107 protein-coding genes, 2 tRNA genes, 1 pseudogene and 1 riboswitch (2 of these 111 running past the window's edge) are annotated in these 112,116 nt (G+C 72.0%); of the genes and pseudogenes, 62 read left to right on the top strand and 48 right to left on the bottom strand.

The annotated features are described in order from the left end of the window. The 9 genes from AB0K10_RS14920 to AB0K10_RS14880 all read left to right on the top strand — a co-directional run. Window positions 1-348 carry the 3' portion of an EboA domain-containing protein gene (locus tag AB0K10_RS14920; RefSeq protein WP_363683561.1) on the top strand. It extends 261 nt beyond the left edge of the window, so the window shows 348 of its 609 coding nt (coding positions 262-609); its start codon lies beyond the left edge, outside the window; it ends in the stop codon at window positions 346-348. Continuing rightward, complete coding sequence (locus AB0K10_RS14915) at window positions 349-1,206, top strand: TatD family hydrolase (RefSeq protein ID WP_363683559.1); 858 nt, start codon at window positions 349-351, stop codon at window positions 1,204-1,206. Beyond that, window positions 1,206-2,405 (top strand): metabolite traffic protein EboE, encoded by a 1,200-nt coding sequence (eboE, locus tag AB0K10_RS14910; RefSeq protein WP_363683557.1) that lies wholly within the window; start codon window positions 1,206-1,208, stop codon window positions 2,403-2,405. Before AB0K10_RS14915 ends, eboE begins: the two co-directional genes overlap by 1 nt. Continuing rightward, window positions 2,402-3,823 (top strand): nucleotide pyrophosphatase/phosphodiesterase family protein, encoded by a 1,422-nt coding sequence (locus tag AB0K10_RS14905; RefSeq protein WP_363683555.1) that lies wholly within the window; start codon window positions 2,402-2,404, stop codon window positions 3,821-3,823. The genes eboE and AB0K10_RS14905 overlap by 4 nt, the downstream gene beginning before the upstream one ends. After that, a complete protein-coding gene (locus AB0K10_RS14900; protein ID WP_363683553.1) occupies window positions 3,820-4,887 on the top strand; it encodes a polyprenyl synthetase family protein in 1,068 nt (355 codons plus the stop codon). The genes AB0K10_RS14905 and AB0K10_RS14900 overlap by 4 nt, the downstream gene beginning before the upstream one ends. A 216-nt stretch (window positions 4,888-5,103) precedes the next feature. Next, window positions 5,104-7,959: a PQQ-dependent sugar dehydrogenase gene (locus AB0K10_RS14895; protein WP_363683551.1), complete on the top strand. Its 2,856-nt coding sequence runs from the start codon at window positions 5,104-5,106 to the stop codon at window positions 7,957-7,959. Between the two features lie 75 nt (window positions 7,960-8,034). Then, complete coding sequence (locus AB0K10_RS14890; protein WP_363683549.1) at window positions 8,035-10,140, top strand: ThuA domain-containing protein; 2,106 nt, start codon at window positions 8,035-8,037, stop codon at window positions 10,138-10,140. Between the two features lie 282 nt (window positions 10,141-10,422). Further along, window positions 10,423-10,926, top strand: a complete 504-nt coding sequence (locus tag AB0K10_RS14885) for an ATP-binding protein (protein ID WP_363683548.1) — start codon at window positions 10,423-10,425, stop codon at window positions 10,924-10,926. Between the two features lie 213 nt (window positions 10,927-11,139). Continuing rightward, window positions 11,140-12,147 carry a sugar phosphate isomerase/epimerase family protein gene (locus AB0K10_RS14880; protein ID WP_363683546.1) on the top strand — a complete coding sequence of 336 codons (1,008 nt, stop codon included), beginning with the start codon at window positions 11,140-11,142 and terminating at the stop codon, window positions 12,145-12,147. Window positions 12,148-12,211: 64 nt separating this feature from the next. Here AB0K10_RS14880 and AB0K10_RS14875 read toward each other — a convergent pair whose 3' ends face one another. Further along, a complete protein-coding gene (locus tag AB0K10_RS14875) occupies window positions 12,212-12,625 on the bottom strand; it encodes a hypothetical protein (protein ID WP_007463781.1) in 414 nt (137 codons plus the stop codon). Window positions 12,626-12,917: 292 nt separating this feature from the next. Here AB0K10_RS14875 and AB0K10_RS14870 point away from each other — a divergent pair. The 8 genes from AB0K10_RS14870 to AB0K10_RS14835 all read left to right on the top strand — a co-directional run bounded on the left by AB0K10_RS14870 (window position 12,918) and on the right by AB0K10_RS14835 (window position 21,491). Continuing rightward, a tRNA-Asn gene (locus AB0K10_RS14870) sits at window positions 12,918-12,990 on the top strand. A 158-nt stretch (window positions 12,991-13,148) separates the two neighbouring features. After that, window positions 13,149-15,272 carry an MMPL family transporter gene (locus AB0K10_RS14865; protein WP_363683544.1) on the top strand — a complete coding sequence of 708 codons (2,124 nt, stop codon included), beginning with the start codon at window positions 13,149-13,151 and terminating at the stop codon, window positions 15,270-15,272. After that, a complete protein-coding gene (locus tag AB0K10_RS14860; protein ID WP_363683542.1) occupies window positions 15,262-16,500 on the top strand; it encodes an FAD-dependent oxidoreductase in 1,239 nt (412 codons plus the stop codon). Before AB0K10_RS14865 ends, AB0K10_RS14860 begins: the two co-directional genes overlap by 11 nt. Window positions 16,501-16,554: 54 nt before the next feature. After that, on the top strand, window positions 16,555-17,502 hold the full coding sequence (locus AB0K10_RS14855) for a hypothetical protein (protein ID WP_363683540.1): 948 nt from the start codon (window positions 16,555-16,557) through the stop codon (window positions 17,500-17,502). Further along, entirely contained in the window at window positions 17,499-19,187 is a 1,689-nt protein-coding gene (locus AB0K10_RS14850) for an insulinase family protein (protein ID WP_363683538.1), read from the top strand. Before AB0K10_RS14855 ends, AB0K10_RS14850 begins: the two co-directional genes overlap by 4 nt. A gap of 61 nt (window positions 19,188-19,248) precedes the next feature. After that, a tRNA-Ile gene (locus tag AB0K10_RS14845) sits at window positions 19,249-19,325 on the top strand. 354 nt (window positions 19,326-19,679) lie between these two features. Then, window positions 19,680-21,005, top strand: coding sequence for an IS110 family transposase (locus tag AB0K10_RS14840; protein ID WP_363683536.1), 1,326 nt, complete (start codon window positions 19,680-19,682; stop codon window positions 21,003-21,005). A 9-nt stretch (window positions 21,006-21,014) separates the two neighbouring features. Next, on the top strand, window positions 21,015-21,491 hold the full coding sequence (locus AB0K10_RS14835) for an SMI1/KNR4 family protein (RefSeq protein WP_363683534.1): 477 nt from the start codon (window positions 21,015-21,017) through the stop codon (window positions 21,489-21,491). Window positions 21,492-21,864: 373 nt separating this feature from the next. Here the strand turns inward: AB0K10_RS14835 and AB0K10_RS14830 are convergent, their stop codons facing one another. Together AB0K10_RS14830 and AB0K10_RS14825 are read right to left on the bottom strand one after the other, a co-directional pair. Then, complete coding sequence (locus AB0K10_RS14830) at window positions 21,865-22,284, bottom strand: hypothetical protein (RefSeq protein WP_363683532.1); 420 nt, start codon at window positions 22,282-22,284, stop codon at window positions 21,865-21,867. 306 nt (window positions 22,285-22,590) lie between these two features. Then, the gene (locus AB0K10_RS14825) at window positions 22,591-23,187 is read right to left on the bottom strand and encodes a hypothetical protein (protein ID WP_363683530.1); all 597 of its coding nucleotides are present in this window, start codon (window positions 23,185-23,187) and stop codon (window positions 22,591-22,593) included. Between the two features lie 397 nt (window positions 23,188-23,584). On the opposite strand from AB0K10_RS14825, the gene AB0K10_RS14820 reads away from it, so the two are divergent. Further along, entirely contained in the window at window positions 23,585-24,097 is a 513-nt protein-coding gene (locus tag AB0K10_RS14820) for a hypothetical protein (RefSeq protein WP_363683528.1), read from the top strand. 790 nt (window positions 24,098-24,887) lie between these two features. Then, window positions 24,888-25,331, top strand: coding sequence for a DUF6228 family protein (locus AB0K10_RS14815; RefSeq protein ID WP_363683526.1), 444 nt, complete (start codon window positions 24,888-24,890; stop codon window positions 25,329-25,331). 83 nt (window positions 25,332-25,414) lie between these two features. On the opposite strand, the gene pip is transcribed toward AB0K10_RS14815, so the two are convergent. The 4 genes from pip to AB0K10_RS14795 form a co-directional block, all read right to left on the bottom strand. Next, entirely contained in the window at window positions 25,415-26,392 is a 978-nt protein-coding gene (pip, locus tag AB0K10_RS14810; protein ID WP_363683524.1) for a prolyl aminopeptidase, read from the bottom strand. Between the two features lie 87 nt (window positions 26,393-26,479). Next, window positions 26,480-26,797: a hypothetical protein gene (locus tag AB0K10_RS14805; RefSeq protein ID WP_363683522.1), complete on the bottom strand. Its 318-nt coding sequence runs from the start codon at window positions 26,795-26,797 to the stop codon at window positions 26,480-26,482. A 126-nt stretch (window positions 26,798-26,923) separates the two neighbouring features. Beyond that, the gene (locus AB0K10_RS14800; protein WP_363683520.1) at window positions 26,924-27,334 is read right to left on the bottom strand and encodes a squamosa promoter-binding protein 15; all 411 of its coding nucleotides are present in this window, start codon (window positions 27,332-27,334) and stop codon (window positions 26,924-26,926) included. A gap of 100 nt (window positions 27,335-27,434) precedes the next feature. Beyond that, window positions 27,435-27,890 carry an SUKH-3 domain-containing protein gene (locus AB0K10_RS14795; protein ID WP_363683518.1) on the bottom strand — a complete coding sequence of 152 codons (456 nt, stop codon included), beginning with the start codon at window positions 27,888-27,890 and terminating at the stop codon, window positions 27,435-27,437. A 612-nt stretch (window positions 27,891-28,502) separates the two neighbouring features. Between AB0K10_RS14795 and AB0K10_RS14790 the strand changes: the two genes are divergently transcribed. Continuing rightward, on the top strand, window positions 28,503-28,913 hold the full coding sequence (locus AB0K10_RS14790) for a hypothetical protein (RefSeq protein WP_363683516.1): 411 nt from the start codon (window positions 28,503-28,505) through the stop codon (window positions 28,911-28,913). 49 nt (window positions 28,914-28,962) lie between these two features. On the opposite strand, the gene AB0K10_RS14785 is transcribed toward AB0K10_RS14790, so the two are convergent. Both AB0K10_RS14785 and AB0K10_RS14780 read right to left on the bottom strand, forming a co-directional pair. Beyond that, window positions 28,963-29,418: a hypothetical protein gene (locus AB0K10_RS14785; RefSeq protein WP_363683514.1), complete on the bottom strand. Its 456-nt coding sequence runs from the start codon at window positions 29,416-29,418 to the stop codon at window positions 28,963-28,965. A gap of 57 nt (window positions 29,419-29,475) precedes the next feature. After that, window positions 29,476-30,354, bottom strand: a complete 879-nt coding sequence (locus AB0K10_RS14780; protein ID WP_363683512.1) for a PhzF family phenazine biosynthesis protein — start codon at window positions 30,352-30,354, stop codon at window positions 29,476-29,478. A gap of 214 nt (window positions 30,355-30,568) precedes the next feature. Between AB0K10_RS14780 and AB0K10_RS14775 the strand changes: the two genes are divergently transcribed. Continuing rightward, on the top strand, window positions 30,569-30,943 hold the full coding sequence (locus tag AB0K10_RS14775; RefSeq protein ID WP_363683510.1) for a YciI family protein: 375 nt from the start codon (window positions 30,569-30,571) through the stop codon (window positions 30,941-30,943). A 232-nt stretch (window positions 30,944-31,175) separates the two neighbouring features. After that, the gene (locus tag AB0K10_RS14770) at window positions 31,176-31,604 is read left to right on the top strand and encodes a lasso peptide biosynthesis protein (RefSeq protein ID WP_363683508.1); all 429 of its coding nucleotides are present in this window, start codon (window positions 31,176-31,178) and stop codon (window positions 31,602-31,604) included. 35 nt (window positions 31,605-31,639) lie between these two features. Here the strand turns inward: AB0K10_RS14770 and AB0K10_RS14765 are convergent, their stop codons facing one another. Beyond that, window positions 31,640-31,921, bottom strand: a complete 282-nt coding sequence (locus AB0K10_RS14765) for a PqqD family protein (protein ID WP_363683506.1) — start codon at window positions 31,919-31,921, stop codon at window positions 31,640-31,642. Window positions 31,922-32,690: 769 nt separating this feature from the next. On the opposite strand from AB0K10_RS14765, the gene AB0K10_RS14760 reads away from it, so the two are divergent. The 4 genes from AB0K10_RS14760 (at window position 32,691) to AB0K10_RS14745 (ending at window position 38,208) form a co-directional block, all read left to right on the top strand. Then, complete coding sequence (locus AB0K10_RS14760) at window positions 32,691-33,524, top strand: helix-turn-helix transcriptional regulator (RefSeq protein WP_363683504.1); 834 nt, start codon at window positions 32,691-32,693, stop codon at window positions 33,522-33,524. Window positions 33,525-33,713: 189 nt separating this feature from the next. After that, window positions 33,714-36,494, top strand: a complete 2,781-nt coding sequence (locus tag AB0K10_RS14755; RefSeq protein ID WP_363683646.1) for a BTAD domain-containing putative transcriptional regulator — start codon at window positions 33,714-33,716, stop codon at window positions 36,492-36,494. 92 nt (window positions 36,495-36,586) lie between these two features. After that, on the top strand, window positions 36,587-37,309 hold the full coding sequence (locus AB0K10_RS14750) for a hypothetical protein (protein WP_363683502.1): 723 nt from the start codon (window positions 36,587-36,589) through the stop codon (window positions 37,307-37,309). Further along, window positions 37,297-38,208 carry a hypothetical protein gene (locus AB0K10_RS14745; RefSeq protein ID WP_363683500.1) on the top strand — a complete coding sequence of 304 codons (912 nt, stop codon included), beginning with the start codon at window positions 37,297-37,299 and terminating at the stop codon, window positions 38,206-38,208. Before AB0K10_RS14750 ends, AB0K10_RS14745 begins: the two co-directional genes overlap by 13 nt. Before the next feature lie 75 nt (window positions 38,209-38,283). Here AB0K10_RS14745 and AB0K10_RS14740 read toward each other — a convergent pair whose 3' ends face one another. Continuing rightward, window positions 38,284-39,165: an AraC family transcriptional regulator gene (locus AB0K10_RS14740; protein ID WP_363683498.1), complete on the bottom strand. Its 882-nt coding sequence runs from the start codon at window positions 39,163-39,165 to the stop codon at window positions 38,284-38,286. Between the two features lie 91 nt (window positions 39,166-39,256). Between AB0K10_RS14740 and AB0K10_RS14735 the strand changes: the two genes are divergently transcribed. The 4 genes from AB0K10_RS14735 (at window position 39,257) to AB0K10_RS14720 (ending at window position 42,956) form a co-directional block, all read left to right on the top strand. Continuing rightward, the gene (locus AB0K10_RS14735; protein ID WP_363683496.1) at window positions 39,257-40,333 is read left to right on the top strand and encodes an aldo/keto reductase; all 1,077 of its coding nucleotides are present in this window, start codon (window positions 39,257-39,259) and stop codon (window positions 40,331-40,333) included. A gap of 30 nt (window positions 40,334-40,363) precedes the next feature. Beyond that, the gene (pyrE, locus tag AB0K10_RS14730; RefSeq protein WP_363683494.1) at window positions 40,364-40,885 is read left to right on the top strand and encodes an orotate phosphoribosyltransferase; all 522 of its coding nucleotides are present in this window, start codon (window positions 40,364-40,366) and stop codon (window positions 40,883-40,885) included. Between the two features lie 68 nt (window positions 40,886-40,953). Next, window positions 40,954-41,676, top strand: a complete 723-nt coding sequence (locus AB0K10_RS14725) for a PH domain-containing protein (protein ID WP_363683492.1) — start codon at window positions 40,954-40,956, stop codon at window positions 41,674-41,676. Window positions 41,677-41,828: 152 nt separating this feature from the next. Next, window positions 41,829-42,956 carry a serine hydrolase domain-containing protein gene (locus tag AB0K10_RS14720; RefSeq protein WP_363683644.1) on the top strand — a complete coding sequence of 376 codons (1,128 nt, stop codon included), beginning with the start codon at window positions 41,829-41,831 and terminating at the stop codon, window positions 42,954-42,956. Window positions 42,957-43,034: 78 nt separating this feature from the next. Here AB0K10_RS14720 and AB0K10_RS14715 read toward each other — a convergent pair whose 3' ends face one another. Then, the gene (locus tag AB0K10_RS14715; protein ID WP_363683490.1) at window positions 43,035-43,574 is read right to left on the bottom strand and encodes a helix-turn-helix domain-containing protein; all 540 of its coding nucleotides are present in this window, start codon (window positions 43,572-43,574) and stop codon (window positions 43,035-43,037) included. 86 nt (window positions 43,575-43,660) lie between these two features. Between AB0K10_RS14715 and AB0K10_RS14710 the strand changes: the two genes are divergently transcribed. Then, complete coding sequence (locus AB0K10_RS14710; RefSeq protein ID WP_363683488.1) at window positions 43,661-44,551, top strand: NmrA/HSCARG family protein; 891 nt, start codon at window positions 43,661-43,663, stop codon at window positions 44,549-44,551. 11 nt (window positions 44,552-44,562) lie between these two features. On the opposite strand, the gene AB0K10_RS14705 is transcribed toward AB0K10_RS14710, so the two are convergent. Together AB0K10_RS14705 and AB0K10_RS14700 are read right to left on the bottom strand one after the other, a co-directional pair. After that, window positions 44,563-45,750 carry an FAD-dependent oxidoreductase gene (locus tag AB0K10_RS14705; protein WP_363683486.1) on the bottom strand — a complete coding sequence of 396 codons (1,188 nt, stop codon included), beginning with the start codon at window positions 45,748-45,750 and terminating at the stop codon, window positions 44,563-44,565. Between the two features lie 83 nt (window positions 45,751-45,833). After that, window positions 45,834-46,778: an RNA polymerase sigma-70 factor gene (locus AB0K10_RS14700; protein WP_363683484.1), complete on the bottom strand. Its 945-nt coding sequence runs from the start codon at window positions 46,776-46,778 to the stop codon at window positions 45,834-45,836. A gap of 64 nt (window positions 46,779-46,842) precedes the next feature. Between AB0K10_RS14700 and AB0K10_RS14695 the strand changes: the two genes are divergently transcribed. After that, on the top strand, window positions 46,843-47,133 hold the full coding sequence (locus AB0K10_RS14695) for a Uma2 family endonuclease (RefSeq protein ID WP_363683482.1): 291 nt from the start codon (window positions 46,843-46,845) through the stop codon (window positions 47,131-47,133). Between the two features lie 45 nt (window positions 47,134-47,178). Beyond that, the gene (locus AB0K10_RS14690) at window positions 47,179-47,970 is read left to right on the top strand and encodes a methyltransferase domain-containing protein (protein WP_363683480.1); all 792 of its coding nucleotides are present in this window, start codon (window positions 47,179-47,181) and stop codon (window positions 47,968-47,970) included. Window positions 47,971-48,027: 57 nt separating this feature from the next. Here AB0K10_RS14690 and AB0K10_RS14685 read toward each other — a convergent pair whose 3' ends face one another. Then, window positions 48,028-49,230 (bottom strand): hypothetical protein, encoded by a 1,203-nt coding sequence (locus tag AB0K10_RS14685; RefSeq protein WP_363683478.1) that lies wholly within the window; start codon window positions 49,228-49,230, stop codon window positions 48,028-48,030. 602 nt (window positions 49,231-49,832) lie between these two features. Here AB0K10_RS14685 and AB0K10_RS14680 point away from each other — a divergent pair. Both AB0K10_RS14680 and AB0K10_RS14675 read left to right on the top strand, forming a co-directional pair. After that, a complete protein-coding gene (locus AB0K10_RS14680) occupies window positions 49,833-50,102 on the top strand; it encodes a hypothetical protein (RefSeq protein WP_363683476.1) in 270 nt (89 codons plus the stop codon). Continuing rightward, a complete protein-coding gene (locus tag AB0K10_RS14675; RefSeq protein WP_363683474.1) occupies window positions 50,102-51,139 on the top strand; it encodes a hypothetical protein in 1,038 nt (345 codons plus the stop codon). Before AB0K10_RS14680 ends, AB0K10_RS14675 begins: the two co-directional genes overlap by 1 nt. A 62-nt stretch (window positions 51,140-51,201) precedes the next feature. Here AB0K10_RS14675 and AB0K10_RS14670 read toward each other — a convergent pair whose 3' ends face one another. Continuing rightward, entirely contained in the window at window positions 51,202-51,732 is a 531-nt protein-coding gene (locus tag AB0K10_RS14670; protein ID WP_363683472.1) for an SRPBCC family protein, read from the bottom strand. Window positions 51,733-51,874: 142 nt separating this feature from the next. Between AB0K10_RS14670 and AB0K10_RS14665 the strand changes: the two genes are divergently transcribed. Beyond that, window positions 51,875-52,804, top strand: coding sequence for an LLM class F420-dependent oxidoreductase (locus AB0K10_RS14665; protein ID WP_363683470.1), 930 nt, complete (start codon window positions 51,875-51,877; stop codon window positions 52,802-52,804). Between the two features lie 20 nt (window positions 52,805-52,824). Here AB0K10_RS14665 and AB0K10_RS14660 read toward each other — a convergent pair whose 3' ends face one another. After that, window positions 52,825-53,247 (bottom strand): hypothetical protein, encoded by a 423-nt coding sequence (locus AB0K10_RS14660; protein WP_363683468.1) that lies wholly within the window; start codon window positions 53,245-53,247, stop codon window positions 52,825-52,827. Window positions 53,248-53,267: 20 nt separating this feature from the next. On the opposite strand from AB0K10_RS14660, the gene AB0K10_RS14655 reads away from it, so the two are divergent. Beyond that, window positions 53,268-54,119, top strand: coding sequence for a hypothetical protein (locus AB0K10_RS14655; RefSeq protein WP_363683466.1), 852 nt, complete (start codon window positions 53,268-53,270; stop codon window positions 54,117-54,119). Further along, entirely contained in the window at window positions 54,116-55,393 is a 1,278-nt protein-coding gene (locus AB0K10_RS14650; protein WP_363683464.1) for an FAD-binding protein, read from the top strand. The genes AB0K10_RS14655 and AB0K10_RS14650 overlap by 4 nt, the downstream gene beginning before the upstream one ends. Before the next feature lie 87 nt (window positions 55,394-55,480). Here AB0K10_RS14650 and AB0K10_RS14645 read toward each other — a convergent pair whose 3' ends face one another. Together AB0K10_RS14645 and AB0K10_RS14640 are read right to left on the bottom strand one after the other, a co-directional pair. After that, on the bottom strand, window positions 55,481-56,626 hold the full coding sequence (locus AB0K10_RS14645; RefSeq protein WP_363683462.1) for a site-2 protease family protein: 1,146 nt from the start codon (window positions 56,624-56,626) through the stop codon (window positions 55,481-55,483). A 150-nt stretch (window positions 56,627-56,776) separates the two neighbouring features. Beyond that, window positions 56,777-57,631, bottom strand: coding sequence for an alpha/beta fold hydrolase (locus AB0K10_RS14640; RefSeq protein ID WP_363683460.1), 855 nt, complete (start codon window positions 57,629-57,631; stop codon window positions 56,777-56,779). Between the two features lie 191 nt (window positions 57,632-57,822). On the opposite strand from AB0K10_RS14640, the gene AB0K10_RS14635 reads away from it, so the two are divergent. From AB0K10_RS14635 to AB0K10_RS14620, 4 genes are read left to right on the top strand one after another with little or no spacing between them, the layout of a single operon-like run. Beyond that, window positions 57,823-58,722 carry an ABC transporter ATP-binding protein gene (locus AB0K10_RS14635; protein WP_363683458.1) on the top strand — a complete coding sequence of 300 codons (900 nt, stop codon included), beginning with the start codon at window positions 57,823-57,825 and terminating at the stop codon, window positions 58,720-58,722. A gap of 1 nt (window position 58,723) precedes the next feature. Beyond that, on the top strand, window positions 58,724-59,539 hold the full coding sequence (locus AB0K10_RS14630) for an ABC transporter permease (protein WP_363683456.1): 816 nt from the start codon (window positions 58,724-58,726) through the stop codon (window positions 59,537-59,539). 26 nt (window positions 59,540-59,565) lie between these two features. Then, window positions 59,566-60,708, top strand: coding sequence for a histidine kinase (locus AB0K10_RS14625; RefSeq protein WP_363683454.1), 1,143 nt, complete (start codon window positions 59,566-59,568; stop codon window positions 60,706-60,708). After that, the gene (locus tag AB0K10_RS14620; protein ID WP_363683452.1) at window positions 60,705-61,337 is read left to right on the top strand and encodes a response regulator transcription factor; all 633 of its coding nucleotides are present in this window, start codon (window positions 60,705-60,707) and stop codon (window positions 61,335-61,337) included. The genes AB0K10_RS14625 and AB0K10_RS14620 overlap by 4 nt, the downstream gene beginning before the upstream one ends. 10 nt (window positions 61,338-61,347) lie before the next feature. Here the strand turns inward: AB0K10_RS14620 and AB0K10_RS14615 are convergent, their stop codons facing one another. Continuing rightward, a complete protein-coding gene (locus tag AB0K10_RS14615; RefSeq protein ID WP_363683450.1) occupies window positions 61,348-62,253 on the bottom strand; it encodes a L,D-transpeptidase in 906 nt (301 codons plus the stop codon). A 66-nt stretch (window positions 62,254-62,319) separates the two neighbouring features. Next, a complete protein-coding gene (locus AB0K10_RS14610) occupies window positions 62,320-63,765 on the bottom strand; it encodes an alpha-amylase family protein (protein WP_363683448.1) in 1,446 nt (481 codons plus the stop codon). A gap of 273 nt (window positions 63,766-64,038) precedes the next feature. On the opposite strand from AB0K10_RS14610, the gene AB0K10_RS14605 reads away from it, so the two are divergent. The 4 genes from AB0K10_RS14605 to AB0K10_RS14590 are packed head-to-tail and all read left to right on the top strand — an operon-like array spanning window position 64,039 to window position 68,712. Continuing rightward, window positions 64,039-65,700: a hypothetical protein gene (locus tag AB0K10_RS14605; protein WP_363683446.1), complete on the top strand. Its 1,662-nt coding sequence runs from the start codon at window positions 64,039-64,041 to the stop codon at window positions 65,698-65,700. Beyond that, window positions 65,697-67,163: an NADH-ubiquinone oxidoreductase-F iron-sulfur binding region domain-containing protein gene (locus tag AB0K10_RS14600; protein WP_363683444.1), complete on the top strand. Its 1,467-nt coding sequence runs from the start codon at window positions 65,697-65,699 to the stop codon at window positions 67,161-67,163. Before AB0K10_RS14605 ends, AB0K10_RS14600 begins: the two co-directional genes overlap by 4 nt. Before the next feature lie 41 nt (window positions 67,164-67,204). After that, a complete protein-coding gene (locus tag AB0K10_RS14595; protein WP_363683442.1) occupies window positions 67,205-67,822 on the top strand; it encodes a thioredoxin-like domain-containing protein in 618 nt (205 codons plus the stop codon). Then, on the top strand, window positions 67,819-68,712 hold the full coding sequence (locus AB0K10_RS14590; protein ID WP_363683440.1) for a cytochrome c biogenesis protein CcdA: 894 nt from the start codon (window positions 67,819-67,821) through the stop codon (window positions 68,710-68,712). Before AB0K10_RS14595 ends, AB0K10_RS14590 begins: the two co-directional genes overlap by 4 nt. Window positions 68,713-68,732: 20 nt before the next feature. On the opposite strand, the gene serS is transcribed toward AB0K10_RS14590, so the two are convergent. The 5 genes from serS to AB0K10_RS14565 form a co-directional block, all read right to left on the bottom strand. Beyond that, window positions 68,733-70,016, bottom strand: coding sequence for a serine--tRNA ligase (gene serS / locus AB0K10_RS14585; RefSeq protein ID WP_363683438.1), 1,284 nt, complete (start codon window positions 70,014-70,016; stop codon window positions 68,733-68,735). A gap of 93 nt (window positions 70,017-70,109) precedes the next feature. Continuing rightward, window positions 70,110-71,354 carry a MerR family transcriptional regulator gene (locus AB0K10_RS14580; RefSeq protein ID WP_363683436.1) on the bottom strand — a complete coding sequence of 415 codons (1,245 nt, stop codon included), beginning with the start codon at window positions 71,352-71,354 and terminating at the stop codon, window positions 70,110-70,112. A 25-nt stretch (window positions 71,355-71,379) separates the two neighbouring features. Then, complete coding sequence (locus AB0K10_RS14575) at window positions 71,380-72,627, bottom strand: saccharopine dehydrogenase NADP-binding domain-containing protein (RefSeq protein ID WP_363683434.1); 1,248 nt, start codon at window positions 72,625-72,627, stop codon at window positions 71,380-71,382. Between the two features lie 49 nt (window positions 72,628-72,676). Then, on the bottom strand, window positions 72,677-73,825 hold the full coding sequence (locus tag AB0K10_RS14570) for an alcohol dehydrogenase catalytic domain-containing protein (protein WP_363683432.1): 1,149 nt from the start codon (window positions 73,823-73,825) through the stop codon (window positions 72,677-72,679). After that, window positions 73,822-74,265 (bottom strand): hypothetical protein, encoded by a 444-nt coding sequence (locus tag AB0K10_RS14565; protein ID WP_363683430.1) that lies wholly within the window; start codon window positions 74,263-74,265, stop codon window positions 73,822-73,824. Before AB0K10_RS14565 ends, AB0K10_RS14570 begins: the two co-directional genes overlap by 4 nt. Window positions 74,266-74,401: 136 nt before the next feature. Here AB0K10_RS14565 and AB0K10_RS14560 point away from each other — a divergent pair, with 136 nt between their 5' ends. Continuing rightward, window positions 74,402-77,473, top strand: a complete 3,072-nt coding sequence (locus AB0K10_RS14560) for a LuxR C-terminal-related transcriptional regulator (RefSeq protein WP_363683428.1) — start codon at window positions 74,402-74,404, stop codon at window positions 77,471-77,473. Window positions 77,474-77,507: 34 nt separating this feature from the next. On the opposite strand, the gene AB0K10_RS14555 is transcribed toward AB0K10_RS14560, so the two are convergent. The 3 genes from AB0K10_RS14555 to AB0K10_RS14545 all read right to left on the bottom strand — a co-directional run bounded on the left by AB0K10_RS14555 (window position 77,508) and on the right by AB0K10_RS14545 (window position 79,362). After that, window positions 77,508-78,056 carry a thioredoxin domain-containing protein gene (locus AB0K10_RS14555; RefSeq protein ID WP_363683426.1) on the bottom strand — a complete coding sequence of 183 codons (549 nt, stop codon included), beginning with the start codon at window positions 78,054-78,056 and terminating at the stop codon, window positions 77,508-77,510. Further along, window positions 78,053-78,550, bottom strand: coding sequence for a redoxin domain-containing protein (locus AB0K10_RS14550; RefSeq protein ID WP_363683424.1), 498 nt, complete (start codon window positions 78,548-78,550; stop codon window positions 78,053-78,055). The genes AB0K10_RS14555 and AB0K10_RS14550 overlap by 4 nt, the downstream gene beginning before the upstream one ends. Window positions 78,551-78,675: 125 nt before the next feature. Further along, window positions 78,676-79,362, bottom strand: coding sequence for a BON domain-containing protein (locus AB0K10_RS14545; RefSeq protein WP_363683422.1), 687 nt, complete (start codon window positions 79,360-79,362; stop codon window positions 78,676-78,678). Between the two features lie 421 nt (window positions 79,363-79,783). Here AB0K10_RS14545 and AB0K10_RS14540 point away from each other — a divergent pair, with 421 nt between their 5' ends. After that, window positions 79,784-82,504 carry a cellulose binding domain-containing protein gene (locus tag AB0K10_RS14540; RefSeq protein WP_363683420.1) on the top strand — a complete coding sequence of 907 codons (2,721 nt, stop codon included), beginning with the start codon at window positions 79,784-79,786 and terminating at the stop codon, window positions 82,502-82,504. Between the two features lie 180 nt (window positions 82,505-82,684). Here AB0K10_RS14540 and AB0K10_RS14535 read toward each other — a convergent pair whose 3' ends face one another. Together AB0K10_RS14535 and AB0K10_RS14530 are read right to left on the bottom strand one after the other, a co-directional pair. Further along, window positions 82,685-83,092, bottom strand: a complete 408-nt coding sequence (locus AB0K10_RS14535; RefSeq protein WP_363683418.1) for a hypothetical protein — start codon at window positions 83,090-83,092, stop codon at window positions 82,685-82,687. A 139-nt stretch (window positions 83,093-83,231) separates the two neighbouring features. Next, complete coding sequence (locus tag AB0K10_RS14530) at window positions 83,232-83,372, bottom strand: hypothetical protein (RefSeq protein WP_234589220.1); 141 nt, start codon at window positions 83,370-83,372, stop codon at window positions 83,232-83,234. Between the two features lie 399 nt (window positions 83,373-83,771). On the opposite strand from AB0K10_RS14530, the gene AB0K10_RS14525 reads away from it, so the two are divergent. Beyond that, entirely contained in the window at window positions 83,772-84,134 is a 363-nt protein-coding gene (locus AB0K10_RS14525; RefSeq protein ID WP_007463546.1) for an STAS domain-containing protein, read from the top strand. A 19-nt stretch (window positions 84,135-84,153) separates the two neighbouring features. On the opposite strand, the gene AB0K10_RS14520 is transcribed toward AB0K10_RS14525, so the two are convergent. Continuing rightward, complete coding sequence (locus tag AB0K10_RS14520; protein WP_363683416.1) at window positions 84,154-84,981, bottom strand: 5'/3'-nucleotidase SurE; 828 nt, start codon at window positions 84,979-84,981, stop codon at window positions 84,154-84,156. Then, window positions 84,978-85,955: a PfkB family carbohydrate kinase gene (locus AB0K10_RS14515; protein ID WP_363683414.1), complete on the bottom strand. Its 978-nt coding sequence runs from the start codon at window positions 85,953-85,955 to the stop codon at window positions 84,978-84,980. The genes AB0K10_RS14520 and AB0K10_RS14515 overlap by 4 nt, the downstream gene beginning before the upstream one ends. 171 nt (window positions 85,956-86,126) lie before the next feature. Here AB0K10_RS14515 and AB0K10_RS14510 point away from each other — a divergent pair, with 171 nt between their 5' ends. Beyond that, window positions 86,127-86,594 (top strand): SRPBCC family protein, encoded by a 468-nt coding sequence (locus tag AB0K10_RS14510; protein ID WP_363683412.1) that lies wholly within the window; start codon window positions 86,127-86,129, stop codon window positions 86,592-86,594. A gap of 91 nt (window positions 86,595-86,685) precedes the next feature. Here AB0K10_RS14510 and AB0K10_RS14505 read toward each other — a convergent pair whose 3' ends face one another. Next, on the bottom strand, window positions 86,686-87,201 hold the full coding sequence (locus tag AB0K10_RS14505; RefSeq protein WP_363683410.1) for a hypothetical protein: 516 nt from the start codon (window positions 87,199-87,201) through the stop codon (window positions 86,686-86,688). Between the two features lie 251 nt (window positions 87,202-87,452). On the opposite strand from AB0K10_RS14505, the gene AB0K10_RS14500 reads away from it, so the two are divergent. The 4 genes from AB0K10_RS14500 (at window position 87,453) to AB0K10_RS14485 (ending at window position 90,982) form a co-directional block, all read left to right on the top strand. Continuing rightward, complete coding sequence (locus tag AB0K10_RS14500) at window positions 87,453-88,289, top strand: alpha/beta hydrolase (RefSeq protein WP_363683642.1); 837 nt, start codon at window positions 87,453-87,455, stop codon at window positions 88,287-88,289. Next, window positions 88,282-88,872, top strand: coding sequence for a TetR/AcrR family transcriptional regulator (locus AB0K10_RS14495; RefSeq protein ID WP_363683409.1), 591 nt, complete (start codon window positions 88,282-88,284; stop codon window positions 88,870-88,872). The genes AB0K10_RS14500 and AB0K10_RS14495 overlap by 8 nt, the downstream gene beginning before the upstream one ends. A gap of 100 nt (window positions 88,873-88,972) precedes the next feature. Then, the gene (locus AB0K10_RS14490) at window positions 88,973-90,193 is read left to right on the top strand and encodes a low temperature requirement protein A (protein ID WP_363683408.1); all 1,221 of its coding nucleotides are present in this window, start codon (window positions 88,973-88,975) and stop codon (window positions 90,191-90,193) included. Between the two features lie 81 nt (window positions 90,194-90,274). Then, entirely contained in the window at window positions 90,275-90,982 is a 708-nt protein-coding gene (locus AB0K10_RS14485) for a DUF998 domain-containing protein (RefSeq protein ID WP_363683407.1), read from the top strand. A gap of 249 nt (window positions 90,983-91,231) precedes the next feature. On the opposite strand, the gene AB0K10_RS14480 is transcribed toward AB0K10_RS14485, so the two are convergent. Beyond that, window positions 91,232-92,152, bottom strand: coding sequence for an alpha/beta hydrolase (locus tag AB0K10_RS14480; RefSeq protein ID WP_363683406.1), 921 nt, complete (start codon window positions 92,150-92,152; stop codon window positions 91,232-91,234). 78 nt (window positions 92,153-92,230) lie between these two features. Here AB0K10_RS14480 and AB0K10_RS14475 point away from each other — a divergent pair, with 78 nt between their 5' ends. Further along, a complete protein-coding gene (locus AB0K10_RS14475) occupies window positions 92,231-92,818 on the top strand; it encodes a TetR/AcrR family transcriptional regulator (RefSeq protein WP_363683405.1) in 588 nt (195 codons plus the stop codon). Window positions 92,819-92,858: 40 nt separating this feature from the next. On the opposite strand, the gene AB0K10_RS14470 is transcribed toward AB0K10_RS14475, so the two are convergent. From AB0K10_RS14470 to AB0K10_RS14455, 4 genes are all read right to left on the bottom strand, one after another. Then, on the bottom strand, window positions 92,859-93,878 hold the full coding sequence (locus AB0K10_RS14470; RefSeq protein WP_363683640.1) for a hypothetical protein: 1,020 nt from the start codon (window positions 93,876-93,878) through the stop codon (window positions 92,859-92,861). 53 nt (window positions 93,879-93,931) lie between these two features. Continuing rightward, window positions 93,932-94,063: riboswitch (cyclic di-AMP (ydaO/yuaA leader) on the bottom strand. A 141-nt stretch (window positions 94,064-94,204) separates the two neighbouring features. Next, window positions 94,205-95,122, bottom strand: coding sequence for a cation diffusion facilitator family transporter (locus tag AB0K10_RS14465; RefSeq protein WP_363683404.1), 918 nt, complete (start codon window positions 95,120-95,122; stop codon window positions 94,205-94,207). 107 nt (window positions 95,123-95,229) lie between these two features. After that, window positions 95,230-97,347: an AAA family ATPase gene (locus tag AB0K10_RS14460; RefSeq protein ID WP_363683402.1), complete on the bottom strand. Its 2,118-nt coding sequence runs from the start codon at window positions 97,345-97,347 to the stop codon at window positions 95,230-95,232. Between the two features lie 107 nt (window positions 97,348-97,454). Next, on the bottom strand, window positions 97,455-98,399 hold the full coding sequence (locus AB0K10_RS14455) for an alpha/beta hydrolase (RefSeq protein WP_363683400.1): 945 nt from the start codon (window positions 98,397-98,399) through the stop codon (window positions 97,455-97,457). Window positions 98,400-98,549: 150 nt separating this feature from the next. On the opposite strand from AB0K10_RS14455, the gene AB0K10_RS14450 reads away from it, so the two are divergent. Next, window positions 98,550-99,173 (top strand): carbonic anhydrase, encoded by a 624-nt coding sequence (locus tag AB0K10_RS14450; protein ID WP_363683398.1) that lies wholly within the window; start codon window positions 98,550-98,552, stop codon window positions 99,171-99,173. Window positions 99,174-99,244: 71 nt separating this feature from the next. Here AB0K10_RS14450 and AB0K10_RS14445 read toward each other — a convergent pair whose 3' ends face one another. After that, window positions 99,245-99,574, bottom strand: a complete 330-nt coding sequence (locus AB0K10_RS14445; RefSeq protein WP_007463527.1) for a hypothetical protein — start codon at window positions 99,572-99,574, stop codon at window positions 99,245-99,247. A gap of 307 nt (window positions 99,575-99,881) precedes the next feature. On the opposite strand from AB0K10_RS14445, the gene AB0K10_RS14440 reads away from it, so the two are divergent. The 3 genes from AB0K10_RS14440 (at window position 99,882) to AB0K10_RS14430 (ending at window position 102,506) form a co-directional block, all read left to right on the top strand. Then, a complete protein-coding gene (locus AB0K10_RS14440) occupies window positions 99,882-100,373 on the top strand; it encodes a DUF3145 domain-containing protein (RefSeq protein ID WP_363683396.1) in 492 nt (163 codons plus the stop codon). 86 nt (window positions 100,374-100,459) lie between these two features. Continuing rightward, a complete protein-coding gene (locus tag AB0K10_RS14435; protein WP_363683394.1) occupies window positions 100,460-102,193 on the top strand; it encodes a glycoside hydrolase family 3 N-terminal domain-containing protein in 1,734 nt (577 codons plus the stop codon). Between the two features lie 94 nt (window positions 102,194-102,287). Continuing rightward, window positions 102,288-102,506: a hypothetical protein gene (locus AB0K10_RS14430; RefSeq protein ID WP_363683392.1), complete on the top strand. Its 219-nt coding sequence runs from the start codon at window positions 102,288-102,290 to the stop codon at window positions 102,504-102,506. A gap of 90 nt (window positions 102,507-102,596) precedes the next feature. Here the strand turns inward: AB0K10_RS14430 and fabF are convergent, their stop codons facing one another. The 7 genes and pseudogenes from fabF to AB0K10_RS14395 form a co-directional block, all read right to left on the bottom strand. Beyond that, the gene (gene fabF / locus AB0K10_RS14425) at window positions 102,597-103,823 is read right to left on the bottom strand and encodes a beta-ketoacyl-ACP synthase II (RefSeq protein ID WP_363683390.1); all 1,227 of its coding nucleotides are present in this window, start codon (window positions 103,821-103,823) and stop codon (window positions 102,597-102,599) included. Between the two features lie 2 nt (window positions 103,824-103,825). Then, window positions 103,826-104,065 carry an acyl carrier protein gene (locus tag AB0K10_RS14420; protein WP_007463517.1) on the bottom strand — a complete coding sequence of 80 codons (240 nt, stop codon included), beginning with the start codon at window positions 104,063-104,065 and terminating at the stop codon, window positions 103,826-103,828. An 84-nt stretch (window positions 104,066-104,149) separates the two neighbouring features. Next, window positions 104,150-105,094: a beta-ketoacyl-ACP synthase III gene (locus AB0K10_RS14415; protein WP_363683388.1), complete on the bottom strand. Its 945-nt coding sequence runs from the start codon at window positions 105,092-105,094 to the stop codon at window positions 104,150-104,152. A 14-nt stretch (window positions 105,095-105,108) separates the two neighbouring features. Further along, window positions 105,109-106,017, bottom strand: a pseudogene (locus AB0K10_RS14410) (ACP S-malonyltransferase); the annotation flags it as partial. A gap of 78 nt (window positions 106,018-106,095) precedes the next feature. Further along, window positions 106,096-107,397, bottom strand: a complete 1,302-nt coding sequence (locus AB0K10_RS14405; RefSeq protein ID WP_363683386.1) for a helix-turn-helix domain-containing protein — start codon at window positions 107,395-107,397, stop codon at window positions 106,096-106,098. Between the two features lie 46 nt (window positions 107,398-107,443). Continuing rightward, entirely contained in the window at window positions 107,444-108,145 is a 702-nt protein-coding gene (locus AB0K10_RS14400; RefSeq protein ID WP_363683384.1) for a response regulator transcription factor, read from the bottom strand. Beyond that, complete coding sequence (locus tag AB0K10_RS14395) at window positions 108,142-109,344, bottom strand: histidine kinase (RefSeq protein ID WP_363683382.1); 1,203 nt, start codon at window positions 109,342-109,344, stop codon at window positions 108,142-108,144. Before AB0K10_RS14395 ends, AB0K10_RS14400 begins: the two co-directional genes overlap by 4 nt. Before the next feature lie 200 nt (window positions 109,345-109,544). Here AB0K10_RS14395 and AB0K10_RS14390 point away from each other — a divergent pair, with 200 nt between their 5' ends. After that, a complete protein-coding gene (locus AB0K10_RS14390; RefSeq protein WP_363683380.1) occupies window positions 109,545-110,084 on the top strand; it encodes a hypothetical protein in 540 nt (179 codons plus the stop codon). Between the two features lie 105 nt (window positions 110,085-110,189). After that, window positions 110,190-110,525 (top strand): hypothetical protein, encoded by a 336-nt coding sequence (locus tag AB0K10_RS14385; protein ID WP_363683378.1) that lies wholly within the window; start codon window positions 110,190-110,192, stop codon window positions 110,523-110,525. A 110-nt stretch (window positions 110,526-110,635) separates the two neighbouring features. On the opposite strand, the gene AB0K10_RS14380 is transcribed toward AB0K10_RS14385, so the two are convergent. Further along, window positions 110,636-111,298, bottom strand: coding sequence for a hypothetical protein (locus AB0K10_RS14380; RefSeq protein ID WP_363683376.1), 663 nt, complete (start codon window positions 111,296-111,298; stop codon window positions 110,636-110,638). Between the two features lie 221 nt (window positions 111,299-111,519). Between AB0K10_RS14380 and AB0K10_RS14375 the strand changes: the two genes are divergently transcribed. Beyond that, a protein-coding gene (locus tag AB0K10_RS14375) for a copper resistance CopC family protein (protein WP_363683374.1) crosses the window boundary here: on the top strand, window positions 111,520-112,116 show its 5' portion. 84 nt of this gene lie beyond the right edge of the window; only the first 597 of its 681 coding nucleotides appear in the window; it begins with the start codon at window positions 111,520-111,522; the stop codon falls past the right edge of the window.

Below are 112,116 nucleotides of genomic sequence, written 5' to 3'. Positions count from 1 at the left end.
GAGCGGCGGGCGGTGCTGCGGGCCCTGCCGCTGCTGCCGATCGGCGCCGAAGGGGTGCCGCTGCTGCACGACGCGATCCGGACCAACGACACCCGGCTGGTCGCCGCCGCCCTCGGCCCGTACGCCCGGCACCTGGACCCGGCCGCCTGGCGGCAGGCGGTGCTCAAGTGCGTGTTCAGCGGCGTGCCCCTCGCCGTCGTCGCCGACCTGGAGACCCGCGCCGACGGGGAGCTGGCCGCGATGCTTGCCGCGCTGGCCGCCGAGCGGCACGCCGCCGGCCGGGACCTACCCGCCGACGCCACCGACCTGCTCGACCGGCTCACCGCCGCACTGCCCCGGGAGGCGTGAATGCGCATCTTCGACCCCCACATCCACATGACCTCACGCACCACCGACGACTACGAGCGGATGGCCGCCGCCGGGGTCCGCGCGGTGGTGGAGCCGGCGTTCTGGCTGGGCCAGCCACGCACAAGCGCCGCGTCGTTCGTCGACTACTTCGACTCGCTCATCGGCTGGGAGCCGTTCCGGGCCGGGCAGTTCGGGGTGCGGCACTTCGCGACCATCGCGCTGAACCCCAAAGAGGCCAACGACCCGCGCTGCCGGCCGGTCCTCGACCTGCTGCCCCGCTACCTGGACAAGGACGCGGTCGTGGCGGTCGGCGAGATCGGGTACGACTCGATGACCCCGGAGGAGGACGAGGCGTTCGCCGCGCAGCTCGCCCTCGCCGTGGCGTACGACCTGCCGGCGCTCGTGCACACCCCGCACCGGGACAAGGCGCGTGGCTGCGAGCGCACCCTCGCCGTGGTCGCCGAGTCCGGCATCGACCCGGGCCGGGTGGTGGTCGACCACCTCAACGAGGTGACGGTCAAACTCGTCCGGGACAGCGGCTGCTGGCTGGGCTTCTCCATCTACCCGGACACGAAGATGACGCAGCAGCGGATGGTCGAGCTGCTGCGCGAGTACGGCACGGAACGGATGCTCGTCAACTCGGCCGCCGACTGGGGGCGCTCCGACCCGCTGCTGACCCGGGCCACCGGGGAGGCGATGCTGCTGGCCGGATTCGGCGACGACGACGTCGACCGGGTGCTGTGGCGCAACCCGGTGGAGTTCTACGGGCAGTCCGGTCGGCTCGACCTGAGCGACCTGGACGTGGCCGCCAAGGTGGACCCGCAGACCGGCAACTCGATCCTGCGCGGCGGCAGCTGATGCGGCTACGACATGCCGGCGGCGACACCGTCCATCTCGGCTACTGCACAAACGTGCACCCCGCCGAGGACCTCGCCGGCATCCTCGGACAACTGGACACCTACGCCGTGCCGGTCCGCGCGGCGCTCGGCAGCGACGTGCTCGGCCTCGGCCTGTGGCTGGCCGCCCCGGTCGCCGCCGAGCTGGCCGCCGACCCGGCGCTGCGGCTGCGGCTGCGTGCCGAGCTGGACGCGCGTGGGCTGGAGGTGGTCACCCTCAACGGCTTCCCGTACGCGGCCTTTCAGGCGCCGGTGGTCAAGCAGGACGTGTACCACCCGGACTGGACCACCGAGCAGCGGCTGACGTACACCCTGAATCTGGCCCGGGTGCTCGCCGACCTGCTGCCTGACGACGCGGCCCGGGGGTCGATCTCCACCCTGCCGCTGGCCTGGCGCCAACCCTGGGACACCGAGCGGGCCGACGCGGCCCGCCATCGGTTGGACCAGCTCGCCGCCGGCCTGGCTGCCGTGCAGCGCGACACCGACCGCGAGGTGCGGGTCGCCTTCGAGCCGGAGCCCGGCTGCGTGGTGGAGAGCACCGGGCAGGCGGCCGCGCTGCTGTCCGGGATGGACACCGACCGGTTGGGCGTCTGCGTCGACCTGGCCCACCTGGCGTGCGCCTGGGAGGATCCGGCCGAGGCGCTGGAGCGACTGCGGGCGGCCGGGCTGCCCGTGGTGAAGGTGCAGGTCTCCGCCGCCGTCGAGGCGACCGACCCGGAGGGCGGCGCCGACGCGTTGCGTCGCTGGGTGGAGCCGCGCTTCCTGCACCAGACCCGGGGCGTCGGCTGCGCCGGCCGGGCCGATCCGGCCGATCCGGCGTACGCGGCCGACGACCTCGACGAGGCGCTGGACCGGGCGCTGCCCGGCCCGTGGCGGGTGCACTACCACGTGCCGCTGCACGCCCCGCCGGAGGAACCGCTCAGCTCTACCCTGCCCGTCCTGCGCGCCGCGTTGAGAGCGCTCTACAGCGGGCCGACCGCCGGGTGCGACCACCTCGACGTCGAGACGTACACCTGGGGGGTTCTACCGGCCGCGCGGCGGCCGGGCACCGACGCGGAGCTGGCCGCCGGCATCGCCGCCGAGCTGGCCTTCGCCCGGAACGAATTGGTCGGCCTCGGGCTGACCCCGGAACGCACCGTGAGCGCGGGAGTGACGCGATGAGCCGACGACTTGTGGTACTCGACGTGGTGGGGTTGACCCCCCGACTGCTGGCGCACATGCCCCGGCTACGCGGCGTCGCCGACGGCGGCTTCCGGGCCGAGCTGGGCACCGTGCTGCCCGCGGTGACCTGCTCGGTGCAGTCCACCTTCCTCACCGGCGAGCAGCCCAGCGGGCACGGGATCGTCGGCAACGGGTGGTACTTCCGGGAGCTGGGCGAGGTGTTCCTGTGGCGGCAGCACAACGCGCTTGTCGGCGGGGACAAGCTCTGGCAGGCGGCCCGTCGGGCCGAGCCGGGCTACACCGTGGCAAACGTCTGCTGGTGGTACGCCATGGGCGCCGACGTCGACTGGACCGTCACGCCCCGGCCGGTCTACTACGCCGACGGGCGCAAGGAGCCGGACTGCTACACCGACCCGCCGGAGCTGCACGACGCGCTCACCGGCCGGCTGGGCACGTTCCCGCTGTTCACCTACTGGGGGCCGACCGCCGGGCTGCCGTCGTCGCGGTGGATCTGCCAGGCGGCCGAGCAGATCCTGGCCGACGTGTCACCCGACCTGACCCTGGTCTACGTCCCCCACCTCGACTACGACCTGCAACGCTTCGGCCCGTCGTCGGCCCAGGCCGCGGCCGCGGCGGCGGAGCTGGACGCGGTGCTCGGCCCACTGCTGGACGCCGCACGGGCCCGCGACGCCACAGTCGTGGTGCTCTCCGAGTACGGCATCACCGACGTGTCCCGGCCGGTGGACGTCAACCGGCTGCTGCGCGCCGAAGGGCTGCTGCGGGTGCACACCCAGGCCGGCATGGAGTACCTCGACCCGTGGACGTCGAAGGCGTTCGCGGTCGCCGACCACCAGGTCGCGCACGTCTACGTCAAGGACCCGGCCGACGTGCCGGCGGTGGCGAAACTGTGCGCAGGGCTGCCCGGGGTGGCCGAGGTGCTCGACGCCGAGGGCAAGGCCGCGCACGGGCTGGACCACCCGCGCGCCGGGGAGCTGGTGCTGGTGGCCGAGCCGGACTCCTGGTTCACCTACTACTACTGGCTCGACGACGCCCGCGCGCCGGACTTCGCACGCCTGGTCGAGATCCACCGCAAGCCGGGGTACGACCCCGCCGAGCTGTTCTTCGACCCGGCCAACCCCGGTGCCGCGAAGGCCCGCGCCGGGGTGGCGCTGGCCCGCAAGAAGCTCGGCATGCGCTACCTGATGAGCGCCGTCGGTCTGGACGCCGGCGCCCAGGCGGTACGCGGCTCGCACGGGCGGCTGCCCAGCGACCCGGCGGACGCCCCGGTGCTGCTCTGCTCCGACGCGTCCGCCGCCCGGGACAAGGTCGCGGCCACCGAGGTCAAGGCGCTGCTGTTGGAACTCGCCGGGCTGAGCTCCGGTGACGGGAAAGCGGAGCGGCCGGGGGAGGGGGCGTGACGGTCACGGTGACCCCGACCGACACGAGCGGACTGCGGGCGCGCTTCGACGCCGAGTTGGCCGCCTTCCTCGACCGGCAGGGCCCGGACTGGCCCGACGGCGCGCCGCGCGGCGTGTTCACCGCGCTGCAACGATTCGTGCTGGCCGGCGGCAAGCGGCTGCGCCCGCTGTTCTGCTACTGGGGCTGGCGTGGCGCCGGGGCGGCCGACGGCAGCCCGATCGTGGTGGCCGCGGCGGCGCTGGAGCTGTTCCACGCGTTCGCGCTGATCCACGACGACATCCTGGACGGCAGCGACCGCCGGCGGGGTGAACCGTCGGTGCACCGCCTCTTCGCCGACCTGCACGCCCGATCGTCGTGGCGCGGCGACCCCGAGGCGTACGGGCGCAACACAGCCCTGCTCTGCGGGGACCTCTGCGCGGCCTGGTCGGATCAGATGTTCCACGAGTGCGGGCTGGAGACCGAGCAGGTGCATCGCGGCTACGCGGTGTTCGCGCTGATGCGGACCGAGGTGATCGCGGGGGAGTACCTCGACCTGGTCTCCGGGGTGGGGGACGGCTCGGTGGCCAGCGCGCTCACCGTGATCCGGATGAAGGCCGCCCGGTACACGGTCACCCGACCGTTGCAGATCGGCGCGGCCCTGGCCGGCGCGGGTTCGGAGCTGCTCGCCGCTCTCGGCGAGTTCGGTGACCCGTTGGGTGACGCGTTCCAGCTCCGCGACGACGTGCTGGGCGTCTTCGGTGATCCGGCGGTCACCGGAAAGTCGGTCCTGGACGACCTGCGCGAGGGCAAGCCCACGGTGATGATGGCGCTGGCCCGCAGCGCCGCCGACCGGTCGCAGACCGCGCGGCTGAAGGAGCTGTTCGGCAATCCCAGGCTGGACGCCGAGGGCGCGGCCGACCTGCGCGAGATCATCGAGGCCACCGGCGCCCGGGACCGGATCGAGCAGATGATCCGGGTCCGGACCGAGGCGGCGCTCACCGCTCTGCGCAGCGCCGTGGTGGCCGAGGAGGCGCGATCCGCCCTCGTCGCGCTGGCGGGCCAGGCCATCGATCGGCGCGCCTGACCCATCAACTTTCGATCAAATCAACGAAAGTTGATGCTGGATCGCCGGAAGGTGTGGACACATCGACGGGCGCGACTTAGTGTCGGGGCCAACACGACATTGTTTCGTCGAGGTGAACCGGCGGCGCGGTAACCCATCGACCCCACCACCGCTACGGCATCCGGCGCGACGGCGCGCGCCCGGCCTGGCCTCACTCGTCAGGAAGGGACAGCACAGATGTCCAACAAGGACGCACCCCCTCGTCGGCACAGACGATTGTTCTCCGCCGGTTCGGCCCTGCTCCTCGTGGCCGCGGCCGGCACCGTCACACTGGCGGCCAGCCCGACACCGGCCCAGGCGCACACGATCACCGCCAGCGACTTCCAGCAGGTCGAACTCGCCCGTGGCGTGTCCGACATGGGTGAGCCGATGTCGCTGGCCGTGCTGCCGGACCGCTCGGTCCTGCACACCGCCCGCAACGGCACCCTCCGGCGCACCGACGCCAACGGCACCACGTCGGTGATCGGCACCCTGTCGGTCTACAACCACGACGAGGAGGGGCTGCAGGGCGTCGGCGTCGACCCGAACTTCGCCAGCAACCGGCAGATCTTCCTCTACTACGCACCGCCGCTGTCCACCCCCGGCGGCGACGCGCCCGCGACCGGCACCGACTTCTCGGCCTGGCAGGGAGTGAACCGCCTCTCCCGGTTCACCCTCAACAGCGACTTCACCGTCAACCAGGCCAGCAAGGTAGACGTCCTCGACGTGCCGGCCGACAGGGGTCTCTGCTGCCACGTCGGCGGGGACATCGACTTCGACGCCGCCGGCAACCTGTACCTGTCCACGGGCGACGACACCAACCCCTTCGAGTCCGCCGGCTACTCGCCGCTGGACGAGCGGACCAACCGCAACCCGGCGTACGACGCGCAGCGCAGCGCCGGCAACACCAACGACCTGCGGGGCAAGATCCTGCGGATCAAGGTGAACTCCAACGGGACGTACTCCATCCCGTCGGGCAACCTGTTCGCGCCCGGCACCGCCAAGACGCGGCCGGAGATCTACGCGATGGGGTTCCGCAACCCCTTCCGGATCAGCGTGGACAAGGGCACCGGAGTCGTCTACGTCGGTGACTACGGGCCGGACGCCGGCAGCACCAGCTCCACCCGTGGGCCCTCCGGCCAGGTCGAGTTCAACCGGGTCGCCGCCCCAGGCAACTTCGGCTGGCCGTACTGCACCGGCACCAACACCACCACCGAGACGTACAACGAGTGGGACTTCGCCGCCAACACCGGCGGCGCGAAGTACAACTGCGCAGGCGGGCCTACCAACAACTCGTTCCGCAACACCGGCCTGACCACCCTGCCCCCCGCCCAGTCAGCCTGGATCCGGTACGCGGGCGACGCCGGCACCCCGACCGAGTTCGGCGGCGGCTCCGAGTCGCCGATGGGCGGCCCGGTCTACCGCTACAACGCCTCGTCGACCTCCACCACGAAGTTCCCGCAGTCGTTCGACGGCCAGTTCTTCGCCACCGAGTTCGGCCGGGGCTGGATCAAGCCCATCCACGTCAACTCCGACGGCTCCCGGGGCACCATCGACACCTTCCCGTGGGTCGGCAAGCAGGTGATGGACTCGGCATTCGGCCCGGACGGCTCGTACTACGTGCTCGACTACGGCACCGGCTACTTCAACGGTGACGCCAACTCGGCGCTCTACCGCTTCGACTACGTCGCCGGCGGCAACCGGGCGCCCAGCGCCGCGGCGAGCGCCAACAAGACCTCCGGCGCGGCGCCGCTGACCGTGGTGTTCTCGTCGGCCGGCTCGTCCGACCCCGAGGGCGGTGCGCTCACCTACTCGTGGAACTTCGGCGACGGCACCACCTCCACGACGGCGAACCCGACGAAGACGTACAGCGCCAACGGCACCTACACCGCGACACTTACCGTGCGGGACCCGCAGGGTGCCACCGGCAGCGCCAGCGTGCAGATCAACGTCGGCAACACCGCGCCCACGGTGACCATCAACAACCCCGGCAACGGGCAGTTGTTCAGCTTCGGCGACACAGTCGCCTACAGCATCACGGTGACCGACCCCGAGGACGGCACGATCGACTGCACGAAGGTCAAGATGACCTACGTGCTCGGGCACGACCAGCACGGGCACCAGATCACCTCGAAGACCGGCTGCTCGGGTTCGATCACCATTCCGGTCGACGGTGAGCACGACGACGCGGCGAACATCTTCGCCATCTTCGACGCCGAGTACACCGACGCCGGTGGGCTGACCACGCACACCCAGCACACCCTGCCGCCGCGCCACCGCCAGGCCGAGTTCTTCGGCAGTTCGTCCGGGATCAACGTGTTCAGCAAGACCCCGGCCGAGGGCGGCAAGACCGTCGGCGACATCAACAACGGCGACTGGATCGCGTTCCAGCCGTACCGGCTGGGCAATGTCACCTCGTTCACCGCCCGGGTCTCCTCGGCGGGCGCCGGCGGCACCCTCCAGGTCCGGGCCGGCTCGGCCACCGGCACGGTGCTCGGCTCGGCGACCGTTCCGGTCACCGGCGGCTGGGAAACCTTCACCACCGTGACCGGTGCGATCAGCAACCCGCCGACCGGCACCACCACGCTCTACCTGACGTTCGCGGGTACGGGCACCGGCGCGCTCTACGACCTGGACGCGTTCACCTTCACCACCGGCTCGGCCCCCACCGGCGGGACCGGCCCGATCAAGGGTCTGGGTGGCAAGTGCCTGGACGTCCGTAACGCCGCCACCGCCGACGGCACGCAGATCCAGATCTACACCTGCAACGGCAGCGCGGCGCAGACCTGGGCGGTCACGCCGAACTCCACGATCAAGTCGTTGGGTAAGTGCCTGGACGTCTCCGGTGCCGGCACCGCCGACGGCACCAAGATCCAGCTCTACACCTGCAACGGGACCGCGGCGCAGAACTGGGCCGCGCAGGCCGACGGCACGATACGCAACGCCGGGTCCAGCAAGTGCCTCGACGTCACCGGCAGCAGCTCCGCCGACAGCACGGTGGTCCAACTGTGGACCTGCACCGCCGCCGCCAACCAAAAGTGGATCCTGCCCTGAGCTGAGTGGTGGGGCCCCCTGTCACCGCCTACGGTTGGGCAGGGGGCCCTTCCTAACCACAGTTAGGAGAGCGATATGCGCAGACGCCTGCGACCCGTCCTCGGCGCGGCCATGGCGGCCCTCGCCGTCATCGCCTGCACCACCCCCGCAAGCCCGGCCAGCGCCGCCGACGCCCCGTACGACGTGCTGGTCTTCTCCAAGACCGCCGGTTTCCGGCACGACGCGATCCCGGTCGGCATCCAGACCATCCGTGACCTGGGCGCCGCTAACAACTTCACCGTCACCGCCACCGAGGACGCCGCCGCGTTCACCACCTCCAACCTCGCCCAGTACGAGGCTGTCGTCTTCCTCAACACCACGGGTGACGTGCTCGACGCCAGCCAGCAGACCGCCTTCGAGTCGTACATCGGCTCCGGTCGTGGTTACGTGGGCGTGCACGCGGCCTCCGACACCGAGTACGACTGGCCGTTCTACGGCAACCTGGTCGGCGCGTGGTTCGCCTCGCACCCGGCGATCCAGCAGGCAAACGTCAAGGTGGAGGACCGGGGGCACGCCGCGACCGGGCACCTGCCGCAGACCTGGACCCGCACCGACGAGTGGTACAACTACCGCACCAACGCCCGGTCGACCGCCCACGTGCTGGCCACGCTCGACGAGTCGTCGTACTCCGGTGGCGGCATGGGCGCCGACCACCCGCTGAGCTGGTGCAAGAGCTACAGCGGCGGCCGATCCTTCTACACCGGGGCCGGGCACACCCAGGCGTCGTACGCCGAGCCGGCCTTCCGAACCCACCTGCTGGGCGGCATCCGGTACGCGGCCGGTCGGAGCAAGGCCGACTGCCGGCCCGAGACCGGCTACACCCCGCTCTACAACGGCTCCACGAGCGGCTGGTCGCAGGCCGGTCCGGGCAACTTCACCAACTCCGACGCCACCCTGACCTCGGTGGGCGGCATGGGGTTGTTCTGGTACAACGCTAAGCAGTTCACCAACTACTCGTTGAAGCTGGACTGGAAGCTGGCCGGGGACGACAACTCCGGCATCTTCATCGGCTTCCCGCCGTCGAGTGACCCGCAGTCGGCGATCAACAACGGCTACGAGGTCCAGATCGACGCCACCGACGCGGTCGACCGCACCACCGGCTCGGTCTACACGTACAAGGCCGCCGACACCGCGGCCCGGGACGCGGCGCTGAACGCGCCGGGGGAGTGGAACACCTACGAGTTGCTGGTCGAGGGCGAGCGGCTACAGGTCTTCCTCAACGGTGTGAAGATCAACGACTTCACCAACACCGATCCGGTCCGCTCGCTCGCCGGCCACATCGGCATCCAGAACCACGGCACCGGTGACGACGTCGCGTTCCGCAACATCCGGATCAAGGAGCTGGGCACCACGCCGCCGCCCACCGGCACGATCCAGGCCGAGGCGTTCACCTCGGCCAACGGCGTCTCCGCGTTCACCAAGGACGGCGCCAACGGTGGCCAGACCCTCGGCTACATCGAGCCGGGCGACTGGGCCGCGTACAACGGCGTGGACCTGACCGGCGTCACCTCGTTCACGGCCCGGGTCGTCTCCGGTGGCGCGGGCGGCACCATCCAGGTGCGCACCGGTTCGGCCACCGGCCCGGTGCTCGGCTCGGTCGCGGTGCCCAATACCGGCAGCTGGACCACGTACGCCAACGTCACCACCGCGCTCTCCAACGTCCCGTCCGGCACCCAGAACCTCTATCTCACCTTCACCGGCAGCGGCACTGGGCTCTTCGACCTGGACGACTTCACCCTGGTCAAGGGCGGCAGCGGCACTCCCGGGGTAGGCCCGATCAAGGGTCTGGCGGGTAAGTGCCTGGACGTGCGCGGCGGCGCCACGGCCGACGGCACCCAGATCCAGCTCTACACCTGCAACGGCGGTACGGCGCAGACCTGGACCGTGTCCGGTTCGACGATCAAGGCGCTGGGCAAGTGTCTGGACATCTCCGGTGGTGGCACCGCCAACGGCACCAAGATCCAGCTCTGGACCTGCAACGGCACGGGCGCGCAGAACTGGGCGGCCCAGTCCGACGGCAGCCTGCGCGGCACGGCGTCGGGCAAGTGCCTGGACGTCTCCGGCAACAACTCGGCGGACAGCACAGTCGTCCACCTCTGGACCTGCAACGGCGCGGCCAACCAGAAGTGGACCCTGCCCTGACCCGCCGAACGCACCGAGCCCGCCGGGCTCACTGAGCTCGCAGGGGCCGCCGGTCACGGCCGACGGCCCCTGCGGGCCACCCGCTCCTGGCGTCAACCGCAGCGACGCGCTCCGCCTCACCGGGCGCGTCCCTGCCGAAGCCGATGTCACCTCAGAGGCATATACCGGTGAGTCATAGTTATGACTCACCGGTATATGCCTCTCGACCATCCATGACCGGAGCGGCCCGAGCCGGAGCGGCCGGGCGGCCCACTCTCAGGCGGCTGCCGTACCTTGACCGGCATGGGGCGTTTCGCGCGATGGCGCCGGACGGTGCGGACGCAGGGGCACTGGCTGCGCGCGGCGCTGCACCGGGTCGATGAGCCCGATCCGTTGACCGGGCCGGCGCCCAGCCTGAACCGCCTCGACGCGCTGATGGAGGGTTTCGCCGCAGGCCAGCCCGTGCGCTGGAGCCTCGGCGGGGCACCCCGGCCGTTGCCCGGCGCGGTCGACGTGGCGGCGTACCGGATCATCGAGGAGGCGCTGGCCGACGCGCGCCGGCACGCCCCGGGCGCGGCGGTCGCGGTCCGCCTGCGCTACGACGCCCAGGGCGTCACCATCGAGGTACGCGACGAGGGCGCCGACGCCGCGACGCCGACCGGGGAGCCCCGGGCCGCCGGGCGCGGGCTGGCCGCGGTGCGGGGGCGCGCCGAGCGGGTTGGCGGCACCTTCACCGCCGGCCCGAATTCCGGCGGCGGATTCACCGTCCGGGCGGTCCTTCCCGCGCCCGAAGAAGCGGCCGAGTGACGATCCGGGGCTTTCGCGAGAGGGCCTGGCGGAAATAGGGTGGGGGCGGCGACCGTGACGGTGGCCGGTGACCCGGTGGGAGGCGCAACCCGCCGGGCCCAGGTGCGCTCGGCACCCACCGGTGTTCCGCCTCGGTGCCGCGTACCGGTCTGACCGGTCACCCTCGCCCCGGTCCGCACAACGGAATCCCCATCACATCAGGGGAGAAGGACAATGGCGCGACCCATCACGCTCTTCACCGGCCAGTGGGCCGACCTTCCGTTCGAGGAGGTCTGCCGGCTCGCCTCCGAGTGGGGCTACGACGGTCTGGAGATCGCCTGCTGGGGCGACCACTTCGAGGTCGACAAGGCGCTCGCCGACGACTCGTACGTCGACCGCAAGCGGGAGACGCTCGCGAAGCACAACCTCGAGGTCTTCACGATCTCCAACCACCTCGTCGGTCAGGCGGTCTGCGACCATCCGATCGACGAGCGGCACCAGGACATCCTGCCCGGCCGCATCTGGGGCGACGGGGAGCCCGAGGGGGTCCGCCAGCGGGCCGCCGAGGAGATCAAGGACACCGCGCGGGCGGCGGCGAAGCTCGGGGTCAAGACCGTCGTCGGGTTCACCGGGTCGTCGATCTGGCACACCCTGGCAATGTTCCCGCCGGTGCCGCCGTCGATGATCGAGCGCGGCTACCAGGACTTCGCCGACCGGTGGAACCCGATCCTCGACGTGTTCGACGAGGTCGGGGTGCGATTCGCGCACGAGGTGCACCCCAGTGAGATCGCGTACGACTACTGGACGACGAAGCGGACGCTGGAGGCGATCGGCAACCGGCCCGCGTTCGGGCTGAACTGGGACCCGTCGCACTTCGTCTGGCAGGAGCTGGACCCGGTGAACTTCATCTTCGACTTCGCCGACCGGATCTACCACGTGGACTGCAAGGACGCGAAGGTGCGTACCGGCGACGGCCGACGCGGCCGGCTCGCCTCGCACCTGCCCTGGGCCGACCTGCGCCGCGGCTGGGACTTCGTCTCGACCGGGCACGGCGACGTGCCCTGGGAGGACTGCTTCCGGGCGTTGAACGCGATCGGCTACACCGGCCCGATCTCCGTGGAGTGGGAGGACGCCGGGATGGATCGACTGCTCGGTGCCCCGGAGGCGCTTCAGTTCGTCCGCCGGCTCGCCTTCGACGCTCCGACCGCCGCCTTCGACGCGGCGTTCAGCAGCAAGGACTGACCACCACCCGGACAGACCACGGGCCGGTCGCCTCTCGGCGACCGGCCCGTCGACGTGCGTTGGGTCAGAGCGTGCTGCCGTTGGTGCCCGAGCCGGACGGCTTGGTGCGGGGGGTGGTAGCCGACGGCGACCCGGAGGTCGTGCCGACCGTGCTGCTGCCCGTCGAGCCGGAGCCCGCCTTGGCGCCCACCGTGGCGGGCGTGCCGGCGAACGCGTCGTCGGCGGCGGTCAGCTCCTGCTTGCCGGTGCTGCCGTTGCCCAGCTTCTCGCCCAGCTTGGTCTGGCCGAGCTTGTCCTTGCCCTCGCTGTAGAGCTTGTTGGCCTGGGCCTGCGCGACCCCGGCCGCCTCCTGGACGGTCGGGTGGTCGAGCACCTTGCGGCCCCGAACCACGAGCTCTTCGTACTTCTCCCGGCCGGCACGGGCGCCCAGGACGAATCCCGCAGCCAGCCCGCCAAGAAACATGATCTTTCCGCGCATGGCGGCTCCTTCCGTACCTGACGCGCCGTCGCGCCGGCGGGTTGCCCCGTCGGGCGCGACCAATTCGCGCCTGCGTCCTCTGTCCGCAGCTAACTACCCATCCTGCTCCCCGCTCAAGCCTGCTTGTGCCGGGATCGCGATTTGCCCTGATTGCGATCGGGTCGCGGCGGTGACCTGCGCATCTGGATCAAGGCGGATACGAGTGGAACCCACTGGACCGCCACCGGGGGATGTCCTGTACTCTTGTCCCGTCGCAGGGCACCGGCGAGATCCGGTTCCAGGCGGTGCACGATCCCCTGTAGCTCAATTGGCAGAGCAGCCGGCTGTTAACCGGCAGGTTATTGGTTCGAGTCCAATCGGGGGAGCTTCTCCACCCAGCGCCCGTCGGCAGTACGCCGACGGGCGTTTTCGTCTGTGCCCACCCGGTTTCGCCCTCGCTCGACGTGCTCGCCCGGCAGGATGGTCGATGTCGACTTAGACTCCCGCTGCGTCGATTGATGCGTCGATTCTTGAGGTGAGCGCCATGTCCGGACGAGGCGGCTTCGGCCGGGCCACACTGATCGCGGTGGCGGTCGTGCTGGCCTGGCTGGTGATCGGCGGTGTGGCCGGCCCCTACGCAGGGCGTCTCAGCGAGGTCGCCACCAACGACAACGCCGCCTTCCTGCCCACCGACGCCGAGGCGACCCGCGCCCAGGACCTCGCGGGCGGCTTCGTCGACAGGCAGACCGTGCCGGCTCTGGTCGTCTACGAGCGGTCGTCGGGGATCACCGACGCCGACCGGCAGCGGGTCGCCGCCGACGCCGCCCGGTTCGCCCAGATACCCGGCGTGGTCACCCCACTGTCCCCGCCGATCCCCAGCGCGGACGGTCAGGCGCTGCAGGTCCTCGTGCCTGTGGACGACGCCGAGGGCGAGGAGATCGGCGCGGTCGTCAAACAGGTGCGCGACCTCGCCGGCGGCGACCGGGACGGGCTCAGCGTGGACGTCGCCGGCCCGGCCGGCCTGCTCGCCGACCTCATCGAGGTCTTCTCCGCAATCGACGGGCCACTGCTGCTCGTCACCCTGGTGGTGGTGCTCGTCATCCTGCTGATCGTCTACCGCAGCCCGGTCCTGTGGATCTTTCCGCTGCTGGCCGCCGGAATGTCGTACGCGCTGGCCTCGGTCTTCGTCTACCTGCTCGCCGATGCCGACATCATCAAGCTCAACGGCCAGGCCCAGGGCATCCTCACCGTGCTGGTCTTCGGCGCCGGCACCGACTACGCGCTGCTGATGATCGCCCGCTACCGGGAGGAGCTGCACCGGCACGACCGCCCGTGGGACGCCATGCGCGCCGCCTGGAGGGGCGCCGCGCCGGCCATCATCGCGTCCGGCGGCACTGTCATCGTCAGCCTGCTCTGCCTGCTGCTGTCCAGCCTCAACTCCAACCGGGCGCTCGGCCCGGTCGCCGCCCTCGGCATCGCCGCCACGCTGCTGGTGATGCTCACCTTCCTGCCCGCGCTGCTGGTCCTCGGCGGCAGGTGGGCGTTCTGGCCCCGGCGGCCGCGGGTCGACCAGGCCGACCCACGGGTCGAGCACGGCATCTGGAACCGCGTCGCCGGGTTCGTGGCCCGGCACGCCCGACCGATCTGGCTGAGCACCGCAGTCGTCCTGGCTCTCCTCACGCTCGGCCTGACGCAGCTCGGCGCCACCACCCTCGGCCAGTCCGACCTGTTCACCCAGCGGACCGACTCGGTGGACGGTCAGGACGTGATCGCCCGGCACTACCCGGCCGGCACCGGCAGCCCGGCCACCATCTTCACCACCGAGCAGACCGCGCGGCAGGTGGCGCAGGCGGCCCAGGGCGTACGTGGCGTCGCCGACGTCCGTCCGCTCTCCACCGGCCCGCAGACCGGCCCGCCCGAGGAGAACGCCCCGCCCAAGGTCGTCGGCGGACGGGTGCAGTTGGAGGCGACGCTCGCCGACCCGCCCGACAGCGACGGCGCCGAGCGGACGATCCGCGACCTGCGGGAGGCCGTACACCGGGTGCCCGGCGCGGACGCAGTCGTCGGCGGCTTCACCGCGATCAACGTGGACACCTCCGACGCCGCGAAGCGCGACCAGAACGTCATCATCCCGGTGGTGCTGGTGGTCATCGCGGTCATCCTGGCCCTGCTGCTGCGCGCCCTCCTCGCACCAGTGCTGCTCATCGGCACGGTGCTGCTCAGCTTCGCGGCCACCCTCGGTCTCTGCGCGCTGCTGTTCCGCCACGTCTTCGACTTCCCCGGCGTGGACTCGTCGTTCCCGCTGTTCGCGTTCGTCTTCCTGGTCGCCCTCGGCATCGACTACAACATCTTCCTGATGAGCCGGGTCCGGGAGGAGTCGGCCAAACGGGGCACCCGCGCCGGTGTGCTCGCCGGCCTCGCCGTCACCGGCGGCGTGATCACCTCCGCCGGCATCGTGCTCGCCGCGACCTTCTCCGCACTTGCCGTCCTGCCGCTGGTGATACTCGTCGAGTTGGGTACGGCCGTCGCGATCGGGGTACTGATCGACACGATCATCGTCCGGTCGCTGCTGGTGCCCGCGCTCGCGTACGACATCGGGCCGAAGATCTGGTGGCCGGGCCGGTTGTCCCGGGCGAACGGTGAGCGGGAGGCGCGCGATGCTGGCTGAGACCGACGTGGTCGTCGTCGGCGGCGGCCTGGCCGGGCTCGCCGCCGCGCGCCGGCTGCACCGCGCCGGCGTGCCCTGGCGACTGCTGGAGGGCAGCGGCCGGCTCGGCGGTCGCGTCGCCACCGACGTCGTGGACGGCTATCTGATCGATCGCGGGTTCCAGGTGCTCAACACGGCGTACCCGCGGCTCGGCACGCTGCTCGACACCGACCGGCTCGACCTCGGTTACTTCACGTCCGGGGTGCTGGTGCGCCGGGGCGACGACCTGCTGCGGCTGGTCAACCCGTTGCGCGAGCCGGCCGGCGGGCCGCGGACCGCGCTGGCCGGCGTGGGCTCGCTGCTCGACCGGTTGCGCTTCGCCGCGCTCGCCACCGGCTGCGCCACGCTGCCGGTGTCCCGGCTGCTCTCCGCGCCGGAGACCACCGCCGAGACGGCTCTGCGCCGCGCCGGTCTCTCCGACGCCATCATCGAGGAGTTGCTGCGGCCGTTCCTGTCCGGCGTGTTGATCGACCGGGAGCTGGCCACCTCCAGTCACGTGCTCGCCGTGGTGCTGCGCTCGTTCGCCCGTGGGCGGATCGGGCTGCCCGCCGAGGGGATGGCCGCGCTGCCCCGGGTCATCGCCGACCCGCTGCCAACCGACCTGCTCGACCTGGACACCCCTGTCGCGCAGGTCGCACCCGGCCTGGTCCGCACGCAGGCCGGCGACATCCGCTGCCGGGCCGTCGTGGTCGCCGTCGACCCGCCCGCCGCGGCCGCGCTGCTGCCGGCCCTGGCGACGGTACGCATGCACAGCTACACCACCTACTACCACAGCGCCCCGGAGCCGCCGCTCGCCGAGCCGATCCTGGTCGTCGACGGCGACCGCCGGGAGATCGTGGCGAACACGGTGGTGCTCAGCAACGCCGTCCCGACGTACGCGCCGGCCGGACGGCACCTCGTGGCCACGTCGGTGGTGGGTCCGACGGCCCCGCCCGAGTCGACCATCCGGGCCGAGTTGACCCGGCTGTACGGTCGATCCACCGCCGACTGGACCCACCTCACCACGGTGGCCGTCCCGGCCGCGCTGCCCGCCACGCCGCCGCCGCAGGGCCGGCTGCGCAAGCCCGTCTCGTTGGGGGAGGGGCTGTTCGTGGCCGGTGACCACCGGGACAGTCCATCGATCCAGGGCGCTCTCGCCAGCGGCTGGCGTGCCGCCGGGGCGGTGCTGGAGGAGCTGCGCGCCGGCTGAGCCCGCCTCGAACGAGGCCCCCGCAGCCGTAGTTGATCACCTATGATCGCCGCCATGCCCGCCCCCCTCCCGGCACCCACCTTCGATGCCGCTGCCGCGTACCCCGAGGTCAACGACCTGCGCAAGGCGCTCGACGCCGCCGACTGGCCCGCCGTCCAGGCCGTGTTCGCCGACCGGGACGCGGACGGGCGCACCCTGCTCGTCGGCGCGGCAGGCGACCAGGTCGGGACCGAGCCGTTCCTGCGCCGGGTGTACGACGCCCACCCCACCGACCAGCTCGCCGGGACGCTGCTCGGCAACCAGCTCATCCGCGCCGGCTGGCGGATCCGCAGCGCCTACCGGGCCCAACACGTCAGCCGGGCGCAGTTCGAACAGTTCCACGAGCACCTGCGTCGTGCCGAGCGGGTGCTCATCGACGTCACCGCCCGGTACCCCGACGACGCGGCCGCCTGGACCCAACGGATCACCCTCGCCCGGGGGCTGCAACTGGGCCAGAACGAGGCGCGCCGCCGCTACGACCGGCTCGCCCGCGAGCACCCCCACCACGCTCCCGCGCAGGCGGCCCTGCTCCAGCAGCTCTGCCCGAAGTGGAGCGGCGACTGGGACCGGGCCTTCGCGTTCGCCCGCGAGTGCGCGCAGGCCGCGCCCGCCGGGGCGCCCAACGCGGTGCTGGTCGCCGAGGCGCACCTGGAACGCTGGCTGGACTTCGACACCCAACGGGAGCGCACCGCGTACCTGCGCAGCACACCCGTCGTGGACGAGGTCATGCAGGCCGGGCAGCGATCCGTGCTGCACCCGGACTTCGTCGACCGGTCGGGGTGGGTGTGGGTCCGTTCGACGTTCGCGCTGATGTTCAGCCTCACCGAACAGTGGCCCGCCGCCGCCAGCCAGTTCACCGCCCTCGGCAACCTGGGCACCGAATACCCCTGGGCCTACGTGGACGACGCCGAGGGCTACACGAAGTACCGCGCCAAGGCGTACGCGAAGGGTGGCCAGTCGTGATCCAGCACCTGGACGTGGACGGGGTGCCCACGCTGCTCGCCCCCACCGCCGGGCCGATGCGCGCCGGACTGACCTTCCGGGTCGGGACCGCCGACGAGACGCTCAGCCGCGCCGGCATCACCCACCTCATCGAGCACCTCGCACTCGCGCCGCTGGGCCTGGCCGACTACCACGTCAACGGCGTGACAGCCCCGGCGTTCACCATGTTCCACACCCAGGGCTCCGAGGCGGACATCGCGGCGTTCCTGACCGCCGTTTGCGAGCACCTGTCGGACCTGCCGGTGGCGCGGCTGGACGTCGAGAAGGACATCCTGCGTACCGAGTGGAGCAGCCGGGGCGCCGCCGCGGTCGACGACATCCCGCTGTGGCGACACGGCGCGCGGGACTTCGGCCTGAGCAGCTACCCCGAGTGGGGCCTCGGCGCGCTCACCGCGGACCACCTGCGCGAGTGGGTGGCCCGCTCCTTCACCAGGGAGAACGCGGTGCTCTGGATCGCCGGCGACCGGGTGCCCGCCGGTCTGCGCCTCCCGCTGCCCAGCGGGGTCCGGCAGCCGGTGCCGGCCGTCTCGTCGGCACTGCCGCAGACCCCGGCGTACTTCGTCAGCGGCGCCCGCGCCGTGGTGCTCGACTCGGTGGTGCGGCGTAGCGCCGCCGCGGCCGTCTTCTCCGGCGTGCTGGAGCGGGAGCTGTACCGGTCACTGCGCCAGGAGTCGGGCCTCTCCTACACCACCACCACGGCCTACGAGCCGCGCGGCGACGGGTACGCCACGCTGCGGGCGCTCGCCGACGCGCTTGCCGAGAAGCAGGACGCGGTACTCGGCGGCTTCGTCGACGTGCTGGCGAAGCTGCGGGTCGGGCGGATCGAGCAGGCCGACCTGGACGCCACCATCGCGAAGCGGGAGGACGTGCTCGGCACCGCCGAGGTCGACGCCGCGCGACTGCCCGGGTACGCCCTCAACGTGCTGACGGGCGAGCCGAACCTCAGCATCGACGAACACCGGGCCGAACTGAAGGCGGTCAGCCTCGCCGACCTGCACGACGTGGCCGGTGAGATGATGTCGTCCGCGCTGCTCCTGGTGCCGCGCGGGCTCACCGCCGACTGGGCCGGTTTCGTCGCGGCACCCACCCACTCCAGCGACACCGTCGAGGGCACCACGTACCCGGCGAAGCAGGGCGCCGGCGCCCTGCGCATCGGCGTGGACGGGGTGACCTACCTCGGCACCGACGGCCCGCTGACCGTCCGGTACGCCGACTGCTCCGCGATGCTCACCTGGCCCGACGGCGCGCGGCAACTGATCGGCTCGGACGCCATCGTGCTGCACGTCGAGCCGACCATGTTCAACCTGCACCCGGCGGCGCTTCCGGTCATCGACGCCCAGGTGCCGGCCGACAGGCACATCGCCATGCCGGCCCGCACACCGGACACCATCCCGCAGCCGTCGACCGCCGACCAGCCGGCCCGTACGCCCGCCAATCGCCCGTGGTGGGAGATCGCGGCAATCGTGATCAGCGGCGTGGCCGTCCTGTTGGTGGGCGCGGTGAGCCTGCTGGTGACGTACGTGGTGGCCGCCGCCGGCACCGAGCCGGGAGAGGAATGGCTCTGGGGCGTCGTCGTGGCGGGCTGGCTGCTCACTGTTATTCTCGCGTTGCCCATCGTGCTGCTGTGGCGACGGCGGCGGGGATGAGGCGGGGCCACACCGGCGCTGGCCCGTGATCCGCCGGGCGGGATAAGATCCGCGCGGTGTCGGGGCGGTAGCTCAGCCGGTTAGAGCAGGGGACTCATAATCCCTCGGTCGCGGGTTCGAGTCCCGCCCGCCCCACCAGCAGTTTTACCTGGTCAGCCATGCTGCCGACGACCCGGGCGAACCGCATCAAGGCGGCCCGCAAGCGGGCCGCGCCGGTCGCGCTCGGCCTGCTGGCGGCGCAAGCGCCGGCATCGGCCGGCGCGCCGGCCGATAGGAGCCTTGCCTCCGGCGGGGGCCAGACGACTCCGAGATGGAGTTGCCGACCGATTCCGGTTCGTGGGTGGTGGGATGCCATCCCGCCAGCCACCGACCCAGGCAGAGCCGAGCAGACCAGGGCCAGGGCGACAAGGTCGTTCCTTAGGGTTTTTGCGTCTGGATGGTGTTCCGGGCCGCCGGGCTGGTTGGGTGTGGCTCAAGGTCGTTTGCCGTTAGGTGGCCATGGACGAGCGGCCGCCCAGCCAGCCCAGGGCGCCTTGGCCGCTGATTGAGATCTGCGAGTCGTCGCTTGCTAAGGAACTGCCGGCGGGGTTGTCCGAGGTGACCTGGAACTGGGTGCTTCGGGAGGACGGCTTGGTGCAGGTATGGGTAGGCGTGGACGCGGGCAAGCAGGCTCACCACGCCGCGGCGGTAGACGTGGCCGGGCGGGTGCTGTGGTCGACGCGGGTGGCCAACGATCAGCAGGCGATCGCGGACCTGATCGGCCGTGTCGGCGCCGACGATGAGGTGGTGTGGGCAGTCGACCTGGTCGGCTGCGAGACAGCCCTGCTGCGGGCGATGTTGGCGCTGGCCGGGCAGCAGGCGGTGTATATCCCAGGCCGCACGGTCAAGACGATGTCCGCTGGGTTCGCCGGCGAGGCCAAAACCGACGCGCGTGACGCCGTGGTCATCGCCAACACCGCTCGGATGCGGCACGACTTCCTGCCGGTCGAGACACCGACGGAGCTGATCGCCAAACTCGCGCTGCTGGTGGCGCACCGTGCCGACCTGGTCGAGGACTGGGTCCGCACCGTGAATCGGCTGCGCCGATTGATGCTCGGAATCTCCCCGGTGCTGGAGCGTGGGTTGACTTTCACCAACGTCGCGACGCTGGTTCTGATCAGCGCTTATCAGACGCCCGGACAGATCCGTGCCGCCGGTCGCGAGCAGCTCGTGGCGCATCTGCGCCGGCATCGGGCCGTGAACGCCGCCAAGGTGGCCGATCAGGCGTTGGCCGCCGCGGCTGAGCAGGATCGCACCCTGCCGGGACAGGACACCACTGCTGCGCTCGCAGGTGAGCTGGCCACTCATCTCCTGCAACTGCATCGACGGATGCGGGACACCGACAAGGCGATCGAGGCCGCCTTTAGTGACCACCCGCAGGCCGGCATCATTCGTAGCCTGCCCGGCATGGGGGCACTGGCGGCCGCGGAGTTCATCGCCGCAGTCGGGGACCTGTCGACCTTCGCCAGCCCTGATCACCTGGCCGCCTACGCGGGTCTGGCGCCGGTGGCCCGTGACTCTGGCAAGCGCGTCGCCAACCTGCGCCGGCCGCAGCGTTACAACCGGCGGCTGCGCCACGTGTTCTACATGTCCTCGCTCAGCACGCTACGGATGAACGGCCCTAACCGTGACTACTACCAGCGCAAACGCGCTGAGGGACGCAAGCACCAGCAGGCGTTGATCGCCCTCGCCCGCCGCCGCGTCGACGTGCTGTGGGCCCTGCTCCGCGACAACCGGTGCTTCCAACTCCAACCACCAGCACCATCAACACCGGGCTAGGAGTCGGAGATGATCGACGGCATGGACTTCGAGGAGTTCGACCAGCACGTCCAATCACTACGAGCCCGGGCGGCTCAATCCGGCTTCGAGGCAATCGAAGACTTCAAGGTGATCGAAGGGCTGACCGCATCGGCGGAGGAGATTGCCGAGGCGGAGCGAGCGCTAGGCGCGACCCTGCCCGCGCAGTACAAGGCGTTCATGATGCGCTACGGCGGCGGGCAGTTCGGATTCCTCGACCTGCTGCCCATACCCACAGCAGGATCCGCGCAGCACGTCGACGACGTCATCTCCGTCAGCCAGGCCGAGTTCCCGGATCGGTCCTTCGTCGCGGTCGCCCCTGTCGGCACAGGCGACTACTGGTGCTTCCCCGTCCTCGGCGGCCGGTGCAGCGACGAGGTCTGGTTTCACTACCACGACGCCGACGACCCAACGCTGGAGGCACCGGACTTCCTGGATTTCGTAGCACGGCGCGGTACTCAACCCTGACCCAGACAGGCACGACGGTCGACGCCACCAACCCTGCCCTTCCGGAAGAAGCGGGGCCCTGCCCCGCACCCCGGCCCTCCCTCAGAGACCGCAACGGGTCTCCTCGCCCGGGCACCGCAGGGGCTGCCCGAGAACCCCGGCCAGGTCAAGGCCAAGCCGCTACGCGGTCGCCTTCGGCGAGCCTCGACCCGACCGAGAACCCCGGGCAGGAACACGCCTGCCCGACCGAGGAGACCCTGCCCACCGCACGGCCCGCTTGACAACCGCCATTGAGACTCGTCCGGTAGGGCGCTCCACCTTGTCACCCTGGCCCTGGCCCACTCCACGGTGTGTGGGTCCGCGGCAGACGGGATGGCAGCAAGGTCGCGGACGCTCAAGTGAGTGGTGCGGATTCGCCGCGCTCGTCTGGGGCCTCAAGAGCACTAGGTAGCTGCTGGGGAGGCTGTCGCCTCAGCTGCCGCATGGAGGCGACGATGATCAATCCAACGGCGAGAGCACCGCTGGAGGCGATTGGAAGCCAAAATTTTTCCCAGCCAGTAAGGCCGGAGTCCTTGATGAAACGAGCCAGCACTCCCGAAGCGCCCATGACAATCAGGGCCGCTCCCAACGTATAGATCTTTGCGTCGCCTCTGAGAGCGAGGCCGACAGCACCAAGCCCAAAGCCGGCGACCAATGCCACCGTAATCAGCGCAGTGAAAATGAGATAGGGCGATCGAGGCAGGAGCCCGGACACTGCCGCCAGGAGGTAGATGACCGCGGCAGCGGCAAGGTTTGCGATCACGTTCACTGCCACGTCTCGCGCAAACTTTAGGGAGCGACTAGGTCTTTGGGTCGCTGGACTGACCGTGGCGCCTTCCTCGCCGTCGGCGGCGCGCCTCGGGACGCTGACTGCGTAGGCCGCGATCCCTACGGCGACGAGCGGCGCAGTGCTGGCCACCAAGGTGGCAGCCAGAGTCCAGCCATCCATGAGGGCAGAGTACTGAGGGCGGTACAGCCCCGTCGTACAACCAAGACCTCCAGCTGACGCCGACGCTACCCGACAACGACGGACGGGCTGACCAGGTGCGCAGCCACCCGACCAGCCTTCCGCGATCTTCTTCTAATCACCAGGCTGCTCAAGGACCGAAAGGCGAGACACGCCAGGCAGCTCCGGCGGCTGCCTCTGCTCAAGATCCGCAGCCGAGTAGATCCTCTCAAGGAGCCAGCTCGCGGCGTTAGGTGCTCTCGTGACATCGACCGCATGCGGCCCGATAGAGATCAGCGGGTGCCTTCCCGTGCCCCTCAGTTGGGGCGCGTAAAGCTCTGCAAGCTCGGCCTCAGACAGATCGTCTCCGTTCGAGGCGGCCTCTCTCTTCAGGCGCCGTTGCATGTTGCCATCGCCCAGGACGTACTCATCGAAATGCTCCACGACGTCACGAGCCTGAACCAGGCCCGGCAGCGCCGCATCAAACTGCGCCACCGCGTCGGTCAGATGCGCCTTGGCATCAGGGTCGCGCATGTGCCGGAGCGCCATGGTGGCAGCACGATGCACGTTGCGCAGAGCGACCAACAGCAGCAGCGCGTCGGGGAGGCCCGAGCTTGGCCCATGAAGTAGGCGCTCTGCCGGGACCATGACAGCCTTCGTCCAGAGCCACGCCTGACTTAGTGCCAGGTTTTCAGGCGGCGGCAGCTCGTTGAGGATCTTCTCCGGCTCCATGCACTCAGGATGGACCATCAGCGCGATGGGTTTAAGGCGATGGCCGGCGGTCCGCATCCAGTCCGCAAAAGGTCGACCGACGGTGGGGGAGTGGTGAGAGATGTCGAGAGGTGTTTCCGCATTCAGTCCGCAAGAGGTCGACCGGCGGTGAGGGAGTGGTGAGAGATGTCGAGAGGTGTTTCCGCTGGTGGGAGGCCACTTGTGCAGGTCGCAGGCTCGCCCATCTTGATCTCATAATCCCTCGGTCGCGGGTTCGAGTCCCGCCCGCCCCACCAGCAGTTTTACCTGGTCAGCCAGGCTGCCGGCGACCCAGGCGAACCGCATCGACGTTCGGATCAACGCTCTTAGTCCGCAGCCGCACGGGAACCTAGGGGGACCCGGCCGCGTCAGTGATGACATGAAGCTGCGCGCCGCAATTGTCTTCGCTCTGGCCATTCTCAGCTTCGGCCTCATTGTGGCCGTTTCGCCGGCCGAGCCCGCTTGGGCCTGCTCTTGCGCCTTGCGTTCCGACCAACAGGACGAACGAGCCGAGCGCATCGTCGTCGGCACCGTCACGCAGGTGACGGACGAGGCGGTCCAACTCGCGGTCGAGTCCGTCGAGAAGGGCAGCTTCGGAAAAGGTGACACGCTCGGGCTGCGTGTGAGCCGCAGCGAGGTCAGCTGCGGATATGACTTCCGCGTTGGCACCCGGTACAGGGTGAATTCGATCAACGGCGCCACTGGACTGTGCGACGGAATCCGCCAGTTGGCGGCCACACCGTCCGCAGCCGCAGCGGTCCCGACGCATGTCGCGGCCCTACCCGCTCCTGCACACACGCCGAGCCGTTGGTGGCTCGCGGTCGGTGCGATGCTGGCGGCCCTCGCCGCCGGACTGGTGGCAGCGGCCCTGCGGCGGCGTCGGACCAGTTAGATAGGGCGGCGGCCCGACCGCCTAGGTTGCAAGGCCACCACTGTGCCATCCACGTGCCAGTAGCCCGGCACCCCGCACGGTCACCAGGGGAACGAACGGTCGCGGACTTCCTGCCCCTGACCTGGCCCACCAGGTCCGGGTCGGCCGTGATCCTCGCCCTTCCAGCTGACGGTGCCGAACAGCCAAGCCGAGTGACTCCAACAGCCAGAGGTCGACGCGGGGCGACGAGACGAGCAGGTCAACTGCACTGGCAGACGGCGGGCGGAAGTCTCTCGGCGCCCTCGTTCATCCACAATGGTGCACGGGTCGGGGCCTTCATGCCGCTCCGGCTGCCTGGTCCCGTGATGAGTGCGAAAATCTCCCACATGAAGCCAACCAGGAGTGCGTGGTGGCAGACAACAGTGACACCGAAGCAGGGTTTCATCAGGGGAGGCGTCTGGCTTCTCCTGGCGGTCGGGTGGGTGGTTGTGGCCGTCGTAGACCCCACACCGTGGCATTGGGCATTTGCCGCACTGTGGGCCGTCGTCAGTGCGGGCTATCTGGTGTCAGCCTTGTTGCTGCGGCGACGGCAGCGCGCAACACAGGAGTAGCCGGGGCAAGAAGCCGCAGTACGGGCCGATTGAGCCCGATCGCCGGCAAGGGCCACGAGAATCGTTCGGCATGAATGTGCAGCGGGGCAGGCGATCCGCATCTAGTCCGCCGCTCGCCCCACCAGCCGTTCTACCTGGTCGATCATGCTGCCGACATCCCGTCGTTATTGCCGTCGACACTCCCGAGCCTGCCGACCATCATGGTGACCGTGGAGCCCTTCGTGCTGCAGCCGATCGGAACGAGCTGCCGTTGGGCATTACACCCTCCAACCGACCCGTACGGCGATGGCTACGTCTGGGCTGTGCGATCAGAGATCTCGGACGTCGGCATGACGGCGGAGACGAGCGCCACGCTGGCGGGCCGGTGGGCACCTGAGAACGAATCTCTCGGATGGTTCTTTCAGTCTCTGGCGGATGACTGGCGCGGCTGGGAAGGCAGGCGGGAATGGCGCTCGCTCGAAGGTGAGATGGCGGTCGACGCGCACCACGACGGGCGAGGTCACGTAGCCATCGGCGTGACGTTGCGGCGTACCCGGCAGGCGTATGCCGACGATGCCTGGTCGGCCCGGACGGTCTTCCTGGTCGAGGCCGGCGAGGAGATGACCAGGCTGGCGGCCGACGTTCGTGATTTCCTCAGCCGGTAAGCTTCATCCGGCCGCAGGCACCTGACCAGCTGCGGGTCCCTTCTGCTGACCCCGTGCCGCCGCTTGGGCGCCAGGAAAACCGCTTATTGATCCTGGCGGTCGAGGTAGGAGGCTCCGAAGCGGTCCAAGGCGTCGATGACGACGTCGCCGACGCCCCGCCCGGAGCCGTGGCCAGCCTCGTCGATCAGCTCCAGCCGTGCCTCGGGCCACACCTTGGACAGCTGCCAGGGGATGTCGACCGGGCTGCCGAGGTCGAGTCGGCCGTGTACGAGAACACCGGGAATGCCGGCGAGCCGATGTGCGCCGGCCATCAACTCGCCGTCGGCGAACCAGCCGTCGTGCGCCCAGTAGTGGGTGACGAGACGCGCGAAGGTCATCCGGAATGCCGGGTCCTCGTATCGAGGGTCGGGTCGACTGCCGGGCAGGTTGGAGACGAGTGCGTCCTCCCAGGCACACCAGTTGCGTGCGGCCCGGTCCCGTACGCCCTCGTCAGGATCGGCCAGCAACCGGGCGTACGCGGCGGGCAGATTGCCGTCGCGTTCGGCCACCGGCACCGCGTCCCGGAACCTCTCCCATTGTTCGGGGAAGATCCGTCCGAGGTCGCGGGTGAGCCACCGGTGCTCAGCCGGTGTGCTGGTGACGACGCTGAACAGCACGATCTCGGTGACTCGGTCGGGGTGCCGCTCGGCGTAGCCGAGGCCGAGGGCGCTGCCCCACGATCCGCCGAGCAGCAACCACCGGTCGATGTTCAGGTGCGTGCGCAGCTTCTCGATATCGGCCAGAAGATGCGGCATGGTGTTTGTCGACAGGTCCGCTCGCACGTCGCCCGCGTCCGGTGTGCTGCGTCCGCATCCCCGCTGATCGAACAGGACCAACCGATAGACGGCCGGGTCGAAGAAGCGCCGCCAGGAGGCGCCGGCTCCGGAGCCGGGGCCACCGTGCAGCACCAGGGCTGGTTTTCCGAGCGGGTTGCCGCTGCTCTCCCAATAGACGAGGTGGCCGTCACCGACGTCGAGCATGCCGTGTGCGAAGGGTTCGATCTCGGGATAGAGACGGGTCACGCCAGCGATCCAACCATCGAGCGCGTTGCCGCGCACCCGTGTTCTGACGGTGGAGGCGGTCCGTCCGGCCGGCGTGGTTGTTGGTGGTTAGGCGCGGTCGCCATCTCCACCGTCGCGGGGCCGGTATCTGACGAGACCGAGTGCGAGGAACCCGAGCGCCAGGACCACAAGCGTCAACGCTGCCACGGGTCCGAACGCGCCGATGAGCCGTCCGAGGTACCCCACTGCAAGTAACAAGAAGAAGAGCCCACCGCAGAGGAACCACATCCCCGCATCGACTGGCCGCGTCCACCTTCTCCGGGCAAAGGGCGACATGCGGCCAGTCAGCAGGAGACGAACACCGTAGCTGGCAAAGACCACGCCGACGATGCCCAACAGGATCTGGAACACGTCTCGGGGGTCCATACATCTGCCTCTACCCGGGGGATCTGGTCGGCAACCAGGTGGACGACCTGCGTCGGCGGGACCGCTTGATCTCGACCGGATCACGCCACTCGCCAGCCTGCTGACGGCGGTACTACCGATCGGCGGCTATGACCCGGAGGCGGGCCAAAAATCGTCGTCCTCCTCGTCCGGCGACGACGGGGCGTACTGCCGCAGAACGCCGTTGCGGATCATCCAGACGCGGAAGAAGGACTCCTCCTGATCCATCACGAAGAGCTGCACCGCATTGGGGTTGTGCCAGGCCAGGGAACCGAAATGCTCCACGACGGCGGCGAGGTCAGCGTGGTTGAGCGCCCCGGTGAACACCTCACACTCGGGGTTCTTATATCCGCCCCACTGGTTGTCCGCGGCGGTGATCAGGCGCAGGTTGCCGCAGCCGCCTGACCCCATGGCCAGCTCGCGACGGGGGCACTCGTTGTCGAGCCACACGCTGAACGCCTCCGCGTTGTGGCGGTCCTGCAGACCCACCGACAGCATCACGTTGGCAACCCAGCTCACTGCATCCCCCAATCGACGACACGGCATCGAGCCGGCTCTACTGCCGAATCGAACCTGCCAAGAATGATGGCAGCCCGCCTCGCTGTGGACGGCCGTCAGGTCACTGCCCAGCCGGGGCTTCTTCGCCTTCGAGCAGTCGGGCCAGGCCGGTCGGGCCGGGGCCGATCCTCTTGATTTGATCGTTGAAGAGCAGATGGATCGTGCCGTCGGCGTCCATGGCCAGGCTGGCGTGCCCGTCGTGCTCCTCGCCGAGCGGGTAGAGCTGACCGGCAGTAGGTCCGGAGAGGCTGTCGAACCACACCTTCTGGCCGAGGCACAGCAGTGGGTCGAGTCGTACACCGATCCGGGCGGAGTCGCGGCCGGGACCGCTCACCGGCACGACCAGGCCACCGAACTCGGTCAGGAAGTCACGGGCGGAGGCGTGCATGGCAAAGCCCTCGGGGGCGAGCGCCGACTCCCACTCGTCGACGTCCACCCTGCGGCGTGGCGTCCAACCTGCCATCTTGAGTGCCCGTGCCGCATGGTCCGACAGTGCGCGGTTGTCTGCCCGCGGCACAGCACCTCCCTCAGGTCGAACTCGTTGCGCAACGCCTTACAACTGTTGCAACACGGGCTGTACGCGCCATCGCCGGGCCGCACCGGTGGCCGGGGCGTAGGCGCCGCCCCGGTTTCCGGTGCGCTAGCTTCGGGTACTCGCGAATCTACGCCTTCCGCCACACCGCAAGCCCTCTCGCGCATCCGGTCGGCAGGCTCCTGGCCGTGATGAATGCGAAGATCTCCTATATGAAGCCAACCAAGAACCCATGGTGGCGGACAACAATGACGCCGAAGCAGGGTTTCATCAGGGGAGGCGTCTGGCTTCTCCTGGCCGTCGGCTGGGTGGTTGTGGCCGTCGGAGACCCCACGCCGTGGCATTGGGTATTTGCCGCACTGTGGGCGGTCATCAGCGTGGGCTACCTGGTGTCAGCCGTGTTGCTGCGGCGACGGCAGCGCGCGGCTCAGGATAGGACAGGGCCAGCGATCCCGAGATCAGCGCAAACACGGAAGCCCTCATCCACTTAAAGCGGCGCGGCGTTCACAGTGATCAGAAGCTGTGGCTCCGACCCGACGAAGTGTGGACGGTCCTTCTGGGCCAGTCCGGTGAGCGTCGATCGCGTACCTTGCAGGCGTGCCACACCGTCGCCTCGCAATGATTGCCGTTTCGCTGGCGCTTGTCGCCGTAGGTCTGGTGGGCGGCTTCGGGGCGGCCGAGCTTGCCGACGATCCGCACACCGCCAGGCCGGAGCTGCTCGTCGGGGTGGTCACCTGGTCGAACGAGCAGACCAGGTCCGTCGTGTTCGAGGAAGACGGGACCGCACGCCGCCCTCTCGACGCCGACACGACCTACTCGGTGATCGCCGAAGGCTGGCAGGACGTCGGCGGGACACAGCACCGCGACGGTACGTACCCAAGCTGCCTGGCCGGCGAGAAGGACGATCCCGTCTCGACGGACCGGCACCGGGTGGGGCTTGAGGTCCTGCATCGCGACATGGGCGGTCATCCCCAGCACATCGTCGTTCACGTCCGCTGCCTCGACTGATGGCATGAACCCAGCGGGGATGGTGACACCCTGCCGGGTCGAGTCGGCCTCAGCCGAGGTGCAGCAGCAGAACTTGGTCATCGTTGAGGTCAGAGATGCAGTCGCGCAACAGTGTTAGCCCATCCAGACCGGCGGTGCCGCTCTCCTCGAAGTCCATCCCCATTTCCTCGAAGTGGGCGACCAGGTCCTTCTTGCGGTGCCCAGCGGGGTCGAGCTGATCCAGGAACCGCTTGTGGGCTGCGGTGATGAGCACGGTCAGGCCGTACGCGCTGTTGATCGCCTCCGACTCGGCCTCGAACTCCGACCGTTGCAGGTCGATGTCGCGTTCCTCCAGGTAGGTCAGGACGTACAGCAGGCAGTACCCGGACCAGTCGTACTCCTGCCGCGCCTTGCCCCCGTGTTCCGTCAGGTACGGGTGGAGCGACGACGGCGCTGTGCGGGCCAGGCGGGCCAGCTCGGTGATGCTCTCCCGGGGGACCACGGTCAGTGCCGCCATTGCGGACATCACACCCTCCGTCGTACGACTCCAGCGCTGCGGCTCTCAGTCGGCTCGCCGGGCAGGCTACTGGGTGGGGGTGACACCAGTGCGGGCCGCCGGGTGGTGAACCAGGCCGCCGATCCTGGCCACGATGCCGTCCGGGGTGTGTGTCGCGGTGGCGAAGACCGAGGACGGGCGGCCGAGCGCGTCGCCCTGGTACACCTCGATCTGGCTGGTGCGGGACGTGTCGAGGAGGTGGGCGGCGAGGCAGCCGACGCTGTTGGCGTTGACGGTGTCCTCGTCGACGCCGATCGCGGGGGCGAACATGCGGGCGGTGGCTGGTCCTGCGGACGGTGAGAGCGCATAGGCGAAGCAGCCGAGATAGCCGAGCCGGCGGCACTCGGCTGCCAGCCGGGCGAAGTCCGGCCGCATTGCCGACAGCGTCCGGCGATCCTGGACACGTAGGAGAAGCCGGGGCGTGCCGGGCGAGGCGACCCGCAGGTCGCCGACGACGATGTCGCCCGGCGTCAGACCGAGGGCCGCGATGATGGCGCCGCGGGCCGGCTCGGCGTGGTCCCGCAGCGCGATGACGCCCTGCTCGAACCAGACTTCGATGCCGTCGTGGCGGCGGGTGGCGGTCACGGCGAGGGTTCGGTTGCCGGTGCGCTGGTGGCCGTGGTGCTGGGTGCCGCCGGCGCGGTGCAGCAGGACGGCCTGCGCGGCGATGGTGCCGTGTCCGCAGTTGCGGAGTTCGCCCTCGGTGGTGAAGAACCGTACGCGGGGTGGCGCCGCGCTGCTGTCGACGAATGCGGTGTGGGAGGTGCCGGCCGTCGCGGCGACAGCGCGCCGCTCGTCGTCGGTGCGGATGGAATCGTCGATCACGACGGCGGTGGGGCTGCCACCTCGCCCATCGCGGGTGCAGGCATCCACCACGATCAGGTGCCGAGCGACGACCTGTGCCACGTCGAGCACCTTGCCACACCGTCGCCACGACCTGCGCGCCCATTTCGCGCCACCGTCTCCGGCTCACCGGCTCTGCGGCAGCGCCGGGGCGGTGACCGCTGGCTTGCCACCGTCCTTGAGATCTCCTCCGGCGTAGCGTCGAATCCGGGGTGAGCCGTTCGTAGTACAGGCAGGAGGCGGTCGGCGGAGGCCGCCGAAACGAAGGAGTCTGGGAATGCCGCGGTACCTGATCTCGTTCGACGACGGCGCCATGGACCACATCCCCGATGAGGACTGGCCCGACGTGGGCAAGGCCGCGCACGCGGTGACCGGGGAGGCCGTGCACGCCGGCGTGTGGGTGTTCGGCGCCGGACTGGAGAGGCAGCGGGCGACAATCGTGGCCACGGACGGGACGGTCACCGACGGCCCGTACCCGGAGACCAGGGAGGTCATCGGGGGGTTCGCGGTCGTCGACGTGGCCACCCGCGAGGAGGCGCAGGTGTGGGCCGCCAAGATTGCCGCTGCCTGCCGCTGCTCCCAGGAGGTGCGGGAGCTCATGCCCGACCCCGAGACGGACGCGCTGCTCCGCGAGGCCGCCAGTCGCGGATGACGCCCTGACGACGTCCGATCGAGGTCGAGCCGCCACCGTCGCGCGAGATCTGCGCAGCGTCCGACGGCGACGGACGTGGTCTGTCCACAAGCCGCAGGCGGCGGGCCAGATTGCGCCGGCCGGGGTCAGTGCAGAGCCCTCGCGCAGAAGATGCGTGGTAGTTCGAAGAGGCGCGTCCACACGCGCCCACCATCTCGCCCGCCCTGCCCCCCGTCCCGCAAAGGTAGGTCCGATGCCACGCTCGTCCCGGCAAGGGAGCGTGCTGACCGTCGGTCCGGGCGCCATGGCCCGGCTGATCCGTGGGCACGGGCCGCGGGGCGTGGCCCTGGTCGCGTGGACGATGCTGGCCTGTCGGCGAGTGCGTCGCCAACTCGCCAGGGGTGGACTGGGCGCGGTGCGCCTCGCCGCGCCCCCGGCCGGCGGAACCGACACGCTGGTCCGCGGGGCGCTGCGCCGCAGCGGCGGCAACTGTCTGGAGAGCGCGCTGGTACGACAGCGCTGGTTCGCCGAGCGAGGGGTGGCGCGGACCGTGGTCATCGGGGTCAGCGACCCGGCTGCCGGCTTCCACGCACACGCCTGGCTCGACGGCGACCCGGACCCGCACCGGCACGGGTTGGCGGAGATCCTGCGGCACCCGGCCCCGCAGGGCTGGCTGCGCTGATCAGGCCGGCGGGACCGGCACGCCCCCGCTGCGCGTCACAGGTGTTCGATGAGGTCGATGGCGTCCAGCTCGGCGAGGAACGCGTGCACGTCGGCGACGGCCCGCTCGAGCTCGACCGACCCCTGTTCGGCAAGCACCTTGGCCAGCTCGGTTGCGGTGGCTCCGGCCATCAGGTGCGGCCACAGCATCGCGGCCGAACGGTCCAGGGCCAGGTAGACGGACTGCCGGATGTCGAGCAGCACGGTCTCGTCGCCGGCCGCACGCCAGGCGACCCGGTTGCCCCGGACCCGGTACACGGTCGCCGTGTCGGCGTTCACCTCGGCACCTCCACATTGGGTCGTTGCTGCGGCGTCCCGGCGGTGGCCGTGGCCACCGCCGCCTCGAAGCGCCCCATGGGTTTCCTCCCCGAACATGGTCGACGGGTTGCTCGCGCCCGTCGTTCCGCCGGGCGCAAGACCGGCCGACCGGGGTCGCATCGTCGCGTAACCCCGATCGGCCGGCCGACTGGGCCGGGCCAGGATGAGTGGCTCGGTCAGGCAGAGGCTAGGTGCGGTGGACGGACTCCACCGTGTCTGCCGAGGAGTCGTGAACCAGACAGTTTCGGGAACGGAAACACGTAACCACAATGTCAAGAACAGTCCACTCACCTCTATGGACTGCCCCGGCGCTCTCAAAAGAGGCAACTGATCGACTTGATTGTTACCTGACAGGAAACCGTTCCGCGACCCGTCATTCGCGAATCGGCCAGCCCGGTACGGGAACCGGCTCGGGTCGACGGCTCGGCGTGTCGTACCAGCGGTGGATGCCGCCGCCGATGTCCCGGAAGTCTTCGACAGGCCGTTGCGAACCACTGTGTGACACGTTCAATCAGATCGGGCCGGATTGACGGCCCGACGGAGGTGACTGCCCATGCCGTGGACGGGGAACCCTGACGGGCAGGAGCCTGTTACCCGAGACATTGTCGAGACCGATGACCCAGAACGTGCACATCACCTGATCGCGCTCCGTTTCGGAGAACACCGCGTCCGGATCTCCGGTCCACCCGCTCGGTTCCGTTACCGACGGGCCACACTGCGCGCCGACGACTTGGAGATTGGTGAGACCCGGTACACCATGCGCAACCGCACCGAGTCGTTGCCCTATCCCGACTTCGCCGCCGTGAGCGTGACGCACGGCCGGTACGCCGTCCGCACCGACGGCGAGGAACTGCGCCTCGGGCCCGGTACGACCGGTCGATACCCGGAGGTGGACGCCGTCCATCTCGTCGACGACCTGGCGTCGGTCGTCGTCCGGCTGCCGATGCAACGGGTCGCGGCGGCCGCCTCCCTCCGAACCGGCCTGCCCGCCGCGAACTTCCAGTTCACCACGATGGCGCCGCTCTCCCCGGCGATGGCCCTGCTCTGGCAGTCGGTGACGGCGTTCGCCCGGCGACAACTCGCCATCAGCGCGGTGGTGGCCAGTCCGCTGGCCCGGGCCGGCCTCGTGGAGATGGTGGCGACAACCGCCGTCGCGGTGTTCCCGAACACCACCATGACCATCAACTATCTGCCCGGCCAGGCGGGTGTCGGCCGGGCGATCGTGCGTCGGGCGGCCGAGTTCATCGAGGCACACGCGGCGGCACCGTTGACCGTGGGCCGGATCGCCGAAGCCTGTGAGGTCAGCCAACGCGCGTTACAGGCCGCGTTCCAGCGCTACCACGGGCAGACGCCGATGGCGTTCCTGCGTGCCGTCCGATTACGCCAGGCGCACTGGGATCTGCAACACGCCAAACCGGGCCAGACGGTGGCGGAGACGGCCCGCCGCTGGGGCTGGACCCATCCCGGGCGGTTCGCGCAGGCGTATCGCGAGGCGTACGGCTGCCATCCCTACGACACCCTGCGCGGGACGGGAGTGTCGGTGCCGAGCGAACAGGGTCGATGACGAACGACGTCACAAACGGCGGTACGCCTGCGTGGCCTTGCCTGCCGGCCCGCGGCCGCGAGGGGGTACGTCCGGCGACACCCGCAACGGCAGGTACACCGCCTGACGACAACGGACAGATCCGGCGTCGTGTCCATTGCGCGACGAACAGGTCGAGCCCGCGGGCTGCGGAACTAGCCTGATTCGGTGATGTCGATGGCTGGCGCGGGGGTACGCGTCCGGCTGCTCGGCCCGGTGGAGGTGGTCGCCGCCGACGGCCCGCAGGCGGTGAACGGGCTGCGTCGCAAGGCGGTACTGGCGACGTTGGCGCTGCACGTGGGTCGGGTCGTGAGCGTCGACCGGCTCATCGACGTGGTCTGGGGCGAGCGCCTGCCGGCCACCGCGGAGAACACGCTCCAGCGCCACGTCTCCTACCTGCGCGGGGTGCTCGGCGAGCCCGGATCGATCGTGGCGCGTCGGCCCGGCTATCTGCTCAACACCGGGCCGGAGTCCACGGACGTCCAGGTCGCCGAACACCTCCTGGAACTGGCCCGCCGCGCCACGGATCGGACCGAGCAGGTGACCCACCTGACCGAGGCGGTGGCACTGTGGCGCGGACCGCCGCTGGCCGACGTGGCCGGGTCGGCCTGGCTCGAGGAGCAGGCCGAGCACCTGGCACGGCTGCGGTTGGAGGCCGAACGGGCGCTCGCCGAGGCCCGGCTGTCGGCAGGCGAGCACGCGCGGCTGGTCCCCGGGTTGGAGCGTCTCGTCCGGCAGCATCCCTTCGACGAGCACCTGCACGCGCAGTTGATGCTCGCCCTGTACCGGGACGGCCGACAGGGCGAGGCGGTCACCACGTACCGGCGGTTGCGCGATGCCCTGCGGGACAACCTCGGCATCGACCCCAGCCCGCGGCTGCGGGATCTGGAGCGCGCCATTCTGCGCCAGGACACCGCCATCGCCGCGCCCGCCCCGGTGGCGACGGCACGGGTGGTGGCGGTGGCGGCGCAGTTGCCTTCCCCCGTACCCACGTTCACCGGGCGTGACGCGGAACTCGCCGCTCTGGACGCGCTCGTCGAGCGGGGCGGCGCCGTCGTGGTGTCCGGCACCGCGGGCGTCGGCAAGACCGCCCTCGCGGTGCACTGGGCGCACCGCGCGGCCGAACGCTTCCGCGACGGCCAGCTCTACGTCAACCTGCGCGGCTTCGACCCGGCGGCCGCACCTACCGAACCGACGCGAGCGCTGCGCGGATTCCTGGAGGCGCTCGGCGTCTCGGCGGCGCGGATGCCCAGCGAACCGGACCTGATGGTCAGCCTGTACCGCACGGCGGTGGCCGGCAAGCGTCTGCTTGTGGTGTTGGACAACGCCCGCGACGCCGAGCAGGTCCGACCGCTGCTGCCCGGCTCACCCGACTGCCTCGCGATCATCACCAGCCGGGACCAGCTCACTCCGCTTGTCGTCACCGAGAGCGCCCAGCCGGTGATCCTCGACCTGCTGAGCCCCGACGAAGCCCGCGACATGCTGGTCCGCCGGCTCGGGGCGCACCAGGTCGCCGCCGAACCCGCCGCGGCCGACGACATCGCCGACCGCTGCGCGCGGCTGCCCCTCGCGCTTGCCATCGTCGCGGCCCGAGCCGCCACCAACAGGCGCTTCTCGCTGGCCGCGGTCGCCGGTGAGTTGGGTGACCTGAACGCCTTCCACGGAGGCGACGAGGCCACCGACGTCCGGGCGGTGTTCTCCTGGTCGTGCCGCACACTCAGCCCGCCCGCGGCCCGGCTGTTCCGGCTGCTGAGCCTGCATCCCGGCCCGGACGCCGCCGCCCCGGCCGTGGCCAGCCTCGCCGGCGTCACCCCGGCGGCGATCGGCCCCCTGCTCACCGAGCTGACCCGGGCGAACCTCCTCACCGAGCACACCCACCGGCGGTACGCGTTCCACGACCTGCTGCGCGCGTACGCCGCAAGCCTCGCCGACGAGGCGGAGTTCCCGGCCGACCGACAGGACGCCGTACACCGGCTTCTCGACCACTGCCTGTGCGCCGCACACGCCGCGGACCTCGCACTGCACCCGCACTTCAGCGAGATCAGCCTTCCGCCGCCCCGGGCCGACGTGACGCCGGAGCATCCGAGGAACAAGTCGGCCGCCACGGCGTGGTTCACCGCCGAGATCCCCGTTCTGCTCGCCGCCGTACCACTCGCGGCGCGGTCCGGGTTCGAGGGACACGCCTGGCGACTCGCCTGGGCCATCGCCGGTTTCCTGCACCGGCAGGGGCACTGGCAGGACTGGCTCGGCACACAGCGGATCGCTCTCGCCGCCGCGTCGCGCATCGGCGACCGGGCCGGGCAGGGCCACGCCCACCGCAGCCTCGGTCTCGCCTGCTCTCGACTCCGGCGGTACGACGAGGCGGACGACCACCTGCGACGCGCGCTCGACCTGTTCACCGATGTCGACGACGACGCCGGGCGAGCACACACCTGCCTCAACCTCGGTCAGCTCGCGGAGCGGCAGGGGCAGCACCACCAGGCGCTCGGCCACTCCAAGCGGGCGCTGACGCTGTTCCGGAGGGCCGGAAACCGGGCCGGGCAGGGGTACACCCTCAACGCGGTCGGCTGGCAGGAAGGGCTGCTCGGCAACCACCACCGTGCCCTCAAGGCGTGCGGCGAGGCGCTGCGGATGTTGCAGGAGGTGGACGACGTGCAGGGGCAGGCCGACACGTGGGACAGCCTCGGCCACGCCCATCACCAGCTCGGCGACGACCGGCGGGCGATCACCTGCTACGAGCACGCCCTCGAACTCTTCGCGCAGGTCCACGACCGGTACGCGGTGGCGAGCACGTACGTCAATCTGGGCGGCAGCCACCGGGCCCTCGCCGACCTGGGCGCCGCCCGTGCCGCGTGGCGCCGCGCCCTGAGCATCCTTGACGACCTCGGCGACGCCGACGCCGACTCGCTCCGCGCCGACCTCGAACAGCTCGACGTCACCCGGCTGTCCTGACGCACCGCGCTTTCCGCACGCTTTCCGGGCCGTTTCAGCGCGTGCCGGCACTCTTCGGGCACCAGTTTCGCTCGCTAGGAACGGAGTGTTCGATGAGTCGCTTGGTACGCAACCTCGCGGTGGTCGGGGTGGTCGGCGGGTTGGTGCTGGCCACCTCCACCGCCGCCCTGGCCCGGACCGACAAGCCGCCAACCAGGGGCACCGACTGTGTGGTGCAGTACGTCGACGAGCGCGGCGGGATCGTCCGCACCGAGACCGAACCCGAGGGTCGGGAGCACGGTCGGTTCCGCTGCGTCGCCGGGCAGTGGACGTACGCCTGGGACCCGTTCGGGGCGGACGACAGGATCGTGGCCGACGAGATCTGGGTCGACCCGTCCGGCACCGTCTCGGTCCGGCGGTTCACCGGTCCCGCGCTCGGCAACGAGCTCACGATGGGCGAGGTCGCCGCGATCGCCCAGGCCGTCACCGGCAGCGGCGACGTGCTGGTCGACCGCGCGATCGTGGCGGTCGACGACGGCAAGGAGCGGACCCCGGAGCAGGTCGAGGCGCTGCTGGCCGGCAAGGACACCACAGGCGTACGCGTGCTGAAGACCATCGACAAGCCGGATGCCGCCCTGTCGGCGAAGGACATCATCGACGAGGCCGGCGGCACACCCGAGACGACTGTCGTCTACTTCAGCTTCTGGGGCGCGATCAAGGCGGCGCTCTCGTGGGTCGGGGACACGATCGGCGAGATCGGTGAGTGGATCGACAGGCACTGCGGCTGGGGACCCTCTCCCAACGGCCTGGGCGTGGTGGTCACATGCCGCTGGTAGCCCGTACGATCCCGGCAGCTCTGCGGGACATCACCAGGCGCGTCATCATCGTCACCGCGGCAGTGGTCGTCGCGCTGGTGGGCTCGTACGCTCCCTCGCAGGCTGCCGACGACACGGCCCGCACGACTGTCACCGACCAGCCCGGTGCTCCCGGGATCATGCTGCGACAGTTGGAGGACCTGACCGGTCGGCCCGTCGGCGATCTGGACACGGTGCTGGCCGTCGACACCGGGGGTCGGGATCTCAGCGCCGACCAGCTCGCCGCGCTCGTCGCCGGCAAAGAGGTCGACGGCGTCAAGGTCCTGGGCGCGATGTCCGGCGGCCGGGACATCCTCGACACGACCATGGCCGACCTCGCCGACGGCGTGTACGACGGCAGGGGTGACAGTGGGACCGCGACGTCGTCCCTGCTCTTCGCCTCGTCCACGCCGGAAGGCCGGGAGTGGTGCCTGACCATGTGCATGGGCTCGGGCAAGTCCTTCTGGGAATGCGTCCTGTCGCGTCGCGGCGACCAGACTCTCACCCTGGACCTCGACGGCGACACCACGCTCGGCGGAATGAAGGCGGCCTTCGAGAAGGCCAACGGCGGGATCGCCGCCGAAGGGCCGTACGCGGTGGAGACGTTGACCGGCGACGCCGAACCCACGGCGGAGGAGATCGAGATGCTCCTCGACGGTAAGGACGTCGAGTCGCTGCGTCGGGTGGCGACAGTGGAGGGACCCGACCCCGGGTGGGCGCTGAGCGACGTCGCCGAGAAGTCGGGCGTTCCCTACGTGAAGAAGACGACCCACATCGTCACCTTCGGGGTTCCCTTCCTCGGGAAGGTCATCGTGTTCTGCGTCTCGTACAACGGCGGGAAGACCTGGAGATGCAGGGCCTACCAGTGGGGCGGGTTCTAGCGGGTAGGCCGACGACCCCGTTCCGCGTCGACCTACCGGGTCGACGCGGAGCGGGTCTTCCTGTTTTCGACATCGTCACACGTCGGCGAGCTGTGCTGAATCGAGTCGGGAGAGGCGGGCGGCGTCCTTGCCCGGCGGCAGCCCGAACAGTCGACGGTACTCACGGCTGAACTGTGAGGCGCTCTCGTAGCCGACCGCGAATCCGACGGCCGCCACGTCACCGGGCTCGGCCAGCAGCCGCGCTCGCGCCTCCTGGAGTCGGATCACCTTCTGGAACTGGATCGGCGTCATCGTCGTGGCCGCCCGGAAGTGGCGGTGCAGCGAGGTCACGCTCATCCCGGCGACGCGCGCCACGTCCTCGACGCGGAACAGGTCCGCGTGGTGCTCACGGATCCAGCGAATCGCCCGCTCGATCTGCACGACGTTGCCGTCGGCCACCCCGATCTGCCGGACCGTGCCGCCCTGCTCGCTGGTCAGCAGCCGCCAGACGAGTTCGCGTTCCACGCCGGCCCAGAGCACGCGCTGGTCGTCGGGGCGGTCGAGCAGGCGCAGCAGCCGTACCACCGCGTCGAGCAGGTCGTCGCTCGCGGCGCTGACCGCGATGCCCGCCGCCGGCTCGCCGCGTCCCGGCGGCGCATCCAACAGCAGGTCCGCGATCAGCGGCGGACGCAGTGCGAGGCCCAGCACCAGGTACGGCTCGGCGGGGTTGGCCTCGCTGACGTGGGCGATCACCGGCAGCTCCAGGGACGCGACGACGAACTGCCCGGCGCCGTACGAGAAGACGCGGTCGCCCAGCACGGCGTGTTTCGCACCCTGTGCGACAAGCGCGAAGATCGGTTCGGACTGGCCGGGCATGGGCTCGGTGGGGGCGTCGCTGCGATGCAGGACGAGGCCGGTCGGTGTGGGGCGGCCGACGTGGCGCCGCACCAGGTCACGGATCTCGGGCAGCGCGCTCATGGAACCCATCCTGCCGAGTTTGGCAGGATCAGGCAACGCAGTGGCAGCATCGATCTACTCGATGCGGGGTCGGCGGGTGTGCACTGGACGCATGCCACTCAACAGTTTCGTCACACTGGGCCGCTCCGGCCTGCGCATCAGCCCGTACACCCTGGGTGCGATGACTTTCGGCGAGGACCACGGCTGGGGCGCCCCGGTCGCCGAGTCCGAAGCGATGATCACCGAGTACCTGGAACGTGGCGGCAACTCCATCGACACCGCCAACCTCTACACCAACGGCCACTCCGAGAAGATCATCGGCGACTACCTGGCCGCCCGGCCCGGCCTGCGGGACCGGATCGTCCTCGGCTCGAAGTTCTTCGGCAACCTGTTCCCCGGAGATCCGAACGGCGGTGGCGCAGGCCGCAAGGCAATTGTCGCCCAGGCCGAGGAGTCGCTGCGCCGGCTGCGCACCGACTACCTGGACATCTACTGGCTGCACAACTGGGACCGGGGCGTACCCGTCGAAGAGACGTTGCGTGCGCTCGACGACCTCGTCACGGCCGGCAAGATCCGCTACGTCGGTCTGTCGGACCTGCCCGCCTGGAAGGCCGCCGAGGCGCAGGTCGTCGCGCACTTCCGCGGTTGGACGCCGGCCATCGCCATGCAGCTCGAGTACTCGTTGCTCGAACGCACGGTCGAGGGGGAGCTGATCCCGATGGCGGCCGAGCACGGCCTCGGCGTACTCCCCTGGAGTCCGCTGAAGAGCGGTTGGCTCTCCGGCAAGTTCGCCCGTGGCAACAGCAACGTGGACACGGCGCGTGCGGCCCTGGTCGGCGGCCCGGCGGAGCGCGACTGGCAGGTGATCGACGTCCTGCACGAGGTAGCTGCCGACGCCGGGGTGACACCGGCAGCGGCGGCGCTGGCCTGGGTCGGCGCCCGACCGGGCGTGTCCTCGGTGCTGATCGGGGCCCGGCGCCTCGACCAGCTCAAGGCCAATCTGGCCGCCGTCGACGTGCGGTTGTCGCCGGAGCAGACGGCGCGACTCGACGAGGTGTCGGCGCCGGCGCTCAACTTCCCGGCCGACAACAACCGGTTCCTCGCGCCGAGCCTCGCCTTCGCGGGCGCGACAGTGGACGGCCGCCCGAGCCCAGCGTCGCCCTTCCTCGCCGACGGGGTCAGGTACTGACCGCGTCGGTAGGGATGCGAGGCTGAGGGCGTGCCGTCCTCGCTTGCGCGTCGTGTGTACGAAGCCTGCCACCTGACCGGGTCGTTCCGACTGCGGTCCGGGCAGGTGAGCCCCGAGTACTTCGACAAGTATCTGTTCGAGGGGCAGCCCGGTCTGTTGCGTGACGTGGCCGAGGCGATGGTCGCCCTGCTGCCGGAGTGCGACGTGCTGGCGGGCATGGAGATGGGCGGGATCCCGATCGCCACAGTCATGTCGCAGCTGACCGGGCTGCCCACGGTCTTCGTGCGCAAGCAGGCCAAGGAGTACGGCACCGGCAAGGCGGCCGAGGGCGGCCCGGTGGACGGCCGGCGCGTCGTGGTGATCGAGGACGTGGTCACGACCGGGGGTGCGCTGCTGGCGTCGTGCCGGCTCCTGCGCGCCGGCGGCGCGGTGCTCGAAACGGTGGTGTGTGCGATCGACCGTGAGCAGGGCGGGCGGGAGAACCTGGCCGCCGAGGGGCTGCTGTTGCGGGCCGCCCTCACTCGTCGCGAGCTGGAATCCTCCCGGCCCTGACGGCTTGCCGCGACGGGCTCCGCGCCGACCGGTGACGGCGGTTGGACGCAGCCGGTCACCATGGCGGCATGAGGAGATGGCAGCGTCCGTACTCTCTCGACTCCGCGACCGCCTTCGCGATGCTGGGGCTGGTCGTGGCGGCAGTGGTAGCGCCGGTCCTGGCGATCGTGGTCGTGCGCGAGCCGTGGGTGCCGACGCCGCTGGCGGTCCTCTTCGAGGTGTGGCTGGCCGTCTGCCTCGCCGTCGCCGTGCGGCAGGCGATGCTCGGCGTCTACGTCAGCGAGGACGGCATCCGGTCCCGGACCCTGCTGCGCACCGCCACTGTGCCGTGGGAATCGGTGGCCGACATCCACAGTGGCATCGCCACCATCGCGGGTCTGGACATGGGCCGCTCCGCGATCACCATCGAGCGGACGGACGGTATCTCGGTCCAGACCGCGCTGCAACGTGGTGACCTGCTGCGGCCCTTCACGTTCCGGCCGGAACTGGGACGGCTGGCCACCTGGCCGGAGCACTACGACGAGATCCTGACGACGCTGCGGGCGTACCACCGCGACGCGCGACCCCGGCACGCCGCGCAGGCCGGTGGGCCTGCGCGGACCGTGACCCCCGATGCCGGTACGACGAGCCCGGCCGTCCGTCTCGGCGGGCTCCGGAGCGGCAGTGGTGGCCCCACCGCCGACCAGCGGCGGGACGTCCACGCGCTGACCCGGCAACACGAGCGCGGCGCGCTCACCGACGCCGAGCTCGCCGCAGCGCTGGCGAAGATCCGGGGCGCGAGCGGCGGCTGAGTCGGGGTAGCGCAGGCTGTACCCGAGGAGGGCAGCAGGAGGGATCGTCCCGGTTTCGGAATTCTTGAACCATTGGTGGCATCAAGCGTTCCGCTAGCGAGGAGTTCATCATGCCCCTGCAAGCCCCTCCCTCCACCCGCCGTCGTCGGACCATGCGGGTCGCCGCCGGGGCGTTGGCCGCCGCCGCCGTCCTGACCGGCCCTCCGGCGTTCGCCGCCGCCGAGACCGGTCGGCCCGCCGGCCCACGAGACACCGTGCAGCGGCACCTGGACCGGCTGGTCAGCGAGGACGGCTTCCCCGGCGTGCTCGCCTCCGTCCGGGGGGCCGACGGGCGGGTCCGCGACTACACCGCCGGCCCCGTTCCCCGCGACGGCCAGGTCCGCATCGGCAGCAACACCAAGACCTTCACCGCGGTGGTCGTCCTGCAATTGGTGGGGGAGGGGCGCATCGACCTGGACGCCACGGTCGAGCACTACCTGCCCGGCGTCGTGCGGGGCAACGGCAACGACGGCCGCACAATCACCGTACGCCAGCTGTTGCAGCAGACGAGCGGCCTGCCCGACTACGACGACGTGCTGTTCACCAAGCCGCAGGACCTCGTCGACAAGAGTCACTCGTACTACCAGCCGCGCCGGCTGGTCGACGCCGCGCTCACGAACGCCCCGCACTTCACGCCCGGCGCGAAGTGGGAGTACAGCAACACCAACTACGTCCTCGCCGGGCTCATCGTCGAGCAGGTCACCGAACGACCCATCGGCGAGGAGATCACCAACCGCGTCATCCGGCCGCTCGGTCTGCGCGACACGTACTGGCCGGGCGTCGGCGAGCAGCGCCTCCGGGGCACGCACCCGCGCGGCTATGTCGCGGTGGCCCCGGGCGCGGAGTGGGTGGACGTCACCGAGATGGACCCGTCCCTGGGCTGGGCCGCCGGCCAACTGGTGTCGACCCCGGACGAGCTGCGGACCTTCTTCGAGGCGCTCGTCGGTGGCAGGCTGCTCAAGCCGGCGCAGCAGGCGGCAATGATGACGACGGTCCCCGCGCCCGGCTTCGAGCCGACCGGCGAGTACGCGTACGGGCTGGGCATCGCCCGGCACGAGCTGCCCTGCGGCGGCGACGCCTGGGGCCACGGCGGCGACATCCAGGGCTTCGAGACTCGCAACCTCGTCACCAGGGACGGCCGCAGCGCCGTCGTCGCGGTGACCGCCCTGCCGACCGGTGAGCAGATGCTCGCCGACGTGAACGAAAGCGTCGAAACGGCGCTGTGCGCCACCGAGCACTGAGGCATCGCCAGCGAGGGTGCGACGGCCCCGCGGATCGCTGACGGCGTCAACCCGCCGTCAGCGGTCCCGTCCGTGGGATCACCGTTCGGGTGGCTGGATTCCCGCCAGGGCGAGGGTCAGGAGTCGTTCCGCCTTCGCGGCGTCTGCCGGCTGGGCGGCGAGTGAGATCGCGTTGGCGAGGGTCATCAGGTCAGCCATGACGACGTCCGCGCGTACGGACCCCTGGTCGGCGGCTCGGCGCAACAGCTTCTCGCCCGCCGCGGTGAGCGTCGCGCCGCAGGTGTCGTTCTCCTCGGGCGGCGCGTTCAGCAGCGTCACCGCCAGGCCGCGGGTCGTCGTGGCGTACACGGTGACCTCTCGCAGCCAGGTGGTGAGGGCGACGTGAGCGTCCGGCTCGGCCAGCAGGTCCTCGGCGCGGCCGGCGAGGTTGCGGACGCAGGTCTGGAAGACGGCCTGGAGCAGGGACCAGCGGGAGGGGAAGTGCCGGTGCAGGGTCGCCGAACCCACCCCGGCGGATCGGGCGATCTCCTCCAGCGACGCGTACGCGCCGTCACGGGCGGTCGCCTCGGTGGCCGCCTTCACGATGAGGTCGTAGTTGCGTTGTGCGTCCGCTCGCATGGGCCCGCCGTTGCCAAAGTGGGGTGGTCCCCCATATCGTAGCCGACGAGAAGTGGGGGGATGCCCCACTTCCTTGGGAGGCAATCATGGCTGTTCTTGTCATCGGCGCGACCGGCAAGCAGGGCGGGGCCACCGCCCGAGCGCTGCTCGACCGTGGCGTCGCGGTTCGTGCCCTGGTCCGCGACCCCGGCGCCGAGAACGCCCAGGCCCTGCTGAAGCGGGGCGCGGAACTGGTCAGGGGTGACCTGGACGATGCGGCGTCGCTCGTCGCCGCGGCCGAGGGGATGGACGGCCTCTTCTCGATCCCGTACCCCGACGTGGCGAACCTGCAAGGCGACGCCGAGCTGACCCGCGGCCGCAACGTCGTCGAGGCGGCGCGCAGGGCCGGTGTGTCGCACGTCGTGCACAGCAGCGTCTCCGGTGCCGGTGACTTTCACCGCAGCCAGCCCGGCTGGGCTGAGGGGCGTTGGGAGAGGCACTACTGGGAGAGCAAGGCGGCCATCGACGAGATGGTGCGTACCGGCGGCTTCGCGCACTGGACCGTGCTCCTGCCCTCGACCTTCATGGAGAACCTCGTCGGCTGGTCCTACCTCTTCGGCGACTGGTCCAGCGGCACGATCATCACCGGGTTCGCCGCGGACGCGCGGCTTCCCTGGATCGCCGTCGACGACATCGGCGAGGCCGCGGCGACCGCGTTCACGAACCCGGAGAAGTTCGACGGCTTGGACGTCGAACTCGCCGGCGACCTGCTCACCATGACCGAGGTCGCGGCGATCCTCAGCGAGGTCACCGGCCGGACGATCGCCGCGCCCGTGCTCACCCCCCAGGAGGCGGTCGAGCGCGGCCTGCTCCCGGCCATGGTCAACGCGGTCGAGCGGATCAACGAGAACGGCAGCCCCGCCCGCCCGGAGATCGCCCGGGCGCTCGGCCTGCCCCTCACCGACTTCCGTACCTGGGCAGGGCGCACGTTCTCCTGAGATTCACCCGGTCACGAAACGGCAGCGGCGGTCTTCGATCGCGTCGTGGCGACGCGGCGGCGGCGCACCGGGTAGAAGATCGGGTGGGCAATGCTCCACGCCGCGCCCTTGCAGACGACCTCCTTGTAGCGGGCCGCCAATTTCCCCGTGAGCAGGGCCGGCTTGGCGCGGTCGTCGGCGGTCACATACTGGATGATGCCGTCGCGGCGGCCGAGGCTGATGCACTGGTTGAAGTAGCGCAGCGGGGCCTTCGGGATCCTCGTCCGACCGGTCAGGCGCGCGGCGATGGCGTCGGCCGCCTGCCAGGCCATCGGGGTTCCCGAGGCGCAGGACATCCGCAGCGGCCTGCCGCCCGGCCCGGCGGCGAGTCCGGCGTCGCCGACGGCGTACACGTCGGGATGCGACACGGAGCGCATCGTGTCGTCGACGAGGATCTGACCGGTGGCCGCGACCGTCAGGGTCGTGGCCGCGGCGATGGGATGGACGGCGAAGCCGGCCGTCCACACTGTCACCTGGGCCGGGATGGTCCGACCGTCGCCGGTGACCGCCCCGTTCGCCTCCACCCGGGCGATGTCGGTGTGCTCGTGGACGGTGATGCCGAGCCGGTCGCAGACGCCCCGCAGGTGCTGTCGCGCCTTCACGTTGAGCCAGTCGCCGAGGCCGCCGCGGGCGGCGATCGCGACGTCGAGGTCGGGGCGGGCCTCGGCGATCTCGGTGGCCGCTTCGAGGCCGGTGAGGCCCCCGCCGACGACGAGCACGGTCCCGCCGGCCGCGAGGTGGGCGAGGCGGTCGCGCAACCGCAGCGCCGACGGCCGGCCGGAGACGTCGTACGCGTGCTCGGCGACGCCGGGCACGCCGTGGTCGGCGGCGGCGCTGCCGAGGGCGTAGACGAGAGTGTCGTACGCGATCTCGTCGGCGCCACGCTCGTCGGTAACCGCGACGGTCCGGAGCTCGACATCGACGGCGGTGACCCGGGCGAGGCGGACCCGCACGCCGGTGCCCGCGTACACCTCGCTCAGCTCGCGGCGCTTGAGGTCCTGCCCGGTGGCGAGCTGGTGCATGCGGACCCGCTCGACGAAGTCGGAGTCGGCGTTGACGACGGTGATCTCGGTGTCGTCCGGGTGCAGGCGCTTGGCGAGACGACCGGCGGCGATGGCTCCGGCGTATCCGGCCCCGAGGACGACGATGCGGTGCTTCATGGTGGCGCTCCTGTCTCGGTGGGTGGTCACCTCCTGAACCGGACAGCGACGTGATTGCTGACAGGAGTCGGCTATGACCTGGGTCACCAGACGTGCAGGAGCGGTTCCCCGTGCTCGGCGGCGGACCACTGGCGGGTGGCGCGTTCGAGCTTGTCCGGGTTGACCTGGGTGTGGATGGCCGCGACACCCTCGGGTGTCACTTCCAGGGACATGACGCCGACGACCCGGCCGTCGGTCACCACCACCACCGCCGGGCCGCCGTTGACGACCTCGGCGTAGAGCGCGGGACTGCCGCCCACCAGGTTCCGTTTGACGTCGCTCGGCCGGAACAGGCCACGCAGGAACTTCGCCACCGCCAGCGCGCCGGCGACCGGCGTGGTCCGGGCCGGGACCTTGCCGCCGCCGTCACCGACGCTCGTCGCGTCGTCGGTCAACAACTGCACCAGCCGCTGGACCTCGCCGCTGTTGGCAGCCGTGAGGAACTCCGTCACGATCTTCCGCGCGGCGGCGCCGTCGACCTCGGCGCGAACCCGGTCGGCGCCTACGTGCTGCCTGGCGCGCCGGTAGAGCTGCTGGCAGTTCGCCTCGGTGACGCCGAGGATCTCGGCGATCTCGCCGTGCGCGTAGCCGAACGCCTCGCGCAGCACGTACACCGCGCGCTCGTTCGGCGACAGCCTCTCCATGAGGGTGAGCACCGCCATCGAGACCGATTCGCGCTGCTCGACGGAGTCGACCGGGCCGAGCATCCGGTCCCCGGCGAGGACCGGCTCGGGCAGCCAGGTGCCCACATAGGTCTCCCGCCGGGCGCGCGCCGAGGTGAGCTGATTGAGGCACAGGTTGGTGAGCACCCTCGTCAGCCACGCCTGCGGCGTCTCGACGTGCTCCCGGTCGGCGGCCTGCCAGCGCAGGAACGTGTCCTGGACCGCGTCCTCGGCGTCGCTGGTCGAGCCCAGCAGCCGGTAGGCGATCGCCTCCAGGCGGGCTCGGGAGCGCTCGAACACCTCGACGTCGTCCGGACTCAGCGACATGGCTCGACACTAGCCACCTCCGTCGCGCGGCGATGTCCAGGTTTCCCTCCCCGAGCGTCAGGAGGTGGCCTACCTCAGCGTGTGGCGCAAGCCACCGAGCCGCAGCGTCTGGGCCGCGGTGACGGAGATCGTGCTCGTGGTGGAGATCGTCTCGCCCGGCTCGGAGGCGATGGACTCGGTCACCAAGGTCCGCGAGTACGCGTCGGCGGGCATTCCGCAGTACTGGGTGGTGGACCGCGACGGCGCGCAGACGGTCACGCTGCACCGGCTGGGTGGTGACGGGTCGTACGAGGAGTGCGCGCGGATGCCGCTGGCGTGGCTGCTCCAGACGGCACCCGGGGACCATCTCGACTGAGCGTCTGGGCCGTGGGGGCCGTCCCGCCTGTCGTATGGTGCCGGAATGGCGCACCCGGTGTGGGCGGACGGTGACGCGTACGAGGCGTACGTGGGTCGGTGGAGTCGGCTGGTCGCGGCCGACTTCGTGCGCGGACTCGGCGTGCCACCCGGGCGGCACTGGCTGGATGTGGGCTGCGGCACCGGCGCGTTGACCTCGACGGTCCTCGTCGAGGCGAATCCCGCCCGGGTCACCGGCATCGACCCCTCGGCGGGCTTCATCGCCCAGGCGCGCGCCCGCGTCGAGGACGCCCGAGCGGGCTTCCACGTCGGCGACGCCCGTGCGCTGCCGATACCCGACCGCACCGTCGACGTGGTGGTCAGCGGGCTGACGCTCAACTTCGTGCCCGAGCCGGCGCGGGCGGTGGCCGAGTTCGCCCGGGTCGTCCGGCCGGCGGGGGAGGTGGCCGCGTACGTGTGGGACTACGCGGAGGGCATGGCCATGATGCGGCACTTCTGGGCCGCCGCCACGCAGCTCGACCCGGCCTCGGCTGCGCGGGACGAGGCGAATCGCGGCACGGTGGCCGGGCCGGACGCCCTGCGGGAGCTGTGGGTGGACGCCGGTCTGGCGGAGGTGTCGGTCCGGCCGGTGGACGTACCCACGGTCTTCGCCGACTTCGCCGACTACTGGCGGCCGTTCCTCGGGGGCCAGGGCAGCGCACCGTCGTACGTCACCTCGCTGGGCGAGCCGGAGCGGGAGGCGTTGCGGGACCTGCTGGCCGCCCGACTGCCGATCGAGCCGGACGGCTCGATCCGGCTCACCGCGCGCGCCTGGGGCGTGCGGGGCACGGCCCGCTGACGAAGGCGTCGGGTGTACGCCACCCCGGGTCACCCCTTTCGGGGGACCGGTCACCCGTCACTGGTCGACGACGGCCGTCAGGGCGGCACGCTGCGGCCACGTCTCGTCGGTCATGCAGTCCGTGAGGCAGGACAGGCTGAACGCCAGCGGCCACGAGGCGCTGTGCCTGTTCTCGGCCGGCAGCAGCGCCAGTGGGGCGTCCGGGTCCCACTCGGTGGTGGGTGGGACGTGCACCGCCAGCACCTCACCCACGTACGGCCGCTCGTTCCAGCGGACGGCCCGGCGCAGCACCTGCTCGGCGGTGACCTTGAGCAGGGTGACGGTGCAGAACTCGGGCATGCCACCGCGGCTCATCCAGCGCCCGAAGCCGAGGACCGCGCTCTCGGCGATCTCGTGTGGTTCGAGGTGGCACTCCTCGCGCAGCTCCCGCAGCGCGCCGGCGACGATGACCTCCTGGAGGCTGGGCGCGGCGACCGTGGCCGCCGCGTCCTGCGGCTCCAGTGAACCGGACCCGGAGGGGGCGATGAGCCCGGGGCTGCCCACGTTGTCCCTGGTCTGCGCGACGAGCAGGAGCCGCCCGTCGATGGTGAAGGCCACCGTGGAGATTCCCACGACGTTCGCCAGCCGGCTGTCCGCGAAACTGCGCAGCCGCTTGCGATGGTCGAGGAGCAGGTCCCGCCCGCGCATGGCGAGGGTGTCCCGGCCCGCCTCGTAGACGTCGTAGGGGGCGAGGAGGTTGCTGCAGAAGAAGTCGAAGTACTGCGCCGGTCGCAGCGTGACCACCGGATCGTCGGCGCCGGTGGGCAGGTCGTCGGCGAGGCCCAGCGCCGCCCCGTTGTACATGGTGGCCGTGCGGGCGTGCCGGGCCAGGAAGTCGAACGACCAGCGCCGCAGGTCCCGTCCGAGGACGTAGCTCGTCGGCGACACGACGCAGCGGATTCGCTGGCCGCGTAGGCGAGCACTCTCGGCGGTGGGGACGACGCCTGTGCTGTGGGCGCTCGTCAGGACCCGCTTCGGGCCGGAGACCTGCTCGGCGACGTCCCGGTAGTCGTCGCCGTCGCGGGGGTGGAAGCGGAACTGTCGGGTCCGCCGACGGTTGGCGAGGATCTCCAGCGTCGACACCAGGACACCGGCTGTGGCCGCCGCGACGCTGAGCGCCAGCGGTGGGCTCTGTGCCGCGGTCGCCGCGCTCAGGACCGCCAGGCCGACGCCGGCGGTGGTCAGGCGATACCGCCAGAGGCCCTGCCGCCAGATGCTCATCGTCGTGCTGACTCTTCTCGCCGTCCTGAGCACTCGGCACCTTTTCGGGTCGCGCCTGACGGAGACGACCGCATGGTATCCGCAGCGGAAACCGTCACAATCCAGCCGAGTTGCGGCCCAAGTTTACGAATGTGTCCGCGCCTTCGCCGTACGCCGCGCCGCAGTGTCCAACGGTCGCGCAGGTCACCGGCCGGGTCCGCCGCCGGGGCGGCGGCGTGCAGTGTCGCCAACCTGACAAGACGGCAAAGCCCCTGGTAGAGCACTGTTAGGGCAGGTGGGAAGGGTACAGATAGCGAGCCACGCATCCGAATCCCACGGCCCGGTGCGGACAGCATCGTCCGCACGACGAGGCCACCACCCAGCCCGGCCCCGCCGACGCGGCCGACACGGCGTAGCCCGCCAGCCGACGTCTACGGCCCGGCCACGGCTGCCGCCGACACCGCTACGGGCGCCCGCAGCAGTGCCACCGCCTATCGGGACCTTCAGGCGTCGCCTCGGGCCACGCATCGTCCCGCCTTCCTCTTGCACATCCGTGCACCATCGCCGGGCCCGGCGTCGCTCAACCGCGCCCCGCTCCGGCGACCAATCAGAGAGGGTCCGACATGGCCACTCCCACCGTGACCGCAGCGCTGAACGGATCGGTCTTCACACCGGGACAACAGATGCTGCTGACCGTCACCTACTCCGATGCCGACACCCAACCGCTGACCGTCACCATCGTGATCACCGACGCGAAGGGCAACAGCAGCGCGCCGGTCAAGACCACCGTGGTCATCGACCCGCTCACCCTGACCGTCACCGATGACTCCGGGCGCGCCTGGGCCCGGGTCTCCGACAACGGCGCCGTCGCCGTGTACCGGTCGGTGGCGTGATGGCCCGCGTCACCGTTTCGGTGCGGGACGCTGGCGGCCACACCGCCACCGCAACCGCGGACTACACGATCCGCCGCCAACCGGTGCTCGGCGGCTACTACCTGTCCGGCGGCGCCGACCCGACCGCCGACATGGCAGGCGGCAACTTCCGCTCGCTGACCCAGTACCGCAGCTTCGCCGACGGGTACATCTTCCCCGGCTACAACCGGCCCTGGCTGATCACCCTCGGCAAGGCCGGGGTGATGATGAACATGGTCCTGGAGCTGAAGCACTACGGCGCCCCGGACGGGCCGCAGACCTTTACCGTGGACGGCACCACCTACACCGTGCCGGCGCCGTCGATGACCATCCAGCAGCGATCCGGCACCACCTGGCCGAAGGCGTACGGGTACGGACAGGTCGTCAACGGCCAGTGCGACGGGTTGTTCGCGCGTGCCCTGTCCCAGTACCGCACGCTCGGCTTCGGGGTGAACATCCAGCTCGCCTCGGAGTTCGACACCGACCACGAGTTCGGCACCACCGAGGCTGGTGTGGCGTACACCTGGGCGCAGTCCGATGCCCGCGCCGTGCAGGCCGTCAACTACATCCTCACCTGGTTCAAGGCGCGCACACTGCCAGGGGGGACGACCTTCTCGGTGGGAATCGCCGGCTTCAACCGGGACTGCTTCCGGCGCATCCACCCGGAGGAGCTGATGGCGCGGCTGGACTTCCTGCAGTGGAATGCCTACGCCACCAATGCCAGCCACACCGCGCTGGCCCGTTTCCGCAGGACGAAGGACTGGGCGGTGGCCGACCTCGGCCCGGTGGCCCTGTCCCGTCCGGTGCTGATCGCCGAATGGGGGGTACGGGTGGCCGAGATCCCCAACCAGGCCGCCTGGATCGCGACCGTGCCGGCAGCCATCGTCCAGCTCAACGCCGAGGGCGCGCCGTGGATCGCCCGGACCAACTACTTCAACTCGGGCTGGGGCACCCTGACCCCGAAGGCGACCGGGCTGGCCGCACTGCGAGCGGCGTATGCCACTCCGCCGTACGTCTGATCGGTCCGGCGGCGTACGACCGCCACCGCGGGCCCTCGCCGGCGCAGGCCGGCGGGGCCCGCTCAGCTCTCGCCGAACCGCTCGGCGTACGTGTCGCGCAACTCGGCCCAGCCGAAGTTCTTTGCCTCGGCGCCCCGGATCGGGCCGACCGGGTCGCCGTCGAGCAGCCGCTCGGCCACGTCGAGGCAGAGGTGCCAGCCGGCGGCGACCATCGGCAGCATGGCCGGGTCGGCGACGCCGTGGCGCAGGGTGAGCCGGGTGCCGGTGCCCAGTGGGGCCAGCTCCCAGCGCAGCAGGCCGTCGCCCCAGGTGTACTCGAGCAGGTGCGGCGGCTCGGCCCGTCGTACCGTCGCCGGCTGCTCCGCTGTGGTCTCGCCGTCGATCAGGGTGAGCACGGCGGCGCCGGTGCTGGCGAGGTCGCGGTCGGCGAGGAACGGTGCCCACTGCGCGAGCTGCGCCGGCTCGGTCAGCGCCGTCCAGACAGCGGCGGGTGGGTGCCGCAGGTCGCGGACGAAGACCAGTGTCGCGCCGCCGTCGGTGTGCTCGGCACGCACGTCCGCGGCCGGGGTGGGGTGGAAGCTCTCGCGGTCCATCTACTGCTCCTGACTGTCGAGGTGTGGTCGCAGGTCGTCCAGGTGCCGGGTCCAGAGCCGGCGGTTCGTATGTCGGTAAACGTATGTGACCAGGCCGGGCGGTCCCGGAGCGACGCCGGGAGTGGCTACCTATGCTCGGACCATGGAACTGCGGATCTTCACCGAGCCCCAGCAGGGTGCCACCTACGACCAGTTGCTCGCGGTGGCCCGCCGCGCCGAGGACGCCGGCTTCGGCGCGTTCTTCCGGTCCGACCACTACCTCAGGATGGGCGCGGGAAGCGGCGACCCCGGCCCCACCGACGCGTGGACCACGCTCGCCGGCCTGGCCCGCGACACCACCCGCATCCGGCTCGGCACGCTGATGACCGCCGCCACGTTCCGGCTGCCCGGTCCGCTGGCGATCACCGTGGCGCAGGTCGACCAGATGAGCGGCGGCCGGGTGGAGCTGGGCATCGGCACCGGCTGGTACGCCGACGAACACACCGCGTACGGCATTCCGTTCCCGGCGCTGGGTGAGCGGTTCGACCGGCTGGAGGAGCAACTCGCCGTCATCACCGGGCTGTGGTCCACGCCGGCGGGGGAGCGGTTCGACCACGCCGGCCGGTACTACCCGGTGAGCGACTCCCCGGCCCTGCCCAAGCCGGTGCAGCAGCCCCGCCCGCCGATCCTGCTCGGCGGAATGGGCCCGAAGCGTACGCCCCGGCTGGCCGCCCGCTACGCCGACGAGTTCAACCTGCCGTTCGCCTCGGTGTCGGACTCGGCCGCGCAGTTCGAACGGGTCCGCGCGGCGTGCGCCGAGATCGGTCGGGACCCGGGCGACCTGGTGTGGTCCAACGCCCTGGTCCTCTGCTGCGGGCGCGACGACGCCGAGGTGGCCCGCCGGGCCGCCGCCATCGGCCGCGAACCGGACGAGCTGCGGGCGAACGGCCTCGCCGGTACGCCCGACGAGGTCCTGGAGACCATCGGCCGGTACGCGAAGATCGGCAGCCAGCGGCTCTATCTCCAGGTGCTGGACCTGACCGACCTGGACCATCTCGACCTGGTGGCCAGCGAGGTCATGGCCAACCTCTGAGCCTGGTCCCGGCCGTGGCGTCAGGCGCGGTGGTGGGCGTGGCGGCCCGTGTCGCGCAGCACGGTGTCCAGCCGCCCGTCACGGTCGCTGTCCACATAGGTGATGTCCGGTACGCCGTCGCCGTCCACGTCGATCTGGACGACGTCGGCGAGGCCGTCCCCGTCGAGGTCGGTGACCACCTCGACCGAGCCGTCCAGGTGTCGCGTCACGATCGACAGTGGCCCGGCGGCGGGTTCGCGCGGCGGTGGACCGGGCGCCGGTACGGGCGTCGGCGCGGGCGCGGGGGCCGGCGTCGGACGGGGGCCCGGTGTGGGTGACGGGTGGCTCGACAACCGGGTGCCGGGCGGGGCGCTGGTCGGCTCGACCGCGCTGCCGGTCGGGTCCAGCTCCTCCTCCGAGGGGAAGACGTCGCCCCGCGGGGCCGGATCACGGTAGCTGCTCATGCGCGTAGGGTTCCCCGACGATGACGAGAACAACCGTGCCCGATCGTCCGGTGTCCGTAGCGCCCGGTCTGCCGGAGGATGCGGGGACCGACGCCACGGTCATGAACGGGGGTCCGAGCGTGGAGCTGCGCCGGAGCCGGGGGGCCCGGATGCTCGCCCTGGCGTGCGTACTCGGTGGGGTGCTCTTGTTGGCCTTTCCCAGCGACGGCGCCCTGTTACGGACGATCATCGCCGTGGGCGCGATCGCGCTCGGCGCGGTGGCGCTGGTCAGCGCGCTGCGGCCGTTCCGCTTCGGGATCACCCCGGACGGGCTCAGCATCCGGCGGCCCGGTCTGCGCCGGGAGATCGTGTGGGCCGAGGTCGACGCGCTGGTCCTCGACGAGCCGCCCCGCCGCGACGGCTACTCGACGCCGCCGCGCCTGCTGCTGGTGCCCGCCGCGGGGGTGACGTTCGAGCCGGTCACCGCCCGCCACCCGATCGACGGCCGGCCGGCCATCGAGCTGCTCGTCTTCGACCAGGTCCGGGAGCAGCCCGAGCAGGTGGCCGCCGCGCTCACCCGCTGCGCCGGGGACCGTTTCGTCGACCTGCTCGCTCTGCGCCGCGCCGCGTTCGCCGCCCCGGACCTGCCCGTCGGCCTGCGCGGCTATCGGATGGACCGGGTCGACCGGTTGATCCGACGGGGACAGGACGCCCTGCTGTCCGGGGACGCGGCGACCCGGCAGGCGGCCCGGGGTGAGATCGAACGCGCCGTGGCCGCCGGTCTGCCGATCGCCCAACGTGGTTACGGCACGCTCCAGACGGATACGGTTCTGGGCGCCCTCGTCGCCGCGTTGGCCGACCATCAGTCCACCGATCGGGAGAGCCCCGCATGACCGCGCAGGACCAGCACCTGACGTCGAGCACCGACGTGCCCCGCCGTAACTGGGCCGGCAACGTGCGCTACGCCGCCCGGCAGTTCCACCGCCCCACCACCGTCGACGAGGTGCGCCGGCTGGTCGCCGGCAGCTCCCGGATCCGCGCGGTGGGCACCGGACACTCCTTCAACCGGCTCGGTGACACCACCGGAGACCTGGTCTCGCTCGCCGGCCTGCCCCCGACCATCGAGGTCGACGCCGAGCGCGGGCGGGTCACCGTCGCCGGGGCGCTGCGCTACGGCGACGTCGCCCAACACCTGCACACGCAGGGGTACGCGCTGGCCAACCTCGCCTCGCTCCCGCACATCTCGGTCGCCGGCGCGGTGGCCACCGCCACCCACGGCTCCGGCCCCGCCCACGGCAACCTGGCCACCTCGGTCGCCGCCCTGGAGCTGGTCACCGCCGACGGGGAGCTGACGCGCGTGGACCGCGACACCGACGGCGACGCGTTCGCCGGCATGGTGGTCGGGCTCGGCGCGCTCGGCCTGGTCACCCGGGTCACCCTGGACCTGGTGCCGGCGTTCGAGCTGCGCCAGTACGTGCGCCTCGACCTTGCTGCCGAGGCGCTGGACGAGGCGTTCGACTCGGCGTACAGCGTGAGCGTGTTCACCGACTGGCGTACGCCGCGCCTGCGCGAGGTGTGGCGCAAGCAGCTCGCGGACCAGCCTCCGCCGGAGGCGGACTGGCTCGGCACCACGGCCGCCGACCAGCCGCGACACCCGGTGCTCGGCATGCCGGCGGAGAACTGCACCCCGCAGCTCGGTGTCCCGGGTCCGTGGCACGAGCGGTTGCCGCACTTCAAGCTCGGCTTCACCCCGAGCAGCGGTGACGAGCTGCAATCCGAATACCACCTGCCGCGTACGGCGGCGGCCGAGGCGCTCGCCGCGCTGGCCGAGGTGGCGCACCTGATCGCTCCGGTGTTGCAGGTCTGCGAGCTGCGGACGGTGGCTGCCGACGAGCTGTGGCTCAGCCCCAACCACGGGCGGGACAGCTTCGTGGTCCACTTCACCTGGGTCGACGATGCCGCCGCGGTGCTGCCGGTGCTCGCCGAGGTGGAGGAGCGCCTGGCGCCGTTCGCGCCCCGGCCGCACTGGGGCAAGGTCTTCGTCACCGACCCGACCGAGCTGGCCGCCCGTTACCCCCGGCACGCCGACTTCACGGCGCTGCTGACCCGCCTCGACCCGACCGGGAAGTTCCGCACCGACCTGCTGGACCGCTACTTCCCGCGCTGACCCGCCTCCGCCCCGGCCCGCCTCCGCCCCGGTTGATCATGAAGTTATTGCCACCCTGCCCGGGGTGTCGGGGCAATAACTTCATGATCAACGGGATGGGGTTGGGGTGGCGGTGCGCAGGCTGCCGCGTTGGACGGCACGGCTGATGTCGCTGGGGGAGACGATCCCGGTGAGACGACCGTCGTCGCTCACCACCAGGGCGCGGCCGTCGGCGCACTCGCTGAGCCGGGGCAGCAGGTCGTTGAGCTGTTCCCCGGGCTGCGCGAGGACCAGTTGGTCGGCCCGGCAGGCCACCTCGGCCAGCGTGGTCGACGCCCGCCTGTCGGCCGGTACGCCCCGCACCCGGTCCAGGGTCACGAGACCGGTCGGCCGGCCCTCCTCGGTCAGCGGCAGCGCCGAGTGCCGGTACGCGAACAGGTAGTGGTCGACGAAGTCGGCGACAGTCATGTCCGCCGAGGCGGTCTGCGGCTGCGGCGTCATCACGTCGCTGACCCGGATTCCGCGCAGCGCGCTCCCGGCGCGTGCCTGCCGCTCCTCCGTCCCGGCGGCGCCGATCAGGAACCAGCCGATCAGCGCCAGCCAGAGCCCACCGAAGCCGACCCCGGACAGGAACTGCCACAGCCCGAGGCCGATGAGCAGCGCGCCGAGCACCCAGCCGGCGCGCGCCGCGACCACGGAGGCCCGCGCCCGGTCGCCGGTGGCCTTCCACACCGCGGCCCGCAGCAGCCGACCCCCGTCCAGCGGCGCGGCCGGGAGCACGTTGAAGACCGCCAGCAGCACGTTGATGCCGGCCAGCCACGCGATCGCGCCGAAGAGCAGCCCACCCTGCCCGGCAAGCGCGAGCAGCAACGCGATGGCACCGAAGAACGCCCCGAGCAGCAGGCTGACCAGCGGACCGACGCCCGCGATCCGCAGCTCCGCGCCGGGGTCGCGCGGTTCGCCCCGCAGCTCGGCCACCCCGCCGAACAGCCAGAGCGTGATGCCGTCGACGGTCAGCCCGTTGCGCTGGGCCACCACGGCGTGCGACACCTCGTGGGCGAGCAGGCCGACGAAGAAGACCACCGCCGCGGCCAGACCGGCGACTGTGTATGCCACCGGCGAGCGGTCGGGGTACGAGCGGGGGAACTGGTTCGCGGCCAGCCCCCACGCGATAAGCGCGAAGATGACCAGAACGCTCCAGTTGACGCCGACCGGCACCCCCGCGATCCGGCCAAGCCGGAAACTGGCCCTCATCCCATCGAGATACCCCGCTCAGCCCCGCACATGCCGGGGAATGAGCACGTCGCTGTGATCAACTCCGGTTGCATGAAGTCGGCGTGTCCTGGCGTCAGGAATACCCCGACTTCATGGAAGGCGAGATCATGCTGGCGTGCGATGGGCGGGTCAGCGGCGAGGGGCCTCGCTGGCGACTGTCGCCTCCCGGGGCAGCGCCGCCGCGCGCAGCGCCCAGTCCAGCGCGTAGTCGGCGATCTGTTCCCAGCCGTCCTGCCCGACGGTGAAGTGCGACCGTCCGGGGAACTCCTCGTACGCGGTGAGCGCCCGGGACTTCTGGTAGAGGCCCGCATTGGCGCGGACCACCGACGCCGGCACCACGTGGTCGGCTCCGCCGGCCATCAGCAGCAGCGGCGCGCGGTCGTCGCGCCCGACGTCGACGCGGGCGGGTGAGCGCGGGTCGAGGTTGGCGAACGCGCCCTCGAAGAACACCCGGCCGGCGCCCGGGACGGCGTAGCGCTGCCAGGCCCGGTCGGAGTCCGCGCGGCTCATCGTGTTGCCGAAGGCGTAGGCGAAGTCGTCCGCGGTGAACGGGACGGCCCTGCTCCGGTTGGCGGGGCTGCGCAGGATCGGGAAGCCGGAGCGCAACTGGCTCAACGGCACCTTGAGCACCCCCTTCGTCGCCGCGGGATGCACCCCGACCACCGCCGCGCCCAGGCCGCGGTCGGCGAGGACCTGCGCGAACAGGCCCCCGAACGAGTGGCCCATGATGATCGGCGGTTGGGGCAGCGCCCGGATGATCCGGTCGTAGTGGGCGACGATCGTGGCCATGCTCTGCTGGGCGATCGGGGTGGGATCGTCGCGCAACTGCTCCACGGACCGGTCCATCCCGGGCCAGGCGGGGGCGATGACGTGCATGCCGCGCGCGGTGAACCGCTCGATCCACCCCTGCCAACTGCGCGGGGTCATCCAGAGTCCGTGGATCAGCACGACCGTGTCGACCCGACCCTGCGGCGTGGCACCCATCGCGTCCTCCCGGTGTCGCGGTGTCCGGCCGCGCGCTTACCCGCTGCCGCGCCCGGAATTCCTCCCCTCGCGGCCCGGCCGCAGGGCGCGGGCACCGCGCGGCGACGGCGCATCGCCCCTGACAAATGTCACGGCCGGAACGTGACGGCCGCTCCGGGAGCCCCGGCCCCCGACGCCGGAGCATCTATGCCATGACCAGTACGCATCCGGCCGTCGAGCTGAACGGCCTCACCAAGACCTTCGGTACGGTCACCGCGGTCGACGGGCTGAGCCTGCGGGTGCAGCCCGGCGAGGTGGTGGCGTTCCTCGGCCCCAACGGGGCGGGCAAGACCACCACCATCGACATGCTGCTCGGCCTGGCCCGCCCGGACGCGGGCACGGTCCGCGTCCTCGGTGGCACCGCTGACGAGGCGGTGGCCCGGGGTCGGGTCGCCGCCGTCCTCCAGACCGGCGGGCTGCTCAAGGACCTCACGGTGGGCGAGACCGTGCGGATGACCGCCCACTTCTACCGGCACACCCGCCCGGCTGCCGAGGTGCTGGAGCGCGCCGGCATCGCCGACATCGCCGACCGGATCGTGGGGCGGTGCTCCGGCGGCCAGCAGCAGCGGCTGCGGTTCGCGCTGGCCCTGCTGCCGGATCCGGACCTGATGGTGCTCGACGAGCCGACCACGGGCATGGACGTCGAGGGCCGCCGGGACTTCTGGCAGGCCCTGCGTCGCGACGCCCGCGACGGGCGGACGGTCATCTTCGCCACCCACTACCTGGACGAGGCGGACGCGTACGCCGACCGGATCGTGCTGGTCCGGCAGGGACGGATCGTCGCCGACGGCACCACCGCGGAGATCAAGAACCTGGCCGCCGGCCGTACGGTGCGGGCCACCCTGCCCGGCGCCGACCAGGCCGCGCTGGCCGCGCTGCCCGGCGTGGACGCCGTGGAGGTACGCGGCGACAGCGTGCTGGTGCGGACCGGCGACTCGGATGCTATCGCCCGCCACCTGCTCACCCGGACCGCCGCCCGGGACGTGGAGATCACCTCCCGCAACCTCGAGGACGCCTTCCTCGCCCTGACCACCGAGCGCATCGGAGCCTGACATGTCCACCCTGCCGGCCACCCCCGCAGCCACCCGTACCGACCGACTCGACCAGCCCGACCGTCGGCTGCCCGCGATGGGTGGCTTCGCCCCGGCCGTCCTCGGCATCGAGCTGCGCCGGGTGCTGCGTAACCGCCGTACCCTCGCCTTCACGCTGATCATGCCGGCGGTCTTCTTCCTCATCTTCGGCCTGCCGCAGCGGGGGCAGATGCTTGACAACGGGCGGCCCGTGACGGCGTACGTCATGATCAGCCTCGCCGTCTACGCGGCGATGGTGGCGACCACCAGCGCGGGCGGCGCGGTGGCCACCGAGCGGGCGTTGGGCTGGAGCCGGCAGCTGCGGCTCACCCCGCTGCGTCCGCCCGCCTACGTGGCCACGAAGGTGGCCACCGCGATGACCCTCGGCCTGCTCGCGGTCGTCATCGAGTTCGTGGTGGGCGCCGCGGCCGGTGTCCGCCTCCCGCTGTACGTCTGGCTGCTGTCCGGGCTCGCCGCGTGGATCGGCTCGCTGGTCTTCGCCGCGTTCGGTCTGTTCATCGGCTATCTGGTGCCGGCCGAGAACGTCATGCAGTTCATCGGGCCGATCCTGGCGGTGCTGGCCATGTTCGGCGGCCTGTTCGTGCCGGTCGAGGTGCTGCCGCACGTGCTCCAGCAGGCCGCGAAGTTCACCCCGGTGTACGGCATGGGTGAGCTGGCTCGCGCCCCGCTGACCGGCGACGGGGTCAGCATGGCCGGGTTGGCCAACATGGTCTTCTGGACCCTGGCCTTCGGCATCGGCGCGGCCCGGCTGTTCCGCCGGGACACCGCTCGGGTCTGACCGCCGCTACCGCTAGCGTTAAGCCGATGGACTCCCTGACGGGTCAGCCCCGACCGGTGAGCCGCCGATGGCGGTTCACCGGTTGGCTGCTGGCCGCGGTGTGGCTGTTCTTCCTCAACGTGCCGATCTCCACCGCGCTGGACCAGGCGCAGCCGTGGCGGCGAATCGTCGGCGTGGCCACCCTCTTCGTCTTCGGCCTGGGCTACGTGCTGCTGTTCCAGTGGGCCCGTCACCTGCGTGAGCACCTTCAACCGATTCCGCCACGACGGGCCGGGCTCGCGCTGTTGGGCTTGGTGGCGGTTGGTTTGGCCAGCATCCCGGGCACCGCCGGGGACTGGACGGCCACGCTGGTGTTCGTGGCCGCGTCCGCGGTGTTCCTGCTGTCGGCGACGCAGGCGCTTGTCATCGTGGCGCTCTGCGCACTGATTCCCCTGCTGGGCGCCTGGCTGGTGCCGACCTGGACGGGGGAGAGCACTGTCACCGTCGCGGTGGTGCTCGCCTCGTTCGCCATGTTCGGCGTGTCCCGTCTCGCGCAGCGCAACAGCGAACTCCGGGCCGCCCAGCAGGAGATCGGCCGGCTCGCGGTTGCCGAGGAGCGGGCCCGCGCCGCCCGCGACCTGCACGACATCCTCGGGCACTCGCTGACCGTGGTCGCTATCAAGGCCGAGCTGGCCGGGCGGCTGATCGAGGTCGACACCGCCCGGGCGGCCGCCGAGATCGCCGAGGTGGAGAGGTTGGCGCGGGCGGCGCTGGCCGACGTGCGGCAGACCGTCGGGGCGTACCGGGAGGTCACCCTCGCCGGGGAGCTGGCCGGCGCGCGGTCCGCCCTCGCCGCGGCGGGCATCGCGGCGGAGTTGCCGGCCGAGGTGCCGGAGCTGCCCAGGGAGTGGGACCGGCTGTTCGGCTGGACGGTACGGGAAGGGGTGACGAACGTGGTCCGGCACAGCGGCGCGCGGTGTTGCACGATCCGGGTGCGCCCGGACGGGGTCGAGGTGAGCGACGACGGCCGGGGGCCGTCCACGCCGGACGCCGATGCCGCCGGGTACGGGCTGGTCGGCCTGCGCGAGCGGGCCCGCCGGCTGGACGCCGTGGTGACCGTGGGTCGTCGGTCCGACGATGGCGGCAGCGGCTTCCTGCTGCGGGTGCACGCTCCGGCGGAGGCCCGGTGAGCGCGGCGTCCCCGCCGATCCGGCTGCTGCTCGCCGACGACCAGGCGCTGGTGCGGGGCGCGCTGGCCGCGCTGCTCTCCCTGGAGCAGGACCTGACCGTCGTGGCCGAGGTGGGCCGCGGCGACGAGGTGGTGTCCGAGGCGCTCCGCACTGCCCCCGACGTGGCCCTGCTGGACGTGGAGATGCCCGGCCTGGACGGGATTGCCGCCACCGCCGCGCTGCGGGCCGCGCTGCCGGCCTGCCGGGTGCTGGTGGTGACCACGTTCGGTCGGCCGGGCTATCTGCGCCGCGCCATGGAGGCCGGTGCGAACGGTTTCGTGGTCAAGGACACCCCGGCCCGGCAGCTCGCCGACGCGGTCCGCCGGGTGCACGCCGGCCTGCGGGTGGTCGACCCGACGCTGGCCGCGGAGACCCTGGCCACCGGGGCCAGCCCGTTGACCGAGCGGGAGACCGAGGTGTTGCGGGCGGCCCGGGCCGGCGGCGCGGTCGCCGAGCTGGCGAAGGCGCTGCACCTGTCCGAGGGGACGGTGCGCAACCACCTCTCGGCGGCGATCGGCAAGACCGGCGCGCGCAACCGGGCGGCGGCAGTCCGCATCGCCGAGCAGAACGGCTGGCTGCTCGGCGACTGAGCGGCGCCGCTCAGGCGGTCGGCGGCGGGGTGGGAAGCTGGTCGACCACCACCAGGCTGCTGCCGGGCCGGACCTCGGCGAGCAGTTCTCGCTGGCCGCTGCGGGTGACCCGGATGCAGCCGTTTGTGGTGTTCTCGCCCAGGTCGTCGTCGTTGTACCAGGTGTGCAGGCCGATGTGCGCGCCGCGCAGCCCGGTGGGCACCGCCTCCGGGTCGTCGGGCACCGAGCCGAGGGCGTAGATGTCCACCCCGCCGTAGACCTCCTCCGGCGGTGGGGTGCGGCCCAGGACGAACGTCCGCCCGAGCGGCGTCTCCTGCCCGGACTGGCCGAGGCTCGTCTCCCAGGAGCGCACCGCCTTGCCGGCCCGGTACCAGGTGAGCCGGTGCGCCTTGCGCTCCACCACGATCTGGTCGCGCAGCGCCACGGTGTCGAACCCTCCGGGCGCCAGCCAGGCCAGACGCCTGTTGGCCGAGGGCAGCAGGACTGCCGTCCAGCCGACCCGCCGCTGCGCTATCGGCACGGTCAGCTCGACACCGGCGAGCGTCGGTTCGAGGAAGGCCAGCGGCCGTCCGCCTGGCGCGTCGTACGCGGCGATCTTCCGGGTCGGATGCACGCCCTCGGTCAGCGCGGTGGTGTCCATGGTGGCCGGGTCGGCGGGGAAACCCTTGGGCGCGGGGTCGTAGTCGAGCACCGGCAGACCGGCCGGGGCGGGCGCGGCCGGCGGGACGGACTCCTCCGGGCTCTGCTCGATGCTGCTCGGCGTCGGGTCGGCTGCCACGGTTCGGTCGGGGTTCGTCGAGCGCGGGGTGAGGGCCTGGCCGACCAGCAGCGCGGTGATCAGCAGGGCGGCCACGGCGACGGCGGTGACCACCCAGGCACCCCGGCGACGGTACGGGGTCATTCGGTCAAACGGCACCAAACCACTTTATGTCGATGGGTGGTTCGGGGCCCCCGGTTCGCCGATACCCGGGGACCCCGACGCTCAGACCCGCGCGCCGATGTGGATGGCCACCGCGTCGTGCGCCGGCACGCTCGCGGCGAACCAGCCGTTGCCGTCCACGGTGATCACCGGCCCGCTGCACGTGCCGCCCGCGTACGTGCCGTGGATGACGTCGCAGTACCGGCCGGCGGGCAGCCCGGTGTAGTACGAGCGGCCGTTCACGGCGGAGTCCTCGTCGTTGAGCGTGACGAAGCCCTTGCCGCCGCGGCTGAACGCGATGTGGTTGTTGCCGTTGTCGTACCAGTTGGCCATGGCGGCACCCTCGGTGGCGTTGCGGAAGCCGACCATGTTGGCGATCACCGGCCAGCGGTGCTCGCACTCCCAGCCGGAGTAGCAGGTGGTGTTGAGCGTCTTGTTCGCGCCGTCCGAGGGTGGGCCGGCGTCGCGGTCGCTGAAGGTGTAGCTGGACATGACCGTCGGCGAGCCGTACGGCCAGGCCAGCATGAAGGCGTTCGCCAGGGCGTAGATGCCCCGGTCGCGGTAGGTCAGCACGCCGCTGCTGTCGCGCTGAGTGTCGTGGTTGTCCACGAACACGGCGGCCGAGCCGGTGGGCAGGTGCCCCCAGCCCTCGCCGAAGTTGCGCAGGTACGCCAGCTTCTCTGAGCGGAACACCCGGGCCAGGTCCTTGCCGTAGCGGAACTCGTGCACGTCACCGTTGCCTGTGTACTCGGTCGGCTGGACCGGCTCGCCGGGGCCGTAGATGACCTCCTGCACGACGTACGCCGAGCGGGACAGCTTGCCCTTGATCGCGGCGATGTCGGCGGCCGGCATGTGCTTGCTGGCGTCCAGCCGGAAGCCGTCCACGCCGAGGGAGAGCAGGTCGTTGAGGTACGACGCGATCTTCGTGCGGACGTAGTCCGACTCGGTCCTCAGGTCCGACAGGTTGACCAGTTCACAGTTCTGCACCTCGTACCTGTCGTTGTAGTTGGCGATGTCGTCGCCGCCGTTGCGCCCGCAGTGGTGGAAGTCCTGGGTCTGGTAGATGCCCGGGTAGTCGTAGTGCGCGTACGACGAGCCGGCCCAGCCGGTGCCCCCGTTGTCCTGACCGGACATGTGGTTGATGACGGCGTCGACGAGCACCTTGACGCCTGCGGCGTGGCAGGTGTTCACCATCGACTGGAACTGGGCCCGGGTGCCCTTGCGGGACTCGATCCGGTAGCTGACCGGCTGGTACGCCAGCCACCACTGGTTGCCCCGCACGTGCTCCTGCGGGGGCGAGACCTGGACGTAGCCGTAGCCCTTCGGGCCGAGCGTGCTCTGGCACTCGCTGGCCACCGAAGGCCAGTTCCACTCGAAGAGCTGGACGATGACCTTCTTGGCGCCGGACGGGCTGGCGGCGGCCGGGGGCGCCGTCGCGGTGAGGGGGACGAGCAGGCTGGCGACCAGGCCGAGGGCGAGGATCGCCGAGCCGCGTCGACGTCGGTGCATCGGGACTCCTGACGGGGAGCGGGGGTGGGGCGGGGGTGGCGGTGCGGTGGGGGAGCGCAGCGGCTGCTCGAATCTTGCAACCCATGCTGAAATTTGCCGAAAGGTTACAAGCGTGTTGCAACGGCTGTCAATGCATGGACGGCGGTCGCTGTCCACGGTGGCCGCCACACGCGTCCCGATGCCTGTCGGTTCGATCCGGCCCAGAAATTTCCCGCCCCGGGTGATCCGCTCGCCCCGCCGGCCCGTACTGGATGGGGGAGCAGGGGTCGGCCGGTGGTACGCCGCCGCGAGACGATCGAGGAGCAGATGGCCCGGGCAAAGCAGAACGAGAAGGCCACCGAGGTCCGGACCAGCACCAGCAGTCGGGGGGTGCGGACCCGGTCGCGCTCGGCGACGACGTTGCTGATCGCGTCCGTCCTTGCCGGACTCTGGGCGGCGACCATGCTGACCGGCGCCGGCCAGACGGCGTACGCGTACGGCTTCTTCTTCACCGAGTTCTTCGCCGGGGTGGTCGCCCTGGTGTCGTTGAGCCTCACGGTGATGCTGGGCCTGCTCGCCACCGACCGCCTGGTGCTGAGCATCTCGCACCGGGTGCTGATGCAGTCGGCGCACCGCGCCACGGGCGTCCTGGGCGCGGCCGGGCTGCTCTTCCACGTCCTCACCAAGATTGCCACCGGCCGGGCGGCGGCGACCGACTCACTGGTGCCGTTCGTCGGCGGCAGGGGCCTCTACGTCGGCCTCGGCACGGTGGCGGCCCTGCTCATGGTCAGCGTGATCTGGACCGGCATCATCCGGGCCCGCTTCGCAGGCGTCGGTCCGAAGTGGCTGTGGCGGTCGCTGCACTCCACCGCGTACCTCGCGTGGCCGTTCGCGGTGCTGCACGGCCTCAACGCCGGTCGGGCCGCGAAGTCCTGGGTGGTGCTCAGCTACCTCGCCTGCATTCTGTTCGTCGTGCTGGCGCTGCTGGTCCGACTCTCGGTCACCATCGGCCGGCGCAGCCGGGAGCAGCACCAGGCCGCCGTGCGCAACGCGGTGCTGGCCGGGCGGGCCACCGAGGAGGGCCGCGGCCGGTCGCTGCTGGCCGGCCTGAGCCGCCGCCGCGACACAAGCGAGGACAAGCGCCCGGCCTGGGCCGAGGCCACCACCGCCACCTGGACGGCGCCGGCCGGCCCGCGGCGGCGCGACCCCGAGCGGTTCACCGTTCCGGTGGTGCCCGAGCCCGGTTCGCTCGCCGAGCCGGCCCGGCCCACCCGACGGCGGCGCGACGAGGCGCCGGCGGCCCGGCAGGACGCCGACCGGCCGACGCGTGGGCGGCGTGACGAGACGGAGACCACGACCCGCCGGTCGAGCCGGCGTAGCGTCGAGGAGGAGGAGGTGGCGCCGGCGACCCGGCGGCGCACGTCGCGCACCCGCGACCGGGACGAGGAGACCGCCCCGACCCGGCGTCGTCGCGCCGAGGAGCCGGCCGCCGAGCGGAGCAGCCGCCGATCCCGCTCCGAGGACGAGGGCACCCGGTACTCGGCGCCGCCCCGACGGGCCGTCGAGGAGCCCGAGGAGCCGTGGGACAGCCCGCGCCGCTGGCAGTCCGCCGAGCCGATCTCCGCCGGTCCGATCTCGGCGAGCCCCATCTCGGCCGGTCCGATCTCGGCGAGCCCCATGTCGGCCGGCCCGATCTCGGCGGCGCCGCGCAGCGGCAGCGGCCGGCACAGTGCCGAGGACGACCTGCCGGAGGAGCCGGACTACTGGCGTCCGCCGGCGCGGTACGTCCCCGAGGAGGTGCCGCCGCCCGTCGACGACACCCCGACCCTCGTCGACCTGGCGTCGCGGCGAGCCCGCCGGGCCGCCGGCGAGGGCCGGTCCGCGAAGCGCCGCAAGGCGAGCGCGGACGCCGTGGACGGGGCGTACTGGGCCGGGCTGCGGGGTGAGGCGAAATGATGCGGACCGCCGTACCACCTGTCGCCTGTGTGGGCGAACCCCGGCTGACCGCCGGCTTCGCCGAGTACGGCCGCCTCGACCTGCTCGCGCACGAGGAGGTGCACGGGCCGATCGGCCCGATGGAGCCCGCGCAGCTGCTCCGACTCGTCGAGGGCATGCAGCTCAAGGGCAAGGGCGGGGCGGGCTTCCCGTTCGCCCGCAAGCTGCGCGCGGTGCTGGAGTCCTGCGAGCGGCAGGACCTCGCCGCCGTGGTGGTCGTCAACGCCAGCGAGGGGGAGCCGGCCAGCTGGAAGGACAAGGTGCTGCTCACCCGCGCCCCGCACCTGATCCTCGACGGCGCGGCGCTTACCGCGTACGCGCTGGACGCCGAGGAGATCGTGATCGGCGTGGCCGACGACGGTGTCGGGCGGGACTCGCTGATGGAGGCCCTCGCGGAGCGCCGGATGCCGGTGCCGACAACCATCGTCACGGTGCCGCACCGGTTCATCTCCGGCGAGGGCGGGGCGCTTGTCAACGGCATCAACGGACTGCCGCACATCCCCCCGGGCACCAAGAAGCGCTCCAGCGACTCCGGCGTCAGCGGCCTGCCCACCCTGCTGTCCAACGCAGAGACGTACGCCCAGCTCGCCGTCGGCGCGCGGCTCGGCCCGTACGAGTACGCGGCCCTGGGCACCGACGACGAGCCGGGCACCGTGCTGCTCACCGTGACCGGCGCGGCGGGCCGTCCGGCGGTGGTGGAGTGCACGGCCGGCATGCCGTTGCGCGACGTTCTCGACCTGTGCGAGGTCCCGGACGTCCAGGGCATCCTGATGGGCGGCTACCACGGCAAATGGATCACCCCGGAGGCGGCGGAGAAGGCCGAGGTCTCCCGCAAGGGCCTCGCCGCGGTCGGCGGCACCCTCGGCGCGGGCATCATCATCCCCATCGGCGTCGACACCTGCCCGCTCGGTGAGGCCGCCCAGGTGGTGCGCTACCTGGCCGGGGAGTCCGCCGGCCAGTGCGGCCCGTGCAAGATGGGTCTGCCGGACCTGGCCCGCGCGGTCGACCTGGCCGTGGCCGGCAGCCAACCGGCCGACGTGGTGCGGGCCGCCGCCGGCGAGGTCAAGGGCCGGGGCGCGTGCAGCCACCCGGACGGCACGGCCCGTTTCGCCCTCTCCGCGATCGAGGTCTTCGCCGACGACCTGCGGTTGCACAGCACCGGTGACGGCTGCGGCCGGCGGGTCAAGGGCGTCATGGGGCTGCCCGGCGCGCCCGACCCCAACCCGCAGAAGCTCACGCTGGACTGGTCCCGCTGCGACGGGCACGGCCTCTGCGCGCACGTGGTCCCGGACTTCATCCGGCTCGACGGCAACGGCTACCCGGCGTTCCCGGCCACGCCCGTGCCGACCTGGCTGCGCGAGGGCGCCCTGAAGGCCGTCAAGGTCTGCCCGGAACTCGCCCTTCGCCTCGCGAAGGCCGAGTAGGGAAGGGCACTGACCACCACACCTGCCGAACGGAGCTGCGGATGCGCAAGCCGATCGGGCGGACAGCGGCGGCGTACGCGCCCCGCGCCGCCATCATGGGGGCGCTCGTCGCGGCCCTGCTCGCCACGGCGTCCTGCACCGGCACGGTGCCGCCCGACGCCACCGCCGCCGGGACCGCGCCGGCCCCGACCAGCTCCCCGGCCACCCCGGCTGCCCCGGCGACCGGCTCGCCGTCGGCCGCGCCCGCCCCGGTCCCGGACACCCTGCGCTTCACCGGGACCACCCTCACCGGCAGCGCGTTCGACGCGACGCGACTGGCCGGCCGGCCGGTGGTGCTGTGGTTCTGGGCGCCGTGGTGCGCCACCTGCGCCAGCCAGGCGTGGACGGTGGCCGAGATCGCGCCCCGCTACCGGGACACCGTGCCGATCGTCGGCGTCGCCGGGCTGGGCGAGCAGCGGGACATGAAGAACTTCGTCAGCGAGTTCGACCTCGGTGACATGCCGCAGATCGACGACCGCAAGGGCACGCTCTGGAAGCGGTTCACGGTGACCGAGCAGAGCATCTTCGTGATCATCGATCGGGACGGCAGGATCGTCCACCAGGGCTTCCTGGACGGTGAGTCGCTCACCGCCCGCGTCGCCGCCCTGGCCGGGGCGTGACCGCCCCGCTGCTGCTCGCGCTGACCGCCGGCATGCTCGGCGCGGTCAACCCGTGCGGCTTCGCGTTGCTGCCCGCGTACCTCTCGCTGTTGGTCGCCGGAGCGTCGGACGCCCGCGGCGCGGTCGGCCGCGCGCTCACCGCGGCGGCCGGGCTCACAGTGGGGTACGTGGTGGTCTTCGGCGCGTTCGGCCTGGCGCTCGCGCCGCTGGCCGGCTGGCTGCGCCCCCGGCTGCCGTGGCTGACCGTGGCGCTCGGTCTGCTGCTGCTGGTGGCCGGCTGCTGGCTGCTCGCCGGTCGGCGGCTGCCCGCTCCCGGCTGGTCGGCCCGGGCGCCCCGGCTGACGAGGTCCTGGCCGTCGATGGCGCTGTTCGGCGCGGCGTATGCGCTCGCCTCGCTCGGCTGCGCCATCGCACCCTTTCTGGCCATCGTGGTGACCAGCCTCCAGGCCGGCTCGACGGGGCGCGGGCTGGCCCTGTTCGGCGCGTACGCCCTCGGGATGGGTCTGGTGGTCGCGGTCGCCGCGCTCGGCGTGGCGCTGCTGCGCGACGGGCTGGTGGCCCGGCTGCGTGTCGCCGGCGCGTTGGTGCCCCGGCTCAGCGGCCTGGTGCTGCTGCTCGCCGGCGGCTACGTCGCCTGGTACGGCTGGTACGAGCTGCGGCTGGCCGCCGGCCACCGCGACGCCCGAGGCGACCCGGTGATCCAGGCGGCAACGAAGGTCCAGCAAACCCTGGCCGACACCGTGGACACCCTGGGCCCCACAGTGCTCCTGGCCATCCTGGCAGCCCTACTCCTGGCAGCCCGACTCCCACGGCGCCGCACGGCGCCTCCCGGCGTCTCCCGCGTCGATCATGAAGTTATTGCCGCGACACGCCGAGGTGAGGGGCAATAACTTCATGATCAACGGCCGGATCAGCGCGGGGTCAGGCGGTCTGTTCCCAGGCGGTCCTGAAGGACCTTGGGGATCAGGACGCTGCCGTCGGCCTGCTGGTACTGCTCCAGGATGGCCGGGAAGAGCCGGCTCGTGGCCAGCGCCGAACCGTTGAGCGTGTGCACGAACCGGGTCTGCTTGGCGCCCGGCTCGCGATAGCGGATGGCCGCCCGGCGGGCCTGGTAGTCGCCGGCCCAGGACACCGACGACACCTCCTTGTACTTGCCGGTGCTCGGCATCCACACCTCGATGTCGAGGGTCTTCTTCATCGAGGCGCTCGCGTCGCCGGCCGACAGCAGAGTGCGCTGGTAGTGCAGGCCCAGCCCCTCCACCAGGCTCTCCGCGTGGGCGAGCATCTCCTCCAGTGCCGCGTCGGCCTGCTCCGGCAGCGTGAACTGGAAGATCTCCACCTTGTTGAACTGGTGGCCGCGCACCGTGCCGCGCTCGTCCGAGTGCGACCCGGCCGACTCCCGCCGATAGCAGGGCGTGTACGCGAATGCCTTCAGCGGCAGCTTCGTGGTCTCCAGGATCTCGTCCTGGTACGCGCCCAGGATCGCCGTCTCCGACGTGGGCAGCAGGAACTGTCCGCGTGGCGCGGAGTCGGCGTCCAGGTGGTAGACGTCGTCGTAGAACTTGGGGAACTGACCGGCGGCGAAACCCGCCGAGTCGAGCAGCAGGTGCGGCGGGAGCAGGAACTCGTACCCGGCCTTGATGTGCTGGTCGACGAAGTAGTTGAGCAGCGCCCACTCCAGCCGCGCGCCGACCCCCGTGTAGATCCAGAAGCCGGAGCCGCCGAGCTTGACCCCGCGCTCGTAGTCGACCAGACCCAGCGCGCGGGACAGCTCCACGTGATCGCGGACCTTCTCGATCACCGGCGGCTCGCCGAAGGTCTTGACGACCCGGTTCGCCTCCTTGCCGCCGGGCAGGACGTCGTCGCTGGGCAGGTTCGGCAGCTCGCTCATCGCGTCGCGCAGCCGGGCCTGCACCTCGTCCAACTGGGACTCCAGGTCGGCGAGCTGCTTACGCTCCGCCTCCGGGGCGGCGACCTGCGGCTCGGTGCCGGCGCGCTTGGCCTGCGCGTACGCGCGGGCCTCGGCCTTGCGGCGCTGCCGGTCGGCGTCGATCTCCGTGATCAGGGCGCGTCGTTCCTGGTCGAGTCGCTGGATCTCGTCCAGGGCCCGATCGACCTCGGCGGGATCCAGACGCTTCGCCAGCGCGGTCGCCACCGCCTCGCGATCCTTCCGGATCAACTCCATGTCGAGCATGCTGCTCCGTACGCCTCCGTCCGGGGTTCACTGAACCAACAGATGTTACCGTCGCGCACGTTTCCACCCCACTACGGGGAGCGCGACCGGTTTCTACAGCCGGATCGGCATCAGCACGGAGAAGGTGTCCTCGTCGTCGGGCCGCCGCACGGCCAACGGGGCGATGGGGCCGTCCACCTCCAGCACCAGTTGCGGGCCGCCGGCCGCGTCCAGCGCGTCGAGCAGGTAGCGGCCGTTCACCCCGAACCGCAGCCCGCTTCTCCGCTCCGCGTCCGGATCGGCCGTGGACAGCTCCGCGGCCGGGTCGGCCATGGACAGCTCCGCGGCCGGGTCGGCCATGGACAGCTCCGCGGCCGGGTCGGCCGTGGACAGCTCGGCGGCCGGGTCGGCCGTGGACAGCTCGGCGGCCGGGTCGGCCGTGGACAGCTCGGCGGGGTGCAGCAGGCGCAGGCCGCCGGAGTCGTCGAGACCGAGGACGGACACCGCCAACGGCGTGCCGGCGTACTCGCGGGCCAGCGTGGGGGCCGCCGGGTCGCGCAGCGCCGCGCGCAGCGCCACCACGTCCACCGGGATGCGGTACGCGGCCGGCCGCTCGCCGACCGCCTCGCGCAGCAGCCGACGGTAGTCGGGGAAGTCGTACGGCAGGGCGGTGCCGGTAAGCGTCCGACCGACCACCTCGGCCCGCAGGTCGACGCCGGCCACGGTGAGCCGCACCGGCCGGGCATCGGCGGTGTCGAGCAGCAGGCGCAGCCGGTCGACGAGGTCCACCGGCACGAGCACCCGCGCGGGCGGCCCGTCGACGACCGCGCCGGCCCGGGCCAGCGCGAGCCGGTGCCTGTCGGTGGCTACCAGCCGCACACCGTCCGGCTCGACGTCGAGCAGCATCCCGGACAGCGCCGGCAGCTCCGGGTCGACGCCGACGGCGAAGCGCACCGCGTCGAGCGCGGCTGCCAGTTCGGCGGGGGAGAGCAGCAGCGTGGTCACCGTCGTGGGCGTGGGGTCGACCAGGGCCCGGAGCCGGACGATCTCGCGGCGGGCGTCGGCCAGCCCGTCGGCCAGCCGGCGCAGGTGCGCGTCGAGTAGTCGGTGCACCTCGGCAGGCTCGGCGCGGGCGGCGGCGGCGATCTCGGGCACCGGCATGCCGACCCGACGCAGCCCCGCGACCAGCCGCGCCGGGCCGATCTGCTCGTCGGTGTACCAGCGGTAACCCGTCACCGGGTCGACCAGGGCCGGCGTCAGCACCCCCGCCGAGTCGTAGAAGCGCAGCGCGCTGACGGTCAGGCCGCTGGCCCGGGCCAACTCGCCGATGCTGTGCAGGTCGCTCACCACGTCGGGCATCCTGCCCCCTCGACCTGGTCGAGGGTCAAGCCGCCGGCTCCGCGTCCCGTGTCGCCGCGTCCGGTTTGGCCGCCGCAGGCGGCGTCGGGGCGCTCTCGTCCCGCTTCAGCACCCGGAAGGTGAGCCCGGCCCGGACCAGCCGGTCCAGCAGCGCGTCACCCATCGCGGTGACCGGCGTGAGCTGGCCGGCGGTCGGCGGCAGGTCGTCGAGCGCCAGGCACAGCGCCGACTCGGCGAGCATCTTCGCCGTCTCGTCGTAGCCCGGGTCGCCGCCCGCGACCTCGGTGACCACGTGTCGCCCGCCGCCGGTGCCGACGAACCGGACCCGGAACCAGGACGACGCCCGCCGCTGCGGGGTCGGGCCCTGCCCGGAGGCGAGCCGCCCGAGCAGCCACCGCCGGGTGGGCGGCACCTTCACCAAACCGACAAGCGCGCCGAGTCCCACCGCGCTGACCAGCACGGTCGGCAGCCGCTTCACGGCGGCGAAGTGCCGGTAGCGGAAGTCCGGGCCGTACTCCGGGCGGGCCGCAGCCGAACGCCTGATCACCTGCGGGTCGATGGTCGGCAGCGGCACGGTCCAGATGCCCAGCTCCGTCGAGCGGGCCAGCTTGCCGGGCACCGCCCGGACCCGACGGTCGGTGGGGCGCGGCTCGACCGCCCGGCGGGCCCGGGCGGCCCGGCTGGCCTCCCCGGTCCGGGCGAATGCGGTGAGCGCGGAATGGTACGTCCCGGCGGAGAATCGGCCACCGGCGCGTACGTAGCCGTCGACGGTGATCGGGACGTCGGCCGGCAGTTGCTTGACGGTGAACCAGACGCCCAGGTCGTGGGGGATGGAATCGAACCCGCAGGCGTGCACCAGCCGAGCGCCGGTGGCGGTCGCCTCGGCGTGGTGGCGGACGTACATGAGGTCGACGAACTCCGACTCCCCGGTGATGTCCAGGTAGTCGGTGCCGGCCCGGGCGCAGGCCGCGACCAGGGGCTCCCCGTGGTGGACGTACGGGCCGACGGTGCTGGCGACCACACGGGCGCTCTCCGCCACGGCGCGCAACGACCCGGCGTCGGTCACGTCGGCGGTGAGCAGCGGCAGGTCGCCGAGCGTGGGATCGATCGCGGCGAGCCGGTCGCGCACGGCGGCGAGGCGATCCGGGTTGCGCCCGGCCAGCGCCCACCGCAACCCGGGCGGCGCGTGTCGGGCCAGGTACTCGGCCGTCAGCCCGCCGGTGAAGCCGGTCGCCCCGAACAGCACCACGTCGTACGCCCGCTCGCCAGCCATTCCCCGAGTCTGCCACCCGCCATCGCCCAGCGCTGATCGGGAACGCCTGTCACGGCGTGAACACGGCCCGGACGCAGCCGTCGGCGCGGTCGCGGAACAGCGCGTACCCGCGGGGGCCGTCCTCCAGCGGCAGCCGGTGGGTCGCCAGGTGCTCGGTCCGCAGCTCGTCGCGGGCCATCCGGTGCAGCAGCATCGGCACGTCCCGCAGGTCCGGTCGGCGCGCCCCCCGCACCGTGAGCCGCTTGTCGGTCACCGCGCCCAGCGGAAACGTGTCCACGTGCCCTTCGGCCCCGCCGAGCACCACCACCACACCGTCCTTGCGGCAGGCGTGCACCGCCTCGCGTACCGCGTCCGGGCGGTCGACGTCCCGGCCGGCCAGCCGATCGACCACCGACCGCGTCGGCGGTACGCCCACCGCGACCACGCACACGTCCGGGCCGCGCCCACCGCTGCGCTCCCGCAGCTCCGCCGCGACGTCGGTGCGGCGGTAGTCCAGCGGGTCCGCCCCGGCGTGCCGCTCGGCCATCCGCAGCCGGTCGGCGTACCCGTCGACGACGAGCACCCGGGCGGCGCCGCGCAGCGTCGCGGCGCGAGCGGTCACCTGACCAACCGCGCCCGCGCCCCAGATCGCCACCACGTCGCCGGGCCGCACCTCGCCCAGCTCGGCCGCCAGCCAGCCGGTCGGTGCCACGTCGGCGGCGAACAGCGCCCGGTCGTCGCCGACCGCGTCCGGCACCCGGAAGGCGCCCACGTCCGCGTACGGCACCCGGACGTACTCGGCGTGCCCGCCCGCGAAGCCGCCCGCCGCCCGGGGCCGGCCGAAGCAGCCCACGTCGGAACGCCCCCGGTCCGGATCGACGCTCGCCACGTCGGGGCCGCCGTTGTCGCAGCAGGAGTGCCGTCCCCGGCGGCAGTACCAGCAGCCGCCGCAGGCCACACTCGCGCCGACCACCACCCGGTCGCCGACCCGGTGTCGCCGGACGGCGGGACCGGCCTCGACCACCTCGCCCAGGAACTCCGCCCCCAGCACGTCACCGGTGCGCAGCAGCGGATCCCGACCGGCCAGCAGCGGCAGGTCGCCGCCGCTGGTGGCGCTCTGGCGGACGCGGATGATGACGTCCCGCTCGTTACGCAACTCCGGGTCGGGCACCTCGCGTACCGCCAGCTCGTCGGCGGCCACCCAGCACAGCGCCCTCACCCGCGGACCGTCCGGCGGTCCAGCGCCGAGCGGTCCGCGCGCAGCACCTCGCCGGCCTCCACGCGCTGCTTGACCTGGCGCAGTGTCCGGCGGACCAGCAGCCGCGGGTCGTCACCGACCAGATGCGCGGTCAGGCCGGCCGCCGCGGCGGCGTCGGCCAGCGGGCGGGCGGCCAGCTCGGTGCCCCGATCACCCGGCGCCGGCCGCGTCCGCACCTCGACAACGCCGTGCAGCTGGCGCAACGGCTCCGGCCACCGGCCGTCGGGAAGGACCTGCTCCGGGGGTCGGTCCACCGTCACGACCTCCCAACCGGCCGCCGCGTCGCGGTCCGCGCCGGGTCGGCCGCGCCTTCTGGGTACGCGCGCCAGCCGTGCCGCCCCGACCCGCGCACCGCCGCCGATGGCGGCTCTCGCCCGCGCCAGTCGTCTGATCGGTCCCATCGGTCCTCCCGGTCCACGTCCCCCGATCGTCTGTCGCGCCCGGGTGAAGCGGGCTCGCCCGGAAGGGGTGAACCGGTTCCCGCCGGGTAACCGCTCGCCGACCGGGGGTGGAACGCGTCGGTGGGGGTGGGGCCGGGTGCCGGAACAGCAGGATCGCGCGCGGATCGGCACGGCACCCGAACGCCGGGAGGAGCAGCGGCCCCTCCTGGCGTCCCGGCTGACCCCGACCGTGCCGCCCGAGCCGGTGGTGGCCCGGCCCCGCCTGCTGCGCCGCCTCGACGAGGGCGGCGCCGGGCCGGTCACCCTGGTCGCCGCGCCCGCCGGCTGGGGCAAGACCACGCTGCTCGCCTCCTGGGTCCGGCTGACCGAGCCCGGGCCCGTGTCCTCGCCGGCCTGGGTTTCGGTGGAGGCCGGCGACGACGGCGACCGGCTCTGGGCGTACCTGGCGGCGGCGCTGCGCACCGCCACCGGGGCGGCCGACGACGACCTGGTGACACCGCTGCCCACCGGCCCGCCACGCCCCGACCAGCTGGAACTCCTGGCGGCCGGGCTCGCCGCCGCCGAGCAGCCGGTGCTGCTGGTCCTGGACGACCTGCACCGGATCACCGACCCGGCAGCGCTAAGGGGGTTGGAGTTCCTGCTGCGGCACTCCGAGCAGCGGCTGCACCTGGTGGTCGGGGCGCGGGCCGGGCTGCCGTTGGCCCTGCACCGGCTGCGCCTCGCCGGTGAGCTCACCGAGATCGGCCCGGACGAGTTGGCCTTTACCGACGACGAGGTTGCCGACCTGCTGACCGCGCACGGCGCGCCACTGCCGGCGGCCGCGGTGCGTCGGCTGCGCGAGCGCACCGGGGGCTGGCCGGCAGCGCTGCGGATCGCCGCGCTGGCGTTGCGCGATCAGCCCGACCCGGAGCGCTGGGTGGGGCAGTTCGGCGGCGACCAACCGGAGATCGCCGGCTATCTGCACGAGGAGGTCCTGGCCGCCATCGACCCGGCCGACCGGGACCTGCTGCGCCGTACGGCCCTCGCCGAAACCGTCTGCGCCGACCTGGCCGAGGCCTTGACCGGCCGCGCGGACGCCGGGCGAGCCCTGGCCGACCTGGCCGGGGCCGGCGGCCTGCTGCACCCGGAGGGCACCCGCCCGCCCTGGTACCGCTGCGACCCGCTGCTCGCCGACCTGCTCCGCGCCGAGCTGGCCCGCCTGCCCGCCGACGAGGTGCGGGAGCTGCACGCGCGGGCGGCCGACTGGTACTCCGGCGCCAACCGCCCGGTCGACGGGCTGCGGCACGCCCTCGCCGCCGGTCGGTGGAACCTGGCCGGCGACCTGTTCGTCGCGCACTGGCCCGAGTTGACCCGCTACGACAGCGATCCGGTCACCGAGGCGTCATCGTCCCCGCCGCCGTCCCCGCCGCCGGAGGTGGTGCGCACCGACCCGGAGGTCGCCCTGGCCTGCGCCGCCGAGCGGGCGTACGCCGGTGACCTGCCCGCTGCCGCCGGCCACCTGCGCACCGCCGCCGGGTACGCCGGCGCGCTGCCCGTGCCGCGACGGGACCGGTTCCTGCGGTTGGCCACGGCCCTGGAGCTGACAGTGGCCCGGCTCGCCGGTGACCTGCCGCAGGCACGTGCCGCCGCCGCCCGGCTGCTGCGCACCCGCCCGACCGACGGCTCAGCGGATCGTCAAGCGTCGCCGCCGGAGCGCGCGCCAGCCGGCTCACCGGATCGTCAGGCGTCGCCGCCGGAGCGCGCGCCAGCCGGCTCACCGGATCGTCAGGCGTCGCCGCCGGAGCGCGCGCCAGCCGGCTCAGCGGATCGTCAGGACGCCCTGGTTCCGGCGCGTGCGGAGGCGGGCTCGGCGCAGCGTCGGGCGGCCGGTATCGCCACCGGCTCGGACGCCGACGACGCCGACCTACGGGCCTTCACGGGCACCGCGCTCGGTCTGGTCGAGCTGTCCGCCGGCGGGCTGCCCGACGCGCGGTTCGTCCGGGCTCGGGCCGCGGCCCGGGAGGCCGGTCGGCCGCGCACCGAACTCGTCGGGGCCAGCCGGTCGGCGCTCCTGCTCGCCGTTCGCGGTGACCTTCGCGCGGCCGAGCTGGCGGCCCGCGACGCGCTGGGAATGCCGCCCTGCCGGGGCTGGTCCTGCCGGCTCGACTGCGGCTACGCGTACCTGGCGTTGGCGGTCGTGGCCGTGCATCGTGACCAACCCGAGGAGGCTGCCGCGAACCTCGCTCTCGCCGCCCCGGCAACCGGCGCTGCCGCCGCTGCCAGGGTGGCCGGCGCGGCGGGCGCTGCGGCCATAGACAACGCGACCAACGCGACCGGCGCGACCGGGGCGGTCGAGGCGCGCGGCGCGGACGGCTTCGCGGGGACGGTTCCGCCCGACCGGTCCGGACCGGTCGGGGAGCCGGTGGCGGCGGCGGTCTTCGCGCTGTGTCGCGCGTTGCTGGACCGGGACGCCGGCGACCCGGCGGCCGCCCAGCGGCTGCTCGCTCGCGCCCGGGAGGCCCTGCCCGACGGCCCGGCCGCCGCCGAACTGTCGAGTCTGGTGCGGGCGGCCGAGATCGAGACGCGGGCCGAGCGAGGTGATCTGGACGGCGCCCGGGACCTTCTGGCCGGTGTCACCGGCGACGCGGCCACACCGGCACTCGACGTGGCCCTGGCCCGGGTGGAGTTGCGGGCCGGCGATCTGGGCGCCGCCGAGCGGGTGCTGCCGGACTGGCAGGCCCCGCCCGCCGCCGCCTGGCCCCTTCCGGTACGCCTGGACGCCGGCCTGCTGGAGGCGGTGCTCGCCGAGCGGGCCGGGGACGGACGCCGGGCCGGGCGCGTCCTGGAGCAGGTGCTGGACCTGGCCGGCCCGCAGGGCTGCCGACGAGCGTTCACCAGGGCTCAGCCGTCGGTGCGGGACCTGCTGGCCGCTCACCTGGACGCGGGAACCGCGCACTTCTCGCTTGTCAGCGACCTGGTCCGGGGGGTCGAGGAGAGCGCCCCCCGTCCGGCGGTCGAGCCCGGTGGCCTCCTCGACGAGTCGCTCACCGAGCGGGAGCTGACGATCCTGCGGTACCTGCAGAGCATCCTGTCCAACGTGGAGATCGCCGCCGAGCTGTCGCTGTCGGTCAACACGGTGAAGACGCACGTACGCAACATCTACCGCAAGCTCGGCGCGACCCGCCGGCGCGAGGCGGTCCGGCGGGCGCGCGAGCTGCGGCTGATCTGAGCGACTCACGAGCCGCCCCGATCGGCCGCCACGGTCAGGCGTTCGCCGCCGCGTCCACGGCCGCCAGCAGGTCGGGCAGGTCGTACCCGCCGTCGTGCCGAACGTCGTTGACGAAGAGCGTCGGCGTGCCGTTGACCCCACTGCGGATACCGCCGACGAAGTCCCGGCGGACCCGGTCGGCGAACGTCCGTCGCTCCACCTCGCCGTTCAGCTCGTCCGGCGGCAGCCCGAGCTGCTCGACGCCGAGCGAAAGGTGCACCGGGTCCAGTTGGTCCTGGTGCTCGTACAGCCAGTCGTGCATCTCCCAGAACTTCCCCCGCGCCGCTGCGGCCTCCGCCGTCTCCGCCGCCCGCTCGGCGTACGGGTGGACGTTCGCGATGGGAAAGTAGCGGTAGACAAGCCGTACCGTGTCGGCACGCTGACGCAGCAACTCGTGCAGGTTCGGGTACGCGGCGCCGCAGAACCGGCACTGGAAGTCGCCGTACTCGATGACTGTCACCGCGGCGTTGGACGGCCCGCGGACGTGGTCCTCGACGGTCACCGGCTCCCGGAGCCGGGCGGTGACCTGAAGTGGGGTGGTCATCCGGCCATCACCTTTCGATCGCGAGCGAGGTTGTCCAGCGCGTCGAAGATTCCGTCCGCGCCCGGGTTGACGTCGGGGGCCGACAGGTAGCTCCACGCCACCGTCCCGGCCTGGTCGAGCACCACCAGCGCGCGGGCCGCCTCGCCCCGCGGGGTGTACGCGCCGTACCGGCGGGCCACCTCACCCTTGGGCTCGAAGTCGGACAGCAGCGGGAAGGTGATGCCCTGGCTCTCGGCGAACGCCCGGTGCGACCAGACGCTGTCCACCGAGATGCCGAGCACCATCGCCTGGTACTGGTCGAACACCGGTGCCGCCGCCTGGTAGAGCGACATCTGGTCCCCACAGACGGGGCTCCAGTCGGCGGGGTAGAAGGCGAGCACGACCGGGCGACCCCGGAACTGCTCGGGGCCGGTCTGGCGCCCGTCCGGAGTGCTCGGCAGGGTGAAGCCGGGCGCGGGGCGCCCGGGTTGGATCAGCCCGTTCGGATCACTCATGCACCCAGCCTGCTCCCGGGACGGGTGAGGCCGGCTCACCCGTCCCGGGTGGTTCCGCGCTGCGGTGGCGCTGACGCCACCTCGTCCGGCGTCTGCCAGCCGGCGTTGACCCGACAGCCGTCGGCTCAGCGCAGAACCGGTGCGACAGCGATGTGGTTCTGGACCTCCCGGACGCCAGGCGCGGACCAGGCCACCTGCTCCACCTCGGCGCGTTCGGGCATCGAGTGCACCAGTCCGGCGAGTACGGCCGTGTCGCCGTGCACCCGGACGGTGATCCGCTCGGCCTCGGTGGCGCCGGCTCGGGCCAGCGCGTCCACGATCCGACCGGCCAGGTTCGCGCCGTCCGGCGGCGCGCTCGGCCGGACGGTGATGCCGTTGCTCACCCCACGCACGCCGGTGAGCCGGCCGACCGCCCGTTCGGCGGCCCGGCGCTGGTACTCCCACTCGACGTCACCGTGCAGCGTCACCCAGCCGGCCGAGACGGTGACCTGGAGTTTCTCGATGGGCACGAACGCGTCCCACTCCAGCGCGTTGCCTGCCGCGGCGGCCAGGTCCGGGTCGGTGCGCTCGTCGCTGCCGGACAGCTGCACGGTCAGGTCGTTGGCGACCGCCCGGACCCCCACCACCCGGTGCGCGGCCCGTTCCCCGGCCCACTTCTTCGCGTAGCTGTCCACCCGCCCGGTCAACGTGACGACGCCCTCGGCGACGGTCACGCCGATCTCGTGCGGCTGCACCCGGGGTTCCCAGGTCAACTCGTCGAGTACGGCGGACTGGATGTCCTGGTCGGTACGCGTGATCGTCGCGATGGCCATCGGCCCTCCCTCCGCTGCGTGCACTGGCTGGCGGACCGGGTGACGACCGTGGCCGGCAGGCCCGCCGGGATCCGATCGTGCCGTTCACGGGGGTGAGCGGGCCTCACCCGATGCGGGCGACTGACCCACCGGACCTGCCCGCGCTGCCCGTCGACCGGGTACGGCCGTCGATGATGGGAGCGCTTCCATAGCGGCGTCGAATCGGTTAAGGTGAGTAAGTTCCTCGATTGCGGGAGCCTCGCGTCGGGTGGTTGGAGCCAGGGCAAGCTCCGATCCGTCCCCCGCGTCGTCGTCCGTCCCCCGGGCCACGACGCGCCACGTTCGGTCGATCCGTCTCCGCGTCGGCGTGCCCGTCCCCCGGGCCACGACGTCACAGTGGTCGATCCCGTCTCCCGGGTCTCCACCCCGAGAGGAACCACAGATGCCCAGATCAATGACCGGCGCTCTCGTGTCGGCGTTGGCCGTCGCCACGGCCGTCGTGGCGGTCCCCATCACCGCCGCGGGCTCGGCGCCGGCCCCGGCCGCCGCCGAGGCGTACACCTGGCGCAACGTCCCGGTCGGCGGCGGCGGCTTCGTGCCCGGCATCGTCTTCAACCCCACCGAGAAGAACCTGATCTACGCCCGGACGGACATCGGCGGGGCCTACCGCTGGGAGCAGTCCAGCCAGTCGTGGACGCCGCTGCTCGACTGGGTCGGCGCGGACCGTTGGGGCTACAACGGCGTGGTCAGCATCGCCACCGACCCGGTGCAGACCAACCGGGTGTACGCGGCGGTCGGCATGTACACCAACGGCTGGGACCCGAACAACGGCGCGATCCTGCGCTCGACCGACAAGGGCGCCACCTGGCAGGCCACCGAGCTGCCGTTCAAGAACGGCGGCAACATGCCGGGCCGGGGCATGGGTGAGCGGCTGGCCGTCGACCCCAACCGGAACAACATCGTCTACTACGGCGCCGAGGGCGGCAACGGTCTGTGGCGCAGCACCGACTACGGGGCGACCTGGGCCCGCGTCACCGCCTTCCCCAACGCCGGCAACTACCGGGCCGACCCCAGTGACCCGAACGGCTACAACGGGCAGAACCAGGGCCTCACCTGGGTCAGCTTCGACAAGAGCACCGGCGCCGCCGGCTCCACCACCCAGACGATCTACGTGGGCGTGGCGGACAAGGAGAATCCGGTCTACCGCAGCACCGACGGCGGTGTCACCTGGTCGCGCATTCCCGGGCAGCCCACCGGCTACCTGGCCCACAAGGGTGTCGTCGACCCGGTCGGCGGTCACCTCTACATCGCCACCAGCGACACCGGCGGCCCGTACGACGGCGGCAAGGGCGACGTCTGGAAGTTCACCCGGTCGACAGGCGCCTGGACGCGGATCAGCCCGATACCCTCCACCAGTGCCGACGACTACTTCGGCTACAGCGGCCTGACCATCGACCGGCAGCACCCGAACACGCTGATGGTGGCCACCCAGGTCTCCTGGTGGCCGGACGCGATCTTCTTCCGCAGCACCGACGGCGGGGCGACCTGGACCCGGATCTGGGACTTCACCAGCTATCCCGAGCGGTCCCGCCGCTACACCATGGACATCAGCTCGGTGCCCTGGCTGACCTTCGGCACCAACCCCGCGCCCCCGGAGTCCACGCCCAAGCTCGGCTGGATGAACGAGTCGGTCGAGATCGACCCGCACGACTCCAACCGGATGATGTACGGCACCGGCGCCACCATCTACGGCACCACCGACCTCACCAAGTGGGACACCGGCGGTCAGCTCACCCTCCGGCCGATGGTCCGCGGCCTGGAGGAGACCGCCGTCCTCGACCTGGTCAGCCCGCCCAGCGGCGCGCCACTGATCAGCGCGCTCGGCGACGTCGGCGGGTTCCGACACACCGACCTCGACAGCATTCCGTCGATGCTCTTCACCCAGCCGGTCTTCACGAGCACCACCAGCCTGGACTACGCCGAGAGCAAGCCGGCCGTACTGGTACGCGCCGGCAGCTTCACCGACGCCGACCGGCCCAACGACAGCCACGTCGCCTTCTCCACCGACGGCGGCGCGACCTGGTTCCAGGGCACCGAGCCGTCCGGGGTCAACACCGGCGGCACGGTCGCCGCCGCCGCCGACGGCAGCCGCTTCGTCTGGGCGCCCGGCGACGCCGGCCAACGCGTCGTCTACGCGGTCGGCTTCGGCAACTCGTGGTCGCCGTCCGCCGGCATCCCGGCCAACGCGATCATCGAGGCCGACCGGGTCGACCCCAACCGGTTCTACGGCTTCAGCGGCGGGCGGGTCTACCTGAGCACCAACGGCGGCGCGACCTTCACCGCCACGGCGGCGACCGGCCTGCCCACCACCGACGTCCGGTTCAAGGCGCTGCCCGGCAAGTCCGGTGAGCTGTGGCTGGCCGGGCCGGGCGGGCTGTGGCGCTCCACCGACTCCGGCGCCAGCTTCACCAAACTGGGCGGCGTCAGCGCCTCCGGCAACGTCGGCTTCGGCAAGGCGGCGCCCGGCCGGACCAACCCCGCCGTCTTCCTCTACGGCACGGTGGACGGTCAGCCCGGCGTGCACCGCTCCGACGACGGCGGCACGACCTGGGTACGCATCAACGACGACCGCCACCAGTACGGCAACCCGACCGAGGCGCTGACCGGCGACCCGCGTGTCTACGGACGTGTCTACCTCGGCACCAACGGTCGCGGCATCCTGGTCGCCGACCGCACCGGCGGTACGCCGACCACGCCGCCCCCGACCACGCCGCCTCCGACGACCCCGCCTCCGACGACGCCGCCCCCGACGACGCCGCCTCCGACCACGCCGCCTCCGACCACGCCGCCCCCGGCTGGTGGGTGTGCGGCGGCCTATCGGGTGACCGGCTCCTGGTCGGGCGGGTTCCAGGCCGAGGTGGTGGTCAGCAACCCCGGCACCCGGCCCATCGCCGGCTGGACGCTGGGCTGGACCTTCCCCAACGGTCAGTGGATCAGCCAACTCTGGGGCGGCACCCACACCCAGACCGGGGCGGTCGTCTCGGTCGTGGACAGCGGCTGGAACGGCGCGCTCGGCGCCGGCGCCAGCACCACGATCGGTTTCCTCGCCTCCTGGACCGGCAGCAACGCACCGCCGGCCACCGTGACCTGCACGAGTCGCTGACCCGGTGGCCCGGCGTCGTCCGGGTCACCCGAGAACACCGGTCCGCCGGGGCTGCCTGAGGGGTCCGGCACCCCGGCGGACCGGCCCCATCCCGGCCGCCGCCACCACCACCCACCGAACACAGCGAGCGGGCCCCGTCGACCAGCAAGGTCGGCGGGGCCCGCTCGGGGTGTCGGGGAGCTAGTCGTCCAGGCCGACGGGGGAGTTGGGGCGGTCGACGTCGACGAACTCGACGTCGTCGACCGCGCGGTCGTCCCGGCTGCCAGCGGCACGGGCAGCGGAGCCGACGGCCCAGCCGACCGCGGCGCCGACCAGCGCGGCCCCGATCAGCAGCGTCCACGGCAGCGCCGGTTGGCGCCCGGCGAGCGCGTCGAAGGCGCGCGAGGCCCGACGCCGGGCCTCCTCCGCCGCGGAGCCCACCAGGTCGCCCGCGCCGTCGGCGAGGTCACCGCCGCTGCGCCGCGCCGAACGGGCGGTGTCCCGCACGCTGTCTCCCGCGGAGCCGACGGCGGAGAGCAGGTGCTCCCACGCCTGGTCCGCGATCCGCTCCGGCTTGCTGCGCCGGTCCAGCAGGTTGGTTCCGAACATCGTGGTTACCTCCTCGGGTGCCGAAGCCGCCGGCCACTTCGGACTTCGGCGTCTGTCCAGCGCGGCACGGTTCGCTCACTCCGCAGTGCCCCGGGCCGACCGGGCGCAAACCCACCTCGGGCGCGGCTCGGCGGCTTCCTCAGCGCACCGCCACCACGGCCGCGCCGCGGGCGAAGTCGTCGTCGTCGTCGTCGTCGTCGTCCCCGCCGCCGAAACCGCAGGCCAGAACGAGGGCGAGCAGTACGCCAACCCCGGCCAGCCCGGCCAGTCGCTTGATCATCGAAGGTCCTCTCCGTCACGGTGGGTGTCCCGGGCCGATGCTAGGTGGCGCTGGCAACCGTCCGGCCGGATCCGACCGGCGCCGTCGGGGACCATGGTCCGACACGCCGGCCCCGTACGGGGGCCGGTGTCCGGGGCGCGCCGCTTGTCGGGCGTGTCAGGCGTCGACCGTTACCCTGGTCCGGCGACGCGATGGTTCCGACTGATCGCGGAGTGGGCAGATAACGAAAAGTATTGAATGATCAGATGCCGAAAAGTGGGGATATGGGCGACTTTGTGCGCCCGGATCCGTGAATTGCTCATCCCGAGGGGTGGCGACCGAGGCCGTCGGAGGAATACTCTCGGTCGCGGCCCGCGTACTGATGAGGCGCCCGGGGGACGGGCGGGTGGAGGTGCTCGCGTGAGCCTGTCGATCGTGAAGTCGGTCCTGTCCGGTGGTGTGGTGGAGATCGCCCCTCGGGGCGAAATCGACGTGGACACAGCGTACGAGGTGCGTGAAGCGATCGCGGAGGTGCTGGCCAAGAGCCGCCCGCTCCGCATCGAGCTGAACATGAGGCTGGTCACCTTCATCGACTCCGTCGGCATCAGCGCAATGGTCGCCGGCTTCCAGACCGCCGAGGTCAGCGGCGTCAAGCTGGTGGTCACCGAGCCGAGCCGGTTCGTGCACCGTCAACTCTGGGTGACCGGTCTGCTCGGTCTCTTCGGGGCGCCGGAGCCCTACTTCGCCGGCGCCGCCACCCCCGAGGTGCTTCCCGGCGCCTGAGCGCGGCCGCTCTCACCCGTCAGAGCTGCTCGTCCAGACCGGTCAGGTCGACGTCGGTCACCTCGGTGACCGCTCGGATAGCGGTCACCGACGCGTACCCGGCGGCCAGCAACGCCACGTCCGTGCCGGGCTGCGCGGCCTGGCCGGGCTCCTCCAATGAGGTACGCACGAAACCGTGCCCCGACTCGGCCACCGTCATCTGCACCTGGCCGAAGCTGGCCAGCCCGCCGCGACGCACACCGCGCAGCCGCCCGTGCGGCAGGTCCGGGGAGTTGACGTTGAGCACGCTCTCCGGCGGCCCGGAGGTCAGCCGGGGGAGCAGGTCCAGGGCGACCCGCGCGGCGGTGTCCCAGTGCCGTTCGGCGTCGCGTACCCGGGCTGCGGCGTCCACCGCGGCCCCGCCGCTGGCGGCCGTCGCCTCGCCCGCGGAGAGCACGTCCAGCGAGACCGCCATGGCCCGGCACCCGTTCGTGGCCGCGGTGAACGCGGCGCCCACAGTGCCGGAGTGCAGCACGGCACGGCCGGCGTTGGCGCCCCGGTTGATGCCCGACAACACGACCGACGGCGGCGGGCCGAACGCGCCGTGCAGCGCGATGAGCGTGATGAAGCCGGGTGAGCCGCCGACCCCGTACGCCGGCACACCCGCAAGATCGGGCAGTGGATGGTCGTGCACCACCACCCGACCGTCGCGTTCCACAGCGCTCATCGCGGCGCTGGTGCCGCTGGCCTCCTCCAGCGGCGCCGCGACCACCACGTCCAGGCCCCGCCGGGCGGCGGCCAGGGCCAGCGCCTGGATGCCCGGCGCGGCGATCCCGTCGTCGTTGGTCACCAGCACCCGCAGCGTCATCGCTCGACCACGCGGTCGGCCAACTCGTCGGGGGTGGTCCGCTCCTGTTGTCGGCTGTCCGCCGGGACCAGCCGGACCCGCTCCACCAGGCCGGTGATGGAGTCCAGCCGGCCGGTGCCCAGCCCGTGCCGGGTCACGTTCAACGCGCCGGCGGCGGCGCCGGTGCGGATGGCGGTCCGGATGTCGCCGCCACGGGCGACGACGGCGGCCACTCCGGCGGTCATCGAGTCGCCCGCACCGCGTGGATCGGCGGCCTCCAGCCGGGGCATTTCCACCTCGAAGAGCTCCCCGTCGATGAGCGCCAGCGCCGGCTGGTCGGCCCGGCTCACCACCACCGTCTCGGCGCCGGCGGCGTGCAGGTCGTACATCGCCCGGGTCAGCTCCGGGCCCTCCCCGCTGCGGGCACGCCCGTCGCGGATCAGCTCCTCGTGGCTCACCTTCAGGAAGAACACGCCGCTGTCCAGCACGGCCCCCAGGTGGTCACCGGACAGGTCGACCACCACCCGGCTGCCGTTGGCGCCGAGGTCGGCGGCGAAGCGGCGGTACAGGTCGGCCGGGACGAGCCACGGGGCGTTCGGGCCACTGAGGACGCTCACGTCGGCGCGCAGCCCCTCGCCGAGCGACAGGTTGTACAACTCGTCCAGCTCGTGGCGGCTCAGTCGCTCCCCGGGCACGTCCACGATCTCCTGTCGGGTCCCGTCCCGCCGGTCGTGCACGTACGCGCCGCTGCCCGAGTCCCGGACCACCACCTTCAGGTCCACCCCCTCGCTGACCAGCAGGGGCTCCAGCACCTGACCGATCTCGCCGCCGAGCGCGGCGCAGAGCACCACGTCGACTCCGAGCGACTGCACCATGCGCGCCTGCCAGACGCCCTGACCGCCCGGGTGCAGGTGCAGTTCGGGCTGGTCGTTCGGCTGGTCCACCGTCACGGTCAGCTGCGGCGTGGGCGCGAAGACCATCACGTGCCCGCTCACCGGTCGTCACCGTTCATGTGTCATCCCTTCGTCACAACCGGTGATTTCCCATCAGCCGACCGTAATAGGAACGCTGCGCGAATAGCAGGACAACGGACGGTGTCCGTCCGGGCGTTGCCACCCTGGGCCGTGTACGGGACGATCGTGCGACCAGCGACGTCGGGAGACGGTGTGCTCAGCAGCGATACCTTCAGCTACACCGTCCAGGCCCGCTGCTCACTCGCCGAGGCGGCGGCGTTGCTGAGCGACCTGACCCGCCAGGGTGAGCTGCACCCGTTGATCGTCCGGGTCCGCCGGGTGCCGCCCCGCCCGGGCGCTCGCGCCAGCTACACGATCAACGACAGGCTCGCGGCGGGGCCGTTGCGCTTCCGCACCACCTACCAGGCGGACGTGTTGATCTGCGAGCCCGACGAGATCGTGACGGTGGCCCGCCAGTGGCCGGCCACCACCGTCCGCAACCACACCCGGCTGCGTGCGGAGCCGGACGGCCTGGTCCGGATCGACGTCGACATCACCCTGCGCGCACCGACACCCCTTTTCCGGTACGCCTTCCGTCAGGCCCGCGCGGCCCACCTCGCCCTGGCCGCCCGCCTCGGTGCGGCCCTCAACAACGCCCACGACGAACAAGCCCCGAACTGACCCACCCGCGCCCCGGCGCTCCCCGCTCGCCTCGTCGCGGCATGATCGTGCTCGATCACGGATGTAGTGGCCTCGTGCGGCACGGTGGCCACTACTTCCTTGTTGTTGCGCGATCTTGCGCTGCGGCAGGTGCGGTCGTGGGACGGACTGCTCGGCGGCCCCAGGGCTTGTACGTGGAGAGCACGGTCGCGATGATCATGAGGCTGGTCGACACCGCGGGGGCGATCACCAGGTCGGCGCGCCCCCGGGCGGGCAGGGCGGCGCCCAGTGCGCTGGCGTGCCGCAGGTTCGGGGTGAGCAGGAACAGCACCAGCCCGACCATCACCGTGGTGATCACGAGCTTGATCAGCACCCACCGGTAGCGCACCAGCCCCCAGGGGGTGAGCAGCGCGCTGGCGACACCGACCAGCCAGACGAGCACGCTCAGCGGCGCGAACAGCACGGTGCCCACGAGCCCGGCGACCGGGTAGACCACCGCCGGGTCGGCGCCGCGCAGTGCCGCGATGCCGAGGGTGAGCAGCACCAGGTCGGCTCCGAGCCAGCCGAGAGAGGTGATCAGGTGCAGGGTGAGCAGCGCCTTGCGGGTGGTGGGCGGTATTCGCGGCATACCGGAATGCTCCCTGCCCGGCCCGCCCGGGTCGTCCGACCGCCGACGACGTCCGGGGTACGTCCGTTGACGTACCCGGTGCCGGCGCCCGAGATTCATGTCGCGCTCACGTGACCGTCGGCATCGGCGTGATCGATGACGGGTCGAGCGCCAAGGTGCGGGAGGGAACCGTCGAGGAAGGTCGCTTGACGCGCAAAGTTAACGCCATTAACCTAAAGATAGCGCCGTTAACCAACCCTGTGGAGGTCGTCATGGCCGAGTACCTGAGCATCGCCGGCAACACCCTCGCCTACGAGGTGTCCGGGCGAGGGCCGCTCGTTGTCCTGGCGCACGGCATCGGCGATAGCCGGCACTCCTACCGTTTCCTCGCTCCGGCCCTGGCCGCTGCCGGGTACCGCGTCGCCAACGTCGACATCCGCGGCTGCGGCGACTCCAGCCTCGGCTGGGACGGCTACAGCCGCACCGACATCGCGGGCGACCTCATCGCGGTCGTGCGTCACCTCGGCGGCCCCGCCGTGATCATCGGCCAGTCGATCAGTGGCGGTGCGGCGACCATCGCCGCAGCCACCGCGCCCGATCTGATCAACGGTGTCATCGAGCTGGCGCCGTTCACCCGCGTACAACCCTTCGATCTCGGCGGGTTGATGCGGGTGAAGCGCTTCCGCAGCGGTTACCGCCAGATGGCGCAGGTCATGGTCCGAGGAAGTCTGGCGAGCTGGAAGAAGTACCTCGACGTGGCGTACCCGGTCAAGCCCGCCGACTGGGGTGTCGAGCTGACGCGCATCGAGGCGAAGCTGACGGAGCCCGGCCGGATGAAGGTTCTGCAGGCCATGTGCAGGACCAGCCCGGCCGATGCCGGCGCGCAGCTGGCCAACGTCGCCTGCCCGGTCCTGGTCATCGAGGGCAGCCTCGACCCCGACTGGGCCGACCCCCGCGCCGAGGGCGAGAAGATCATCGCTGACCTGCCCGGGGGTCTCGGTGAGCTGTCCGTCATCGAGGGTGCCGGCCACTACCCGCACGTGCAGACGCCGGATCAGGTCCTCGCGCTGGCCCGGCCTTTCCTCGACAAGACGCTGGCGAATGCCTAGGGCCGGGCTCACCCCGCTGTCGGTCACCGAGGCCGCGGCCGCACTGATCGACGAAATCGGCTTCGAGAACCTCAGCATGGGCCTGGTCGCCGAACGGCTCGGAGTCAAGACCCCCGCGCTCTACAAACACGTCGTCAGCCAGGCCGACCTGGCCCACCGCATCGCTGTCCGGGCCATGGCCGACTTCGCGGACGCCATTCGCGACGCCATCCAGGGTCGGGCCGGCAGCGATGCCCTCGCCGCCGGGGCGCAGGCGATGCGGACCTACGTGCGGGAACACCCCGGCCAGTACGCGGCCGGCGATGCTGCTGCCCGCCAGGCCGGACCCGACGACCCGATCATCCCCGCCGTCGAACGGGTGGTCGCCTCCTGGGCGGCCATGCTGCACGGCTACCACCTGGACTCCAGCCAGGAGATTCACGCCCTGCGGATGCTTCGCAGCGTCCTGCACGGGTTCTCGACCCTGGAAGCAGCCGGCGGGTTCAAGTTCGACGCATCTGTCGACGACAGCTTCACCTGGATTGTCGATTTTCTCGACCGCGGCCTGCGCGACATCACGACGAGCAGCACCCCCGCCGGCTGACGGATCGTCGACGAACCCCGACCACATCATCGCGGAGGACCGACATCAGCATCACCCGGGCACCCACGACCACCCGGACACCACCACCCGGCGGCCACCGATGGTGAACATCGACGAAGAGCACAGAGACACCAGGATCGAGCGGCACGCGAGCTGGGCCGAGCTCTTCTTCGACCTCGTGGCGGTGGCCGGCGTGGCCGCCCTGGCACACGTGCTCGGGTCCGAACCGGACGCCGCGGCACTCGGTCTCTACGCACTGCTGTTCCTGGCTCTGTGGCTGTCCTGGACGACGTTCATGCTGTACGGCAACGTCGCCGCCGGTCAGACCCGCGTGCTGCGGCTGATGGTCGGCATGTTCGGCCTCGGGGTCATGGCCGCGTCCGTGCCAGGTGTGGCGCACACCGTGCTCGGGCACGGCAGCGACATCCGTCCGCTCAACGTCTTCGCGATCGCATACATCGCCACGCGCGTCTACGGGTCCAAGTCGTGGCGGCGCGGCGAAGTACTGCTGGACTTCCCGGTGGTGCAGTACTCGGCAGGACTGCTGCCCTGGTTCGCGTCGCTCTGGGTCGACGAACACTGGAAGCTCGCGCTCTGGGCGGTGGGAGTCGGCCTTGACCTGCTGCTGATCCTGGTCCTGTCCGGCAGCAGGATCCTCCAACGGGTCCAGTCGTACCTCACCGCGCAAAAAAGCACTCGGCGTCGGCCACGATCAGGAAGCCCCGGCGGCACGGGATCGGTCATCCACGGGGTGTCTGTCGATCCGGCCCACCTCTCCGAGCGGCTGGGACTCTTCGTGATCATCGTGTTGGGCGAATCGGTGGTGCAGGTCGTCGCCGCGGCAGGCGAGGCGCGGTACGACATCGGCCTGCTGGTCACCGCAATCGCGTCCTTCGTGCTGCTGGCCGGCCTGTTCGGCCTGTCCGTCGTCTTCGGATACGCCGGCCTGCCGCACCTGCGCGCCGGCCGGATCCCCGCCCGCGCCGCCCTCGGTCTGCACTGCCTGGTCACCGGCGTCGTCGCCACCGTCGCCGTACCGCTCTCCCTGGTGGTCAGGCACGGCTCCGACCCACTGCCCGACCAAGGTCGCTGGCTGCTGTGCGGAGCGGTAGCTGCCTACTTCACCCTCGGCGTGGTCACGGGCGTCGTCAGCCACAGTTCCGACCTGCCGAGGACGGTCTCACGGGTCACCACGGGCATCGCGGCCCCACTGTTGCTGGGCCTGCTCGCCACCGCTGTCAGTGGTCGAGCGCTCGTGGCCTACCTGGCCCTGATCGTCCTGGCCCACCTCTGGTTTGAACGACGACTGGGGTCACGCTGATCGGGGCTGATCTGGCAGGAAGGGGCCCCTCCCTTCGAATCTGACCGACCAATCAGTCATCCAGACGGAATGGAACCCTTCATGAGCAGGATCCGCCCCCTCGCCGCCGCCACCTTCCTCCTGGGCCCGACGATCTATCTCGCCGCCGAAGCGATCACGGCCGCGGCGTGGACGTCGCCCGGCTACAGCTACGCCGACAACTGGATCAGCGACCTCGGATCCGCAACGGCCGGGGTGTTCCAAGGCCGCGAACTCGACTCGCCGCTGCACGTCGTGATGAACTCCGGCTTCATCGTCCAGGGCATCCTCTTCGGGATCGCCGCAGTGCTGCTGTCGCGGACGATCAGCGGGCGGGCCCGAACCTTCACTGCCGTGACGGGGGTCGTGACCATGATCGGCTACATCCTTGTCGGAACCTTCCACGGTTCCCTGCAGGCGCAGGAGAACGGCACGCTTCCCCTGCACTTCGCCGGAGCAACGCTGGCGATCGTCGGCGGGAACGTGCTCGCCCTCGTCCTGGGCGTCCACTGGCGAAAGGCTCCCGAGACGCGGTTGATCGGCCTCGTCGGCCTCGTCGTCGGAGCATTCGGCCTGGTCTCCGTGGTCGCTCTCTTTCTCACCTTCGGTGCCGGCCTGCCCTCGGGGGCGATCGAACGCGGCTCCGTCTACACGATCGTCATCTGGCAGGTCGCCGTCGCCATCGCACTCCTCCGCGTCCGGGCCGACTCTCGCGCACCACGCGTTGCCGCGACCAGCGCATCCGCAGGCACGGCATCCACCGGCAACTGACCCGTCCGGGGGGACTGTGCCACGAGCGGCACCCCTCTCTGCCACAGTGTCGGCAGCAGAAGGTATCCAACTCGGTGAACTGGTGGCGTGTCGGTGTCGCGACGTGACGACCTGGAGGCCAGGTTTCCCGGCCTGCTCGACGCGTCCTGGGGTGCCATGGCGAGATGGCGGCCGTCGCCATGGCCGGGGGTGACCCGGTCAGGGCGATGCCGGTGCCGTGCTACGCCGCGATACTCCGCCACGAAAGGGTCAGCCGTGCGGCACGCCTGCTACCGGCTTGTCATCGAGGAATTCCTTCAGGATCGCGGTGAACCGCGCCGGCTGCTCCTCGGCGGGGTAATGGCCGCAGCCGTCGAGAACAACGCCGGTGACGTCGTCGGCCGCCAGCCGCATCGTCTGGGCGGCGCTCGCGCCGCTCCACAGCGCGCCACCGACGGCGAGCACCGGCAGCGTCAGCCGGGTCCTGCTGCGCTGCTCGTTCTGCGCGATCGTCTCGTCCAGCGCCCGGTAGTACTCGAAGCTCGCCCGCAGCGCGCGAGGATCCGCAGCGATCGCGTCGACGTAGACGTCGACGGCGTACGCGGGGATCGCGGTGGGGGTGGCGGCCTTGGTGGCGAACTGCCAGCCGAAGAAGAGTCGCTCCCGACCCCGGACCAGTTCCTCGTTCAGGTCGGTGAGCCGGTTGAAGCCGAACTGCCAGAGTTTCTGATTGACCGCCGCCGGGCTGAAGGCCGGCGGGGAGGGCGAGAGACCGGGGATCATTGCTTCGAGGACGGCGAGTCGGCCCACCCGCTCGGGGTAGTCGGCAGCCAGCGCGTACCCGGTCCACGTGCCGATGTCGTGACCGACAACGTCGAACCGGTCGTGCCCGAGCGCGGCCATCAGAGCGACCAGATCGGCGGCCAGTGTGCCGGCGTCGTAACCGTCGTCGGGCTTGTCGGAGAGCCCGGCTCCGCGCGAGTCGACGGCGACGACGGTGTGTTCGCGGGCGAGTGCGGGCATTACTTCCCGCCAGGCGTACCAGGTCTGCGGCCACCCGCCGACCAGCAGCAGCGGCGGGCCGTCCCCGCCGGTGACCGCGTGCAACCGCAGCCCGTCCAGCTCCACCAGCCGGCTGGTGAAGACGTCGGCGAACCCGTCGGGCAACTGCAGCGAACTCAGGTTTGTCATGCCGGCACCATATGCATGATGGAACGATCGGTACAAGACCATTGGAACGATCGTTACAAGATGTGTAGACTCACGATCATGGCGGGCCGCAAGCAGTTCGACGTGGACGAGGCGCTACGACGCGCGATGCATGTCTTCTGGCGCTGGGGCTATTCGGAGGCCTCGATCGACCGCCTGACCGAGGGCACGGGCCTGGGTCGGGGTTCGCTGTACGGCACGTTCGGCGACAAGAGCACCCTCTTCCGCAAAAGCCTGCAGCGGTACGCGCAGACCTACCACCCGCTGTACGAGCAGGCACTGGCCGGCCCTCACTCGAGCCCGAGCGCGGTTGTGGCCGCGTACCTGCAGGTCACCCTGAACCGCATCGCCGACCCGACGGTGCCCGACGGCTGCCTGCTCACGGTGTCGGCAACGCAGTTCCCGGCTCTCGACGCGGAAGGCCAGGCGACGGTTCGCGCCATGATCGACGGTTTGCGAGCGATGCTGCAGCAGGCGTTGCGGGCGGCGGGGGCCGATGAGCGGGAGGCGGCAGAGCTGGCGTTGTGCACGCTGGCGACAAACAAATCGCTTGCGGTGCTGAGCCGCGCCGGCTTCTCGAGCGACGACCTGGCAACAGTCGCCGCAGCCGCCGGCCGCACTGCCGGGAGGCCACTGCCGCTACCGTGAGTAAAGATGCGATCGCATCATCAGACAAACGTCGCTGCTCTCAGTACACCGACAGGTGTACGTGGTTGGTGTGGTCGCTGGACGGGTCGCCGTTGCCTCCGCTGTACGACTTCCACCCACTGCTGGGCAGCCAGATCTGCCTGTACCAGATCACGTAGAGCACGGCGAGCCGGTCGGAGTTGCGGATGAAGTACGCGGCCAGGTTGCTGCCGTACGTCTTGTCGGCGCCTGTGGCGTCACCGCCGAACCCGCCCTTCGCCGCGGCGAAGTCGCAGGCCCGACCCTTGGGGTGTTCGCCGGAGCCGCCGGAGCGGTGACAGGAGACGTAGTGGGTGAAGCCGGCGGCCTTGGCCTGGTTGAGGGCGTGCAGGGTGCGCGGGGTGATGCAGCCGCTGGCCGGGGTGGGGTCGTTGATGCTGCATGACTCGGACGGCCAGGAGCCGTCGGAGTTTCGCGGCGCGGGCTGGGCGTTGGCGGTGGAGGTGCCCCGGTTGGAGCTGGTGTCGGCGGCGGTGGTGCGCGGCTTGCTGGTGGCGACAGTCAGGGCCCGCTCGGCCTGCTCCTTGCGCTTGGCCATCACCTCGACCTGCTTGCGCTGCTCGCGGATCTCGCCGTCCAGGGCGAGGCGGGTGCGGTTGGCCTCGTCGCGGGTGGCGTGCAGCTCACGCAGCACCCGGTCCTCGTTGGCGGCCACCACGTCCAGCGAGGCCGCCCGGTCCATGAAGCCCTCGGGGGTGTTGGTGTTGAGCAACGCCGAGACGGTGCTGAGGCGGCCGGTGCGGTACGCCACGCCGGCGATCTCGCCGACCTTGCCGCTGCGTACGGTCATCTCGGCTTCGGTGGTCTTCAGCTTGGCCGCGAGTTGCCGCTGCCGCTGGACGGAGGTGTCCAGGGCGCGCTTGGCGTCCAGGTAGCCCTTGCTGGCGGCCTCGAGTTGGGCTCGCAGCGCGGGGGTGCCGCCCTCCTCGTCGCCGTCGGGCGCCGCGGCGGCCCGCAGGCCGCCGGGGGGAGCGGCGGTGGCGGCGCCGATCGGTACCGCCACGCCGAGGGTGACCATCATGACGATCAGTGCCGCGAGTCGGGCGGCAGGTGGTCGTGCTGGTGCCACTACGCATGTCCTTCCGTCAGCCGCCGACCGGGTTAGCTGACGGGTTCGGGACGGAAGATCCCTACCGCTGACGCGGATGCACCCCAGGAACATGGTTCCCCGGTTCGCCCTCTCGGGTGATTAGGCGGCGGCCGCCACCGGCGCCGGGAGGGCGCCGCCGGGTGGTGGCCGGGACCGAGCCTACCGGGACAGGTGGGACGCGTGCAGTCGATGTGACGGAAGGTGGCCGCATCACCACCGAAAATGACGGCGAAACGGTCTGTCCGTCACGTAGATGATCACCACTCGATCGAACCGCAGGCACCCGGGGCGGCCCCGGGCTCGATCTGCAGCGTGGCGTGCTCGATGCGGAAGTCCTCCCGCAGGGCGGTACGCGCCGCGGTGAGGACCGCGCCGACCTCCGCGCCGGGCGCCATGATCAGGTGTGCGGAGGCCACATCCATGCCCGAGGTGAGCGTCCAGACGTGCAGGTCGTGCACCTCGACCACGCCGGGCACCGTGGCCAGGCGATCGTGCACGGCGGTGACCTGGAGGTGTTCCGGGGCGGCCTGCACCAGGATGCGGACGGCGGCGCGCCCCAGCCGCCAGGTGCGCGGCAGGATGAACACGCCGATGGCGACCGCGACAAGCGGGTCGGCCCACCACCAGTCGGTGAGCGTGATGAGCAGCGCCGCGCCGATCACGCCGAGCGAGCCGAGCAGGTCGCCGAGCACCTCCAGGTAGGCGCCCTGGAGGTTGATGCTCTCCCGGGCGCCGGCGCGCAGCAGCGCGAACGCGCCCAGGTTCGCGAGCAGGCCGAGGACGGCCACCGCGAGCATCGGGCCGGTCAGCACCTCGTGGGGGTCGCCGAACCGGCCGATCGCCTCGATCACCACGTAGACCGCCACGCCGGAGAGCAGGACGGCGTTGGCCAGGGCGGCGAGCACCTCGAGGCGGTAGAGCCCGAAGGTGCGCTGTGGGTCGCCGGTGGCCCGTCGGGTGGCGGTGATCGCGGCGAGCGCCATCCCGATGCCGAGCACGTCGGTGAACATGTGCCCGGCGTCGGAGAGCAGGGCGAGCGAGCCGGTGTGGAAGGCGGCCACACCCTCGACCACCATCAGGGTGGCGAGCAGCCCGAACGCGGCCCAGAGGCGGCCCCGGTGCTGGTGGGCGGCGTTGGCGACCGACGCGTGGTGGTGGTCATGACCTGCTCCCACGAGATCCACCCTCCGTCGCCACCCGGGACCCGGTCAAATGTATGCTCACATCGCTATGTATGCAACTGTACGGACGGGTCCGACCGCCGACACCGCCAACGGGCAGGTCAGCCGGTCGGGTCGATGGTGGTGAGCCGCTGGGTGGCCCGGGAGAGCGCCACGTAGAGCGTCCGGACGCCGGAGCCCGGATCGGCCCGGATCTCGCTCGGGGCGACCAGCACCACTCCGTCGTACTCCATGCCCTTGGCCTCCAGGCTGGTCACGACCTGCAGCCTCGCCGCGCCGAGCGTGCCGAGCCAACCGGCGACCTCGTCGCGGCGGGTGACCGGCGTGATCACCCCGACCGTGCCGTCCACCTCGGCCAGCAGGCCGGTCGCCGCCTCCACGATCGCGGTCTCCAGCCCGGCCGGCGGTACCACCAGTTCGACCGGATCGATCCCGGTGGAACGGACGGCCGTCGGCAGCGACAGGTCCGGGTAGAGCCGGCGAATCTCCGCCGCCGCCACCGCGAAGATCTCCGCCGAGTTGCGGTAATTGGTGGTGAGCGTGAAATCGTGCCGCTTGCGTCGGCCCAGCGCCTGGTCCCGGGCGCGGGTCAGCTCCTCCGGATCACCGGTCCACGCCGTCTGCGCCGGGTCACCCACAACCGTCCAGGAGGCCAGACGGCCACGCCGTCCCACCATTCGCCACTGCATCGGCGAGACGTCCTGCGCCTCGTCCACCACCACGTGCGCGTACTCCCGGTAGTCCTCCGGGCGCTCCCGGGCCGCCGCCCGGGCGGCCCGCTGCCGGTCGTTGGCGGTGCTCAGTTCCCGGACTCCGCCAGCGAGCTGGAAGGGGTCGCGGCGGGCCCGCGCCGGCTGGAGCGGCTTACCGAGCAGCGCGTCCAACTCGTCGAGCAGCGCCACGTCCGCGATGGTCAGACCCGCGGTGTCCAGGCTCTGGTACGCCGCGGTGAGCAACCGGATCTCCGCGCCGGAGAGGATACCGCCGGCGTACCGACGCAGCCGCTCCGGTCGAGCCAGCCAGCCGAGCACGTGCCGGGGGTGCAGGCGCGGCCACCACGCCTTGAGGAACTCCCGGAACTCCGCCCGCTCGGCGATCTCGCCCTCGAAGGCCCGCTGCTCCGGCAGTCGGGTGATGCCGACCGCACGGGCCTGCGCCCAGAGCGCGGCGAACACCCCGTCGAAGCCGGCCCGACGGACCTCGTTGCGCCGGGCGCCGCGGTGCAGCGCGCGGTCCCGGATCCGGTCCAGCTCGGCCCGGTCCAGCCGCAGCAGCGTCCCCCGGTAGAGCAGTCGCAGCTCACCCGGGCCGCCCGGCACCGCGTCCCGGACGGCGCGCTCCAGCACCCGGCGCATCCGCAGCGAGCCCTTCACCGCCGCCACCTCGGGCGGGTCGGTGCGGGTGGCGGTCATGCCCGGAAAGAGGGAACCCAGCGAGTGCAGGGTCGCCGTGTCCTCACCGAGCGAGGGCAGCACCGAGGCGATGTACTCGACGAAGACGGTGGACGGTCCGACGACCAGGATGCCCCCTCCGGCGTACCGGCTGCGGTCGGAGTAGAGCAGGAAGGCCGCCCGGTGCAGGGCGACCGCCGTCTTGCCGGTGCCCGGCCCGCCCGCGACGATCGTCACCCCGGAGCCGGGCGACCGGATCGCCTCGTCCTGCTCCCGCTGGATCGTCGCCACGATGTCGCGCATGCCCCGACCGGTGGCTCGCGAGAGGGTGGCCAGCAACGCGCCGTCACCGACCACGGTCATCCCCTCCGGGGCGGCGGTCGGGTCCAACAGGTCGTCCTCGATCCGGGTGACCCGCTCAGAGCGGGACTGGATGGTGCGACGACGCACCACCCCCAGCGGCTGCGCCGGGGTGGCCTGGTAGAACGCGGAGGCGGCGGGGGCGCGCCAGTCGACGACGAGCGTGGTGGCGTCCTCGTCGCGGATGCCGAGCCGCCCGACGTGCAGCACCTGCCGGTCGCGCAGGTCCAGACGACCGAAGACCAGTCCCTCGTGCTCGGCGTCGAGGGTGTGCCGCCGCTGCGCGGCGTGGAAGACCATCGCGTCGCGCTCGACAAGCGCCCCGAACGTGCCCACCCGGGCCATCCGGTAGCCGTCCCGTTCGGCCCGAACCGCGGACTGGCGCAGCTCGGCCAGTCGGGCGTACACCCGGTCGAGGTGCCGTTGCTCGACGGCGATCTCCTGCTCCAGGGCGGTCTGGTCGGTCAACGCACGCTCCTTCGATGTCGCCGGCAAGCGGCGCGAACCGCGCGGGCCAACCGCAGAAGGGTACGGCCCCCGGCCCGACCCTCCGCGCCCGAGGTGCGGGAACGCGCTCAGCGACAGGTCCCGGCGGCGCGCGCGTCGCGTCCGTCCGGGGTCGACGCGGCGAGCACTCGACCCAGTACGCCGGTCACCGCGGCGTTCACCTCGTCCGGGCGCTCCATCATCAGCATGTGGCCGGCGCCCGGGCAGACGGTCAGCTCGGTGGCCGGCAGGGCGGCGGCGATCGACTCGGCGCACGGCGGCGGCGTCAGCCGATCCCGGTCACCGACCAGGGCGGCCGCCGGCAGGTGGGCCAGCGCGGTGAGGGTGTCCAGCCGGTGCTGGGCGCCGATCGAGGCGCGGAAGCCACCGATCGAGCGCAGCGAGGCGCGGGCCACCGCCGACGTCACCAGGCGGATGTCTGAGGGATCGCAGCGGTCGCCGAAGAGCATCCACCGGATGCTCGGCTGCAACGCGTTCAACAGCGCCCGGGGTGCGCGCCACGAGCCGCACCGGGCCAGGACGCCGGCGCCCGTCGTCTCGGCGAGCCGGATCAGCCGGGCGATGCGCGGCGAGAGCCCGTAGACGGTGTGCGTGTGCCCCTCGGCCGTGGTCGAGACGAAGACCAGGCCGGCCGTACGGGCGGTGAAGTGCGCCCGGTGGCGGTGGGCGTACTCCATGATCGTCATTCCGCCCATCGAGTGCCCGACCAGGACCACCCGGCCGGTCGGCGCGACCGCGTCGAGGACGGCGGCCAGATCGTCGCCGAGCTGGGCCAGGGTGGCCGTGGGCAACGTCATGCAACTCGATCGGCCGTGGCCGCGCGCATCGTAGGTGACCACCCGCACCGCGTCGCCGAACGAGTCGGTGAGCGCGTCGAGCTGCCGGTGCCAGCTGCGCCCGTCCAGCGTCCAGCCGTGCAGCAGGACGGCCGTGACCGGGGCGTCCGCCGGTCCCGTGGTCTCCACGTGCAGCCGTACGCCGTCGGGCATACCGACCTCGAACCGCTCCGGCATCGTCACCTCCCCGAGCCGTTCCGGCACCACCGGCACCGTGATACCCGGCGGTAACACACCGGCTACCCGCCAGGAGACCCCGCCAATCGCGCCGGGGCGAACATTCCGGACCCCGCCCGTGTTCGTCGGCGGCGAGCCAAGCTGAACGGCATGGAGGCGGTGGGGCAGGGGCGGCAGGCCGGCGGTACGCCCCGCGCCGCGCTCGCCGAGCTGCTCGCCGGCAACAGGCGCTTCGTCAGCGGCCAACCCGTCCACGGCCACGACGTCACCGCCGCGGCGGCGGCCGCGTCCGGCGACCAGCAGCCGTACGCGGTGGTGCTCGGCTGCATCGACTCGCGCGTGCCGCTGGAGGCGATCTTCGACCAGACCTTCGGCGCGATCTGCGTGATCCGTACCGGTGGGCACGTGCTCGACCGCGCGGTGTGCGGCTCCATCGAGTACGTGGTCGGTCAGCTCGGCGTACCGCTGGTGCTGGTCCTCGGACACGAGCGGTGCGGCGCGGTGGGTGCCACGGTGGACGCGCTGCGCACGGGGGAGCGGCCCGGCGGTTCGCTGGCCCACCTGGTCGACGAGATCGCCCCGGCGGTCATCGAGGCCGGGCTCGACGATCCGGCGGTGCTCCCGCTGGCGATCCGCCGACACGTTCGACGCACGGTAGACGTGCTGCGCGAGGACGACCTGCTGGCCGGGCCGGTCGCGGCTGGCCGGGTGGCAGTGGTGGGCGGCCTCTACGACCTGGCCACCGGCGAGGTCGAACTGCTCGAACCGGCCTGAACCCGGACGCGAAACCGCCCGCCGGGAACTCCCGGCGGGCGGTTCGGTGGTGCTGTGGTGGGGGGAGGGGATCAGCCCTCGAAGACGCCGGCCGCGACCAGGCGCTTCTCGGTGGCCTCCCAGCCGTCGTTCGGGTGAACGGCAGCCAGGTTGTTGATCTCCGCCCGGATCTTGGCGGCGTGGCCGGCGGCGGCCAGCACCCGGATCTCCTCGACGAAGGCGTCGGAGTCGGTGCGCAGGTGCGCGGTCTTGCCGTTGGTCAGGTTGCGCACGTAGGCGTGCTTGCCGCCGTTGAGCGGGATGAGGTACTTGAACTCGCCCAGCACGCTGAGGGCGCCACCCTGGCCAGCCTGGCCGGCCCGGACGGACGCGCGCGCGGTCTTAGAGGTGTTGCTCGCCACGGAGGTACTCCTTGCAAGACGTACGGGAGGACTGGACGTCCGGGGGCTGTGTGCGGGTGACACGGAGTCGGCCCGCGAAGGTGTAACGCGGCAGAAGCCGCCGATGGAACTGTACAGGACCACGACATCAGGCTGGTCGTCGCGGTGTCCTGAGAGGCAACGGAGACCACCCGTCCGGCTATTCCGGGAGGCGTTTTTTCCGATTCCCTGGCGCACCATCCGTCACACAAGTCATCATGTGTTGCAGCAACCACTCGGGTGAACGAGGTCGTAGGGGAAGACGCACCTCGCTCTCCGGGAGGTCACCGTGCCAACGCGTGGCGTCGTATACGTCCACTCGACCCCGCTCGCCGTGTGCTCGCACGTCGAGTGGGCGATCGCGCGCGTCCTAGCCGCGCCGGTCAACCTGCAGTGGACGGCTCAGCCCGTCGATCCCGGCGCCCGCCGGGCCGAGTGCGGGTGGACCGGCCGTCCGGGGACGGGCGCTGAGCTGGCTGCTGCCCTCCGGCAGTGGCCCATGATCCGTTTCGAGGTCACCGAGGAGCCGAGTCCCGGCACCGATGGTGAGCGCTTCATGTACGTGCCCGCCCGTGGCCTGTTCCGGGCCACCGTCGGCGCGGCAGGTGACATCCAGCTCGGCGAGGACCGGCTGCGGGCCCTGATGGCCTCCGCCCGGGCCCCGGAGGCGCTGTCACACGCCCTGGACAAGGCGCTCGGCACCGCATGGGATGCTGATCTGGAGCCCTACCGGTACGCCGGGGACGGGGCGCCGGTGACGTTGCTCACCCGCGTCGGCTGACCTCGGCTACCGCCCCGCTGGCCAGGGGCTCATAGGCGCTGCGACCGGTAAGGTCAAGTTGCCCCGATAAGGGGGAAGCTGGTGGGATGGGCGACGTGCCGATTCGCCCGCGACACGCCGGTGTCGCCGTCGCCGCCCTGACCGCCCTGCTCGTCTCCGGCTGCTCCGGCACCCCGGACCGGCCCGACCCGACGCCCGGTCCGACAGGCACCTCGGCGGCCCCGAGCGCTCCCGCCGCGACCCCGGCCGACGATCCGGCCGCGCGGGCCGCCGCCCTGGTCGCCACGCTCTCCGACGAGGACCTGGTCGGGCAGGTGCTGATGCCGTACGCCTACGGCGACTCGGCCACGAAGGTCTCGGCCGGCTCCGCGGCCGGCAACCAGGCCCTCGCCGGCGTCGACACCCCCGCCGAGATGATCGCCAAGTATCGGCTCGGCGGGCTGATCCTGGTCGGCTTCAGCGCCGACGACCCGACCAAGGGCAACCAGGAGACCACAAATGTCGACAACCCGAAGCAGGTCCACGAGCTGACCACCGGGCTGCGGGGCGCCGCCGGGCGGTTGGCCGCCGGCCCGGCGCCCTTCCTGATCGGTACCGACCAGGAGTACGGCGTGGTCACCCGGGTCACCGACGGAGTCACCATCCTGCCCAGCGCGCTCGCCGCCGGCGCGGCCGGCGACCCGAAGCTGACCGAGGCCGCCTGGCGGGCCGCCGGCGCCGAACTCGCCGCCATGGGCATCAACGTCGACTTCGCCCCGCTGGCCGACGTGCTGGCCACCCGCAGCACGGTGATCGGCTCCCGGTCGTTCGGTGCCGACCCGAAGCAGGCCGCCGCCCAGGTCGGCGGCGCGGTCCGGGGCCTGCAGGCCAGCGGCGTGGCGGCCACCCTCAAGCACTTCCCGGGGCACGGTCACAGCGCCGACGACTCGCACAAGGACCTGCCGGTGCTCACCCAGTCCGCGGCAGAGCTGCAGAGCGGCGCGTGGCCGCCGTTCACCGCCGGTTTCGAGGCGGGCGCGATGGCCGTGATGTCCGGCCACCTGGACGCGCGGGCCATCGACCCGGGCACCCCGGCGACCTTCTCCCACAAGCTGCTCACCGACGTGCTGCGCGGCCAGCTCGGCTTCAAGGGCGTGGTGATCACCGACGGGATGAACATGCCGCCGGCGAAGCGCTGGGCACCCGGCGAGGCAGCCGTCCGGGCGTTGAACGCCGGCAACGACCTGATCCTCATGACCCCGAACGTGGGCCAGGCGTACGACGGGCTGCTCGCCGCCCTGCGCGGCGGGTCGCTGCCCCGGGCCCGGCTGGTCGAGGCGGTCACCCGGGTGCTCACCATGAAGTTCCGGCTGGCGGCGGCCCCCACCGAGCCGATGTCCACGCTCAACACCCCGGCGCACCGGGCGGCGGCGGACGCGTTGGCCGCCGGCGCGGTCACCGTGCTGCGGGGCGCCTGCGGCGGCGCGGTACGCGGACCCGTCACCGTCACCTCCTCCGGTGGCCGCGACGCCACCCGGGCGGCGCTCACCGCCGCGCTGACCAAGGCCGGCGTGAAAGTGAAGCCGAGCGGCGGGACAGTGGTGCACCTGGTCGGCTACGGCGACGGTGACAGCGACCTGCGCGCCGACGCGGCGGTCACCGTCGCCATGGACACCCCGTACGTGCTGGCCAAGGCCACGTCACCGACGCTGCTGGCGACGTACTCCTCCAGTCGGGCGTCGATGACCGCGCTGGCCGCCGTGCTGGCCGGCAAGGCCCGCCCGGCTGGCCGGTCGCCGGTGGCCGTGTCCGGCCTGCCCGCCACGACCTGCGGCGCCTGAGCAGTCCGGCAGGCCTGCCCGCGCCCGGCCGTCTGTTCTCCCGCCGCCGGAAAACGCCTCGCCCCGGGCGGCACCGGCCTGGCAGCCTCGTCGCATGACAACCGCACAGGGCTTCCGGTACGACAAGCGTGCCGACGGGACGGTGGTGATCACGCATCACGGCCGGTTGGCGGGCACGCTGCGCGGCGCCCGGGCGGCGGAGTTCCTCGCCGAGGTCGACGACGACCCGCAACTGGTGATGGCGCGCTGGACCGGCAACTACCGCCACGGCAACGAACGCACCGCCAAGCAGCACCCCCGCAACCGGGGCTGAACGTGCCGAAGGGCCCCCTCACCAGAGGGGGCCCTTCGGTAATGCCCGCAGAGCTGCCGTTTCCGGACGCTGCCGTCTCGTACCGCCGGGTCAGGGCCGTGCGAAGACGAGCGCCACGTTGTGGCCGCCGAAGCCGAACGCGTTGTTCAGCGCGGCGGGGATCTCCATGTGGCGTGCCTTGTGCGCGGCGACGTCCAGGGTGAGACCGGGCTCCGGGTCGTCCAGGTTGATCGTCGGAGGGACGACGCTGTCGCGGATCGCCAGGATGGTGGCGATCGACTCCAGCGCGCCGGCCGCACCGAGCAGGTGACCGGTCATCGACTTCGTCGCGGACAGCACCGGGTGGTCGCCGAGCGCCTTGTGCAGCCCGCCGATCTCCAGCATGTCACCGACAGGCGTCGACGTGGCGTGCGCGTTGACGTGCACGATGTCCTGCTTGGCCACGTCCGCGTCCGCGATCGCCTTGGCGATGGCCCGGATGGCGCCCTCACCCTCGGCGTGCGGCTGCACGATGTCGTACGCGTCGGACGTGATACCGGCGCCGGCGAGGCGCGCGTACACCCGGGCACCCCGGGCCGCGGCGTGCTCGGCACGCTCCAGCACCAGGATCCCGGCACCCTCACCGAGGACGAAGCCGTCGCGGCCCCGGTCCCACGGGCGGGAGGCGCGCTCCGGCTCGTCGTTGCGGGTCGACATGGCCCGCATCGAGCTGAAGCCGGCGATCGGCAGCGGGTGGATGACCGCCTCGGTGCCGCCGGCCACCACCACGTCGGCCCGGCCGGAGCGGATGATGTCCAGGCCGAGAGCGATGGCCTCGGCGCCGGTGGCGCAGGCGCTGGCCATCGAGTGCACCCCGGCCTTGGCACCCAGCTCCAGCCCCACCCAGGCGGCCGGACCGTTCGGCATCAGCATCGGGATCGTGTGCGGGGAGACCCGCCGTGGCCCGGAGGCCTCCAGGATGTCGTCCTGGGCGAGCAGGGTGGTGGCGCCGCCGATGCCGGAGCCGACGCTGACGGCCAACCGCTCCCCGTCGAGGTCGGAACCGGCGAGGCCGGCGTCCGCCCAGGCCTGCTGCGCCGCGATGATCGCGATCGCCTCGGAGCGGTCGAGCCGGCGCAGCCGGACCCGGTCCAGCACCTCGGACGGCTCCACGGCCAACTGGGCGGCGATCCGGACCGGCAGTTGCGCGGCCCACTCCTGGGTGAGGGCACTCACCCCGGAGCGGCCGGCGAGCATGGCGTCCCAGGTCGACGCGACGTCCCCGCCAAGCGGGGTCGTCGCGCCGAGCCCGGTGACGACGACGTCAGGACGACTCATGATCAGGACTGCGCCTCGATGAAGCTGACGGCGTCCCCGACGGTCTTGAGGTTCTGCACCTCGTTGTCCGGGATCTTGACGCCGAACTTCTCCTCGGCGGCCACCACGACCTCCACCATGGAGAGCGAGTCGACATCGAGGTCGTCGGTGAAGGACTTCCCCTCGGCCACGTCGTCCGGGTTCACCCCGGCAACCTCTTCGAGGATCTCGGCGAGGCCGGTGGTGATCTCGTCACGGGTCATTACGGTTGGTTCCTCTCATAGGGGGTTCTCCGGCAGCCGGCGTCGCCGACCGCCGCTCCTCGACGCGTACGCGTCCGAGGGGGTTCAGGGGCAGCGCACGACCTGACCGGCGTAGGTCAGGCCACCGCCGAAGCCGAACAGCAGCACCGGGGCGCCCGAGGGCACCTCCCGACGCTCGACCAGCTTCGACAGGGCCAGGGGCACGCTCGCCGCCGACGTGTTGCCGGACTCGACGATGTCCTTCGCGATGATCGCGTCGGGGATGTTGAGCCGCTTGGCGATTCCGTCGATGATCCGGGCGTTGGCCTGGTGCGGCACGAACGCGGCCAGCTCCGACGGGTCGACCCCGGCCCGCTCGCACGCCTGCAGGGCCAGCGGCGCGATCGCGGTGGTGGCCCAGCGGAACACCGCCTGCCCCTCCTGCTGGATGTACGGGCGCCAGCCCTCGATGCGGACCGCGTCGCTCTTCTCCGGCACGGAGCCCCAGACGACCGGGCCGATGCCGGCCGGCTCGTCGTCGGCGGTGGCGGTGACCACCGCGGCGCCCGCGCCGTCACCGAAGATGATGCAGGTGGAGCGGTCGGTCCAGTCGGTGAAGTCGGACAGCTTCTCGGCGCCGATGACGAGCGCGTTGCGCGACGCACCGGCCCGCACGGCGTGGTCCACGGTCCCCAGGGCGTACGCGAAGCCCGAGCAGGCGGTGTTGACGTCGAACGCGCCCGGCGAGGCGATGCCCAGCTTGGCGGCGACCCGGCAGGCCACGTTGGGGCTGCGGTCGATCGAGGAGCAGGTGGCGACCACGACCAGGTCGATGTCGGAGGCGCTGAGCCCCGAGTTGGCCAGCGCCTTGCCGGCGGCCGCGGCGGCCATGTCGGCAACCGTCTCGCCGTCGGCGATCCGCCGGCTGACGATGCCCACCCGGTCTCGGATCCACTCGTCGTTGGTGTCCACGAGCTGGGCGATGTCGTCGTTGGTCACCACCCGGGAGGGCTGGTAGTGCCCCATCGAGACGATGCGACTGCCAGTCATGAACGACCTCCGATACGGGCGATCAGGTCCCGTGCGGCCGGTAGGTCGTCCGGGGTGTTGAGGGTGACGATCTCCGGGGCGCCGTCGCCCTTGAGTTCCCGCTTGACCAGGCCGGCGAGGGTGCCGGCCGGGGGCAGCTCGATCACGCCGGTGACACCGAGGTCGGCCAGCGTGCGCATGCACAGGTCCCAGCGCACCGGCGAGGTGACCTGACGGACGAGCCGCCGGACCATCTCCGAGCCGCTGTCGACAGCGGTGCCGTCTAGGTTCGACAGCAGGGTTCGAGCCGGGTCGGCGGGGGTGATTCCGGCAGCCTCCGCGGCGAGCGCGGTCTCGGCCGGAGCCATGTACGGGGTGTGGAACGCGCCGGCCACCTGGAGTCGGATGATCCGGGTCCGGGCGGGCGGCTCGGCGGCGAGTTTGTCGAGCCCGTCCAGGGCGCCCGCGGCGACGATCTGCCCGGCGCCGTTGCGGTTGGCCGGGTACAGCCCGTTCGCCTCGATTGCGGCGATCACCTCGTCGGGGTCACCGCCGAGCACCGCGGCCATTCCGGTCGACTCCAGCGCGCACGCGGCGGCCATCTCCCGGCCGCGTACGCCGGCCAGGGTGATCGCCGCGTCGGCGGACAGCACACCGGCCAGGGCGGCGGCACCCAACTCGCCGACGCTGTGGCCGGCGGTGAGCGCGACGCCGTCGAGCGGCAGGTGCTCGGCCGCGAGCAACGCCGCGGCGACAAGCAGAGGCTGGGTCCGGGCGGTGTCCTTGATCTCGTCGGCGTCGGCGGTGGTGCCCAGGTGCAGCAGGTCGACCCCGGCCAACGCCGACCAGTCGCGCAGTCGCGCCTCGGTGCCGGTCAGGTCGAGCCAGGGGGTCAGGAAGCCGGGTTTCTGGGAACCCTGGCCGGGACTAAGTACGGCGAGCACGCCTATGACTCTCCCGGATACGAGTGGGTAGCGCTGTGCCGAGGCCGACCAAACCGCACTAGAACCTTTGGAGGTTTCTCACAAAGATCGGCGGGGATCATCGCTGCTTTGGGGGGATTTCCGGGCGGCCGGGGTCAATGTCTGGGTCGGGACCGCCGTGACCACCGGGACCACCGGATCCAGCCGACCGACCGTCAACGCCACCTGGAGCGCGAACGCGTCCCGGGGCGACAGCGGCGAGAAGCCTGTCACCTCGGCGATCCTGCGCAGCCGGTACCGCACCGTGTTCGGGTGCACGAACAGCGCCCGCGCCGCGCTCTCCAGTGTGCCACCGGCGGCCAGGAAGGCGTCCAGGGTCTCCAGCAACTCGCCACCGGCGCGCACAAGCGTCGCGTACACGTCGTGGCGCAGCCGGCGACGCGCCTCCGCGTCGCCGGCGAGAGCCCGCTCCGGCAACAGGTCCGCGGCCGGCACCGGCCGGGGGGCGGTCGGCCACGCCGGCGCCGCCCGGAAACCGGACAGCGCGGCCCGCGCCGACTCCGTCGCCTCGTCCAGGCTGGGTACGGCCGGACCGACCACCACCGGGCCGTCACCGAACGCGTCCAGCAGCTTGCCGGTGGCGCTCAGCGGATCCGCCGCGCCGCCCAGCACGATCACCAACCGGTCACCGTGCACCCCACCGATCACCTCGACGCCGATCCGCCGCGCCTGCCGGTACACCACGTGCAGTACGGCGGAGACCTCCCCGCCGGGGGAACGGCCGACCGCCACCGCGACCGGCGGCGCGTCCGCCCAGCCCAGCGCGGCGGCCCGGCTCGCCAGGACGTCCGGCGAGTCGCCGCGCAGCAGCGCGTCGACAAGCAGGGCCTGTAGCCGGGCGTCCCACGCGCCGCGCGACTCGGCGGCCCGCGCGTACACCCGGGCGGCGGCGAACGCGATCTCCCGGGAGAAGCGCAGCACCGCCTCGCGCAGCAACTGCTCCTCACCCTCGGCGGCGAGCTGCGACACCTGCTCCTCGACGACGTCGATGGTCACCTTGATCAGTGCCACGGTCTGCTGAAGGGTGATCGACCGGGCCAGTGCCTGCGGCGCCGCGTCGAACACCTCGTCGGAGACCTCCTGGGTGCTGTCCGCCGTGCCGCCACCGTCGCGCAGCCACTGCACAAGTGACCGGGCGCCCGCCTGGGCCACGAGCATCACCCAGGAGCGCTGGTCGGCCGGCAGGGCGCGGAACCAGGGCAGCGTCTCGTCCATCCGGGCCACGCTGGCGGTGGCCAGCGCTCCCGCCGAACGCTCGATCCGGCGCAGCGTGGCCGCCAACTCCCCACCGTCGGGCGTACTCACCGCCCTAGCCTGACACGTCGTGAGCAGGCCATCCACGCCGGCACCGGTCGGCGGGCCCCGGGACGGCCGGCCCGGCGCAGGGTCACGGCGGCGCGGGCAGACCCAGCTCCTGCGCCAGGATGGCGGCCTGTACCCGGCTGCGCAGGTCCAGCTTCGCGAGAATCCGGCTCACGTGTGTCTTGGTGGTGCTCTCCGCCAGCACCAGCCGGTCGGCGATCTGCTGGTTGGACAGGCCCAGGCCGAGGCAGGCCAGCACGTCGCGTTCGCGGGGGGTCAGCGTGGCCAGCGCGGCCCGGGTGGCCGCCGACGCGCCGGGCGCGGTGGCCGCGAAGGCGGCGATCAGACGACGGGTCACCGTGGGGGCGATGAACCCCTCACCGCGCGCCACCGTGTGCACCGCCGCGACCAGTCCGGCCGCGTCGGTGTCCTTGAGCAGGAACCCGGACGCCCCGGCGCGCAGCGCGCCGAAGACGTACTCGTCCAGGTCGAAGGTCGTCAGCACCAGCACGTCGGCGAGCCGGTCGGCGACGATCGCCCTGGTCGCGGCGATCCCGTCGAGGCGTGGCATCCGCACGTCCAGCACCGCCACGTCGGGACGCGCCTCCCGGCACAGCCGGACCGCCTCGTCGCCGTCGGACGCCTCGCCGACCACCTCGATGCCCGGCGAGCCGCCCAGGATCAGGGCCAGCCCCGCCCGTACCGCCGGCTGGTCGTCCGCGAGCACCACCCGTACCGCCGTCGCCGCGCCCGCGTCGCCGCCCAGGTCCAGTCCCGGCCCGCTCACCCGCCCTCCCCGGTCGGCAGCGCGGCGCGGACCTGCCAGCGGCCGTCGTGCGGCCCGGCGCTGAACCGGCCGGCCAGCAGCGCCGCGCGCTCCCGCATCCCGATCAGCCCGGCCCCGGCCCCCGGCAGCCCCGACCCGCCCGACCGCACCGGATTCTCCACCGTCAGCACCACCTCGGCCGGCCGGTACGCGATCGTCAGCTCCGCCTCGCCCGTGCCGTGCTTGAGGGCGTTGGTCAGCGACTCCTGCACGATCCGGTACGCGGCGAGGTCCACCGACACCGGCAGCGGACCCGGTGTGCCGTCGGTGTGCACCCGTACCGCGAGGCCGGCGGCCCTGATCCGCTCGACCAGGCCGTCCGCCTCGACGAGCCGCGCCGCCACCGTCTCCGGCGTCGCGTCGAGGGTGCCCGCCGTGCTCGGGTCGCCAGCGTTCGGCTCGCGCAGCAGCTCGATCATCTGCCGCATCTCGGCCAGGCCCTGCACGCTGCTCTCCCGGATGACCCGCAGCGCCGACTCCACCTGGCCCCGCTCCAGCCCGGGAACGGAGAGCACCGCGGTGGCGTGGATGGCCACGGCGCTCAGGTGGTTGGCGACCACGTCGTGCAGTTCCCGGGCCATCCGGGCCCGTTCGGCGCTGACCGCCTGCCGGCGGTCCAGCTCGACCAGCCGGGCGGTCTGCTCGGCCCGTGCCCGCTCGGCGGCAGCCTGGTCGCGGTACTGCCGCACGCTGATCCCGGTCAGCACCGGCAGCAGCCCGGCGAGCACCACCGGCACCCCGACCGCCGCTCCGCGCCACTGCCCGAAGCCGAGAACACCGACCACCGTCCCGATCACGCTCAGCGTTCCGGTGATCCCCAGCAGCCACCGCCACAGCCGGGGCGGGCCGTACACGCAGGCGTCGTAGAGCACCTGCGTGTAGACCACGACCGTGCCCAGCGAGTTGCCCAGCGCCGTGTCCACCACGAGCGCCCCGGTCCCCACCGCCAGGCTGGCGCGTGGCGAGACCCGACGCAGGCCGACGGCCACACACACCGCCAGCAGGGGCGCCAGGAACAGCGCCTGCGGCACGTCCGGGTGCGGGATGATCTGTGGCTGCATGCCCAGGCCGTACAGCACCAGGCCGCCGATCAGCGACGCGCCGGCAAGCGTGAGGTCGCGGCCGGCCGTGCCGGAGCCGAGCCACGGTGGCGGTCGCATGCCCCGATCCCACCACAACCGTCGGCCCTCCGACTCCGACCGGGGAAGGAGGCTTGCGGCGGCGAGATGCGCCGAAAGAGGTACGTCGAGCGCGGCGGGCCGGCCGGTCCGTCGAAGGGATGACCGCGATCTCCTCTCCGACGTCGAGGTTCGAGCCCCGCCGATCGGTGACGCTTGTGGCGTCGTCGGGGGAGGTCGCCATGGTGGTCGCAGTGATCATCGGTTGTGAGATCGCGTTCTGGGTGCTGCTCGGCGCCGGACTGGTGGCCCGCTATCCGCTGCGCCGGCCACGACTCGGCGCGGCGCTGCTGCTCTGCGTGCCGTTAGTCGATCTGGCACTGCTCGCCGCGTCGGTGATCGACCTGCGCCGCGGCGCGACCGCCGGCGTCGGTCACGGTCTCGCCGCCGCTTATCTCGGCTTCTCGGTGGCCTTCGGGCACTCGATGGTGCGCTGGGCGGACCAGCGCTTCGCCCACCGGTTCGCGGGCGGCCCGCCACCGCTGCGGCCGCCCCGCTACGGCTGGGCGCGCACCCGCTACGAGTGGCGTGAGTGGGCCAAGGCACTGCTCGGCTGGATCATCGCCTGCGGCCTGCTCGGTGCCGCCATCCTGTGGGTCGACGACGCCGAACGGACGCGCGGGCTGGTGGGCTGGATCCAGAAGCTCACCGTCGCCCTCGTGATCTGGCTGGTCGCCTTCCCGGTCTGGGAGACCCTGTTTCCTCGCCGCCCGAAGCGTTGACCCGGGGGTACGCCGTGCACAGGCCGTCGGTCCCGGCCAGTACGGTGGCAGGGCACGTCGGGGGGAGCGCCCCCGCGCGTGAGTGCGAGCGTGAGGAGACCGGGGATGGCGCACGGGGAGGCCGAGCACGGCTGCGCCCAGGGCGAGCCCTGCCGGCTGGGGCACCACGACCCGCAGGCGGCTGGCAAGCCCCGCCGGCCGGTCGGCGGGGCGCCGACGCACCCGGCGGAGTCGACAGGCGGCCGTGCCTCCGAACGGGGCGACGACGACGCGGCCGTGCCACGCCAGCGGGCCACCGAGCCGGTCCCGCCCGCCGAGCCGGACGACGTCACCGGCTGTCGCAGCGAGCTGCCCGGGTGGGCCGGGGCACATCGGCACGGCCCGGTGCGGCCGCGTCAGCGGGCCAGCCGCCGGGAACGCCCGCCGCGCCGCTGGTGCTGACCCGCGCCGGCTGGTGCTGACCCGCGCCGGCTGGTGCCAATCGCACGGCTGGTGCCGACCGCACGGCTGACGCTCACCGCACGACGGCTGGTCCGGCTGGCCGCCTGAGGTCAGCGCGTCCGGCGGCGGATCAGCAGGGCGATCCCGGCGAGACCGACAGTGATGGTCAGCATCACCGCGACGTTGAGCAGCAGCAGTCGCTGCAACTCGCCGAGCGCCTCGTCGATGTCCCGGGCAGGGTCCATCGTGTCCTCCGGGAGGACCCGCTCGCCGCCGCCCACGCCGCCGCTGACCGTGTCGAACTGCCGCTCCAGCGGCACTCCGGCGGTGCGCAGCGTCTCGGACATGCTGAGCCGGCCGAGGAACCAGCCGGCGCTGGTCTTGCGGCCGTCCGGCTGCTTGGCCGGCCGGTAGACGCGCGGCCCACCGGCAGCCTTGGGGTAGAGGTCGTACGTCTGCTTCGGCGTCTCGCCGGCGAGCACCACGACCGTGTACTTCGGACCGAGGCCGGCCGCCTTCGGCCCGGTCGGCATGCCGGTACGAGCGAAGAAGTTGACCTGGTCGACGACAGCCACCACGTGCGCGGGCTGGGTGTCCGACCGGAGCCGCAGCGGCTCGGTCAGCCCTTCGCCGGTGATGTCCACACCGGCGGGTGCCGGCTTGGGTGCCGGCTTCGGCGCCGCGCTGGCCGGGCCGGCGGCGCCGAGCGCCAGCACTGTCGCCGCCAGCGTGCCCGCCAGCACGGCGGCCCAGCGCCTCATCTGTCGGACCATCCCGCCTCCTCGCCCCGTTCGATGGATGGCTTCGTTGTGACGTCCGGGTCGGTCGGCCGGTGACGACACCGACCGGGCGGTCGGGCCCACTCTCACAGACTCCGCAGAACGTCGATGAATTGCAGCAAGTGGAACAGTATTTGGAACTATCTGCGATCTCTGCTCGACTAATGAGGAGCTGTTTTGATCAGCGGGCGGATCGTACCCTTACGGAGGGGTTCATGGGGGGCAGGGTTACACGATTGGCGCGGGTCGTGCCAGCGGTGCTCGGTGTGGCGTTCGGTGTGTCGTTGTTGGCCCCGGCGACACCGGCCGCCGCGCACAACTCGCTGACCGGCAGCAATCCGCGCGACGGTGCCCGGGTGGCCACCGCGCCCGCCCGGGTCGAGCTTCGGTTCCTGGCCAAGCCGGCCCCCGCTACGACGAAGATCACAATAACCGGGCCGGACAATGTGGTCGCCGGAGGGCGGCCGACCTTCGACGGCAGTCGGGTGCGCGTGCCGTTCACGCCCGGTGCGGCCGGGCTCTACATCGTCGGTTACCAGGTGGCCTCGGGTGACGGCCACCCGATCAAGGGCGAGGTCCGGTTCACCCTCACCACCGGCACCGCCGCCGACCCGTCCACCTCGCCGTCGGCCGGCGGTGTCGCTCCGACCGGCTCGCCCTCGGCCGGCGGCGCCGCTGCGACCGGCTCGCCTTCGGCCGAGCCTTCGGCAGTCGGCCCGTCCTCCGTCGGGCCGTCGTCGGCATCGGCGGGCAGCTCGACGGCGTCCGCCGTGCCAGTGGCCTCGGGGCGGTCCGACTCCGGCGGCCGCTGG

The organism is Micromonospora sp. NPDC049274, assembly GCF_040678875.1.
In the GTDB taxonomy this organism is placed as follows: Bacteria; Actinomycetota; Actinomycetes; order Mycobacteriales; family Micromonosporaceae; genus Micromonospora.
Note: the sequence above shows the minus strand (reverse complement) of the source record. Positions and strands in the feature narration are given on the sequence as shown.

Bases quoted from the DNA above. Each gene is read 5' to 3' on its own strand.
- AB0K10_RS14915 (WP_363683559.1), top strand. From the start codon at position 349: ATGCGCATCTTCGACCCCCACATCCACATGACCTCACGCACCACCGAC.
- eboE (WP_363683557.1), top strand. From the start codon at position 1,206: ATGCGGCTACGACATGCCGGCGGCGACACCGTCCATCTCGGCTACTGC.
- AB0K10_RS14905 (WP_363683555.1), top strand. From the start codon at position 2,402: ATGAGCCGACGACTTGTGGTACTCGACGTGGTGGGGTTGACCCCCCGA.
- AB0K10_RS14895 (WP_363683551.1), top strand. From the start codon at position 5,104: ATGTCCAACAAGGACGCACCCCCTCGTCGGCACAGACGATTGTTCTCC.
- AB0K10_RS14890 (WP_363683549.1), top strand. From the start codon at position 8,035: ATGCGCAGACGCCTGCGACCCGTCCTCGGCGCGGCCATGGCGGCCCTC.
- AB0K10_RS14885 (WP_363683548.1), top strand. From the start codon at position 10,423: ATGGGGCGTTTCGCGCGATGGCGCCGGACGGTGCGGACGCAGGGGCAC.
- AB0K10_RS14880 (WP_363683546.1), top strand. From the start codon at position 11,140: ATGGCGCGACCCATCACGCTCTTCACCGGCCAGTGGGCCGACCTTCCG.
- AB0K10_RS14875 (WP_007463781.1), bottom strand. From the start codon at position 12,625: ATGCGCGGAAAGATCATGTTTCTTGGCGGGCTGGCTGCGGGATTCGTC.
- AB0K10_RS14865 (WP_363683544.1), top strand. From the start codon at position 13,149: ATGTCCGGACGAGGCGGCTTCGGCCGGGCCACACTGATCGCGGTGGCG.
- AB0K10_RS14860 (WP_363683542.1), top strand. From the start codon at position 15,262: ATGCTGGCTGAGACCGACGTGGTCGTCGTCGGCGGCGGCCTGGCCGGG.
- AB0K10_RS14855 (WP_363683540.1), top strand. From the start codon at position 16,555: ATGCCCGCCCCCCTCCCGGCACCCACCTTCGATGCCGCTGCCGCGTAC.
- AB0K10_RS14835 (WP_363683534.1), top strand. From the start codon at position 21,015: ATGATCGACGGCATGGACTTCGAGGAGTTCGACCAGCACGTCCAATCA.
- AB0K10_RS14825 (WP_363683530.1), bottom strand. From the start codon at position 23,187: ATGGAGCCGGAGAAGATCCTCAACGAGCTGCCGCCGCCTGAAAACCTG.
- AB0K10_RS14820 (WP_363683528.1), top strand. From the start codon at position 23,585: ATGAAGCTGCGCGCCGCAATTGTCTTCGCTCTGGCCATTCTCAGCTTC.
- AB0K10_RS14815 (WP_363683526.1), top strand. From the start codon at position 24,888: ATGGTGACCGTGGAGCCCTTCGTGCTGCAGCCGATCGGAACGAGCTGC.
- AB0K10_RS14805 (WP_363683522.1), bottom strand. From the start codon at position 26,797: ATGGACCCCCGAGACGTGTTCCAGATCCTGTTGGGCATCGTCGGCGTG.
- AB0K10_RS14785 (WP_363683514.1), bottom strand. From the start codon at position 29,418: ATGTCCGCAATGGCGGCACTGACCGTGGTCCCCCGGGAGAGCATCACC.
- AB0K10_RS14775 (WP_363683510.1), top strand. From the start codon at position 30,569: ATGCCGCGGTACCTGATCTCGTTCGACGACGGCGCCATGGACCACATC.
- AB0K10_RS14770 (WP_363683508.1), top strand. From the start codon at position 31,176: ATGCCACGCTCGTCCCGGCAAGGGAGCGTGCTGACCGTCGGTCCGGGC.
- AB0K10_RS14755 (WP_363683646.1), top strand. From the start codon at position 33,714: ATGTCGATGGCTGGCGCGGGGGTACGCGTCCGGCTGCTCGGCCCGGTG.
- AB0K10_RS14750 (WP_363683502.1), top strand. From the start codon at position 36,587: ATGAGTCGCTTGGTACGCAACCTCGCGGTGGTCGGGGTGGTCGGCGGG.
- AB0K10_RS14745 (WP_363683500.1), top strand. From the start codon at position 37,297: ATGCCGCTGGTAGCCCGTACGATCCCGGCAGCTCTGCGGGACATCACC.
- AB0K10_RS14740 (WP_363683498.1), bottom strand. From the start codon at position 39,165: ATGAGCGCGCTGCCCGAGATCCGTGACCTGGTGCGGCGCCACGTCGGC.
- AB0K10_RS14735 (WP_363683496.1), top strand. From the start codon at position 39,257: ATGCCACTCAACAGTTTCGTCACACTGGGCCGCTCCGGCCTGCGCATC.
- AB0K10_RS14725 (WP_363683492.1), top strand. From the start codon at position 40,954: ATGAGGAGATGGCAGCGTCCGTACTCTCTCGACTCCGCGACCGCCTTC.
- AB0K10_RS14720 (WP_363683644.1), top strand. From the start codon at position 41,829: ATGCGGGTCGCCGCCGGGGCGTTGGCCGCCGCCGCCGTCCTGACCGGC.
- AB0K10_RS14715 (WP_363683490.1), bottom strand. From the start codon at position 43,574: ATGCGAGCGGACGCACAACGCAACTACGACCTCATCGTGAAGGCGGCC.
- AB0K10_RS14710 (WP_363683488.1), top strand. From the start codon at position 43,661: ATGGCTGTTCTTGTCATCGGCGCGACCGGCAAGCAGGGCGGGGCCACC.
- AB0K10_RS14705 (WP_363683486.1), bottom strand. From the start codon at position 45,750: ATGAAGCACCGCATCGTCGTCCTCGGGGCCGGATACGCCGGAGCCATC.
- AB0K10_RS14700 (WP_363683484.1), bottom strand. From the start codon at position 46,778: ATGTCGCTGAGTCCGGACGACGTCGAGGTGTTCGAGCGCTCCCGAGCC.
- AB0K10_RS14690 (WP_363683480.1), top strand. From the start codon at position 47,179: ATGGCGCACCCGGTGTGGGCGGACGGTGACGCGTACGAGGCGTACGTG.
- AB0K10_RS14685 (WP_363683478.1), bottom strand. From the start codon at position 49,230: ATGAGCATCTGGCGGCAGGGCCTCTGGCGGTATCGCCTGACCACCGCC.
- AB0K10_RS14680 (WP_363683476.1), top strand. From the start codon at position 49,833: ATGGCCACTCCCACCGTGACCGCAGCGCTGAACGGATCGGTCTTCACA.
- AB0K10_RS14675 (WP_363683474.1), top strand. From the start codon at position 50,102: ATGGCCCGCGTCACCGTTTCGGTGCGGGACGCTGGCGGCCACACCGCC.
- AB0K10_RS14670 (WP_363683472.1), bottom strand. From the start codon at position 51,732: ATGGACCGCGAGAGCTTCCACCCCACCCCGGCCGCGGACGTGCGTGCC.
- AB0K10_RS14665 (WP_363683470.1), top strand. From the start codon at position 51,875: ATGGAACTGCGGATCTTCACCGAGCCCCAGCAGGGTGCCACCTACGAC.
- AB0K10_RS14660 (WP_363683468.1), bottom strand. From the start codon at position 53,247: ATGAGCAGCTACCGTGATCCGGCCCCGCGGGGCGACGTCTTCCCCTCG.
- AB0K10_RS14655 (WP_363683466.1), top strand. From the start codon at position 53,268: ATGACGAGAACAACCGTGCCCGATCGTCCGGTGTCCGTAGCGCCCGGT.
- AB0K10_RS14650 (WP_363683464.1), top strand. From the start codon at position 54,116: ATGACCGCGCAGGACCAGCACCTGACGTCGAGCACCGACGTGCCCCGC.
- AB0K10_RS14645 (WP_363683462.1), bottom strand. From the start codon at position 56,626: ATGAGGGCCAGTTTCCGGCTTGGCCGGATCGCGGGGGTGCCGGTCGGC.
- AB0K10_RS14640 (WP_363683460.1), bottom strand. From the start codon at position 57,631: ATGGGTGCCACGCCGCAGGGTCGGGTCGACACGGTCGTGCTGATCCAC.
- AB0K10_RS14635 (WP_363683458.1), top strand. From the start codon at position 57,823: ATGACCAGTACGCATCCGGCCGTCGAGCTGAACGGCCTCACCAAGACC.
- AB0K10_RS14630 (WP_363683456.1), top strand. From the start codon at position 58,724: ATGTCCACCCTGCCGGCCACCCCCGCAGCCACCCGTACCGACCGACTC.
- AB0K10_RS14625 (WP_363683454.1), top strand. From the start codon at position 59,566: ATGGACTCCCTGACGGGTCAGCCCCGACCGGTGAGCCGCCGATGGCGG.
- AB0K10_RS14610 (WP_363683448.1), bottom strand. From the start codon at position 63,765: ATGCACCGACGTCGACGCGGCTCGGCGATCCTCGCCCTCGGCCTGGTC.
- AB0K10_RS14600 (WP_363683444.1), top strand. From the start codon at position 65,697: ATGATGCGGACCGCCGTACCACCTGTCGCCTGTGTGGGCGAACCCCGG.
- AB0K10_RS14595 (WP_363683442.1), top strand. From the start codon at position 67,205: ATGCGCAAGCCGATCGGGCGGACAGCGGCGGCGTACGCGCCCCGCGCC.
- serS (WP_363683438.1), bottom strand. From the start codon at position 70,016: ATGCTCGACATGGAGTTGATCCGGAAGGATCGCGAGGCGGTGGCGACC.
- AB0K10_RS14580 (WP_363683436.1), bottom strand. From the start codon at position 71,354: ATGCCCGACGTGGTGAGCGACCTGCACAGCATCGGCGAGTTGGCCCGG.
- AB0K10_RS14575 (WP_363683434.1), bottom strand. From the start codon at position 72,627: ATGGCTGGCGAGCGGGCGTACGACGTGGTGCTGTTCGGGGCGACCGGC.
- AB0K10_RS14565 (WP_363683430.1), bottom strand. From the start codon at position 74,265: ATGGGACCGATCAGACGACTGGCGCGGGCGAGAGCCGCCATCGGCGGC.
- AB0K10_RS14555 (WP_363683426.1), bottom strand. From the start codon at position 78,056: ATGACCACCCCACTTCAGGTCACCGCCCGGCTCCGGGAGCCGGTGACC.
- AB0K10_RS14550 (WP_363683424.1), bottom strand. From the start codon at position 78,550: ATGAGTGATCCGAACGGGCTGATCCAACCCGGGCGCCCCGCGCCCGGC.
- AB0K10_RS14545 (WP_363683422.1), bottom strand. From the start codon at position 79,362: ATGGCCATCGCGACGATCACGCGTACCGACCAGGACATCCAGTCCGCC.
- AB0K10_RS14540 (WP_363683420.1), top strand. From the start codon at position 79,784: ATGCCCAGATCAATGACCGGCGCTCTCGTGTCGGCGTTGGCCGTCGCC.
- AB0K10_RS14535 (WP_363683418.1), bottom strand. From the start codon at position 83,092: ATGTTCGGAACCAACCTGCTGGACCGGCGCAGCAAGCCGGAGCGGATC.
- AB0K10_RS14530 (WP_234589220.1), bottom strand. From the start codon at position 83,372: ATGATCAAGCGACTGGCCGGGCTGGCCGGGGTTGGCGTACTGCTCGCC.
- AB0K10_RS14520 (WP_363683416.1), bottom strand. From the start codon at position 84,981: ATGACGCTGCGGGTGCTGGTGACCAACGACGACGGGATCGCCGCGCCG.
- AB0K10_RS14505 (WP_363683410.1), bottom strand. From the start codon at position 87,201: ATGCCGCGAATACCGCCCACCACCCGCAAGGCGCTGCTCACCCTGCAC.
- AB0K10_RS14500 (WP_363683642.1), top strand. From the start codon at position 87,453: ATGGCCGAGTACCTGAGCATCGCCGGCAACACCCTCGCCTACGAGGTG.
- AB0K10_RS14495 (WP_363683409.1), top strand. From the start codon at position 88,282: ATGCCTAGGGCCGGGCTCACCCCGCTGTCGGTCACCGAGGCCGCGGCC.
- AB0K10_RS14490 (WP_363683408.1), top strand. From the start codon at position 88,973: ATGGTGAACATCGACGAAGAGCACAGAGACACCAGGATCGAGCGGCAC.
- AB0K10_RS14485 (WP_363683407.1), top strand. From the start codon at position 90,275: ATGAGCAGGATCCGCCCCCTCGCCGCCGCCACCTTCCTCCTGGGCCCG.
- AB0K10_RS14480 (WP_363683406.1), bottom strand. From the start codon at position 92,152: ATGACAAACCTGAGTTCGCTGCAGTTGCCCGACGGGTTCGCCGACGTC.
- AB0K10_RS14475 (WP_363683405.1), top strand. From the start codon at position 92,231: ATGGCGGGCCGCAAGCAGTTCGACGTGGACGAGGCGCTACGACGCGCG.
- AB0K10_RS14470 (WP_363683640.1), bottom strand. From the start codon at position 93,878: ATGATGGTCACCCTCGGCGTGGCGGTACCGATCGGCGCCGCCACCGCC.
- AB0K10_RS14455 (WP_363683400.1), bottom strand. From the start codon at position 98,399: ATGCCGGAGCGGTTCGAGGTCGGTATGCCCGACGGCGTACGGCTGCAC.
- AB0K10_RS14450 (WP_363683398.1), top strand. From the start codon at position 98,550: ATGGAGGCGGTGGGGCAGGGGCGGCAGGCCGGCGGTACGCCCCGCGCC.
- AB0K10_RS14435 (WP_363683394.1), top strand. From the start codon at position 100,460: ATGGGCGACGTGCCGATTCGCCCGCGACACGCCGGTGTCGCCGTCGCC.
- AB0K10_RS14430 (WP_363683392.1), top strand. From the start codon at position 102,288: ATGACAACCGCACAGGGCTTCCGGTACGACAAGCGTGCCGACGGGACG.
- fabF (WP_363683390.1), bottom strand. From the start codon at position 103,823: ATGAGTCGTCCTGACGTCGTCGTCACCGGGCTCGGCGCGACGACCCCG.
- AB0K10_RS14420 (WP_007463517.1), bottom strand. From the start codon at position 104,065: ATGACCCGTGACGAGATCACCACCGGCCTCGCCGAGATCCTCGAAGAG.
- AB0K10_RS14415 (WP_363683388.1), bottom strand. From the start codon at position 105,094: ATGACTGGCAGTCGCATCGTCTCGATGGGGCACTACCAGCCCTCCCGG.
- AB0K10_RS14395 (WP_363683382.1), bottom strand. From the start codon at position 109,344: ATGCGACCGCCACCGTGGCTCGGCTCCGGCACGGCCGGCCGCGACCTC.
- AB0K10_RS14390 (WP_363683380.1), top strand. From the start codon at position 109,545: ATGGTGGTCGCAGTGATCATCGGTTGTGAGATCGCGTTCTGGGTGCTG.
- AB0K10_RS14385 (WP_363683378.1), top strand. From the start codon at position 110,190: ATGGCGCACGGGGAGGCCGAGCACGGCTGCGCCCAGGGCGAGCCCTGC.
- AB0K10_RS14380 (WP_363683376.1), bottom strand. From the start codon at position 111,298: ATGGTCCGACAGATGAGGCGCTGGGCCGCCGTGCTGGCGGGCACGCTG.